Source organism: Bradyrhizobium zhengyangense, assembly GCF_022012435.1.
In the GTDB taxonomy this organism is placed as follows: Bacteria; Pseudomonadota; Alphaproteobacteria; order Rhizobiales; family Xanthobacteraceae; genus Bradyrhizobium; species Bradyrhizobium zhengyangense.
Genome location: NZ_JAKLUA010000009.1, coordinates 172139 through 284265 on the forward strand (window position 1 = coordinate 172139; position 112127 = coordinate 284265).

Genomic DNA, 112127 nt, shown 5'->3' on the forward strand with positions numbered 1-112127 from the left:
CAAGGGACTCGATGGCCTCTCGGCCACCTCCTATCCAAGCGGTGTCGCCGGTGTGCCCGTGGAAATCATCGAAGCTTTGACGCCTCTGGTCGTACGGCAAAGAGCGCTTCGACCTGACTCCGGCGGAGCCGGCGAACATCGTGGTGGCTTGGGCCAGACAATGGAAGTCGAGGTTCTGACCGAGAAGCCCTATCTCTTCTCAGGCATGTACGATCGATGTCACTATCCAGCACCAGGTTTGTACGATGGCAAATCCGGCGCGACCGGTTCGATCGCCAGTTCGAATGGCGAGGAGGTCCGCCCCAAGCTGAGCCGCATGTTGCCGCCAGATACGGTTTTAACGCTCTCGCTACCCGGCGGCGGCGGATTCGGTGACGTTAAACGTCGGGACCGGGAGGCGATCCTCAACGACGTGCTGGACGGTTACGTAACGCCGGAGGCGGCGAAACGTGACTACGGCTTTGAATACACTCCTCCTCACAAGTAGCAACGGAGCGCTTGATGCCGATCCAATCCCGCTTTGTCCTGATTGCTTCAATGGACGTCGATCCTGCGCACGAAGATCTCTTCAACGAGGTGTACGATGGGGAACATGTCCCGCATCTCCTGAAAGTGCCAGGGGTTCACAGCGTTACGCGCGTCAAAGGAGTTCCCTTCGCGTTCGCCATTGCCAACGGCATCAAGGATATGCCGGCGCCCAAGCCGATCTATACGGCCATTTATGAGATTGACCATCCGGACGTCTTGAAGAGCGCCGAATGGGCAAAGGCAGTCGAGGCGGGCAGATGGGCAAGCGAAGTGAGGCCGCATACCCGCAATAGGCACCACGCTGTCTATCAGAGGCAATCCACTAGCCCATAGAGCACAATCACCAATCAAACGTCGTGACGCTTGCCGGGGCGCCAACGACGGGCAGATCAAATGATAACGCGCAGGAGATAGGGATGACGACAAGCGCAGAGACGACATTGACGCCGCAGCTCGACACTGTCGGCCCAAGCACGGCAGGAAAGATGACGCGGCTTGCACTCGCCAGCATGGTGGGTACCTCGCTGGAATGGTACGAGTTCGTAATCTACAATTCCATGGCAGCTCTGATCTTCAATAAGCTCTTTTTCCCGTCATTTGATCCGATTGTCGGTACAATTCTTGCGTTTTCGACTTATGCCGTAGGTTACATCTCGCGTCCCATCGGCGGAATTATCTTCGGTCGCCTCGGAGATAAGGTCGGGCGTCGTGCCGTCCTCGTCTATACGCTCGCTTTGATGGGCATTTCTACCCTGGCGATGGGCTTGCTGCCTACGTACGGGAGCATCGGAATCGCCGCGCCCCTGCTGCTCGTTAGTCTCAGGACCATTCAGGGCATCGCGCTCGGTGGCGAGTGGGCTGGCGCCATCCTTCTTTCCGTGGAGCATGGCAAGCCACAAAATCGCGGGCTCAATGCGTCGTGGACGCAAGTCGGCCCCTCTGCCGGTACTCTTCTCGCCGCAGGGGCCATCGCCGTCACGACGACGCTGCTGAATGAGGCCGATTTCCTGTCCTGGGGCTGGCGCCTTCCGTTTCTGGCCAGCACCGTGCTGGTGTTCTTCGGATTCTGGATCCGCTGGAGCGTTGAGGAAACACCCCACTTCCATCAGCTGCAGGCCGGCCATGCGACGACCAAGGCGCCGGTTGCCGAGGTCCTGAGGGACCATTGGCGCAACCTGTTAGTGGCCGGTAGCGTTCGAATCGGTTCGGACGTGGTGTATGGACTGCTTGCCGTATTCACCTTGACGTATGTCACTCAGAAGCTGGGTTTGAGCCGCACATTGGCCCTGACCGCTGTTCTGATCGGCGCCGGCGTGCATGCCATATCCGTTCCCCTGCTTGCGGCGCTCTCTGACCGGATTGGTCGACGCACTGTCTATGGGCTCGGTGCTCTGGCATCTATCATCGGCAGCTTCCTCCTGTTCGGCTTGTTCGATACAAAATCACCAGCCATCATCATTGCCGCAGTTTCAGTCGGCATGGTGTTTCAAGCCGCGATGTTTGGTCCGCAAGGTGCTTTCGTCACTGAGCAGTTTCCAACACGTGTGCGATACACGGGGTCCTCGCTCGCCTACACCTTCGCAGGTGTCCTCGGTGGCGGTTTTGCCCCGCTGATCTTCGCCACCTTGTTGAGAGAGTATCCCGACACGTATGCGATTCCAGCCTACGTGACCGGAGCCCTCGTCATCACGCTCATTGCTTTGTTGGCAGCAACGGAAAAAGCCGGCCGCGAGATCGATTAGCCACCTTGTGCGATTTGGCGCCGCACATTTGCGATGCGGCGCCAGATCGCCGGATTGACCGGATGTGAACCATGAACGTCAAAACCGCGCTTGCCAGCGTGCCAAAGCCGCCTTCCGCTCTCATTGAAGCCTTCAAAGATGCCCCCACTTCGGTCATCTCGGACAATCTCGACCGATTGGCGGGTGCTGTTGGCTTGAGGCCATTCCATCGTTCCGGACGGTTGGTCGGAACGGCTTTCACCGTGCGGACGCGTCCTGGAGACAACCTCGCAATTCACAAGGCGCTTGAACTGGTCGGCCCCGGGGATGTCATCGTCGTGGACGGAGGCGGCGACGAGACGCGGGCACTGGTGGGTGAGATCATGAAGAATATCGCAGAAGAGAGGGGAGCTGCCGGCTATGTAATCGACGGCGCCATCCGAGACGTCGCGGCCTTCAGCGGTTCGGATTTCCCCTGCTTTGCCCGCGCAGTGACCCACCGCGGCCCCTATAAAAGTGGCCCAGGCTGCATCAACGTGCCAGTGTCGATCGGTGGGTCACCGATCGCCCCTGGCGACATCGTCGTTGGCGATGAGGATGGCGTTGTATCCTTTCCGGCCGCGATGGCAGATTCCCTGATTGAGGCTGTTCGTGCCCAGATCGCGCGCGAAGAGGAGACCATGAAGGCTATTCGCGAGGGGCGTTACGAGGGCTCTTACGGACGGTAGTAACCAGAACCAGAGGACGACATGACTGACCAGAAAAAGGAATTTCACAATCTTGATACACCGGATGACGGCTTGCTTCGCGAGCTGGCGCCCGGACTCACCACGCGCATCTTTTCGGGCGAACACGCGATGCTCTCGGTGGTGAGCTTCGCACCGCACGCCGAAGGCGTGCTCCATCATCATCCTGAGGAACAATGGGGCGTGCTGCTGGACGGCACTGCCATTAGGATTCAGGGAGGGGAGGAGATCCCTGTGCGCAAGGGCGACTTCTGGCGTACGCCCGGCAACGTCCCTCACACCATGCGAGCTGGTCCCGAGGGCGCCCGTGTGCTCGACATCTTCAGCCCACCCCGGCCCGAATATAAGAAGCCGGGATCCGGGTTCGGACAGACTTAGCCAGTGGCCTGGCTCTTGCTGCAAAGCGAGAGCCAGCTTTGCCCGTTAACGCTTCAAAGGGAAAGCCGTGCCGGAAAACCGTGAACTGGCCTTGGTTCGGTTGCCGTCACAAGTTGATGGCGTCGAATTGAACCTGTCAGCGATTCATCGCGCCGGAAAAGCGGCGCCAATCGTCTTCCTGCACGGCTTCGGATCTACCAAAGAAGACTACGCTGACATCGTGCGCCACGAAGCTCTCGCGGCGCATCCGTTTCTCGCCTATGACGCACCGGGTTGCGGAGAGACGTATTGCGCGGATCTATCAGACATTTCAATTCCGTTCTTGTTAAAGACTGCGCAGCGCGTAATCGAGCATTTTAAGCTCGACCGATTTCATCTCGTTGGCCACTCCATGGGTGGTCTGACGGCACTTCTGCTCGCGCACAAGTATCCCCAACACGTACTCAGCTTCGTCAATATCGAGGGAAACATTGCGCCCGAGGACTGCTTCCTCAGCAGGCAGATCTTGCAATTTCCGGAGCAGAACGTGGAGCGGTTCTTCGCCGATTTTATCGACCGAACCCGGCATATGCCAGCCTATGCCAGCGCGCTCTACGCTTCCAGTCTTCATCACAAAGTGAGGGCGGCTGCGGTACCTGGAATATTCCGCTCGATGGTCGATCTGTCGGACAGTGGAAAGTTGATGCAAAAGTTTATCGGCCTTCGCTGCCCGAAGATGTTCATGTACGGCGAACAGAATGCGACGTTATCCTATCTCGGCCTGCTTCGCACAAATGGCGTACGCCTTACCGAGATTCCGGCGTGCGGCCATTTCCCGATGTATTCCAATCCGATCGCCATGTGGACGCAAATTGCAGCGTTCCTGGCTGACGTTTAGAGGTCCCGGCGATCGCTAAAGCGCTCACCGAGGCTGTGCGCAATGAGGCCTTCGGCGGCTGAACGCGGGGTTGCTATTCGAGTGGATTCATCAGCAAGATCGTAATGAGCAAAGGAAGCGTCACTGCCGACAAAAGCGTGCCTAAAGCAACCGCAGCAGACGTTGAGTTCGCCAGCAATTTGTACTGCGTGGCGAACAGGTACGCATTGGCCCCTGCCGGCATGGCCGCAAATAGAACGATGACGTCGCCAACCAAGGGCGGCAGATGTAGAACGGGAAAGGCCAGCGTCCAGGCAACAAGGGGCATGATGATGAGCTTCAGAAAGCACATGACCGCGAGGCTCAGTGCTTCTCCGCGGAGTTCGAATCGCATAAGGCCGACCCCCAGCGCGATCAGAGCTGCCGGAGACCCGGCTTGAGCGAGTTGCTCGCAAGTCCGATCTACCAGCGAATTCAGTCCTGCCCCGGTCATTCGCCAAAAGAAGCCAGCTGCAATCGCGATTATGATCGGATTGCGCAAAAGATCTAACAGGAGGCGAAGCACAAGTGCCCAAATCGAGGCGCCATCTTTCCGCTCGATCCAGGCGATCTGAAGTGTTCCGCTGAGCCATAACAACGGTGTGTTAATGGCAAGGATCAGCGCCATTGGCCCCGCCGCCTTCGGACCGAACGCCGTGAGCGCGAGCGGAATACCGAGCATCGCTATGTTGCCGTACACAGCGCTCGTGGCTGCGACAACGCCGGCCGCGGGCGTCACGCGAAGCAGGCGTGCCGACAGAGCTAGAGCGGCGATCCAGGTGAGGGCGACAGCGCCATAGTAGGCGCCCCATGCCAGCAAAGGATTCATAGCAGGAAATTGCGAGATGACGATGGTCCGGAAGAGAAGCGCTGGTATTGCAATCGAGAATGCGAACTCGGAAATGCCCTTCTGCGCACCTTCTGAAACCAGTCCGCTAACAGCTGCGGCGTAGCCCACAGCAATGAGCCCAAAGGTCGGAGCAACGATCGCAAGTACATTCATATCGGGGTTGACGAGCAGACTGATTGTGATGCCGACGATTAGTCCAGACCGGCGCCGCGGTCCACCCGAAATTCAATAGGCAGTCTGTTTGAATTTCGATGAAGCGCAGCGAGCGAAAAAGCGGTGAGGTGCACCTCGCTCTCGACCGCCTGGCACGCGGCTTCGTTCCAGCAGCAGACTAACTTCGATGTCGAGGCGCATGCGCATCAGCTCGCGCTAAGGCCAGTCGTGGCATCCTGGTGAACTTGGCGCGAGGATGCGCGCGCATCAGCCGCCTGATTGCGAATGGCCAATGTCTTCTCCTTGTAAACGATACGGTCAAGATTTGATTAAGAGTCTAAAAGGGGCAGATCCGATTTAGCAGGCCGATCAAAGTGGATCGCTCCGTTTCATTAAGGGGAGCAAGCATTCGGCGGTTATAGGGCGCCGTGAGCCGGACGGCGTCCCTCATCAATTTCTCGCCTTTCGACGTCAATGTGATCTCAATCGCACGCCGGTCGATTTTGGACCGGCTTCGCTTCACCAGACCCGCGTCCTCGAGCTGGTGCAGAATTTTTGTCAAATTCGGGAGTTGAAGCCGCAACAGTGCTGCGATGCTACTCGGAACGACCCCCGGGTTGTCCCGCACCAGCATGAGGATTGCGTAGGTCGCAGGCGTCAGTCCGAGCTCGGCGAAGGTCTCATAGAAGCCGTCGAAGAACTTCAACTGGATCAATCGGATCACGAAGCCCGGGACGTTGCGAAGTGCGGCCAAATCGAGCTGCTTCTCTGCCGCCGTTGTTGCTATTGTCATTAGCTCCCCTGGGTCATCCACGTTCGCATCTATCATGACGCATGCCGAATTGACATCGCCCAATATACTTATAAAATATAAGTATTATGCGGCTGAGACCGCAACGGTAGCCGGGAGGAGTATCCATGAGGGTGACAAGCCTATTGGCGACGTGCGTCTCCTTGCTTGCGCTGATTTGCGGATCGGCCGATGCGCAGGAAACGGTGAAGCTCGGCGTTCTCAATGACCAGTCCGGAGCATTTGCAAGCTATCAGGGCATTGGGTCCGTCATCGCGGCTCAATTGGCTGTCGAGGATTATGGCGGAAAGGCTGGCGGCAGGCAGGTCGAAGTCGTCAGTGCGGATCACCAGAACAAGTCGGACACCGGCGTCAACATCGCGCGTCGCTGGTATGAGAATGAGGGCGTCGATGCAATCTTCGACGTCCCCAACTCGGCGATTGCGCTGGCAGTCGCGGGGATGAGCGCCGAAAAGAACAAGGTGTTCGTCGGCTCTGGCGCCGGTACGGCATTGTTGACTGGAGAAAAGTGTACGCCGAATACGGTGCACTGGACTTACGACACCTATGCTTATGGCCGCGGGCTCGGCAAGACCATCGTCGAGCAGGGCGGCAAAAAGTGGTTCTTCATCACGGCCGATTATGCCTTCGGCCACGATCTGGAGAAGCAGGCGTCCGAATCGGTCAAGGCATCCGGGGGACAGGTCCTCGGAGCCGTCCGTCATCCCCTCGGGACGGCCGACTTCGCCTCGTTCCTGCTGCAGGCGCAGGCTTCCGGCGCCGACATCATCGGTATCGCCAACGCCGGCGACGATACGATCACTTCGATGAAGCAGGCCGCCGAGTTCGGCCTGACCAAAGATCACAAACTGGTCGGTCTGATTCTGGGCATGAACGGCATTCCGTCTCTCGGGCTGCAATTCGCCCAAGGCGCCCAAATCATGAATCCGTTCTACTGGGACCTCAACGAGGCCACCCGGTCCTTCGCCAAGCGCTTCTCGGAGCGCATCCCATCCAAGGCCTATCCCAACGACATGCAAGCCGGCGTCTACGCTGGCGTCATTCACTACCTGAAGGCCGTCGACAAGGTCGGTGGCGCGAAAGACGGTAGGGCGGTCGTTGCCGCCATGAAGGAGCTTCCGACCGACGATTCCTTGTTCGGCAAAGGTTTCATCCGCAAGGACGGACGTAAGATCCATCCGCTCTATCTCCTCCAGGTCAAATCGCCCGACCAGTCGAAATCCAAGTGGGACCTCCTGAAGGTTGTCGGGATCATCAAGGGCGAAGATGCCTTCAGACCCGAGAACGAGGGCAATTGTCCTCTCAGCAAACAATAAGTCGAGGGGCCGCCATGAGCCAGTTTGCTTCTACTCGGATCGATCCGTTCGCTGATGAGGTGCTGAGGGATCCGTATCCGGCGTACCAGACCTTTCGCGAACTGGGACCGGTGTTCAGGATCGAGCCGTACGACATCTGGGCCATGGCGCGGTATGAGCAGGTTGATTCCACGCTCAAGGATTGGCAGACCTTCATCAGCGGAGAGGGCGTCGGCCTAAAGGGTATGAACCCAGCGCTGCCCCGGCCGATGACGCTACAGATCGACCCGCCCGATCACGAGAAGGGACGCCGAATCCTCGCCCGGACCATGTCACCGGGCGTAGCGAAGAACCTGCGCGACACCTTTCAGAAGGAGGCCGAGAGGAAAATCGGCGAGCTCGTCGAGCGGGGGACCTTCGACGCGATGACAGATCTGGCCATAGCTTATCCCCTAAAGGTGTTCCCCGACGCCATTGGCGTCTCAGAGGAGGGACGCGAGAACCTGCTTGCCTGGAGCACGTTCGTCTTCAACAGCTTCGGACCGGATAATCACATTCTCGCCAGATCTCGTGATCCAGGGCTGACCGCGCAGAAATGGATCATGGACCGTTGCGCACGCAGCGCGCTCAGACCCGATGGCATTGGAACGATGATCTACGAAGCTGCTGATGCAGGTGAGATTACTGAACACGAGGCCACGCATTTGGTCCGGCCATTCCTAACTGCGGGTGTCGACACGACGATCAATGGACTGGGGAATACCTTGCTTGCACTCGCAAGCCATCCAATGCAATTCGCCAAACTACACGAGCGCCCGGCACTCGCCCGCAATGCGTTTGAGGAAGGGCTACGCTATGATTCACCTGTGCAGACCTTCTTCCGCACCACCTCGCGTGAAGTGGAAATGGCGGGCGATATCATACCAGCGAGGACCAAAGTGCTGGTCTTCATGGCATCCGCCAACCGTGATCCGGCTCGTTGGCAAGAGCCCGAGCGCTTCGATGTGGAGCGACCTGTAACAGGACATGTGGGCTTCGGCTCCGGCATTCATGCTTGTGTGGGCCAGATGATCGCACGCTTGGAGGGTGAGTTGGTTCTAACGGAACTTGCGAAGCGGGTAAAATCAATTGAACTCATTGCCGAACCCGAGCGCATGCTAAATAACACCCTTCGGGGGCTCAAAAGTATGCCAGTCCGCGTGACTGCTGCCTGAGCGACCAATGGTGGCACTGTCCGATCTTGAGACCACCATCATCGACAGAGCAATTCCCATGCTACCAACTAGGGTCGGCCGCGAGGCGGGCAAGCCGCAGTTGGTTTGCTGCCCTGTTCAACAGCGTAGCCTCTCAGGCCTTGAAACGTCGCAAGACTACCGTTTTCAGGAGGCGCCAAGTCAAGGACAGACAATCGGCAGAATTTCAGCGTTGGTGCCAAACGACAATGAGCGAGACGATCACGCACTTGTCCCGAATTGGGCTCGCGATGCATGCGGCCTGAGCAATACAAAGGCGCAGTGTCAGGTCAAAAAAGACGAGAGGGAGCTCCGCCAAAAGACCGGTTGTCTGCCCCCTCCCTGACTTGGCCGCCACAAGAGTGTAGGGAGGTCCTTTCAGGCATTCGGGCTTTCTAGAATAGCGTGAAAAGCTTCAAAGCCATGATCGGAGTAGGCAAGGCGTTTTGTTGCCTGAGGGCTGTTTTGTTCTCCTGATCTCCTCGTTGAGTCTCTCCTGCCAGCATGTAGACTAGCTTTGCCCCCAATGGCTACATCAGTAGCGGCCCGCCGCGGTGTTGGCGCGAACGGCTCGAAGTGTTAAGGTGCATCAAGACCTCAGCGGGTGGCTTCCGCTTTAAAATAGCCGAGGGGTTCTCGAACCTTGGGCAGCTCCAGATTAGGCAACAGCTTTCAGCTCCTCAATGACGCGGATCAGCTGCGCCGCAGGCTGGGGGTAAGCGATGAAGTAGCCTTGGGCTTGCGTGCAGCGTTGGTCACCAAGAATCCTAAGCTGCTCAGCTGTCTCAACCCCCTCAGCGACAATGGTCATGTCCAAGGCTTGCCCCAACTCGGAAATTGCCCTGACAATCGCCGCCGCGCTCGTCTCGCGGCTGAGATCCTGCACAAAGGATCGGTCGATCTTGATCTTGTCCAATGGGAAGCTCCGCAGATAGCTCAATGCGGAGTAGCCTGTGCCGAAGTCATCTATGGCGATGTGAACTCCTAGCACCCGCAACCTATTGAGAATGTCGCGCGTGATCTCTTCGTCGTGCAGCAGAATGCTCTCGGTAATCTCCAGTTCGAGACGAGACCCATGCAAGCCCGCAGCAGCCAGGGCGCGGGTCACGGACAGTTCCAAGGCTCCGCGCCTGAATTGAACAGACGACAGATTGACCGCAACTCTTACGTCTTGCGGCCATGATGCGGCATCGCGGCAGGCCTGCTGAAGCACCCAATCACCAATCGGAACGATGAGCCCTGTCTCTTCGGCGAGGGGAATAAAGGTCGTAGGGGGTATCGTCCCTTTTTGCGGATGATGCCAGCGTAAGAGCGCTTCGAACGTGACAATCTGCTTGGATTCGATATTCACGATGGGCTGATAAAACAGTTCGAACTCAGATCGTTGCAAAGCCTGGCGAAGGTCTACCTCGAGCTGCAGGCGCTCTTGCAAACGGACGTTCATTTCGTTCTGGAATATTCGATAGGTGCCGCGTCCATCGGACTTTGCCTGATAGAGCGCCACATCGGCATTCTTAATCACTTCGTCTGTTCCGTTTTCGGAGCATGCCGTGATATTTATGCCAATGCTCGTGCCAATCATCACCCGGTGTTCATCGAGGAAGTAGGGTTCGCCAATGGATGCGAGGATTCTCTCAGCGAGGCTGCTGGCGTCCTCAGGATCGGCGGCATCAACCCGCAGAATCGCGAACTCGTCCCCGCCAAGCCGAGCGACGAGGTCTGTCGTCTTGGCGCAAGATTTCAATCGCTGCGCCACCTCAAGCAGCAGGGCATCGCCAACGCCATGTCCAAGCGTATCATTGACGCTTTTGAAGCCATCAAGGTCCAGACACAAAATCGCAATGCGCTTGTGCCGCCCTCGTGTTCCAACCGCGCGCTCCACAAGCTCGTGAAAGCTGCGCCGGTTGGCCAGTCTTGTGAGGGGATCGTGGGCCGCCAGAAATGCAATTTGCGCCTCGTGCAGCTTGCGCTCGGTCACATTCCGGCAGGTGCCTCGATAACCCTGGAATTTACCCCTCGCAAATGTCGGATTGCCGTTGATCTCCAGCCAAAGCTCGTCCCCCGCACGTCCGTCCAAGCAGATTTCGAACCCCCGAAATGGCTTTCGATTGGAAAGAGCCTGCAGATATTCGATCCAGGATTTGCTCGCGAGCGGATTGATCCCCAAGGCCTCCGCCAACTTGATTCCAATTTGGCCGGCCGGCAGCCCGAGGTCTTCCTTGCCGCTTGTAATCGTCAGCTGGTCATCGGTTTCCCAGACGACCTCCGAAGAGGTATCAAGGAAATCGCTCAGGCGTTTGAGCTCGCGCCTCAAACGGTCATTGTCCAATCTAAGCTGCTCGAGCGGGCCGGCTTCGCCAGAGCGACATGATTCTAGCGGGCTAGGCTTTGCTGCAGTCAACCAACAGCGGACATCGTTCATGCAGCTTGCAAGCGCCGCCGCGATAAAGTTGACCGGAAATGCCATTTGCACTGCCCCCAAACAGCGAGGCCGCGATAGTAAGTGGGGGAAGCTGCGAAAAGGTTGCCGGCCTTTGGGGAATTGCGGCGGGGTTAATTGCGGGTTCACGGACCTGCCGAACCACTATGGACAGCGCAAGCCTCGCGAAGTTGATTTATCTTGCAGATATTGCTAACCTGCTTTGCATTTTGGAAAGAATGTTGCATGCGCGACCTGCAAACAGTGCTGATCATCGCGCGGAGCGGCCCTGAATGGGCTGCCATCGCAGACACCTTGTCAGACCAATACGACTACCGCGTTCTTTCCGCCGATTCGGTCGAAAATGCGAGGGCATCCCTGGCCGACGCCCAAGTAGACATTGCTCTCGTCGAGTATGGCGAAGGCAAAGGTCTGAAGTTCCTCGTTGATCTACGAGTATCTCATCCTGACGTGATCCGCATCCTGGCGCTCGAGGCCAAGACCGAGATCGGCCAACGGGAAATGGCGCCCGCCGGCATCTATCAGCTCATCCGTAAGCCGCTGGACGCCAACCAGATTGGACTTATGGTGGAGCGTGGCCTTGAGGCCCGTGAACTTGCCCGTCGACATCGCCTTCTTACACGAGAGTTCAAATTTCCAGCGAATGCCACAGGCATTCACGCAAGGCCCATTCTGCCGATGCAGCCGGAGAGCCGCCGTTTCGAAAAGCTCGTCTACGTCAGTGAAAAACTACACAACCTCAGCGAGCTCGCGCGAAAAGCAGCCAAAACGGAGCTGCCTATCTTGATTCAGGGGGCAACGGGGACGGGCAAAGAGCTTCTCGCTCGCGCCATTCATTACAACTCTGGCCGCCGCGACAGCCCGTTGCTGGTCCAAAACTGCGGGGGGATGTCCGATGAGCTCTTACAATCCGAGCTCTTTGGGCACAAGCGCGGCGCTTTTACGGGCGCTGTCTCAGACCGGCTGGGCCTTTTTCGCGCCGCGGACCGGGGAACGGTATTCCTCGATGAAATATCCGAGGTGTCTTCATCTTTTCAGGTGAGCCTGCTTCGTTTCCTGCAGGAGGGAGAGGTCAAGCCGCTCGGCTCCGACAAGATCGTCACCAGCAATGTCCGCATTATCGCTGCCTCCAACCGTCCTCTCCGCGCGTTGGTCGCCGCGGGCAAATTCCGACAGGATCTCTATTTCCGCCTGCGGGGATTCGAGCTGGAAGTTCCCTCGCTGAGTGATCGCCGAGAGGATATCCCGGTGCTAGCGGAGTTCTTTGCCGCCAAGCACAGCGAGGCGATGGGGCGCAAGATCCTTGGAATTTCTGCAGCCGTTCTCGAAAAGCTCTCCGCTTACGACTTTCCGGGAAACGTTCGAGAACTTGAGAACGAAATCCGCCGCATGGTGTCACTGACGGAGGAGGGGGAGTACGTCACCACCACGCACATGTCGCCCGCTATATTGGCGGCCCCGCCGCGCTCCCGCTTCAAGTCAGCCGGCGGGTACGAGCTGCGGGGCACCACCTTGAAAGAAAAGGTCGAATGCCTCGAAAAGCAAGTTGTCGCCGAAGTGCTGTCGCGGCATCGGTGGAATCAAAGCAAGGCTGCGAACGAACTTGGACTCTCGCGCGTTGGACTTTCCAACAAGATCAAGCGCTATAGCCTCGATGAGGCAGAGTGAGACAGCCGATGGTACGCAACGAAGATCAGTTTAAGAGGGATCCCTCACCCAACCTGGTGCGCTTCCCCCAGTCGCGAGTTTCGCCTGCTCGCAGGACGCCAGCAAAGGATCTCGGGCTGAGCCTGCTTTCCAGAAGGCTCGGTCTGCCGGAGCGCCAATTGACTGGACATTGGTGCAGCCGCTGCGAGGGCATCTGGTACGGTTATCTGCTCGAGGTCGATTGTCCTGCATGTGGCAATCGTCACGGCTGAGTACCGCTGCTCGTCTTCAAAAAATCAGCACCGAACGAGCGATACTTCAGCCTGCCTCAGGGAAGGAGCTTTGGGCACCGTCACCCCGTAACAAGGACTAATGCCAACCCTTGCAATATTTGATGCGCTGCAACGATCATTGCTTACATTGACAAGCTGGTATGCATAGCAAACTTAGTATGCGCGGCGTCACACACCGTAGATCGCCCTGCGAAGTCAGCTGACGCTTAGAATCCTTGAGCTTTTTGAAAATTGCAAGGTACGAGCCGCTCGGCATGGTCCTTGCTACCTCCTTCCGACAAAGATGCCATGCCAGCGCGTCTGATTTGGTGGAGGAAATAGATGACTAATCTTCTTTGGCTCCAGGGGGGAGCGTGCTCCGGCAACACGATGTCGTTTCTCAATGCCGAGGAGCCAAGCGCCTGTGATCTCGTCACAGATTTCGGCATCAACGTCCTATGGCACCCATCGCTCGGCCTTGAGCTCGGCGAGAATCTGAAGAAGCTTCTCAACGCGCTGACATCAGGACAGATGCCGCTCGATATTTTCGTGTTCGAGGGCACGGTGGTCAACGCGCCGAATGGCACTGGCGAATGGAATCGCTTTGCGGGCCGCCCGATGAAAGATTGGGTCACCGATCTTGCCAAGGTCGCCGGCTATACTGTCGCGATTGGCGACTGTGCAACATATGGCGGTATTCCCGCGACTGCTCCCAATCCGTCAGAAAGCCAAGGACTACAATTTCTCAAACGTCAGCAAGGTGGCTATCTCGGCACAAGCTACCGATCAAAGGCAGGCTTGCCCGTCATCAACATACCGGGATGCCCAGCCCATCCGGATTGGATCACGCAAATTGTCGTCGCGGTGGCGACCGGCAGAGGTGCTGAACTCTCGCTCGACGAGTTTCAACGCCCAAAGACGTTTTTCACGAGCTTCACCCAGACCGGCTGTACGCGGAACATGCATTTTGCCTATAAGGTCTCAGCCACGGAATATGGCCAGCGAAAGGGGTGCCTGTTCTACGATCTCGGCTGCCGTGGACCGATGACGCATTCACCCTGCAACCGCATTCTCTGGAATCGGCAATCGTCGAAGACCCGAGCAGGCATGCCGTGCATGGGCTGTACCGAGCCGGAATTTCCGTTCTTTGAGCTGGCCCCCGGGACGGTATTCAAGACCCAGACTCTGATGGGCGTGCCCAAGGATCTGCCGTCCGGCGTTGACAAAGCCGGTTACGTCAAGCTGACCGCGGCCGCGAAAGCCGCCTCACCAGCATGGGCCGAGGAAGACATCTTCGTCGTCTGACGAGTGTCCTGCTCACAGACCTGTCGCTCAACCATCAGTCATCAGGAACCGATTCACATGCCAAGCGCAGTGCAAACTCTGGACATTTCGCCGGTCGGCCGGGTCGAAGGCGATCTCGACGTGCGTGTCAACATCCAGGATGGGGTCGTGGTCGACGCCTGGACCCAAGCGGAGCTGTTTCGCGGTTTCGAAATCATTCTGCGTGACAAGGATCCCCAAGCCGGCCTCGTTGTCACACCGCGCGCCTGCGGCATTTGCGGCGCCTCGCATCTGACCTGCGCCGCATGGGCGCTCGATACGGCCTGGCAGACCGAGGTGCCACGCAACGCCATCCTGGCCCGAAATCTCGGCCAGCTCGTCGAGAGTCTGCAGAGCCTTCCGCGCCATCACTACGGGCTCTTCATGATCGACTACACTCACAAGAATTATTCGAGCTCGAAATATTATAAAGAGGCGGTGAGGCGCTACGCTCCCTTCACCGGCGCAAATTACGAAATCGGCGTGACGATTTCTGGCAAGCCCGTCGAAATCTATGCTCTGCTGGGCGGGCAATGGCCCCACTCGAGCTACATGGTACCGGGCGGGGTGATGTGTGCCCCGACGCTCACCGACGTGACGCGCGCCTGGTCGATCCTCGAGTATTTCCGCCGCGAATGGATGGAAAAGATATGGCTAGGCTGCTCGCTCGAGCGGTACGAACAAATCAAAAGCTATGACGATTTCATGGCCTGGCTTGATGAAACGCCGCACCACGCCAATTCTGATCTGGGCATGTTCTGGCGGATGAGCATCGATTGCGGCATGGACAAGTATGGTCAAGGTCACGGCCGCTTCGTGTCCTGGGGATACCTTCCCCACGAGGACAAGTATCAGAAACCGACGATCGAAGGCCGCAACGCCGCGGTCATCATGAAGAGCGGCGTCTACGATGGCCGTAGCGATACGTTCAAGCTCATGGACCAGAACTTTACGCGCGAAGACACAGCCCATGCTTGGTACGATGAGCCGGGTGGGCTGCATCCGTTTGACCGCAAGACTGTACCGACCCAGAAGAACGCCGTCGACATGGGTGGAAAGTATTCCTGGGCCACCGCCGTGTGTCACGATGAAAGCGGCCGGCTCGAAGCTGGGCCGCTATCGCGGCAGCTGATCGCAGGCGGCAAGCACGGCGAGAGCTGGCAACATTACGATCCGCTGGTCCTTGATATGTACAAGAAGCTGGGGGGCGCCAGCGTCATGCTCAGGCACTTCGCCCGCATGCACGAAGGTGTCAAGTTATACCGGCAAGCTGAACACGCGCTTCGTGAGTTTCGGCTGAACGACCCGTGGTATATCAAGCCCAACGAGCGCGACGGGCGCGGCTGGGGCGCCACAGAGGCAATCCGAGGAGCGCTGTGCCATTGGATCGACGTCAAGGACGGCAAGATCAAGAACTACCAGATCATTGCGCCGACTACCTGGAATGTTGGACCGCGGGCGGCGGACGGCACCCGAGGACCGATGGAGCAGGCCTTGATCGGCTCGCCTATCAAGGATCCGAGCGATCCCGTTGAAGTCGGCCATGTCTGCCGCTCCTATGATTCGTGCTTGGTTTGCACGGTCCACGCGCACGACGCAAAGACAGGAGAGGAACTGGCGCGCTTTAGAACAGCCTGACCGCAAACTCGCTCGAGTCACTGGATTGCATCAACAGGCTTCGTTTGGTCATTCTCGCAGGCCGAGCGAACCACGGTGGATCACTACGTCAAAAGGCGCGTCGCACAATGGCGTCCGAAAACGGGGCTACCCTGAAAGCCATCGCCGATATGCTTGCGGATGGGCTCGAAACGCAAGTCGAGCCCTTTCCCGAGACGGACAAGGAATTTGCGGAAATTTTGCTGCAGCTGCGTCAGCTCGATACGAAGGACCTCAAGGCCAAACTCGTGATCTCGGGGTTCCTCGACCATCCTTACGGACCTGACAGGCAACGCTGCCTGGAATGCATGTACTATCTCGTGCACCGCAAATGGTGCGATCTGCCAGAGCTGTCTGTGCCTGTCGAGCCGGACTGGTGGTGCCGGCTATGGCGCATCTAGCTTCTCACCCGAGGCGCTCGTCATGGCCTCCGCCAGCGATGAAAGCTTACGTTCCCGCATCATCGGTCTCCTGACCTCTGGTCTTGCCACGGACGTGTATCCGCGCGCAGACAGCCATGAGCAAGTTCAGCGGCTTGTCTGCGACCTTCGCCTTGCAGGCGATGATCTGGAGGCTAAGCTCAAGCTCGCGGGGTTTACCTCATATCCGATTGAGCACGCCGGCATTACGCAGCTTTGCGAAACTTGCATGTACTACAAGGTGCACCAGCGCTTCTGCGAGCTGCCGGAACTGAATGTGCCGGTCGAACCCGATTGGTCCTGTAAGCTCTGGCGCATCTGATGCGCCTCATGGAAAGGGCACGCCGTGATTGCCGTGGTTGCTTGTGGAAATCCAAATCGTTCCGACGACGGCGCCGGTCTTGCTGTTCTCGGGCAGCTCAAAGATCGGGGGTTCGGACAGAATGCTGACATTCGTCTGCTCGACGCTGGCACCGACGGGATGGCGGCGATGTTCGCTGCGCGGGGCTGCCGAACGCTGATTATCGTCGATGCCTGCAGATCCGGCTCCGAGCCGGGCGCAATCTTCGAGGTCCCAGGACACGAATTGACCAAACCTTATGGAGGTGGACTTAATCTGCACGACTTTCGCTGGGAGCACGCACTTTTCGCCGGAAAGGCGATATTTCGCGATGCGTTTCCCGACGATGTCATCGTATTTCTGATCGAGGCAGAGCAACTCGATCTTGGTCTGTCGCTATCTTGTCGTGTATCGCAGGCGGTCATGAAGGTCGCCGCTAGGATCGAAGAGTTGCTGCGAACGCCCCAGGAGGCCGTGCCGGTGGGCTGATGCCAAATCTTGCGGTCACCATCAAAGACGGCTCGCTCTACTTTTCTGCCGCGCTCTGCAGACGCTTCTTCGATGGCCTTCAATGCGTCATCCTGCTCCGACGAGACAACGATCTTTGCATCCTGCCAGTCCGTCACCAGGCGGGCGGTGGATATCTGTTGAAGATGCGCAACATCGCTGGTGATCGCGTGGTGCATGCACCCGACTTCTTCAGCGAGCACAATGTCCCGATAGACGTCCGCGAGTTCGCAGCCGAATGGTCCTCCGCTGACCAAGCTCTCATCATCGCGCATGCGTTCGATTTGTAAACTTTCTTTACATTTCGCTTATTGAGTAGACAGACTGAAAATTTGGCTGCAAGATTGATCCGCATCAATGACGCGCGGCAAATCAAGCGCTCGGTCCGGGAGGACACCTTGGCGGCAGGCCTTCTGAGCGAACAGGTACGCGCAGCCTTGCAAGCAGCGGAGGCCGAGACGGCTACGCCGGCCGAGCGAGCCGAGATGCTCATGGAGATCGGAATAGGGCTGCAAACGAGGCCCAAGTCGCCGGATGAGATCAACTCCGCAATAGAACTCTACGACAAAGCCCTGACCGTCTGTCCCGGTGAGCTGGCTTTGCTGCGATCTCGTATTCTGGCGCGCAAAGCAACGGCGCTGCAGGCGATGCCCGAGCAGGGCACAAAGTCAATCGAGCTCGCTCGGTCCATCTTCGAAGCCATCATGCCAGAGCTCACTCAACTCGCAACGCTTGAAGAAACCGCGGAAGCCGAGATGAATCTCGGGCTGTGCATCCAAAGCCTCGCTGCCGTTGGCCGCGCAAAGATCTCTGAGGCGATAGCAGCCTATCAACGCGCCCTTCGTACCTTCACTCGAACGAGCCACCCCAAAGAGTACGCCATTCTTCAGAACAATTTGGCGACGGCCTTTCTCTCCATGCCGATGACCGATCAGCGCGGCAAAATGCGAGAGGCTCTTGCTGTTCAAGCCTTCGAGGAAGCGCTCAAAGTCGTGACTCTCGTCGATGATCCTGTCGAATACGCGATGTTGCAGAACAACCTCGGCAATGCCCTCCAATATGTCGCCTCGAGCCACGTGCTCGAGAATAATCTTCGCGCGCTTGAGGCCTATGACGAGGCACTTAAGGTCCGCACCCGCGAGACGATGCCGATCGAGTACGCGAACACCATCTCGAACAAGGCAAACTGCCTGTGGAATCTGCCCGGTCATGCCTCGAACTCGGAAACCGGCAGGGGCATCAATCTCTCAATGGCCCTCGTCTATTACAGAGAGGCGCGCGAAATATTCCTGGCCCATGGAGATCCCGGTCGCGCTCAGATCGTCAGCGAGGCCTCCATGCAGATCGAGCGCGAGCTGATGGAGCTGTCGGCGCTTCTCGATCGACCTACCACCCTGCATTCCTAGCAAATCTGGATCGAAGGAGTTCTTGCAAATGAGCGTGTCACTTACTCCGGCAATATTCGCCTTAAGTCTCGGTCTGGCGATGATTGCATCAATCGCAGGAGGAATGGTCGGCGGCCTCATCGTCGGCGGAAAAGTGCTCGGAAATGAGCTCGCAGCGCTGCTCGGTGGTTTCTACGGCCCGTTGGCTGGAATTGCCGGCGTTTTCGTCGGCCTTATCGCTCTTTCGATCATCGCTTGAGGAAGATGACATGTGGGCAATGACACAGAACTCCATCTTGTTGTTCTTCCGCGGAAAGCTTTTCGCAGACCCAGCCAAGGCTTACCGGCAAATTGCGATCGGGGTGGCGGTCACAGCCATGCTGCTCATCATTCTTACGCTGGTCGGGGCGCCGATATGGGCGGCTTCAGCCCTGGCAGCAGCAATTGGTGGGGGCTTGCAGCCTTATCTCTTCCGAAACCTCCGCTATAGGTGAGGAGCGCGGCCGGCGCGAGATCGCATGAACGCTCACGAATCGACACCAACACTTCGGGAGGATCTCGCCGGCTTTGTCGGCGATATCGAGCGGTTGGAAACGGTCGTGGCGACCTGGGATGAAACGCAGCGGGGCGTCGTTTCCGCCTACAAGATCGCGATCGAAGCGCTCAATGCGGAAGCGTTCCGGCGCCTGATACGTGCCTTGAAGGCCGATCCCGCCGCGCTGGCCGCCATGAAGAGCGCAGCTTCGGACGAGCTCGTCTACGCGGTGCTGCGGCGCTACAACCTCTTGAGGGCGGCCCTCAACGAGCGGGTCGAGCAGGCACTCGAAAGCGTCCGGCCGATGCTGAAATCGCATGGTGGGGATGTCGAACTCGTCTCGGTTCGCCCGCCGGCAGTGGAGGTTCGGTTCAAGGGAGCCTGCGACGGCTGTCCCGCCTCGGCGCTGACATTCCATGCCGGCGTGAAGAAGGCGCTTCAGGATGTCTGCCCCGAGATCACCGACGTTATTCAGGTCAAGGGGCTGGCCGCGGCGAGCGAAGGCGGCGTTCGGTTCATCAGCCCCTTCGCGCTGAATGCGGAAGGACAGTGGATACCGGCGGGAGCTTGGGCGGATTTTCCGGAGGGCTTGGTCCGCGCGATGGAATTGGGCGGACGCAAGATCATCCTGTCACGTAGTGGGGAATCGATCTCCTGTTTCGAGAATGCCTGCGCGCATCTCGGCCTTCCGATCCATGATGGCGAGGTGCAGGGCGGCATCATCACCTGTCCCTATCATGGGTTCAGATACGACCTCGCCAGTGGCGAATGCCTGACCGCGCCTGAGGTGCAACTGCAGCCGCACGCGGTCAGGATCATCGGAACCAGGGTTGAAGTGAGGATAACGGCATAGCCATGATCACTTCAGCCGCAACCATTCGCTTGGACCGACCGCGCGCTAGGATGCGCGACAACCACGTGCCACGCCGGTTTCTCTCGCCGGCCGGCGCCCGCGTGATTCTGGGTGGAGAGGTCACGCCGGACGGACTTGTGCAATCGATCGTTCCGTCGGCCCAGACGTTGTTCGGCCCGCGTGGGGTGTGTCTCGACAAGAACGGGCCCATGTTCGTCTGCGACAGTGGCCATCATCGGCTGCTGATCTGGAGCCGCTGTCCGTCCTCCGATCAAGCGCCCGCCGATATTCTGATCGGTCAATCCGACTTCTCGCGCGAGGGCCGCAACGCCAAGCGCGACATCGGCCCCGACACGCTCAACTTCCCGACCGGCGTCGCTGCCGCAGACGGCATCCTGGCCGTGGCGGATGCATGGAATCACCGGATCCTGATCTGGAATCGCTATCCATCCGCCTCGAACCAGCCCGCCGATGTGGTTCTAGGTCAGGCGGACTTCGTCTCAGGCCTAGCCAATCGCGGAAGAGCGGTGTCTCGCTCCGACACACTGAATTGGTGCTACGGGGTCGCGATCTTCCAGGGCAGGCTGATCGTCTGCGACACCGGAAATCGCCGCGTTCTGATCTGGAACGGCATTCCGACCGCCAACGGCACGCCGGCCGATCTGGTCCTCGGCCAAAGAGACTTCGTCACCCGTGATGACAATGCCGGCGGCGACGTCTGTGCCACCAGCATGCGGTGGCCGCACGGCATCGCCTGCCATGACGGCGCACTCGCGATCTCGGACGCGGGCAACAATCGCGTCATGGTATGGCGCCATTTCCCCACCGTCAGCGGGACGCCGTGCGATTTCGTGCTGGGCCAGGACGATTTCGCGGGCGTCGATCACAATCGCAGCTCGTACGATCCATCCTCGAGCGCGATGAGCATGCCCTATGGTCTCGTCATCTGGGATGGCCAGCTCGTGGTCTGCGATACCGCAAATTCGCGGCTGCTTGGCTTCCATCTCCAGGACCTCGCCATGGATGCGCCGGCCACAGGGCTGGCGGCCCAGAACGGCTTTGCCGACAAAGGTGACAATCGCTGGCGCGCGGCAAGTCGCGACAGCCTGTGCTGGCCTTATGCTGCTTCGGCAGTCGGTCGGACTCTGGCGATCGCCGACACCGGCAACAACCGGATCCTGATCTGGGACAAAACACCATGAGCAGGCTCAACCTCGCCGCGCCGCAGAACCCTGTCGAGGTCGTTGAAATCCGGTTTCGCGGACGTGTGCAGGGCGTCGGCTTCCGGCCGGCGGTCTGGCGCCACGCGCGGGAACTGCGGCTTGGCGGCGAGGTGCTGAATGACGGAGAAGGCGTTCTGGTTCGCGTGCAGGGAGAACGGGCGATCATTGACATGCTCGTCGACCGCATCGCTGGCGATCCGCCGCCGCTGAGCCAGATCGAGGCAATCGAGATCACCGCCTATGCGGGCGTGCTGCGCGACGATTTTGCGATAGTCGAGAGCGCACATGGCGGGGCTCATACCGAGATTTCACCTGACGCGGCGCTCTGTGCCGATTGCGCGCGCGAAACCACCGATCCCTTTGCGCGCCGCTTCCGCTACCCCTTCACCAATTGCACCAATTGCGGGCCGCGGCTGAGCATCGTCGACGGCATCCCCTACGATCGCGCCAAGACCGCGATGTCGCCGTTTGCAATGTGCGCCGACTGCGCCCGCGAATACCGCGACCCTTCCGACCGGCGGTTTCACGCCGAACCGATCGCCTGCCATGCCTGCGGGCCCAAGGCGAAGCTGGTCAGGCTCGACGGGCGTCACTTTACCTTCGAGCAGTTTTCCATGCTTGACGATGTGGATGCGGCGTGCAGCCTGATCCAGAAGGGCGAAATCGTCGCCGTCAAAGGGCTCGGCGGCTACCAGCTCGCCTGTGACGCCACCCAGGCCGACACGGTCAGGAGGCTGCGCAAACTGAAACAGCGGGACGGCAAGCCGTTTGCCCTGATGGCCAGGGACGTTGACGTTATCCGCCGGTTCTGCGATCTCGCCGAACACGAGTTGGTCGCGTTGACAAGCCCGGCGGCCCCCATCGTGCTCCTGCATGCGAATGGGCCGGAGCACCTGCCTGACGAGATTGCACCGGGATTGCGGACGCTCGGTTTCATGCTGCCGACGACGCCGCTGCATGTCTTGCTGCTGCGGCGGATGGACCGGCCGGTCGTCATGACCAGCGGCAATTTGTCGAGCGAGCCGCAGGTGACGGGCGATACGGAGATGACGGAGCGCCTCGCGGGGATTGCGACGTTCGCGCTCACCCACGATCGGCGCATCGCCAACCGTGTCGACGATTCTGTGGTCCGGGTGGTGGCGGGCGGGCCGCGGCTCCTGCGTCGCGCCAGAGGATACGCACCGGCGCCGATCGCCCTGCCCAGGGGGTTCGCGAAAGCGCCCGATCTGCTCGCCATGGGCGGGGAGCTGAAGGCCACGTTCTGTTTGCTCAAGGACGGCGCTGCGATCCTGTCCCAGCATCAGGGCGACCTGGAGGATGTCGCGACATTCGACGATTACAGGAAGAACCTATCGCTCTATGCCGCGCTCTTCGAGCACGAGCCTACGGCAGTGATCGCCGACATGCACCCCGAATATCTGTCCTCCAAGCTCGCGCGCGAGCACCTGGCGGGCGGGACGCTGCCTTTGATGGAGGTGCAGCATCATCACGCCCATGTGGCGGCCTGTCTTGCCGAGAACGGATATGCGCTCGACGGCCGTCCGGTCCTCGGGATCGTTCTCGATGGTCTCGGATGGGGCGAGGACGCGACGTTCTGGGGCGGCGAGTTCATGCTCGCCGACTATGTCGGCTACACGCGGGCCGGTACGTTCAAGCCGATCCCGATGCTTGGCGGCGTCCAGGCCGTGCGCGAGCCCTGGCGCAATCTCTATGCGCATCTCATGGCGGAGATGAGCTGGGCCGAGCTGACAATGAATTTCGCCGAGCTCGAGCTCCATTCATATTTGGCGGCAAAGCCGCGCGCGCTGCTGGATTCGATGGCGCGCAACCGCATCAACGCTCCGCCAGCATCATCCTGCGGGCGCTTGTTCGACGCCATGGCCGCCGCCCTCGATGTCTGCCGGGACGCGCAGAGCTATGAGGGCGAGGCGGCGGCGCGGCTGGAAGCCATGGTCGACGAGAAAACTCTCGCCGATGAAGACGAGGCGCTGGCCTATCCGCTGACGATCCCCAATCTCGCCGGCACGGGTTTGCCCTATATCGAGCCGCTCGCGATGTGGCATGCGGTGCTGGGTGACCTGATCCTGAAGACACCGGCGCCGGTGATGGCTGCACGGTTCCACAAGGGGCTGGCCAAGTCCATCGCCGCCATGACACGCAAGCTCGCCGGCTCCCCCGAGGACGGCGAGCGACGCTTCTCGACCGTCGCGCTCACCGGCGGCTGCTTCCAGAACCGCATCCTATTCGAGGAGGTGGTGCGCCGGCTGGAGCGCGAGCAGTTCACTGTGCTGTCACATGCGCGCGTTCCGTCCAACGATGGCGGACTTGCTCTCGGCCAAGCCGTCATTGGAGCTGCGCATCTGATGAAATCAAACAAAGACTTCAGGGAAGGAAAGCCGTCATGTGTCTCGGTATTCCCGGGCGGATCGTAAGGATCGACGACGAAGCGAGAAAGCTTGCGACCGTCGACGTCAGCGGCGTCAAGCGGCAGGTCAACATCGCCTGCATCGTCAGCGAGGATCATCCGCCGTCGGCCTGCCTCGGCGACTGGGTGCTCGTCCATGTCGGATTCGCGATGAGCCGGATCGACGAGGAAGAAGCCGCGCAAACGCTCAAGATTCTCACAGAACTGGGTGAAGCACAGGCTGAAATCGAAGCCATGAAGCGTTCGGCAGCTGAGCCGGGAGGGTAGCGCCATGTCAGGCAACAGCGACCTGAAGGAACTTTATCCGTTTCTGCATGGCGGACAGCAGGAGCCGGCGCGGCTGGATGCCGCCCTCCTGCTCTCGGTCGAAGAGAAGGCACGCGATTCGCGCGACACCAATGCGCGCTTCTTTGCCGAGAACGCCGCGGTGCTGATCGCCGCGGCGAAAACGGTCGCGGATGTCTATCGCAACGGCGGACGGCTATTCTCGATGGGCAATGGCGGCTCGAGCTGCGACGCCTCGCATGTCGCCGTGGAGTTCGTCCACCCGATCACGGCGGGCAGGCCCGCACTGGCCGCAACCAACCTCGTCGCCGATCTGGCGATGATCTCGGCGGTCGGAAACGACCTCGGTTTCGATCACGTCTTCGTCCGCCAGATCGTGGCCCAGGGGCGGAAAGGCGATGCGCTCATTGGCATCTCCACCAGCGGCAATTCGTCGAACCTGATGGCCGCCTTTGCCAAGGCGAAGGAGATGGGCCTCGTGACCATTGGGCTTGCGGGCGGCGACGGCGGAAAGATGAAAACCGCGGGTGTCGTCGACCATTGCCTGGTCGTCCCGACGACGTCGATCCATCGCACCCAGGAGTGCCATGTAACCGCCTACCACATCCTCTGGGATCTCGTTCACACGCTCTTGGCTGACGACCGGGGATCGGCGCGAACGAAGGGAGCCGTGGCATGAAATATGTCGACGAATTCCGCGACGGCGAAAAGGCGCGCGTACTCATCGGCGAGATCGAGTCGCTGGTTTCCGGCATGAAACTTCCGGAGGGCCGGCCGCTTTACCTGATGGAGGTCTGCGGCGGGCACACCCATTCGATCTTCCGCTATGGGCTCGAGGGCATGTTGCCCAAGGCTATCGAGCTGGTTCATGGTCCGGGATGTCCGGTCTGCGTCCTGCCGATGGGACGGGTCGATGATTGCGTCGCGATCGCGGAGAACCCGAAGGTCATCTTCACAACCTTCGGAGACGCGATGCGCGTGCCCGGCTCGCGGAAGAGCCTCCTGCAGGCCAAGGCGGATGGTGCCGACGTGCGCATGGTCTATTCGCCGATGGACGCGCTCCAGCTCGCTCGGCGCAATCCCGCTCGCGAGGTCGTTTTCTTCGGCCTCGGCTTCGAGACCACCATGCCGTCGACCGCATTGACGATCCTGCAGGCGGAGAGCGAGGGGATCCGGAACTTCTCCGTGTTCTGCAACCACATCACGATCGTTCCGACCATCAAGGCGATCCTCGACAGTCCCGGCCTGCAGCTCGACGGCTTCCTCGGGCCCGGCCACGTGTCGATGGTGATCGGCACGGCTCCTTACGAGTTCATCGCCAATTTCTATCGCAAGCCGATGGTGGTCGCCGGCTTCGAGCCGCTCGACATCCTCCAGTCTATCTGGATGCTGCTGAAGCAGATCGCGGAGGGGCGGGTCGAGGTCGAGAACCAGTATGCCCGCGTCGTGCCGAGCGAGGGCAACAACGCGGCGCTGCGCGCGGTGGCCCAAGTATACGAATTGCGCGAGTTCTTCGAGTGGCGCGGGCTTGGATCGATCGATCATTCCGGCGTGCGCCTGCGCGATGCTTATGTGCATTTCGACGCGGAGCGCAAATTCGCGATTCCCAACGTCAGGATCGCCGACCCGAAATCGTGCCAGTGCGGCGAGGTGCTGAAGGGCGCACTCAAGCCGTGGCAATGCAAGGTGTTCGGCACCTCATGCACGCCGGAAACGCCTCTCGGAGCACTGATGGTGTCCTCCGAAGGAGCCTGTGCTGCCTACTACCAGTATGGCGGCCAAAAGCGCCAAGCGGAGGTCGTATGAATTTCGTCCCCTTCGTCAAGACGCGCACGCGCGGCAAAGTCAATGTCAGCTCGGTGACGCTGGCTCATGGCGGCGGCGGCAAAGCCATGAAGGACCTGATTGACGACGTGTTTCTGACGGCCTTCGGCGAGCACGCCTGTGAGCCGCTCGAGGATCAGGCGCGGTTCGATCTGGCGGTCTTCGCAGCCCATGGCGACAGGCTCGCCTTTACGACCGACTCCTTCGTGGTCGATCCCCTGTTCTTCCCGGGCGGCGATATCGGAAAGCTCGCGGTTTGCGGCACGGTGAACGATCTCGCCGTCGGCGGGGCGGTGCCCATGTATCTGTCCTGCGCGGTCATCATCGAGGAGGGCGTGCAGATCGATCTCTTGCGACAGGTCGCGCTTTCCATGGCGCGAACGGCTTCGCAAGCGGGGGTGCAGATCGTCACGGGCGACACCAAGGTCGTGCCACGGGGAGCGTGCGACAAGATCTTCATCACGACCACGGGCGTAGGCGCGATCCCTGCCTCGCTCGCGCTCGGCGTGGACAAGGCCCGCGCCGGCGACGCCGTCCTCGTGAACGGACTGCTGGGTGACCACGGTGCCGCCATCCTGTGCGCCCGCGGCGACATGGCGCTCGAGACGCCGATCGCCAGCGATTGCGCCTGTCTGCACGAGCTGATCGGCGCGATCCTCGCCGCCGCACCGGGCACTCGCTTCATTCGGGACGCGACGCGCGGCGGCGTCGCGACGGTGCTGAACGAGATCGCGGACGGCTCGGGGGTCTCCATCGAGATCGAGGAGGGCATGACGCCGATCCGCGAGGAAGTGAAGGCGTTCTGCGAGGTGCTTGGGCTCGATCCGCTCTATCTCGCCAATGAGGGCAAGATCGTCGTGATCGTTCCCCCCGATCAGGCCGAAGCCGCGCTGGCTGCCATGCGGCGAGATCCACTGGGTTTGGATGCCGCCCGTATCGGCCGGATCACCTCGGACCAGGATAGCCGCGTCATGATGCGGACGAGCTTTGGCGGACACCGAATGGTCGACATGCTCGTCGGCGAACAGCTGCCTCGGATCTGCTGAGAGGACCCATGCACGAGCTCGGCATCACCCGTAACATCGTGGCGATCGTCAGCGATGCCGCCAAGGGCCGCAAGGTCCGCCGCATCACCGTCGATGTTGGAGATCTCTCCGGCGTGATGGGAGAGGCGATCGCATTCTGCTTCGAGACCGTCGCCCGCGGGACGCCTCTTGACGGCACAGCGCTCGACATCAGGCGCGTGGCCGGGCGAGCGCTGTGCGCGACGTGTCGTTCGGAATTCGAGCAGGCGAGCCTGTTTGCGCCGTGCCCTTGTGGCTCGCGGCAGTTTACGCGCCTTCAGGGCGAGGAATTGAAGATCAGAAGCATGGAGATCGAAGGGGAGGCTGCCTGATGTGCGGACATTGCGGTTGCGGCGCCAAGGCGGGTGCCACGGTGATCAATCTCCAGACCGGACATGAAGCGAGCCTGGGCGGTGGGGAGACCGGTGAGCACCTGCATGATCATTTCCATGTCCACGCGGATGGCGTTGCTCACGCCCATTCGCATGACCATGATCCCGCCCACGTCCACTCTCACGCTGGACACGGCCATGATCACCATCATCATGACCATCATGATCACGGACATCATGGACGCCGACATTCGCATGACCATGCCCACGAACACGGGCATACCAATCATGACGAAGCTGCGGGCCTGGTGCTCGATCTGGAAGCCCGGATCCTCGCCAAGAACGACGTTTTGGCAGCAAGGAACCGGGCCTGGTTCGCCGGTCGCGAAATCCTGGCCCTGAACCTCGCAAGCTCGCCCGGCGCCGGCAAGACCACGCTGCTGGAGCGAACCATTGGCGACCTTCATCACGAGGTCAATCTCTTCGTCATCGAAGGAGACCAGGTGACGGCCAATGATGGGGAGCGAATTCGACGCGCAGGCGCCCCAGCAGTCCAGGTCAATACGGGCACGGGTTGCCATCTCGAGGCCGACATGATTGCGCGCGCTCTTTCAGAGCTGCGTCCACCGCCGGAATCGATCGTGATGATCGAGAATGTCGGAAATCTAGTTTGTCCTGCGATGTTCGACCTTGGCGAACATGCAAGGGTCGTCATCCTCTCAGTGACCGAGGGAGAGGACAAGCCGATCAAATATCCTCACATGTTCCGGTCGGCTGACCTCATGATCTTGAACAAGCTCGACTTGCTTCCGCATGTGGATTTCGATGTCGATCGCGCGGTGGCATACGCCAGAGACGTCAACCCGGCCATCGAGGTTCTGCAGGTCTCGGCCAGAAACGGCGCAGGATTTGAGGAGTGGTACGGTTGGATACGACGGCAAAGCAAGTTGCTGAAGGACACCGTATTTCCCTCTTGATGATTGGATCTTGCCATGTTCGGAATATTGGGGCTGGGACTGCTGCTGGGCATGCAGCACGCGCTCGAGGCCGATCACATTGCGGCGGTATCGAGCATTGCGGCGCGCCGCAGCGATGTGGGCGAGATCGTCAAGCATGGGTTGACGTGGGGAATTGGACACACCATCACTTTGTTCCTGTTCTCCGGGGCGGCTTTGGTGCTCGGATATGCAATTCCGCCGGGCGTTTCGCAACCGCTAGAGGCGGCCGTCGGCTTCATGTTGATTCTGTTAGGAAGCAACGTCATATGGCGCTTATGGCGCGAACGTGTCCATGTTCACCATCACATCTCAGATTTTCGTGCTCCTAGTCACAAGAGCGAAATTTGGCGCCCTGAGGCGCGCGCGCATGATCATGACCATGGTGCGCGCTGGCGGACGCTGGCGGTCGGGCTCATGCATGGGATGGCAGGCTCAGCCGCGCTCCTCGTCTTAACCGTCTCACAAGCGCCGAACCATCTAGCGGGGATACTTTACGTGTTACTATTTGGTATGGGCTCGATGATGGGGATGGCCGCACTGTCGTCGCTGATTGCGGTTCCCTTAGTCATCTCAGCCCGAACCTTAACTTGGGTCAACCGGTCTTTGCAGTTCGTTATCGGAAACATCGCGATGGGACTTGGCCTCTTGACCATCTATGGAACAGTCGCCGCCGCTGGCTAGCGAGAGGTCAGCTACCCTTCGCCATTTGAATGCGTCTTTTTTCTAAGGATGGTCCGGAGAATCGATACCGGGGGTGTCTCGACCGCCCCTAGCAGCGCGCTGCTCTCCTCGGTCGTGCCGCTTGGGTGCGACCCGGTAGATACGCTGCGCGAGCCAGCAAGCTCCCAATGACGGCGGCTCCCTTCGCTCTCGCATTTACGGACTTTATCTCTTCATCCTCTCGGCAGTCCCGGGTTGACATTAAACCGCTAGCGCCGTCTCGAACTTGGCCTCTATGTTAGTAGCGATCCTTTCCGATGGCTCGACATTGAGCATCTCGCCGCGCGCGCTGCCAGGATGCTCTGCCAGACGGCGGATTGTCGGCCCCTCGCAATCGACAAAGGGTCTATAAGCGGTTGCCGCCTATCCGCGAACCAGGAGAGGTTCGCGAATAAGGAAGGGAGGGTTCAAGCCGGAGGCAAAGGTTTTTTGTTGCCTAGGCAACTAATTCATGCGAACCTTCGCGCAAGGGAAGATGGCGGGACAACCGCTACGCCTTTCCTGGGAGGACCGATGTTCGGCAGGGATGGTATCGCCAGCAAACGCCGGCGCAAGCGTGAAGGTAACGAAGCCTTGCGTGCACATCGTGCTGTGCGCCCTGGCTTAGCTATCGGTATCCGTCACCGCGCCGAGATTTTCATGCAAACGGCGCAGCAGCCCGATCAGTATTTCCTGCTCATCCCTGGAAAGGCACGACAGCAGCCGCCGCTCGCGCCCAAGCGCCACGGCGATCACCTTGTCGTGGGTGGTGCGCCCCTTCGCTGTCAGGGAGATCGAATGGGTGCGGCCGTCATTCGGGTCGATGCGGATCGCGATCAGGCCTCGCTTCTCCATGGCGGCGAGCGTCCTGCTCACCGGCCCCTTGTCGAAGCCGATGACGTGGCAGATGCGGGCGGCCGGAATGCCTGGCTCGATTGCGAGCAGGGCAATGATGCGCCACTCGGTGACGTTGACGCCGAACGCGGGCTGATAGAACGCGTTCGCGCTCTTGGACAATTTATTGGCGATGAAGGTGATCAGAGCCGGGATGTAGCGGTCGAGATCGAGCAGCGGCGCATCGCCTTCAGTCGCGGTGTTGTGTCTCGATTTGCTGGTCGGTGGCTGCATCACGTCGGGGCTCGCTTCATGCGCTGCTCCAGAAATAAGGACATGCGCGAACGCTTCACAAGCCCAAATTTGCGAGGACTGCAATGACTGTACCGAGCGCCTGTGCTTCGACCGCCGGTCCAATGGCCATTCCACACCTTGACGTCGACCCCTTCGCGATCTCGTTCTTCGACGATCCCTATCCGACCCATGAAAGGCTGCGAGAGGCCGGCCCTGTCGTCTATCTCGATAAATGGAACGTCTACGGCGTGGCGCGTTATGCCGAGGTCTATTCAGTCCTCAACGATCCCCAGACCTTCTGTTCCAGCCGCGGCGTCGGTCTTTCCGACTTCAAGAAGGAAAAGCCCTGGCGGCCGCCGAGCCTGATCCTGGAGGCCGATCCCCCCGCGCACACCCGCACCCGCGCCGTGCTGTCAAAGGTGCTGTCGCCCGCGACCATGAAGCGGATCCGCGACGGCTTCGCTTTGGCGGCCGAAGCCAAGATCGACGAGCTGCTGCAGCGGCGCAAATTCGATGCGGTCGCCGATCTCGCAGAGGCCTATCCGTTGTCTGTATTTCCGGATGCGCTCGGACTGAAGGCGGAAGGGCGCGAGCACCTGATTCCTTATGCTGGTCTCGTCTTCAATGCCTTCGGCCCGCCAAACGAGCTACGTCAGACCGCAATCGAGCGATCGGCGCCGCACCAGGCCTATGTCGCCGAGCAGTGCCAGCGACCGAATCTTAAGCCTGGCGGCTTTGGCGCCTGTATCCATGCGTTCTCCGACACTGGCGAGATCACGTCGGATGAGGCGCCGTTGCTCGTGCGCTCACTGCTGTCCGCAGGCCTCGACACCACAGTCTATGGCATCGGAGCCGCTCTCTATTGCCTGGCACGCTTTCCGAAGGAATTCGCGCGGCTGCGGGCCGATCCGTCGCTGGCGCGCAACGCCTTCGAGGAAGCCGTTCGCTTCGAAAGCCCGGTGCAGACCTTCTTCCGCACCACGACGCGCGAGGTCGAGATCGGCGGCACGCGCGTCGGCGAGGGCGAGAAGGTCCTGATGTTCCTCGGCGCGGCGAACCGCGACCCGCGCCGCTGGATCGAGTCCGATCGCTACGACATCACCCGCAAGACTTCGGGCCATGTCGGCTTCGGCTCCGGCATTCACATGTGCGTTGGCCAGTTGGTAGCGCGGCTCGAAGGTGAGGTGGTGCTGTCCGCGATCGCGCGAAGGGTTGCATCGATCGAAATCTCCGGTCCCGTCGAGCGCCGCTACAACAACACGCTGCGCGGGCTAGAGAGCCTGCCGATATCCATCACCCCGGCCTGACGAGGACCTTTGATGCCAGCCATTACTTTCGTTCATTCCAACGGCAATAGCGATCACCTCGACGCCAGCGACGGGGAGAGTGCGATGCAGGCGGCAACCCGCTACGGCCTCGACGGCATCCTCGCCGAGTGCGGCGGCAACGCCATGTGCGCGACCTGCCATGTCTATGTCGACGACGCCCTGGCTGGCGCGATTGCCGGCCGTCCGCGACGACGAGGACGCGCTGCTCGATGGCACCGCCGCGGAGCGGCGGCCGACGAGCCGGCTGTCCTGCCAGATCAGGATCACGTCTGAGCTCGACGGTCTCGTGCTGCGTCTGCCGGAGCGGCAGGTCTAGGTTCCAGTTTTCGGCAACGACCGACTCGCGGGAGTGAGGGAGGACAAAGAATGAAGCACCTGGGGTGGACCATTGCGCTTGCCGCAAGCTTTTGGGTCGGCGCCGCGAACGCGGAGATTTCGGATGGCGTCGTGCGTATCGGCGTGCTCAACGACATCTCCGGCATATTCCAAGACACCAACGGCATGGGCTCGGTCGAAGCCGCACGCATGGCGGCGGAAGATTTCGCCGGCGGCGGCAAGGACGTCAAGGTTGAAATCGTCTACGCCGATCATCAGAACAAGGCGGACGTCGGCTCGGCCATTGCGCGAAAATGGCTCGATGTTGAAGGTGTCGATGCCATCGTCGACGTGCCGAACTCGGCGGTGGGCCTTTCCATCAACAATGTGCTACGCGACAGCCGGATGACGTTCCTGGCGTCCTCCACCGCGAGCGCCGACCTAACCGGCAAGGCCTGCTCGCCCAACACCATCCAATGGGTCAACGACACCTGGGCGACCGGCAACACCACGGCGGCGGCAATGATGTCGCACGGCGGCAAGGAGTGGTACTTCCTCACCGTCGATTACGCGCTCGGTAAAGGCATCGAGGCGGAAGCGCAGAAATATATCGAGGCGCATGGCGGCAAGGTGATCGGCTCCTCCAAGCATCCACTCGGCACTTCTGACTTCGCCTCCTTCCTGCTTCAGGCGCAGGGCTCGAAAGCCCAGGTGATCGGGCTTGCCAATGCAGGCGGCGACACCATCAACGCGGTGAAGCAGGCGGCTGAGTTCGGTATCCAGCAGAGCGGACAGAAGCTCGTTGCCTTCCTCCTCTTCATCAACGACGTCCACGGAATGGGATTGAAGGTCGCTCAAGGACTGCAACTCATGGAGGCTTTTTACTGGGACATGAACGACGACACCCGTGCCTTCGCCAAACGCTTTGCGGCACGCCCCGGCATGAACGGCAAAATGCCGAGCGGCAATCAAGCCGGCGTCTACGCCTCCACGCTCGCCTACCTCAACGCGGTCGCCGCTACTGGCAGCGACAACGCCAAGGACGTCGTGCCGCAGATGAAGACGTTCAAAGGCCACGATAGGCTTTTCGGCGATACCGCGATCCGTCAGGATGGCCGCGTCGTGCATCCGATGTACCTGTTCGAGGTCAAGAAGCCGGAGGAGACGAAATATCCGTACGATTATTACAAGCTTGTTTCGACGATCCCGGCAGACCAGGCGTTCCGGCCAATGGTGGAGGGCGGCTGTGCGTTGGTGAAGTAGGGAGCGCTGCCGAGTAACCAGGACATTGGCACGCTTCACGTTTTGGTGCGGCGTTTCCAGCCTGCAGGAAGTACCTGCGAACTGGCTGGTTGGTAGCGGCCGGGGTTGCGATTTCGCTGTCCGGGCTGCGCCGCGAGCCATGATCTCAAGAGCGCATATCCGTGACTCCGCCCGGTGTCCTTATCTCAAGAGTTCACCTGGCTCTGCGGTTGTTCTGGCGTGAAGACGCCGCAGCAAGCTTTAACAGAGGCAGAAACGCGCTCAATTGGCGCAGCGCGCTTCCAGCGCGTCGACAAAGGAACGGTCCCAGCGGCCCTCGCGAATGGCCTGCATCGTCGCCTCCTCCTTCTGATGTTGAGCCATCGCCTTCTCGATCACGCTTGCGGCAAGACCGGGCGGGAAGGCGAGAAGTCCATCTTGGTCCCCGACGATCACGTCTCCCGGATTGACCACCATACCGCCGACCGTGATCGGCACGTTGATCTCCCCTGGACCGTCCTTGTAGGGGCCGCGGTGGTTCACGCCGCGGGCATAAACGGGAAAAGCTCGTGCGCCGATTTCGGCCGCGTCCCGAATGGCGCCATCGAGCACCATGCCGGCGAGACCCAGCGAAGCGGCGGCGAAGGTCATGATGCCACCGACCAGAGCGTTGGTAGTGTCTCCGCCGGCATCGACCACCATGACGTCTCCGGGCCGGCAGAAATCATAGGCGCGCAGAATGGCGAGGTTGTCCCCGCCACGCGTCTTCACGGTCACCGCCGTGCCGGCCATGGGGGCGGGCGAATGGTAGGCGCGAAGACCGATGCTGCCGCAGTTGCGGTGCAGTTGATCGCTCAGCAGCGCCACCGCGATGCTCCGCAGCTTGGCGACGGTGGACGGGTCGACCTGGGGAGCGGAGGGGTTTCTGACGATTCCGGGATTGGTCATGGAGGATGCTTTCGATCAATTTCAGGTTAGTGCAGCTCGGCAACTGCACGGGCGATGCGATCCGTGCCTTCGTCGAGCGCCGCTTGCGATGTCGCGATCGAGGCACGGAAGAATGGCGACAGACCGTAGGCGGTGCCCTGGACGACGGCCACGCCGGCCGCCTCCAACAAGTACATCACGACGTCACTGTCGCTCTCGAGGCGAGTCCCGGCCGGCGTTGTCCGGCCGATCAGGCCTGCACAATTGACGTAGAGATAAAACGCTCCGTCGGGCGGCCGGCAACTCAGCCCGGGGATCGCGTTGATACGCGCGAGCGTGCGATCGCGACGCGCCCGATAAGTCGCAACGGTCTCGCCAACGAAGCTCTGGTCGCCGGTGAGCGCCGCGACCGCCGCCGCCTGGCTGATCGAGCAGGCATTGCCCGAGGCCTGCGACAGCAGCGTATTCAGCGCGCCGACGAGGTCCGCGGGGCCGGCGATCCAGCCGATGCGCCAGCCGGTCATCGCATAGGTCTTGGATACGCCGTTGATGGCGAGGACGCGCTCACGCAGCTCGGGTGCTGCGTTGAGCAGATGCGGCGTACTCTCGCCGTCGAAACGGATGTGTTCGTAGATGTCGTCGGTCATGACCAGCACATGCGGATGGCGGGCGAGAACCTCGGCAATCCCGCGATATTCCGCTGCGGAATAGCTTGCGCCGGTCGGGTTCGATGGCGAGTTGATCAACAGCCAGCGCGTCTTCTCCGAGATCGCCGCCTCCAGCTGGGCCGGCGAGATCTTGAAGCTCTGGCTTTCCGGACAGGCCACGATCTTAGGTATTCCTTCGCAGGCGAGCACCATGTCCGGATAGGACACCCAATAGGGCGCTGGGATGATCACCTCGTCGCCGGCCTCGAGGGTCGCTTCGAGCGCGCTGTAAATGGCGCTCTTGGCGCCGTTGGTGACGACGATCTCCGCGGGATCGTAGACGAGGCCGTTTTCGCGCTTCAGCTTGGCGACGATCGCCTGGCGCAGCTCCAGCGTGCCGGCAAGCACCGTGTACCGCGTCTCTCCCTTCTCCATCGCCCAGACGGCGGCAGTGCGAATATGCGCGGGCGTGTCGAAATCCGGCTCGCCGACCACAAGGCTGACGATGCTCTTGCCCTCGCGCTTGAGCGCGCTCGCCCGATCCGCAGCCGCCGTGCTGGGCGAAGGCTTGATGCGTCTGACGCGCGCGGAAATACGAGAACGGTTCATGGCAATTGACCCCGGTCTGGAGAGGTGCGACGCTAAAGACAGCCGCCGGCGCTGACCAACACGAGTTCAATCTGGCCTGATAGGCATATCTTATGGTTGGATTCCTCCTCGGCGCCCCGTTGAATGCCGCGCAGCCGGGAAGGCCGCTGCGCCGATCGATCCGAGGGACAAGGTGAATCTGAGGCGTCTTCAGTATTTCGTGAAGATCGTCGACGTCGGCAGCCTGACGCAGGCCGCCGATGTGCTCCATGTCGCGCAGCCGGCGCTCAGCCAGCAGCTCGCGACCTTGGAGGGCGAGGTCCGCCAGCAGCTCCTGGTGCGCACCAAAAGCGGCGTCGTGCCCACGGAAGCGGGCAAGGTGCTGTATCGCCACGCGCAGCTCATCTTGCGTCAATGCGAGCAGGCGCGCGCCGATATGAGCGCGGCGGCCAAGAGCATCTCCGGTGCGGTCGCCGTCGGACTTGCGCCTGGAACGGCCGCGGCCGGACTCGCGCTGCCGCTGCTGCGGACCGTGCGCGCCCGCCACCCTGGCATCCTGCTCTACCTCAACGAGACCTACGGAACGACGCTCTCGGAGCTCGTCATGAACGGCCGGATGGATCTCGCCGTGCTCTACGGCGGCAAGACGGCCGTTCATGGCCTCTCGTTCGTGCCGCTGCTGCGCGAACAGCTCTACGTGGTCGGCCCCGCCAGCATGATGGCCCCGCCGGGCGAGATCAGCGTGCCAGCGCTGGCCGACATGGATCTCTATCTCGCCCGTCCCTACAACGTCGTGCGCAAGATGGTGAACGAAGCCTTTGCGGCGATCGGTCAGGCGCCGAAGGTCGTCGCGGAAATCGAATCGGCGAGCACATTGACGGCGGTGATCGCCGACGGGCTCGGCGCGACGATCCTGCCGGAATCGATGGCCCGACAGGTGGCGGGCTCCTGCGGCGGCTGGCAGTCCCGCATCGTCGATCCGATCATCGAGGCGCCGTTGGCATTGTGCCAGTCCGATCATTTGCCGCTATCGGAGCCGGCCCAGGCCATCAAGGAAATCCTGCTCGAGCTCGTTGCTGGGCTGCCTGGCAATCTCGTCGTCGCCGAGGAGCGGGCGCAGAAAGCGTCATAGCGCTCTCTTATATGGGCAAAGCCAAACCGTCTTGGTCGGGGAAGACCGCCAGCGGTAGCGTTCGTCGGTAGGTAGCGACGCCGCGGGCGCCGACCTCGACGAACGGCCGGAGCATGGATCTCGATCGTATCAAGTCACTGATTGACGCCATGGCGGCTTCCGATCTGGCCGAGATGGAGTTCAGCCAGGGCGGCATGTCATTGCGGCTGGTGCGCCGACCGCAGCCGACCGAATCGCGGCCGGCGGTGCCAGTGGTCGCCGCCACGGCGCGCCCCCCGAGCCGTCCCGAGCCTGCGCAACCGGCACCGGTCAACGCCGCGGCGGATGGCGTCGTCGCGCCGCTGTTTGGCGTTGCCTATCTGCAGCCCGATCCTGACGCGCCGCCCTTCGTCACGGTGGCCCAGGCGATCACCGCCGGCACGACATTGTGCGTCATCGAAGCCATGAAGATGTTTCACGAGGTCCGTGCCGATCGGGACGGCGCCGTGATCGCAATTCTCGTCTCCACCGGGCAGGAGGTCGAGGCCGGGCAAGAACTGATGCGGATCAGGTAGGCACATGTTCGGCTCGGTCCTCATAGCCAACCGGGGCGAGATCGCGCTGCGCATCCAGCGTGGTTGCCGGCGGCTCGGGCTGCGCACCATCGTCGTCCATTCGGAGGCCGATCGCGATGCGCCCTACGTGCATCATGCCGACGAGGCCATCTGCATCGGGCCGGCCGCGGCAGCGCAGAGCTATCTCAACCAGACGGCGTTGCTGTTCGCCGCCGAGGTCAGCGGAGCGGAGGCGATCCATCCGGGCTACGGGTTCCTGTCCGAGAACCCTGGCTTCGCCGAGCAGGTCGAAGCTGCCGGCCTGACCTTCATCGGCCCGACGGCCGCGGTGATGCGCGTCATGGGCGACAAGGTCGCGGCCAAGCGGGCGATGCGCGCCGCCGGCGTTCCCTGCGTACCCGGTCCGGATGCGGCGCTCGGCGACGACCTCGATCTCGCGCGCGCAACCGCGCGGCAGATCGGCTACCCCGTGATCCTGAAAGCGGCGGGCGGCGGCGGTGGACGCGGCATGCGCATGGTGGAGAGCGAGGCTGGCCTCATCGATGCGATCGCCGTGACGCGGGAAGAGGCGCGGCGCGGCTTCGCCAACAGCGCGATCTACATCGAGAAATTCCTGCGCCGGCCGCGACATGTCGAGATCCAGGTGATTGCCGATACCCATGGCAATGCCGTCTGGCTCGGCAGCCGCGATTGCTCGCTGCAGCGACGGCACCAGAAGGTGCTGGAGGAGGCGCCGGCACCGGGACTGGACCAGGACGTGCTGGCGCAGATCGGCGAGCGCTGCGCGGAGGCCTGCCGGCAGCTCGAATACCGCGGCGTCGGCACGTTCGAGTTCCTCGTCGAGGATGACGCGTTCTACTTCATCGAGATGAATACGCGCCTGCAGGTCGAACACCCCGTCACCGAGATGACCGCTGGGATCGATATCGTCGAGGCGCAGATTCGTGTGGCTCAGGGCGAGGCGCTGCCGTTCGCGCAAGCCGACATCGTCTGCCGCGGTCATGCCTTCGAATGCCGGATCAACGCCGAAGATCCCGACACGTTCGTGCCGTCCCCCGGTGTGATCACCGCCTGGGAGCTCCCCGGCGGCCCCGGCGTGCGCATCGATAGCCATGCCAGCAGCGGATATCGCGTGCCGCCATATTACGACTCGCTGATCGGCAAGCTCGTCGTGCACGGCGCGAATCGCGCCGAGGCCCTGGACCGGCTGCGCATCGCCCTCGACGAAATGCGCGTGGAAGGAATCGCGACCAACCTGCCGCTGCACCGGCGGCTCGTCAGGGATGCCGCGTTCATCAGGGGCGGCGTCAGCATTCACCATCTCGAGCAGCAGTTGTGCGGGAGCGGCAAGGCATGACGACGGACCTGCCACAACTCAGCCTGCTGGGAACGACCGCGCTGCTGTTCGAAGCTCCGGGCGAGACCTCGCTGACGACGCAGTGCCGCATCTGGGCCCTGGCGCTGGAGGCGGGCCGTCTGCCCGGCGTTCGGGAGGCCGTGCCGGGCATGAACAACCTCATGATCGCTTTCGCCGAGCCGCCGCGGCACCGGGGACAAATCGAGCACAGACTGATCGAGCTGTGGCACGCCCTCGAGCCGCTTCCTGTCGCCGGGCGCTGCCTTGATCTGCCGGTGGTCTATGGCGGCGACGGCGGCCCGCACATGGCCGATGTCGTGGCCCACACCGGATTGAGCGTCGACGATATCGTCGCGATCCACAGCGCACCGACTTACACCGTCTACGCCCTCGGCAGCCATCCCGGGTACTGCTATCTCGGTGGCATGGACCAGCGCATCGCGACGCCGCGGCGCAAGGTGCCGGTGCTGCGCATCCCACGCGGCGCCGTCTCCATCGGCGGCAGTCAGACCGGCGTCTCTGCCTCCGATGGGCCGAGCGGCTGGAATACGATCGGCAGCACCGAGGTCGCATTCTTCGATGTCGAGCGCACGCCGCCAGCGCTGCTGCAGCCCGGTGACTGCATCCGCTTCAAAACCATCCGGGTGCTGCGATGATCGAGGTGCTGTCGGCCGGCGCGCTCGCCACGGTGCAAGATCTCGGCCGCACCGGCGCGCTCAACCTCGGCGTCGGGACATCGGGTGCGATGGACCCGTTGGCGCTCGCCGCTGGAAACATCCTGCTGCGCAACGAGGAGAATGCGGCAGCCCTCGAGATACCGCTGTTCCCGTTCCGCGTCCGCTTCACCCATTCGACGGTGTTCGCCGTGACCGGCGCGGATTGCGCGCCGCGGCTCGACGAGGCGCCAGTGCTACCATGGTGGGCGCACCGCGCCGATGCCGGCCAGGTCCTCTCGCTCGCCGTTCCCTCAACTGCGACCTGGCGCGCCAGCCGCGTCTACCTGTGCATCGCGGGCGGGATCGATGTTCCCTCGGTGCTCGGCTCACGCAGTACCCAGCTGCGCGGCGCCTTCGGCGGGTTAGAGGGCCGTCCGCTGCGCGACGGCGATCGGTTGCCAATTGCCGAGCCCCCCGGTCGCGCCAAGACAGGCTTCGGCATCACGCCGCCCGGCCTCGCCTTGCCATTGGAGGTGGACGGGTTGACCGCCGTGCGGGTGCTGCCGGCTGCCGAATACGATAGCTTCACGCCGTCTTCCCACGAGGCGCTATGGTCCGAGCCTTGGAAGATTACGTCACAGAGCGACCGCTACGGCTATCGTCTCGCCGGCCCCGAACTCAGGCCGCAGCGACCCATGGAGCTGCGCTCCCACGGCATTGTCCCAGGCGTGATCCAGGTCCCCCACGGCGGCCAGCCGATCATCCAGATGCGCGATGCGCAGCCATCGGGCGGCTATCCCAAGATCGGCACCGTCATCGACGCCGACCTCTGGCGCCTCGGCCAGGCTCCCATCGGCAGCCGGATTCGTTTCGTGCTGTGCAGCTGGGACGAGGCGCTGGACGCGTCGGCGGCGACCCGGCGCTGGCTGAGCAACGCCCGCCGATTGGTCGAGCTCTACTGCAACCAGGGAGCGGTGCGATGACCAACCCGCTCGACCATGTCGACCAGCTCTGCGCCTTCCTCGCGGCGACCGACATCGGCCTGCTCGAGCTGAAAGGCCCAGCCGGGGTGCTGCGCCTGCGGCATGACGGCGCCCGAGTCGAAGTCGAAATGATCGAGGCTGCGACGGCGGCGCTGTCTTCTTCCCCCACGCAGATCATTCGGGCACCGGTGCCGGGTCTCTACCTCGACCGCCATCCATTGCGCTCGCAACCATCGGTCGCCGTCGGCGACGAAGTTGCGGCCGGCACGCCGCTCGCCTTTCTCCAGATCGGACCGCTCTTGCTTCCGGTCCCGGCCCCGGAGGACGGCATGGTGGTCGAGACGTTCGCCGAGCATGGCGCGACGGTGGGATACGGCGCGCCGCTGATCGGATTGCAGCCGCACGGGAGTGACGCCGAATGAAGATCGATCTCAATGCGGATCTGGGCGAGGGCTACGGTCCCTGGTCCATGGGCGACGACGACGCTCTGCTCGGCCTCGTCTCGTCGGCCAACATCGCCTGCGGCTTTCACGCGGGCGACCCGCTGATCATGCAGCGCACCGTGGAATCGGCAAAGGCGCGGGGTGTCGATGTCGGCGCCCATGTCGGCTTCCCGGATCGCCAGGGCTTCGGCCGCCGGGCGATGCACATCGATCCTACCGAGCTCGCGGCGATGGTCACCTATCAGCTCGGCGCGCTTGCAGGGATCGTCCGCGCAGCCGGTTACCGCATGACCCACATGAGTTTCCACGGCGCCTTGGGCAACATGGTGGCCGCCAACGCCAAACTCGCCGAACCGCTGGTCCGCGCTGTCGCCGCCTTCGATCGAGAGCTCCTCATCGTATCGTCGACCAGCCGCGCCATCGAGGGGGCGGCGGCGGCCTGCGGCCTGCGCGTCGCCACCACTTTCCTCGCGGATCGCGCCTACGACGATGACGGACTGCTCGTGCCACGGGGCACGGCCGGCGCGGTCATTCACGACCCGGCGCTCGTGCTCGAACGGGTGCAGCGCCTGCTCTGCGACGGCGTCGTCATCACCGCGACCGGCCGGGCGCTGCCGATGCAGGCCACATCGATCCTGCTGCATGGCGACACCCCGGGCGCGGTCGAGTTCGCCCGGACGATCCGTGCGGCGATCGAGACCGCCGGTGGCGAGATCGCGCCGGTGTCGCACCTGATCGCCGGCGGCCCCGGGCGTGGCCCATCATAAGCGCCCCTTATCCCGCCAAAGTGATTCCATCTTGGCGGCGGAACTGCTCCGTCGGTAGCCTCTGGAGAACAGCGAGGACTCAGATGCCATTTTCCGACTACAGGACGGCTCTCGTCACCGGCGCCTCGTCAGGCATCGGCCTCGCCGTCGTCGAGCGCCTGGCGCGCGAGGGACTGCAGGTGCACGCGTTGGCGCGTAGCGCCGATCCACTGAAGGCGCTGGCAGATCGCACCGGCTGCATTCCCCATGCCGTCGACGTTCGCGATCTGCCTGCGCTTACCAAGCTCGCCGGCAGCGTCGAATTCGACGTTCTCGTCAACTGCGCCGGCGTCGACCGGCCCAAGAAATTCCTGCAGGCGGATGCCGAGGATATCGAGCTACTGCTCGGCGTGAATCTGGGGGCCGTCCTGCATCTGTGCCGCCTCGTCGTGCCCGGCATGGTGGCGCGCGACCGCGGTCACGTCGTGAACATCACTTCAATCGCCGGCGCCTATAATTTCGGCGGCAACTCGACCTACCACGCCACCAAGGCGGCGGTCAGCATGCTGTCCCGTCAGCTCCGGATCGATGCCTTCGGCAAGCGTGTTCGCATCACCGAGATCTGCCCGGGGCGGGTCGAGACCGATATCTTCGCTCACGTCCACGGCGACTCCGCCGCGACCCGCGCTGCCTTCATCGACGGATTCGAGCTGCCCAAACCGGAGGACATCGCCGACACGATCGCTTTCGCCATTGCCGCGCCAGTGGCGGTAAACATCGGCCATATCGAGATCACACCGACCCTGCAGGTGCCGGGCGGACTGTCGACGGTCCGTCCCGAGCACCCCGCCAGCCCTCCAGCCGTCACCTAGAGCGGAGGGTGCGATGAAGGGCTTCGACCTCATGGCGATCCTGCTGAACCCCGAGTTCAGCCGCATGCTCGTCCACGGGGTGAAGATGACCTTCATCATCTTCGCAGGCTCCTGGCTGCTCGCCATGAGCCTCGGTATCACCCTCCTTGCAATTCGAATGCTGCCGGGCCGGATCGCCGACGCCCTGGTCGAGGCCTACGTTGCCTATCACCGCAACGTGCCGACACTGGTGCAGCTGATGCTCTGGTATTTCGGTGTCTCCAGCCTGCTGCCCGAGCGGCTCCAGGTCTGGCTGTCCGATCAGAACGGCGAGGCAATCTTCGCGGTGATCGCGCTCGGACTGTGTCAGGCCGCATATTTCAGCGAAGACCATCGGTCGGGCTTGCGCGCCGTGCCCAAGGGCCAGTGGGAGGCCGCTCGCGCGCTGGGTCACAGCTATCTCGGCGCGATGACTTACATCCTGCTGCCGCAGGCGGTCCGAAATGCGATGCCGGCGCTGGTGAACCACACGGTGTCGCTGTTCAAGAACAGCAGTCTTGCCATGGCGATCGGCGTCACCGAGCTCACGCATGCGGTGAAGGAGGTCGAAAACCAGAGCTTCCGCGCTTTCGAGACCTACCTGATCGCGACCGTCTTCTACCTCGTGTGCTCGCTGCTCCTGATGTGGCTTGGCTATTATTTCGAGCGGCGCAGCCGCATGGCGGGAGCGCTCTGACATGACGCTCCTGTTCAACATGATAGGCATCGTCAGCGACAACTGGCTGCTGCTGCTGGTCGGCCAGTTTCCGAACGGCCCGCTCGGCGGGATCGCCGCGACCCTGATCCTGTCGATTCTTGGAATTGCGCTGGCATTCCCGCTCAGCGTGGCGATGGCGCTCGCGCGTCTATCGCCTTGGCCCGTGCTGCGCTGGCCGGCGACGGCGCTGGTCTATGTCGTGCGCGGCGTTCCGCTGCTGCTGATCATCCTCTGGGTCTATTTCCTGCTGCCGCTCCTGATCGGCGAGAGCGTTCCCGGCTTCGTGACCATGCTCGCCACCTTGGTCATCTACGAGGGGGCCTTTCTCAGTGAGATCGTGCGAGCCGGAATCACGGCATTGCCGCGAGGGCAGATGGACGCGGCGCGGGCGCTCGGCCACAGCCACCTCGGCGCGATGCGCTACGTGATCCTGCCGCAGGCGCTGTTCAACATGATCCCGAGCATCATCAGCCAGTTCGTCTCCACCATCAAAGAGACGACGTTGGGCTACATCATCAACGTGCCAGAGCTGACCTTCGCGGCGGGACAGATCAACAACCGGCTTCTGACCAAGCCGTTCGAAGTCTACTTCATACTCGCCATCATCTATTTCGTCGTCTGCTGGACTCTCACTAAGCTGGCCAGCACGCTCGAACGTCGGATTGCCGTTCGGCGCGCCAGGTCGATGGATGGTGCTGCAGCGCCGGCTTTGGCAGCCGCATCGAGGACATGATCATGTCAAACCAGGCCTCGAACAGTACGGCAACTCCGATGATTGAATTCATTGGCATCAACAAGTTCTACGGTTCGCTGCCCGCCCTCGTCGACATCAACGCGGAGGTGAAAAAGGGCGAGGTGGTCGTGGTATGTGGCCCCTCGGGCTCTGGCAAGTCGACGCTCATCCGCACCGTCAACCGGCTTGAGGAGATCCAATCCGGAGTGCTGCGCTTCGACGGACAGAATGTTCATGCGAAGATTAGCAGCTTGGCAATGAACCACCTGCGCAGCCGTATCGGCTTCGTTTTCCAGAGTTTCAATCTGTTTCCACACCTCAGCGTGCTGGACAATGTGATGCTGTCGCCTGTGAAGGTGAACGGCATCAAACGGAGCAAGGCAAGGGAGATCGCGCTTCAGTTGCTCGACCGGGTAGGCCTTTCCAGCAAGGCGCAGAACTATCCGGCGCAGCTGTCCGGCGGCCAGCAGCAGCGTGTCGCGATCGCGCGAGCGCTGGCCATGGAGCCGCCGGCGATGCTGTTCGATGAGCCGACCAGCGCGCTCGACCCGGAGATGGTCGGCGAAGTTCTGGCGGTGATGCGGGGACTTGCTCGCGATGGCATGACCATGATGTGCGTCACCCATGAGATGAATTTCGCACGCGATGTCGCTGATCGTGTCTGGTTCATGGATGCCGGGCGCCTGCTGGAATCGGCGTCGCCGAGCGCGTTCTTCGGCTCGCCGCAGCATCCGCGTGCGCAGCGCTTTTTGTCGGATCTGCGGGCACGATGACAACGCCTGCCATCATTGCAAAACAGGGAGTTCGAAATGTCGATCGGGATCGGGACTAAGACTGGAAAATGCGTGCTCCGCGCCGCCATCGTTGCCACGGGCCTGAGTTGCTTTGCCAGCGTGGCCATGGCTGATCAGCTGGCCGATATCATGCAGCGCAAAGAGCTGCGCTGCGGCACCTTCGCCGACGTACCCCCGTTTGCCGCGCCCGATCCGAAAACGCGGGAGATGGTTGGCTTTGATGTCGACCTCTGCAGAGCCATTGCCAAGCGCTGGGGCGTCGAGGCGAAGATCAGCCCGCTCTCGGTCGAGGCGCGGGTGCCCGAGGTCAAGCTCGGCCGCGTCGACATCACAGTCGCCAATCTCGCCTATACGCTGGGCCGCGCCGAGCAGATCCAGTTCTCCGACCCCTATTATCTCGCCAAGGAGATGTTGGCGGTGAAGGCTTCGGATCCAGGAACCAAGAAGGCCGACTTCAAAGGTAAACGTCTGGCTTCGACCAAGGGCTCGACCTCCGAGCTCGCGATCAAGCTGAATGAGTCGGATCCCCTCACTTTCGTCGACACCGGCTCGGCTTTCATGGCCGTCCAGCAGAACAAGGCGGTCGGAATGGTGGCCAATACCATGACCATCACCAAGCTCGTCAACGAATCGAAGTCCGCTGGCCAACCGCTGAAGATGATCGATGAGCCCATGGTCTTGCAACCGATCGGCATCGGCATGAAGAAGGACGAGCCGGCGCTGCTCGCCAAGATCAACGAGACACTGCTCGCACTCGACCAGGCAGGTGAGATCAACCAGCTCTGGGACAAGTGGCTCGGCCCGAACACCGAGTTCAAGATGACCCGCACCGACAAAGTCGTGCCGCTCGGCCAACTTAAGTTCACGCCGTTGCCGTAACCGGTGCACCGGGGCACACCTCCAAGAACCGGCCCGGACAGACTTGGTGGTTGAAACGGCGTCGGCTCCTGGACGCGGTGGGTCAATGCCTGGTCGACGTGCAATAAAACATTGGAAGAAGTCGAGAAAAAAGCGCGATGGGTTGAATCGTCATGGCGCTTTAGCTCTTTGTTTGAGCATGAGTTTTGGGAAAACCGCTTCACACTTTTCCGGATCTTGCTTTAGCGCCCGCCGAGTTCAGGTAGGTACGGCAAATAATTCGACCCTTCAGAGCCAAGAAAATCGAACATAGCCTGCGCCGGCGGCAGCAGGACCTTGTCACTGCGGCGGATCACGTACCATTGCCGCACGATTGGTAGGCCCGCGACGTCGAGCACGACGAGGCGGCCCTCGCCGAGCTCGTGCGCGACGGTGTGCGCCGAGATGAAGGCGATGCCGAGCCCGGCGATAACAGCCTGCTTGATGGTCTCGTTGCTGCTCATCTCCATGCCGATGATTGGCTCGAGATCCGATTTCTGGAACATGCCCTCCATTAGTGTTCGCGTGCCCGAGCCCGGCTCGCGAGTGAGAAAGGTCTCGTGCACAAGGTCGGTCAGACTGAGTCCTCGGTCCTTTTCCAGCCAATGTCCCCTGCGGGCGACGATGATGTGCGGATTGCGGCCGAGCTGGCGCACGTCGACGTGGACGTCGGCGGGTGGCCGGCCCATCACCGCGAAGTCGAGATCATAACCGTGCATGGCTGCGCGGATCTCATCGCGATTGCCAATCGTCAGCTTGATCTCGATCTTGGGGTAGCGCTTGGAGAACGCCGCGATCGCATGCGGCACGAAATATTTAGCGGTCGAGACCGCACCGAGATGCACCGCGCCGCCGCTCCGTCCGGCGAGCAGGTCGAGCGCGCCCTGGCAGTCCGCGATCGCGGCCTCGACCCGCTCGGCCAGCGCCAACACTTCCTTGCCCGCCGCGGTCAGCTGCATGCCGTCGCCGGTCCGCTGCACCAAGGGCAGGCCGGCGAGGTCCTGAAGTTGCCGCAGCTGCTGGGTCACGGCCGGCTGGGTCAGCCCAAGATGGCCGGAGGCCGCCGTCACGCTGCCCTTGGCCGACAGCGCCGCGAGCGAGCGCAGCTGCCTGATCGTCAGATGCCGGAGCTGTGCAGCCGCCTGTCCGGGTCAATTATAAGAAAATTCTTTGGTGCTCATTACGAATAGAAATTTTCCTTATTAATCTGTCCCTGTCAATCTCCTGGTGCTGGGACTGACCGCGACCGACCTTCAGAGGGGAGGGCATGGCTGCGGCGCCGGCCAAGGGGATGGACGCAGATGACTGGGCAACTCAGGCTGGACGATCACCTTCAACGGTATTCCGAGACCGCGCCGCATGCGCTGGCCGTGGCGGCCGCAGTCGATGCCATCGCGGCGGCGGCCATCGAAATCGCCGACCTCATCGCGTCAGGTGATCTCGCTGACGCCTCTGGCCTGACCACGGAGCGCAACAGCGACGGCGACATCCAGCGCGACCTCGATGTCCAGGCCGATGCGATCCTGCGCCGCTGCCTCAGCAAGCTGCCGATCGCGGCGCTGGCGTCGGAGGAGATGCGCGAACCCCAGATCGGCGACCGCGAGGGCCGCGTCTGCATCGCGATCGATCCGCTCGACGGATCCTCCAACATCGACATCAACATGACGGTGGGGACGATCTTCTCGATCCTGCCGGCACCCGACGACCTCTCGCTCGCCTTTCACCAGCGCGGATCAGTGCAGCTTGCGGCGGGCTTCGTCACCTACGGGCCGCAGACCTCGCTGGTGTTGACGCTCGGCGAAGGCGTCGACATCTTCACGCTCGATCACAAGGCCGGCTGCTTCCGTCTCGCCCGCAGCGGCGTGCAGATCTCCGAGGCCTGCGAGGAGTTCGCGATCAACGCCTCGAACCGTCGGCACTGGGATCCGCCGGTGCGCGCCTTCATCGACGAATGCCTCGCAGGCGTCGAAGGCCCCGCCAACCATGATTTCAACATGCGGTGGGTCGGCTCGCTGGTTGCCGAGGCCTACCGAATCCTCACCCGCGGCGGCGTCTTCCTCTACCCTTCGGACGCGCGCCCCGGCTACGGCGAGGGCCGCCTGCGCCTGACTTACGAGGCGCATCCGATGGCCATGATCATCGAGCAGGCCGGCGGCTCCGCCTCCACGGGACGCGAGCGCATCCTCGACCTCTCCGCGCAGAGCCTGCATCAGCGCGTGCCCCTGATCATGGGCTCGAGCAACGAGGTGCGGCGCGTCGAGGAGCTTCATTGCGATCCAGTGCTGGTCGCCAGCGTCTCTGCGCCGCTGTTCGCGCGGCGCGGATTCTTCCGGCTCTGAGCGAGGTGTCCCATGTCCAGGAAGCATCCGATCATCTCCATCACCGGCTCCTCCGGCGCCGGCACCACCTCGGTCAAGAAGACTTTCGAGCAGATTTTTTTCCGCGAGAAGGTCAATGCCGCCTACATCGAAGGCGACGCCTTCCACCGCTACGACCGCGCCGAGATGCGCGCGCAGATGGCGAAAGAGGCCGAGCGCGGCAACAAGCATTTCAGCCATTTCAGTCCCGAGACCAACCTGTTCGAGGAGCTGGAGCGCGCGTTCCGCGACTACGGCGAGACCGGTACGGCGGTGACGCGGCACTATGTCCACGACGCCGAGGAATCCGCGCTGCATGGCACGGCGCCCGGTACTTTCACCGACTGGAAGCAGCTGCCGGAGAACTCCGACCTGTTGTTCTACGAGGGCCTGCACGGCGCCGTCGTCACCGACAAGGTCAATGTCGCGCGCTATGCCGATCTCAAGATCGGCGTCGTGCCCGTCATCAACCTCGAATGGATTCAGAAGCTGCACCGCGACCGCAGCGCGCGCGGTTATTCGACCGAGGCGGTCACCGACACCATCCTGCGGCGGATGCCCGACTATATCCACTACATCTGCCCGCAATTCACCGAGACCGACATCAACTTCCAGCGTGTGCCGACGGTCGACACGTCCAATCCGTTCATCGCGCGCTGGATCCCGACGCCGGACGAATCGATGGTCGTGATCCGCTTCAAGAATCCACGCGGCATCGACTTCCCCTATCTGCTCTCGATGCTGCCGCAGAGCTGGATGTCGCGCGCCAATTCGATCGTCTGTCCCGGCGCGAAGCTCGATCTCGCCATGCAGCTGATTCTGACGCCGCTGATCATGCAGTTGATCGAGCGCAAGCGCAGCCTGAAGTGAACGAGGAGAGACACCGATGAATATCTCCGTCCACGCCGAAGCCGACATCACGGCAGTCGCGCATAACGATCTCGCCAACGCCGTCCGCTTCCTCGCGGTCGATGCCATCGAGACCGCGCAGTCGGGCCATCCAGGTCTGCCCATGGGTATGGCCGATGTCGCGACCGTGCTGTTCTCGCGCTTCCTGAAATTCGACTCGGCGCATCCCAATTGGCCGGACCGCGACCGCTTCGTTCTGTCGGCGGGCCACGGCTCGATGCTGCTCTATGCGCTGCTGCACCTGACCGGCGGCGACCTCAGTCTCGATGACATCAAGGCGTTCCGGCAGTGGGGCTCGAAGACGCCGGGCCATCCCGAATACGGCCACACGCCGGGAGTCGAGACCACGACGGGTCCGCTGGGGCAGGGGATTGCGACCGCGGTCGGCATGGCGCTTGCCGAGCGCATGGCCAATGCGCGGCATGGCGACGGCCTCGTCGATCACTTCACCTACGTGATCGCGGGCGACGGTTGCCTGATGGAAGGTCTCAGCCAGGAGGCGATCTCGCTCGCGGGTCATCTCGGGCTCGGCCGTTTGATCGTGCTGTTCGACGACAACGGCATCTCCATCGACGGTCCGACGTCGCTCGCGACATCGGATGATCATCTCGCGCGCTTCGCGGCCTCCGGCTGGTCGGTGCGCCGTGTCGACGGACACGATCCAGAAGCCGTGGCCCAGGCGATCGCGGAGGAGCGGGAGACCGCCAAGCCGTCGCTGATCGCGTGCCGCACCATCATTGGTTATGGGGCGCCTGATCGGCAGGGCACCGAGAAGGCGCATGGTGCGCCACTCGGCACCGAGCAGACCGCGGCGGCGCGCCGCGCGCTCGGTTGGGATTATCAGCCTTTCGTGGTGCCGATCCCGGTGCTCAAGGCGTGGCGGATGATCGGACAGCGCGGGCAGGTCGAGCGACTCGCCTGGCTCGATCGTTATGAGCGCGCAACGCCCGAGCAGCGCGATTTGTTCGTGGAAGGTAGGGCGGTTGCCCTGCCTGCTGCCTATGTGCTCGCCGCGGCGAAGTTGCGCGAGCGCTTCGCATCCGAACGGCCGAAGCTGGCGACGCGGCAGGCTTCGCAGCAGGTGCTTGACGGCATCGCCAGCACCATTCCCGGACTGGTCGGCGGCTCGGCGGATCTGACGCATTCGAACCTGACGCAGGCGAAGGCGCAGACCCCCGTTAAAGCCGGTGCGTTCGCCGGTGGCTACATCCACTACGGTATCCGCGAGCACGGGATGGCTGCAGCAATGAACGGCCTCGCGCTGCATGGCGGCTTCATTCCCTATGGCGGCACGTTCCTCGCCTTCTCCGACTACAGCCGTCCCGCGATCCGGCTCGCAGCGTTGATGCGGCTGCGGGTTATCCACGTGATGACGCACGACTCCATCGGGCTCGGTGAGGACGGCCCGACGCATCAGCCGGTCGAACACCTTGCCGCGCTGCGGGTGATCCCGAACTTGCTGGTGTTCCGTCCCGCCGACGCGGTCGAGACGCTGGAGGCTTGGGACTGCGCACTCGGCTCCGAGCATCGCCCGTCCGTGCTGTGCCTGTCGCGTCAGGCGCTGCCAACTTTCCGCAGCGATGCCCGCGGCAAGAACCGCGTCGCACGCGGCGCCTATCTCGTCGTCTCGCCCGACGGCGGCCGTGACGTGACGCTGATCGCGACCGGCTCGGAAGTCTCGATTGCGCTGGAAGCAGCCCGCCTGCTCGCGACCGAGCACATCCGCGCGGCCGTGGTGTCCGCGCCCTGCTTCGCCTTGTTCGAGGAGCAGCCGGACGATTACCGCGCCACCGTGCTCGGCACGGCGCCGCGCGTCGGCGTCGAGGCAGCGGTTGTCGGCGACTGGCATCGCTGGATCGGTGCCGACGGTGAGTTCGTCGGCATGCGCAGCTTCGGTGCCTCGGCGCCGGCGCCCGTGCTGTACCGCGAATTCGGCATCACACCGCAGAGCATCGCAGAAGCGGCCAGGCGCTCGGTCGCACGTCGGAACCAGGGAAGAACAGCATGAGCTTGCGTGTCGCCATCAACGGATTTGGCCGGATCGGTCGCAACGTGCTGCGTGCGATCGCCGAGTCCCGCCGCAACGACATCGAGGTGGTCGCGATCAACGACCTCGGTCCGGTCGAGACCAATGCGCATCTGCTGCGCTTCGACTCGGTCCACGGCCGCTTTCCCGGCGAAGTCAAGGTCGACGGCGATACGATCGACGTCGGCGGCGGCCCGATCAAGGTGACCGCGATCAAGGACCCGGCGCAGCTGCCGCATCGTGCGCTCGGTGTCGATATCGCCCTGGAATGCACCGGTCTGTTCACCTCGCGTGAGAAAGCCGCCGCACATATCCAGGCCGGTGCCAAGCGCGTGCTGGTCTCGGCGCCGGCAAGCGAGGTCGATCTCACCGTCGTGTTCGGCGTCAATCATCTCGCCCTGACCGGCGATCACATCGTGGTCTCCAACGCCTCGTGCTCGACCAACTGCCTCGCGCCGCTCGCTCAGGTGCTGGACGACGCCGTCGGGATCGAGAAGGGGTTCATGACCACGATCCACTCCTACACCGGCGACCAGCCGACGCTCGATACGTTCCACAAGGACCTCTATCGCGCCCGCGCCGCGGCGCTGAAGGCGCTGCGGCTCGAGGACATGCGGCTGCCGGTCGCCTATGTGAAGACGTTCCAGGGGCCGGCCACCGGCATCGTGGTCGAGCGCGAGCGGCTCGACAAGTTCGGCCGGCCGCTGCTCGGCGCCACCATCAAGCCGAAGCTCGGCCTCTCGGGCCGCAATTACGGCCGCGTGGTCTATGAGGCGCTGAAGGGCGGGCTCGACTTCACCAAGGACGACGAGAACATCAACTCGCAGCCCTTCATGCACTGGCGCGACCGCTTCCTCTACTGCATGGAAGGCGTCAACCGCGCGCAGGCGGCGTCGGGCGAGGTGAAGGGCACCTATCTCAACATCACGGCCGCGACCATGGAGGACATGTACGAGCGTGCGGAGTTCGCCAAGGAGCTCGGCTCGGTCGTGGTCATGATCGACCTCGTGATCGGCTACACCGCGATCCAGTCGATGGCGAAATGGGCGCGCCGCAACGACATGATCCTGCATCTGCACCGCGCCGGTCACTCGACCTATACGCGCCAGAAGAGCCATGGCGTGTCGTTCCGCGTCATCGCCAAATGGATGCGGCTCGCCGGAGTCGATCACATCCACGCCGGCACGGTCGTCGGCAAGCTCGAGGGCGATCCCAACACCACGCGCGGCTATTACGACATCTGCCGCGACGACTTCAACCCGATGAAGCTCGAGCACGGCGTGTTCTTCGACCAGAGCTGGGCGAGCCTGAATAAGCTAATGCCAGTGGCTTCCGGCGGCATCCATGCCGGCCAGATGCACCAGCTGCTCGACCTGCTCGGCGAGGACGTCGTGCTGCAGTTCGGCGGCGGGACCATCGGCCACCCCATGGGTATCCAGGCCGGGGCGACCGCCAACCGGGTGGCGCTGGAAGCGATGATCCTCGCTCGCAACGAGGGACGTGACTACGTTCACGAAGGCCCAGAGATCCTGGCCAAGGCCGCAGCGACCTGCACGCCGCTGAAGGCCGCGCTGGAGACCTGGAAAGACGTCACTTTCAACTATCAATCCACCGACACGCCGGACTTCGTGCCGACGGCGCTCGCCGCTGTCTAAAGGAGAGCAAAGATGAAACTGACCCAAGGCTGTTTCTCCTTCCTGCCCGATCTCAGCGACGAGCAGATTACCAAGCAGGTGCAATATTGCCTGAGCAAGGGTTGGGCGGTGAACATCGAGTTCACCGACGACCCGCATCCCCGCAACACCTATTGGGAGATGTGGGGTCTGCCGATGTTCGATCTCGCGGACGCTGCCGGCGTGATGATGGAGCTCGCCGAATGCCGCAGGGTGTATGGCGACCGCTACATCCGCGTCTCGGGATTCGATTCCAGCCATGGCTGGGAGTCGGTGCGCATCTCGTTCCTCGTCAACCGGCCCGCGAAGGAGGCTGAGTTCGAGCTGGTGCGCCAGGAGATGGCCGTACGCTCGGTACGTTACACCACCGTACACCGGCAACCTCAGCCGGCTTCCTCTTAGTCGCTTTCCGCTCGGAGCGACTCTTTCTCCCCGCTCCGACTCCCTGGCGGACAACTGCTTCGCCGTCATTTGCGGCGGCGAAGCCTCTTTATTCGAGGTCCAAGATGCTGGATGTGCCGCACACGACGACCATTGAGGTCAATGAGGTGCCTACTGCGTTTGACCTGCGCAAGGAGGCCGAGGCGGCGGGGATCACGGAGACCTTGCACCAGCTCGAACAAGAGTTGATCGGCTTGAAGCCCGTCAAGCAGCGGGTGCGGCAGATCGCTTCGCTCCTGTTGATTGAGCGGATCCGGCAGCGGGCCGGGCTCGTCTCCTCGGCCCCGACGCTGCACATGTCCTTCACCGGCAATCCCGGCACCGGTAAGACTACCGTCGCCCTGCGCATGGCGAAGATCTTGCACGGCCTCGGCTTCGTGCGGCGCGGACAGGTGATCTCGGTGACGCGCGACGACCTTGTCGGTCAGTATATCGGTCACACTGCGCCGAAGACCAAGGAGATCCTGAAGAAGGCGATGGGCGGCGTACTGTTCATCGACGAGGCCTATTACCTGCACCGGCCCGACAACGAGCGCGACTATGGTCAGGAAGCCATCGAGATCTTGCTGCAAGTCATGGAAAACCAGCGCGAGGATCTCGTCGTCATTCTCGCGGGTTATGGCGAACGGATGACCAGTTTCTTTGCCTCCAATCCAGGCTTCCGATCACGCATCGCCCACCACATCGAGTTTCCCGACTATTCGGAGGCGGAGCTGCTCTACATTGCCGAGCTTATGCTGAGGGAGCGCGGCTACCGCTTCTCGGCCGCGGCACGCGAGTCGTTCGAAAGATACATTGTGCTGCGCCGGACTCAGCCGTTCTTCTCCAATGCGCGCTCGGTCCGCAACGCTGTCGATCGCATCCGGTTGCGCCAGGCCGATCGGCTGGTCTCCGATCTCGACCGGATGCTCGAGATCGCTGATCTCGAAACCATCGATCCCTCCGACGTATTGGCGAGCCGCGTGTTCAGCGGCGGAGCTGGCAGCGAGCAGGCGACCGGGAGCAAATGTCCATGACCAGGGATATCGTCATTGCTCCCTCGATCCTGGCGGCGAATTTCGCGCGTCTCGGCGAGGAGGTCGCGGCGATCGACGCAGCCGGCGCTGACTGGATCCATTGCGATGTCATGGACGGGCACTTCGTGCCGAACATCAGTTTCGGTGCGGACGTGATAAAGGCGGTGAGGCCGTTCACCACGAAGACGTTTGACGTTCACCTCATGATAGCGCCCGTCGACGCTTATCTTGAAGGCTTTGCCAAAGCCGGTGCCGACATCATCACGATTCATGCGGAAGCCGGTCCACATCTCGATAGTTCGCTGCAGGCTATTCGCGCGCTCGGCAAGAAAGCGGGCGTAAGCCTGTGTCCGTCGACGCCGGAGGGTACAATCGAATATGTGCTCGATAGGTTGGATCTGGTGCTTGTCATGACCGTCAATCCGGGCTTCGGTGGCCAGGCGTTTTTGGAGTGCCAGATCCCCAAGATCAGGCGCATTCGCGCCATGATCGGCGATCGCCCGATCCGCCTTCAGGTCGATGGTGGTATCACGTGCCACAATGCTGCCGCCGTCGTGGAGGCTGGGGCCGACACGTTGGTGGCGGGTTCAGCCCTGTTTGGCGGCAATATCGCTGCCGAGTACGCCACCAATATCGCGGGCCTACGAATGGCAACTAGGGTTGGCCGGTCCCCGAGTTAGACTTCGGCATGGGTCAACAAACACGCAGGACGCGGCGGCTAGGCGCTATGCCGGAGGGACGATGGGGCCGTCGCGGTGAATTCCTCTGCCGTGCGCTTTAGTGGGAACTGCTCGGCTCGACCTCATCGTGATGAACCGCTGAACCATCACAAAGGCGTCAAGTCGAGCGCAAAAGCCATTGCGACGAGTAGAGAGAGCAGAAGGCCTGCTCCACAAAATATACCAAGAATCTTGAGAGTATCGCCGTCCTCAGCTGGTTTTCTGACCGTGCTGGAAACGACTCTTGCGATTTGCGCGATCATCCTGCAACTCCAATTGGCAATGCCAGACTGAAAGCAATTTATACTGAGAACAGCGTCATCGGGCCAGCATTGCAAGCATGAGAGGCTACTCTGCCTAGACCAAATGTCTGGCGGAGGCTTTTTTCAGATCGTTTTCGTATGCCTGCAAAAGTGCTGTTGAAGCGTCCACTGGCGCTTCGCATTGCGTAGCCTCGTCGCGGCCAGCCGATCTTATTTTAGAAACCCCGATTTCTGGCTCTTACCCAACCTTACCCAAACTCTGTGTCAAAAGCCGCTTAGCCCGTTAGAATGGCGCATAGCCTTCGCCTACCACGGCCTCTGCTAGAGGAGAGGGCGCGTGGTTTGCGGGCCAAAGAGCCCATCGGAGGGAATCATGCCAAGGACGCTAGCCGTTGTTTGCGGTCATTCGGCTCAACTTATCAAAAAAGCTCTCATTAACTCCACCGTGTGCGCCGGGGCGGCACTGGCTGCCACCCAGGCCTACGCAGAAGACATCAACTGGCGGCAATTCGAAGGCACGTCCATCGTCTGGGCCTACGATATTCACCCCTATGCTGACGCTGTTGCGGCTCAACTGCCCGAGTTCGAGAAACTCACCGGCATCAAGGTGACGCCGGAGCTTTATCCGGATGATGCCTATTGGAATAAGCTAACGATCCAGCTCAGCACGAAATCGCCAAGCTGGGATGTCGTCGGCACGGGCATCCAGCCCGCCTGGGACCTTGCCCCGGGCCAACTGCTCGAACCGCTCGATCGCTATCTAAACGATTCAAAGCTCACCTCTGCAGCCTACGACTACAAGGACTTCTTCCCAGCCTTGCGCGAAGCGCTGACATGGAAGGTCAAGGAGGGCCAGATCGAGGCCGGCAGCGGGCAGGTCTGGGCGATCCCCCATGGCTTCGAGAACATCCAGTTGTTCTACCGCAAGGATGTGCTGGACAAGCACGGTATCAAAGTCCCGAGCACCCCGCCGGAGATGTCGGCCGCTTGTGAGAAACTCAAAGCTGCCGATCCCACCATCACGCCTCTCGGCGTTCGCGGCGTAAGGTTCTGGAGCAGCATCCACACGGCTGCGATCTCGATTGCGAGGTCCTATGGCGTGCACGATTTCGTCGTCAAAGACGGCAAACTCGACACGGGCCTGGATTCGCCAGAGTCGATCGCCTTCCACAAAGACTATGTCGACATGATCAAGAAATGCGCTGCTCCCTCCTTTGCCAATGACAATTGGTACCAGGTGGTCGAAGGGATCAATTCAGGGCGGACCGCCATGGCGATCGATTCCAACATGTTCGGTTTCTGGAACGACGTCGCCGGCAAGCCCGCCTCCGGCAAGATCGCCTTTGCACCACCGTTGCGCGCACCGAACGGCAAGAACTTCGAATCCAACATCTGGATCTGGTCTCTGGCCATGAACGCCGCCTCCCAGAAGAAGGGCGCGGCCTGGCTCTTCATCCAATGGGCGACCTCCAAGCAGGTCGAGCTGAACGGTGCCGTTGCGGGCAAGCTCGTCAACTCTCCGCGCGCATCGACCTGGAGCGACAAGGCCTGGCTCGAATACGCCGCAAAGCCTGAATTCAACAACTTCGTCGAGACGTTCAAGACTGTGCAGGACCAGGCGCAACTCGCCTTTACGGCCCGCGTCGGCTTCGCCGAGGCAATGAATGCCTGGGCGGTGGCGATGCAGAAGATGGTCAATGGAGCGGATGTGAAGGCAACGCTGACCGACCTTGCCTCCGAGATCCGTTCGTCGATGTGAAGTCCCAAAGGGGGTGGTAGGCTTGCATGCCGCCCCCTTGGATTTCGATGTCAGTTGAAATGTATTCTTCAGGATTAGACGCAATCGTGACGCTGCAGTCTTCAGTGAGCCAACTCGCTTCGGCGCAAGACGGCGCGGCCAAGAGTGCCAGCCCGCCGCGCCTTGACTGGTGGAGCATCGCCGCGATCGCGCCGGCGGTCTTGATCCTTCTTGGCTTTCTGTTCCTGTTCTTCTACGGCGTATTTCAGTCCCTGACGGATCTCAAGTTCGGCCGGCCACTGGTCCACTTTATTGGCCTTACCAATTACGCCGCGTTGATCAAGACAGACGACTTCTGGAATAGCGTCCGAGCAACACTTGTCTACGCTGGTTCAGCGGTCCTTGCGGAAGCCGTGCTCGGCGTTGCCCTCGCCAAGCTCTTTGCCACCGAAGTGTTCCTGGCACGCGTGATGCGGCCGGTCATTCTGTTGCCACTCGTGCTTCCGCCCATGAGCGTTGCCTTGATGTGGACGACGATGATGGATCCGCAGAGCGGCATCCTGAACTATCTGCTGTCGCTTGTAGGAATGGGCCGGTTTGCATGGATTTCTGATCCCGCGACAGCGATGATTTCCCTCGTCCTGATCGACATATGGACTTACACCCCCTTTTTCACGCTGATCATCTTCGCCGGCCTCCAGGGCATCAATGAGGAGATCAGGGAGGCCGCGCGCGTCAATGGTGCAAAGGGCTGGGCAACCTTCCTCTACATCGAGCTGCCGTTGATCGCGCCCTACATCCTGATTGCTGCGGTCTTCCGTCTGATCGAATCTCTCAATCAATTCGACATCATTTTCGGAACGACGCAAGGCGGTCCCGGCAACAGCACCTCCGTTCTTTCCGTGCGCGCCTACATCACCGCATTCCAGAACCTCGCCTTCGGCCGGGGCGCGGCCCTCATGGTCGTCAATTGGATCATCGTCCTGGCCGGAGCGTTCCTCACGGTCAAGTTGTGGCGATACGTCCGACCACGCGTTAGCTGAAGAGACGCGACATGCGCCTAAATCGCTCAGGATCGACAAATATCGCTCTCAATCTGCTGGTTGGCATCTGCGCGCTCACTCTCGCTTTTCCGCTGATCTGGATCCTGCTGATGTCGTTGAAACAGCAGGGCGAGGTCATGGCCTGGCCGCCCAAGTTCATCTTCTCGCCGACGCTTGAGAATTTCCGGGTGCTGTTCGACGCCGCGCAGGCCGGCGCGACAAGCTATGGCACCATCAAGGTTGATTTCCTCACGCCAGTGACAAATAGCGTCGCCATCGCGCTCGGATCTGTTTTCGTCTCAATGCTCCTTGGCGTGCCCGCCGGTTACGTTCTGGCAAGGCGAGACATCCCGATGAAGGAGGACATCGCCTTCTTCATTCTTGGCTTCAGGTTCGCCCCGGCCTTGCTCGTCGTCATCCCGCTCTTCAACGTGTTCCAGACCATCGGACTCTACGACACCTATCTCGGCATGATCTGGGTCTACCAGGTCGTCACGCTGCCTATGATCGTGTGGTTGAGCCGCTCCTACATCGAGGATATTCCAAAGGACATCGAGGAGGCTGCAGCGATGGACGGGGCCAAACCTGTCAGGGTCATTCTGCATATCGTGCTGCCGCTTCTCAAGCCCGGCCTGATCGGCGCCTCCTTGCTGATCTTTCTGCTGGCCTGGCACAACTTCGCGCTCGGCTTGATCCTGAGCTCCACCAAGGCGCCGGTGACCGTCGCGCTACTCAAGCTGCTCAATCCGGGGGTGCAGTTCTATCCCGTCATGGCTGCAGGACTGGTCGTTACCATGATCATTCCGGTGATCTTGATCGTGATGGGCCAGCGCCACCTCGAACGTGGTCTCACTTTCGGGGCAGTAAAATGAATCCCAGGCCCTTGATGTTCTTTGGAACGACCAATCTCGACCTCTGCTTCAATGTCGAGCGGCTGCCAACGCCGGGTGAAAGTTTGATGGGCAAATTGAACCGCAATCCTGGAGGGAAGGGCGCCAATCAAGCCGTAGCGGCCGCACGGCTTGGACTGAAGCCCCTATTCTACACCCGTCTTGGCGGGGACGAGGCTGGCCAGTCCCTCTTGCAGTCACTGCGCGAAGCCGGAGTCCGTGCTGAGGCCATCACCATTTGTGCCGGTGAGGTCTCCGGCTCGGCCCTCGTCCTGGTGGGAGACGACGGTTCGAACATGATCGTGATCGATCCGGGCGCCAATCTGAATGTGATGCCGGCCATGGTTGAGAGCGCGGCCGCATTCATCGCGCCAGGCGCGCTCGTTGTTGCCGAAATGGGCTTGCCCATCTCCGCCCTCAACCGGCTCTTTGAAATGAAAAGCGAGAAGGGCTTCGAACTCATTTTTAATCCGGCGCCGGTCAGACCCGGGCTTTCGCCGGCGGCATGGCGACAAGTCGATTACGTGACCCCCAACCAGACCGAGGCCTTCGAGCTGACCGGGGTAGAGGTGACCGATTTCGACAGCGCCGCAGTGGCGGCGTCCAAGCTTCTGCACCTCGGACCCAAAGCCGCACTGATCACGCTGGGAGCGCAGGGCGCCTTCTATGCCGACGCGGCGCACTCGTTTGCGCTGCGTGCCTTTCCCGTCAAAGTCGTCGATACCACGGCCGCCGGGGACGCCTTCAATGGCGCTTTTGCCGCTTCGCTCGCTCAAGGCCTGCCTCTGAGGGATTCGGTCAGACGAGCACTAGCCGTTGCTGCCCTGTGCGTAACGCGCCGCGGGGCGCAGGCCTCAATGCCGCTGGCAGCAGAGGTCGATGAATTCCTCAAATCACAAACGATCTTGGAGTTGGAATGACCGAACAGTTCTCAGTCTCAGACAGAACGGTGCTCGTGACAGGGGCAGGGGGCGGCATCGGATCTGCCATTGTGAATGCGTTTCGGGCAGGAGGGGCCAACGTCGTTGCCACCGACGCCAATCTCGAAAGCCTCAGGCAGACATTGGTAGGACTTCCCCATGGCAATGGCGTGTTGCCGATGGCCATGGACGTTTCGCGCGAAGAGGACGTGGCGCGCGTGCTCGAGGAGATCGGAAAACGATTCGGCCGGCTCGACGTGCTCGTCAACAATGCCGGCGTTAAATCTGCCCAGCCGCTCCTCAGCGGGGCGGCCGACAAGATCGAACGCACAATCCAGATCAACTCGGTCGCAATCCTCCGCTGCTCGAAGCTCGCGATCGAGCGCTTCATGACAACCAAGGGCGGCCGCATCGTCAATGTCGGTTCCTCCTTGTCTTCGCAAGGCGCCGTATTCAACTATCAGGCCGGAGGGGCGGACTATTGCCTCTCCAAGGCAATCGTTCACGACATCACAAAGCTCCTTGCTTATGAATGCGCGCCGCTCAAGATCAATGTGAATGCAATCGCACCGGGGATCATCGACACCCCCATGCATGGCCGTCCGCGTGAGGAGACGGAAGCCCGCCATAGCGGCCGAATCCCATTGGGACGGGTTGGATTGCCGAACGACATTGCCGGCCTTGCCGTGTTTCTCGCAAGCCCTGCGGCCTCCTACATGACCGGCCAGATCGTTCACGTGAACGGCGGGATGCTGATGAATGGCTAAGTCCGGCACTCAGCTTCAATGGCCCGAGATCGCCGGTGTCATTTCCGATCTGGATGGCGTGGTCTACCGGGGGAACGCCGCGATCGCGGACGCCATCGAAGCCTTCAAGAGCTGGCAGCGGGCAAAACTTCCCTTCTGCTTCGTCACTAACAATTCGACCCACACGCCGGAAGATGTTGTGCGCAAGGTCGGAGGTTTCGGGCTTTCGATCTCCCCGAGGCAGGTCGTGACGAGCGCCATCACGGCCGCGGCGCTCATTCGCGCCCAATACCCGAAACTGACACGGGCCTTTGTCATCGGCGCGCCATCCCTTGCCAAAGCGATCGAGGAGGCGGGCCTCGAAGTCACCGATGCGAAGCCTGAAGTCGTGGTGATGGGGCTCGACCGCCAGATTACGCATGACAAGCTGCGAATTGCTGCTGCGGCTATCCTGGGCGGCGCCGTGTTCATAGGCACAAACCCTGATCTTCTCTTGCCGACTGCGGACGGCTTCGAACCAGGGGCAGGGGCCATGATCACGGCAGTTGCAGCCGCAACTCAAGTCCAGCCTCTGATCGTCGGCAAACCCGAGACGCACATGATCGAAGCCGCGCTTTCGCGGCTTGGAACGCCACGTCAATCCACATTGATGATCGGCGACCAGATACAGACAGATATCCAGGCCGGCAAGCGCGCCGGCCTTCCTGCCGTGCTCGTCACGACAGGCGTCCCACCTCGCAAGGACGCCGCGCTGCTGCCAGCCGACTTTACCGTGTCCAGCCTTTCAGAAATCGCCGTGAAGGCTGGTGTAGACACCGTACGGCAGAGGAGAGCGTGATGGCCAATGTTCGCCTGGAAGGCCTCAACAAGGCCTATGGCACTATCCAGATCCTGCGCAATATCGACCTCACCATCGATCACGGCGAATTCGTCGTCTTCGTCGGGCCTTCAGGGTCGGGCAAGTCGACCCTGCTGCGCATGATCGGCGGTCTCGAGCCGATTAGCGGAGGACGGCTTTTCATCGACAATGAGCTCGTCAACGACGTGGACGCGGCCGACCGCAATCTAGGCATGGTGTTCCAGAGCTACGCCCTCTATCCGCACATGACCGTCCGGGAAAACCTGGCTTTCCCCTTGCGGATGGCCAAAGCGACGAAAGCGGAGATCGGGAAGCGTGTCGCTGAGGCCGCGTCCTTATTGCAGATCGACCATTTGCTCGATCGCAAGCCACGGCAGCTCTCCGGCGGCCAGCGCCAGCGCGTGGCGATCGGGCGGGCCATCGTCCGCGAGCCCAAGGTGTTTCTGTTTGACGAGCCGCTGTCCAACCTCGACACCGAGCTGCGGGTGCAGATGCGGGTCCAGATCGCCAAGCTCCACGAGCAGCTTGGAAACACCATGATCTACGTCACTCACGATCAGGTCGAGGCCATGACCATGGCTGACAAGATCGTCGTGCTCAAGGACGGCAATATCGAGCAGGTGGGGAGCCCCCACGAGCTCTATCACTACCCGGCGTCGCGCTTCGTCGCCGGCTTCATTGGCTCGCCTAAGATGAATTTTTTGGGCGGTCATATCGAGGCCGCGCACGAGACAGGGGTGGAGGTCAGGCTTGACGCGGGCTCGACCGTCTCGGTCCCCGTTCGGCCGGATCAATTGCTGGTCGGCAAGCCGATCACGCTCGGGATCCGTCCCGATGATTTCTCGCAGCCGGCAGAAGACAAAGAGATCGCTCTCGAGCTGGACGTCGATTTCGTCGAGCACCTTGGCAGCGTCACCTACATCTACGGCAACGCGGGCAAGGAAGCCGTGGTCGCCAAAGCGCCACGGCTCGAGCCAGCCAAACGATCTGGCAAGGTCCGCCTTGCGGCTTCACCAGCCGATTGCCACCTGTTCACGGCCAACGGCAAGGCCCTGCAGCGGTTGCACGCACCGGCAAATTGGAGCTAATTTTCGGGCCTGCCGCACAGGAGGGGCGGCCGGTATGCACAACCGGGTAGAGCAGGTCAAGAACGCAGGAATCAGGCAGTTCTTCCGCAATTCCCGTTCATTCGTGCTCGGGGCAGGCATCGGCTCGGGCATGACCGCAAGGGCGGCCGAACGGGCGGGTGCAGATTTTGTCCTTGCGCTCAACGCTGGCCGTTTTCGCGCCATGGGCGGCTCCTCGCCAGCCTCGATCCTGCCCATCCGCGATAGCAACGAATTCGTCGCCGGATTCGGCCGAACCGAGATCCTGCCCAGCACCAAACTGCCGGTCTTTTTCGGCGCATGCACCTTCGATCCGCGCCTCGATCTCGATCGCTTCCTCGACCGGATCATCCGATGGGGCTTTACAGGGGTTACCAATTTCCCCTCCGTCATCCACATCGACGATTTTAGAAGGTCCTTGCTCGAGAAATCTGGCCTCGGCTACGAGCGAGAAATCGAACTTCTAACAAAAGCCCGTCAACGCGGTTTGATGACGATTGCCTATACCCGCTCCCAGGCCGAAGCGCGGCGCATGGTCGAGGCAGGCATTGAGGCGATCTGCATCAACTTCAATCTCAATCGCAGCGTCGAAAGCGGATCTGATCCATCGATCAGCCAGTCCGAGCTCGCAGCGCGGACCAGCGCCGTGACACGGGTGGCGCACTCCACCGACAAGAACGTCATCTGTCTACTCGGCGGCGGACCCATTACAAAGCCGGACGAACTCCTCGATATCTGCCGCGAAACGGGCGTCCAGGGCTTCATAGGCGGCTCTTCGCTGGACCGGGTCCCGTTGGAGATGTCGGTCCTCGAGGTCACATCCGGGTTCAAGACGATTCATCTCTTGCGCGAGAAAGTCGATCTGCTCGAGCGTCAGCTCCAATTGAGCGGGTTCAGGCACGGCGTCATTGCCCAATCCTCAGTCATGAAGCGGGTGCTCGAGACCGCCAAACGCCTGGCTGCCAATCCTAATCCTGTGCTCGTGTGGGGCGAAACGGGCTCGGGAAAACGCAGGATAGCGAATCTCGTTCACAGCTTCAGCGACCGCAAACATACAAAGGCTGCGCTCTTCCAGTGCCGCGCGGGGCCGGCAGCGGGCAACATCGGTGCATTGTTCGGCGCGGAGCGCGACGAGACCAGGAAGCGCCAACTATCGATTCTTGAAGCTGCAAACGGCACTGCCGTCCTGCTGCTGCATCTGGATCAACTGCCGCGGGATGGCCAGGAGCGTCTTGCTGATTACCTCGAGACCGGCGGTTTTGCACCCCTGAACGGGGTATCGGTCGTGCGGTCCAACGCACGGATCATTGCAACAGCGACAATTGCTCGCAGCGCCAGCCTTCAAACCGTGCTCTGTCCTCGGCTTCTTGCCCTGTTTACCGGGCTTGACATTGCCCTGCCGGCCTTGCCGGACAGGCTCGAAGACCTTCCCCAACTGGTCCAGCATTTCACGGTGGAAGCGAAGGGAGATTCAAACGCGCCGACGTTGGGAATAGAGAATTCTGCCTTCCTGGCGCTTGCCGGGCATGATTGGCCGGGAAACCTGCGAGAGTTGCGCCAAATCGTCAACCAGCTGGTGACGCTGCAACTGTCACACATTACGGCTGACGTCCTAAGGCCTTTGCTGACCGCGTCATCGGCCGTGAAACGGACAAATGTGTTCTCCGAGCGCGAGTGGATCATCGAAGGGCTGAAACGAAACAAGCTCCACCGCGGAAAAACTGCCCAGTCCCTTGGACTCTCCAGGAAGACCCTCTACAACAAGATCAAGAAGCTGCGGATCCTGGAGTAGCTCTGCTCCTCATTATTTTCGCGCTGGCGGCTTCGTGCCGCTCAGAAGCGCGAACTTCGCCACCGGCGCTCCTCGCTTCCCGGCGCTTACCAAATCGACGCCATCGCCAATCACGAACTTGAGCGCTTCTTCCGGCATCTGGACCAGGCCGGCCAGATGCGAGCCGATGCGCCGCTCGGCCATTGCGGTCTTAGAGATGTCGTCCGTCGCGAACAACACCCTGAAGTCCAAATTGGCAAACCATTCCAGACGTCGAAGCTCGATCTCCTGTCCGCTTTCAATGGGCGTCCCTGTCGTTGACCGCTCAATGAGAGACGCCGGCGGGAAGTTGATGATCCCCTTGATCCCGGCCTCTTTCAACGCATCGGCAAGATCCTCCCAGCACGCGAAGGGATCGATCATGACGATCGCGGCGTAAACACCCGCAGATCTCTCCTTTCGGAACGTGCGCAGATCCCGTAACAGACAATCGTTCCAGTCAACGACGGGCAAGGTCGCCATGACCAGCATGGAGCCTTCCGGAAGGCTCCCTAAAGCCGGCGCATAGATTGCTAGGCAATAACCCTCGCGCGTGTCCGACCTGCTTGAAATGAGCTCGCCGACTGCTCTTTGCTTCAACCGCCTCTACCCAATCTTACCCATTTAAACATCGCACTGATCTTATACGGCATTTCAGTTCGGTCTAGAGATCTGCACGACATCTAGGCACGTCAGGCTTCCGACGACGTCTCATCTATCCGCTGGCAGGCCGGCCTCGTCTGCTTCCTCCCTCGACTTACGCCGCTGTTGGAGAGCTCCAGCAGCGGTCTCTTTTTAGAATTCAATTCACAGGCATTGAACCGCGCGAGCTGTCCACCCGCCCGCCACTTGGCACTTTTTGCAATGGGTGAAACAGCGTCCCAAGGGCTGGCGGAGATGACCTTCGCCTGCTGCGCACCGCGTGCGTCTCATGGGCCCGAAAGGACGCCGGACAGAAGATGCCGGAAGAGGAGAGGGGAAGACACGCCGCAGACAGGACAGGCAACCTTGGCTAGAGCCACCGGTGCGCTCCCGAGCGCTTCGAGACATCTACCCAATATTACCCAACTCTCCCCGGCGCGGCACTTATTGAGCGTCTCGGCCGCGTTTAGACCATTCGTATCAAGCAGGATCGGAGAGGAAAGATCGTGTCGCACCATTGCACCGACGACGCGAAGTCGGCCAGGCTTGGGCGCTCGCCCAAGGTCGGAGCCGCTGGCGCCGTTGCAATCGTGGCGACGCTCGATACGAAGGGCGCAGAAGCATCTTATCTCCGAAACGTCATCGAAGGCCTGGGCCGCACGACGGTGGTCTTAGACGTCGGTACGTCCAAGGCAGGGTCGGACAAAGAGCCGACAGATGGCGGCCGCGCCGTTTCTCCCGTCGAGCTCTTGAACGACATTGCCCAATCGGCCCGCAAAATGGTCGATGATCTTCGCCAATCAGGCGCGATCAGCGCAATTGTCGGAATTGCGGGTGGCAAGGGCAGCGCCGTCTTTGGCGAAGTCGTCCGCGATTTACCATATGGCTTCCCGAAGCTCCTTGTGAGTAGCGCCAGGCCCGCACTGCTCGCCGAACTGGCCGTCCATAACGACATCATCCTCTATCCGACCCTTGTCGACCTCTTCGGGATCAACGCCTTCACCCAACGCGTGCTGGACAATGCCGGCCGCGCCGTGGCCGCCATGCAATATGAGCCATCCCGTCAGAGGAGACGGAAGAAAATCGTCGCCATCACGGCCTTCGGAGTTACGACGCCGGCGGCCAATCAATGCGTAAGACGTCTTGGAGAGGCCGGCCTCGATGCGATCGTTTTCCCCGCTAACGGGGCCGGCGGGCGCAAGATGGAACAGCTAATCGCGGCCGGTGAGTTTGACGCTGTAATCGATCTGACCACAACCGAGCTTGCTGACGAAATCGTCGGTGGCACCGCCAGCGCCGGACCGGATCGGCTCAAGGCAGCCGCGGATCGATCAATCCCGCAGGTCGTCGCGCCAGGCGCAGTCGACATGGTCAATTTTGGTCCACCATCCAGCGTCCCCGATCAGTTTCGCTGCCGCCAGTTCTACTCCCATACTCGCTACACCACGCTCATGCGCACAACTCCGTCCGAAAACGCAAGCATCGGCCGGCTTACGGCCGAGCGGCTGTCGCGGGCCGAAGCGCCAGCCATCGTGCTCTGGCCGGCGAAAGGCGTCTCCGACTACGACCGCGACGGCGGCGTGTTCCGTGATTGCAATGCCGACCGCGCTTGGCTGGACGCGGTCAAGAACAATCTGCCGCCCAAAATCACGGTGCGCGAATTGAACTGTCACATCAACGATCCCGAATTTGCCGAGGCGGCCGCGAGTTGGATCCTCGAGCAATTGGCGCAGGAAGGCTGACTGCGATGCGGATGTTTGAGCGAAGCGAAATCCTAGCGAAGATCGCAAGCCAGGTGGCCGAGCGCAGAGCGGTTCTTGCCGCAGGCAGCAGCTGCGGCCTGGTGGCCAAATGCGCTGTCCTCGGGGGCGCGGACATGCTGGTGGTCTACTCTACCGGGCTGTCGCGCCTGATGGGGCTTCCGACCAGCCGGATCGGAGACTCCAACGCGCGCACGCTCGAGCTTGCCGCAGAAATCCGCAACGTTGTCTCTTCCATCCCCGTGATCGGCGGCGTTGAGGCCTGGGATCCCGTTCGGCTCGATCTCGATGCGTTGCTCGACAAATTCTGGGCGGCCGGCTTCTCAGGCGTGATCAACTATCCCACCATCTCGACCATGGGCGACAAATGGCGCGACCGCCGCGGCCGCGTCGGGCTCGGCTTCGAACGCGAAGTCGAGATGATCGCATCTGCGCGCAAGAAGAACATCTTCTCGCTCGCCTATGTCGCAAACCCGGACGATGCCAAGGCGATGGCAAGCGCCGGGGCCGACTGCATCATCCCTCATGTCGGCGCCACACGGGGCGGGCTCGTTGGCCATGAGGAAGGGCGGTCGGTCAAAGACGCGATCAATCGCATCAACGACATCAACGCCGCGGCCAGGAGCGGGCGCTCCGACGTTGTCCTGCTCTGCCATGGTGGTGCGATCGCAGAGCCCGCGGATACGGCCGAGGTGTACCGGTCGACGCAATGCGTCGGATTTGTCGGCGCCTCCTCCATCGAACGAATTCCGATCGAACGGGCAGTAAAGGCGGCAGCCGAGGAATTCAAAGCCGTCCCGCTTCCCCAACATCACTGACCTCAGTTCCAAGAAATCGCAGCGAGGCTGGAATGGACACACCGATGGGCCAATCAAGCAAGGGCATGACCGTGGCGATCGCCCGAAGCGCAAGGGCGGATCACGAATGGGCAACCGACGTTCTCGTAGTCGGGAGTGGTGCAGCCGGGCTCTCGGCCGCCCTCTATGCGGCAAAAGCAGGACTGCGCGTCACTGTCTGCGAAAAATCCGCCCGGCTCGGCGGCACGACAGCTCTTTCCAATGGTATGATCTGGGTTCCTTGCTCACCCCAGGCGCGCTCAGCGAAGATCGACGACTCGCTTGCGAAGGCAAGGACCTACCTGCAGCACGAACTTGGCACCTATTACCGGGCAGGCTTCATCGATGCTTATCTCGAGGACGGCCCAGCTGCACTTGCCGCCCTTGAGGACGGGACAGAGGTCAACTTCACGCTGGCCTCGGCGCCCGATTATCATTCGAGCCAGATCGGCGGCGTCGACAAGGGCCGGGCACTGAGCCCGGCTCCCTATGATGGGCGCCTTCTCGGAGCCGATTTCGATCTGATCGGCGATCCCATCCGGGTTGTGCTTGGTGGAATGATGATCTCATCCAGCGAGGTCAGAAGCTTCCTCAATCCCTTCCAATCCTTTGCCGCCCTCAGACACGTCTTGCGGCGTGTCGGTCGCTACGCGCGTGACCGGCTGGGCCACAGGCGCGGGACAGAGCTCAGCGGAGGGAACGCCCTGATCGCGCGCCTGGTCGTCAGTCTGCGCAAGCACGGCGTCGAGATATGGCCTGGCTCCCCGCTGATAGAGCTGATCAGGGAAGATGGGCGTGTCACCGGAGCCGTCGTCAAGCGGAACGGTTCCGACCTTCGCGTGCGCGCCTCGCATGGCGTCATCCTCGCAACGGGCGGATTTGCTCGCAGCGCAGAGTTAAGAGCCAGCCTCAGCGGTCCCCACCAGCACGATGACACGCTGGCCCATGTGGACGTTGTGGGCGATGGCATTTCCCTGGCGTCCAGGCTTGGAGCTGCGATTGACAACAATGTCGCCTCTGCCGGCTTTTGGACTCCCGTCTCAATTCTCAAGAGCGGCAGCTCCTCCCAAGTGGTCCCCTATGGCTGGCTCGATCGCGGCCGTCCCGGCGTCATCGCAGTGGGGCCGGATGCCAAGCGTTTCGTCAACGAATCCAATTCGTATCACGACATTTGCCTGGCGATGTTCACCAGCGGCTATCCGGCAGATAAGCGATTTTACTTCATCTGCGACCTGGAGTTCGTACGGTTGAGAGGTATGGGACATCTGCTGCCCTGGCCCTGGACCTTGAGGATCGGAAAATATGCGCGCCTTGGGTACATCAAGGTCGGCCGGACAATTCCTGAACTTGCCAAACAGCTGGGGCTAGATCCGGCTGCGCTTGAAAAGACCGTCGAAGAGCACAACACGCACGCTGCTGAGGGGCGCGATCCGCTGTTCAAACGCGGTGAATCCGCCTTTAATCGCACGCTCGGCGATCCGGCCGTGAGCAAGAAAAACCCAAATCTCGGACCCATCAAGACAGGCCCGTTTATCGCGCTTCCAATCGTTCCGGCAACGCTCGGCACGGCCACCGGCCTGGCAACCGACACTTGCGGCCAGGTCCTAGACGGGCAGGAAAGATCCATCGCGGGCCTTTACGCTTGCGGCAACGACATGACATCCCCGATGCGCGGCATCTATCCAGGAGCAGGCATCACCATCGGGCCTGCGATTGTGTTCGCGTACCGGGCTGTCAACGCCATCCTATCGGCGACGCAGCAAAAGACAAAGGCTGCCGCTTCTGGAGCTTGACATCGTTTGCATGGGGCGAGCGCGTGATCGACGAAGCATTGGCTTTCGCCAGGAGCGGCTGGCTCGAAGGCGGCTCATCCAAGGGGTTTGATTTTTGATGCGCCGCTCGCGCCATGCCAAGATCGTCGCAACCATCGGCCCGGCAACCGTCGAGCTCGACCAACTCCGTGCTCTCGATCTTGCAGGTGCCGATACATTCCGCCTGAACTTCAGTCATGGCACCAAAGACGATCACGCGCGCGCCTTTACCGCCATTCGCGCGCTCGAGCGCGAATTCGGCCGACCCATCGGCGTGCTACAAGATCTGCAAGGCCCGAAGCTGCGCATCGGTTCGCTTGAAGAGGGTGAGCTCACGCTGCAGGCCGGCGAAACGGTCCGCTTTGTTCTGGACGGAGCAAGAGGCGGAAAGCAGGCGATCCCTCTGCCACATCCGGAGATCTTTGTAGCTGCGTATCCAGGTCAAAATCTGCTCATCGATGACGGCCGTGTTCGCCTAAGCCTCGAAAAGCCAGGCGATGGCGACATGATAGCGCGCGTCATTGTCGGTGGAACGATCCGCGATCAAAAAGGCGTAAACGTGCCGGGAGCGTTGCTTGATATCTACCCCCTGACCAAGAAGGATCGTGACGATCTCGTCTTCGGCCTAGAGCTGGGCGTCGACTGGGTTGCCTTGTCCTTTGTTCAGAAGCCTTCAGACCTGATTGAGGCACGAGCTCTAATCGGTGAGGCAGCCGGCCTCGTCGCCAAAATCGAAACGCCAATGGCGCTTGATCACATCGATGATATCATCAAATTGTCCGACGCCCTCATGGTCGCCCGCGGCGATCTTGGGGTCGAGATTCCCCCGGAAAACGTGCCTGGCCGACAAAAAGAGCTCATTCGTGCTTGCCGAATGGCCGCAAAGCCCGTGATCGTCGCAACCCAAATGCTTGATTCCATGGTGGCAGCGCCGACGCCGACGCGCGCGGAAGCCTCCGATGTTGCGACCGCCATCTATGATGGAGCCGATGCTGTGATGCTATCAGCCGAAACGGCAAACGGCGCTTATCCGGCCGAAGCCGTCGCCATGATGGATCGTATCATCCGGAGTACGGAGCAACATCGTCTCTATCGCTCCTTGATCAGGGCTGCGCAAGTCGACGAAGAGATTACCCCTCCACACGCTGTCGCAGCGGCAGGCGCAGATCTTGCCGCCACGATCGAGGCCAAAGCCATCATCGGCTTCACGGCGAGCGGGACGACCGCAGCCCGCATTTCGCGCAAACGACCACCGATCCCCGTTCTTGCTCTGACGCCAGACGACATTGTGGCGCGACGCATGTGCCTGTTGTGGGGCGTCCATAGTGTCGTGGCCAGCGATCCCTCCGGCCATGAAGAAATAACCCGGATCGCGGCCGTGGCAGCGCAACGGGAAGGCTATGTGCGGTCCGGCGACTTGGCCGTCGTGGTCTTTGGCCTCCCATTCGGACAAATAGGCGCGACAAACAACGTACGCGTTGCTGTCTGCTAGAACAGTCCGTTCGCCCTGAAACGTCTGTCGAGCCATCTTGATGTCGATCCGGACTGCGGCGAGGCTCTACGCATGGTCGTGCACGAGATGCTCCAAGCCCGGCTGCAACTCCGGCCAGGAGCTTACATTGCCTGACGACCACGAGGCAGCTCTGCGCGGATGGGCGGTTTCGGTCGAAACCGCACAGCCTTTTTAGTCGAATGCCGCTTGCAGCGAGCAGACGGGCTGTATCGCTGGCATGAGGGCCTCAGCGGCAGGCATCTGCGTGCCGCCCGCGGCCTGTTGAACTGGTCCGTCAAGGAAGTGGCCCAGCGGGTGTGCGTCTCCACGGCGATCATCTGGCGGATCGAGGAGTACAGCGACACACCAATGTCCGACGCGCAGAGGGAAAGCTTGAGAAAGACCTTTGTCGATGCAGGAATCAAAGTTACCCTTCCGGTCGTAGGCAAGCCCCGGTGTTCAGCCGCGATGACGCTCCATCGGCAAATCGAGATGGCTATCAATCGTTATCTTTTTTGCAGCGCAGGAGGGCAGCGCCGGTCTCAAGAATCAACAAAATTGAGCTTCCGGCAGCTTCTCCTCGTGTGAAAGTGCTACTCAGGTGCCCCATGCTGGCAAGTCTCGGTCTTATCCTCCTCTGCCAATTGATCGGAGAGGCCATTACGCGCGGGTTCGGCCTGCTGCTGCCTGGTCCGGTCGTCGGGCTCCTGCTGCTGTTGATTTTGCTGCTCGTCCGTGACCGTTTCGCAATCATCGCTCAAGGACCGCTGCGAAACGGCGGCGTTGAGACTGCCAGCAGGGGGCTGCTCAACAATCTGTCTCTCCTGTTTGTCCCGGCCGGCGTGGGTGTCGTGGAAAAACTCGATCTCATTTATGCTCATGGGATAGCAATTGTGTTGATTCTTGCCCTTTCCGTCGTAGTGACCCTTCTCGCGACCGTGCTAACGTTTCGCCTGGTCAGCCGGCTGTTCGGTCATGAGGCGCCATGAAGGACCATGCATTCTCGCTCTGGGTCTATCTGTCGCAATCGCCTCTGCTTTGGCTGACGATCACCTTACTGGTTTATGCAGTCTCGGAAGCGCTGTCGCTTGCCCTCCACCGACATCCGCTCGCCAATCCTGTTCTCCACGCGGTCTGGATCATCGGCGTGTTTCTGTTCGTGACCAGCACGCCATATCCGGTCTATTTTAGCGGAGCGCAGTTCGTACATTTCTTGCTCGGCCCAGCCACAGTCGCGCTCGCTATCCCGCTCTACGAGAACCGCAGGATCGTCCTTGCCTCGATCGTGCCAATGCTGGCAGCCCTCGTTGTGGGCTCGGTCACAGCGGCCGCGTCGATTGTGCTGCTTGCGAAAGCTGCAGGCTTGCCGCGCGATGTTGTACTGTCCCTTGCGCCTAAGTCCGTGACAGCCGCGGTCGCAATGGGGATCAGCGAAACACTGCACGCCGACCCTTCTCTGACCGCCGTCGCGGTGATCCTCACGGGGATCATGGGAGCGATCATTGTCACGCCATTGATGAATTGGAGTGGTATCATTGATTTTCGTGCGCGTGGTTTTGCCGCGGGCATCGCCGCGCACGGCATTGGTACCGCGCGAGCGTTTCAGGTGGACGAGGTTGCGGGCGTGTTCTCGGGGATTGCGATGAGCCTGAACGCGCTGGTTACGTCTTTGCTCGTCCCTCTCGCAGTCACACAATTGTTGCGATAAGCCACCGCGCATGGCCGTTCTGACGAGGCCCATCCTCACTTTTTCGGATAGCCAAACCATCGCGGCAACGAGCGATACTTACTGGGAGGAAAGGCTAGCTTCGCCTCCGAGCTGGGCGACGATCCAATCGGCAAAAGCGCGCACCGCCGAGCGTTGCCGGCTGGCGCGCGGATAAATTAGCCTGTGACCGACGTATCGAATATCGGTTGCGCGGCCGGCCAATGGAGCAACCAGTCGTCCGCTAGCCAATTCGCGCTCCGCTAGAAGCGTTGATTCCAAGGCTACTCCCAGTCCTTCGGCGGCGGTTGCAATCGCCAGGAAACTTCGATCGAATCTCATGCCGTGAATCGCTGGAGCTTCCAATCCATTGGCGGCGAACCACTGATGCCATTGAACTTGCTTCACGTCTGAACGGATCAATGTCTGATCCAGGAGGTCGATCGGCTTCTTGATTGATTTTGCAAGCTTCCGGGAGCATAGGGGAGTGACTGTTTCCTCTGGCAGAGGAACAATCTCGACGCCCTCCGCCCTCGGCGGACCGTAAACGATGTCGACATCGAAATCATCGTTACTGAAACGCGCATAGTCTGTGCTGGCAGCCAAGCGAACTTCTAGCTTCGGATGGGCTGCAAGAAACTGCGCCAGTCGTGGCGTTAGCCATTGCGCTGCAAAGCTCGGAGCGGAGTGAACCCGCACCAACTGCGGACCACGAGCAGCGACTTCCTCCAAGCCGCGGCGGAGCTGATCGAATGCAGCGCCGGTATGTCGCATCAGGTTCTCGCCGGCCGGCGTGAGCCGCACCGCGCGTGCACTGCGCTCGAAGAGAACGGTCCGGAGCGTGTCCTCCAGCTTACGGATTGCATGACTGACTGCACTTGGCGTCAGGTGAAGCTCATTCGCCGCATCGCGAAACGATCCGGTGCGGGCCGCCGCCTCAAAGGCGCGAATTGCCGATATCGGAACATTCGAGAGCATCGCATAAGTGAACCAGATTCATCGACCCATGACAACTGTGCGCTTGTCGGCGCGGAGAGCGAGGGTCATTCCTAGCATTGTCAAGGAAAACAATTTGCGGGAGGAACTGATGCTGCTCAGCGGGAAGACAGCCATCATTTCGGGCGCGGCCTCGCCGCGGGGGATCGGGCTCGCCACCGCCCGGCGGTTTGCCTCCGAGGGCGCTCGGGTCGCAATCCTCGATATCGATGCCGGAGCCGCGGCAGGGGCAGCAGCCACTCTTGGCAAGGAACACCTCGGTTTGCGCTGCGACGTCGCTGACAAATCGTCCTGCGAGCGGGCAGTTGCAAGCGCGGTCGAGGCATTCGGTGGTATCGATATACTGATCAACAATGCCGGCATTACCCAGCCGGTGAAGCTCCTGGACATATCAGCCGCCGATTGGGATCGCATTCAAGACGTCAATCTCAAAGGCGTTCTCTTCCTCTCCCAGGCCGTGATCCCGCATATGCGTGCGCGGAAGTCCGGATCGATCGCATGCATGTCGTCGGTGTCGGCCCAGCGTGGCGGCGGAATTTTTGGGGGACCACACTATTCGGCAGCGAAAGCCGGCGTTCTTGGTTTAGCCAAGGCCATGGCTCGCGAGTTCGGTCCTGACAACATCCGCGTCAACTGCGTCACGCCTGGCCTGATCGGCACCGATATCACGGCCGGCAAGCTGACTGATGAAATGCGTGCGAAAATTCTGGAAGGCATTCCACTCAATCGTCTCGGCACCGCAGAAGATGTCGCCGGCATCTACACTTTTCTGGCCTCCGATCTCTCCGCGTACGTCACTGGTGCCGTGATCGACGTCAATGGCGGCATGCTCATCCACTGAGCCAGCAAGAGAAGGTCCAGATCGATGGAAGCGCCGACCAAAACGTTGACCAACACGCCCAAGCTGGCGGACCGCGCCTATAACATTCGCCGCAATGCGCTGCGCATGGGGGAAGTTCAGGGCCAAGGCTATATCGCTCAGGCGCTCGATATCTCCGACGTTCTCGCCGTGGCTTACTTTCACGCGATGCGCTATCGGCCGGAGGATCCGACCTGGGAGGAACGCGATCGCTTCCTGCTCTCAAACGGGCACTACGCTATTGCGCTTTATGCGGCTTTGATAGAAGCGGGGATCGTCCCCGAGGAAGAGCTTGAGACCTATGGCAGTGACGAGAGCCGCTTGCCAATGTCGGGCATGGCCTCCTACACGCCCGGAATGGAAATGTCGGGTGGCTCGCTCGGCCTCGGGCTCAGCATTGCTGTCGGCATGGGCCTTGGCCTCAAACGCAAAAGGTCCGAGGCGCGGGTATACACCTTGTTCTCCGACGGCGAGCTCGACGAGGGCTCCGTGTGGGAGGCCATCCAGTCGGCGGCCCACTACAAGCTGGACAACCTGATCGGCATTGTCGATGTCAACAACCAGCAGGCCGACGGTCCCTCGACGCAAGTCATGGCCTTCGAACCCTTGGTCGACAAGCTCCAGGCATTCGGCTGGTTCGTACAACGTATCGATGGCAATGATCTCGATGCCGTGCTCGCAGCATTCGACCGTGCAAAGTCGCATCCCGAGCCGAAGCCGCGAATGATCGTCGCCGACACCCTCATGGGGAAGGGCGTTCCTTTCCTCGAGCAGCGCGAGAAGAACCATTTCATTCGCGTCGAGCAGCACGAATGGCAACTTGCCCTTGCCGCGCTGGAAGCCGGGAGGCAGGCATGAAGACCGTCAGATCAGCACCGCAAGCGGGCAAGCCGCGCCTAACCACCTCTGCCATGATCGCCTCGATTGCGGCCGAGGGCCAAAAGACGAAGCCAGCGCCGTTCGGACATGCACTCGTCGAACTGGCACGGAGCCGGCCAGAGGTGGTCGGCATGACCGCCGATCTCGGCAAATACACCGACCTGCACATCTTCGCCAAGGAATTTCCAGACCGCTATTACCAGATGGGCATGGCCGAGCAACTTTTGTTCGGAGCAGCCTCCGGACTCGCCGCAGAGGGCTTCATGCCCTTTGCGACGACATATGCCGTGTTCGCATCGCGGCGCGCCTACGATTTCATTCATCAGACCATTGCGGAGGAAGACCGCAACGTGAAAATCGTCTGCGCCTTGCCCGGCCTGACCTCGGGCTATGGCCCAAGTCATCAAGCCGCCGAGGATCTCGCGTTGTTTCGGGCCATGCCAAATATGACGGTGATCGACCCCTGCGATGCCAGTGAAATCGAGCAGGTGGTGCCAGCCATAGCCGCGCATCAAGGTCCAGTCTACATGCGCCTGCTGCGCGGCCAGGTGCCTGTCGTTCTGGATGAATACGACTATAAGTTCGAGCTTGGAAAGGCCAAGCTGATCCGTGATGGCAAGGACGTCCTGATCATCTCGTCCGGCATCATGACCATGCGGGCACTCGAGGCCGTCCAAGCTTTGAAGGATGACCGCGTGGATGCAGCGGTGCTGCATGTTCCAACCATCAAGCCCCTCGACGCAGAGACTATCCTGCGTGAGGCCAGCAAGCCGGCACGGCTTGTCGTCGTTGCCGAAAATCACACGACCATTGGTGGCCTCGGCGAAGCAATTGCCGCACTCCTCTTGCGTTCTGGGGCACATCCGCCTTTCCGCCAGATCGCATTGCCGGACGAATTTCTCGACGCCGGCGCGCTTCCAACGCTGCACGACCGTTACGGGATTTCCACCGCAGAGGTCGCAAGGCAAATCAAACAGTGGCTTTAGCGCCGCTGGGCTGAGGTCCAACAAGCTGTACTCAACGTTGCCCGCCGCACCTTGCAGCGGCGAACGCTGGCTTTTGCCCAAATGCCGGCACTCAAGACGCGGGCACACGAATGAGCGGAACGGCTGCGCCGCCTGCGCTGAGATCGCCACCGCTAGGTAAATAGAACGAGGAGGAAGACATGAGCGTATCGAAACGCAGAGATATCAGCCGGCGTTCCCTGTTGAAAGCTGCAACGGCCGTACCTCTCTGCGCAATTCTCACTCGACCGGCATCTGCGGCCGAATTCGTTTATAAATTTGCAACCGGCCAGGATCCGACGCATCCGGTGAACGTCCGCGCGCAGGAAGCCATCCAACGCATTCTAGAGGCTACCAGTGGCCGGCTCGAGATCAGGCTGTTTCCGGCCAACCAGCTCGGGTCCGACACCGAGCTCATGACCCAGGTCCGCAGCGGCGGCGTCGAATTCTTTAATCAGTCCTCTTCGATCCTCGCCACCCTGGTCCCAAGTGCGGGCCTGGTGAACACCGGCTTCGCGTTTACTGACTACGATAGCGTTTGGAAAGCTATGGACGGAGATCTCGGAACCTACATCCGGACGCAGATTGCCAAAACTCCGATCATGGCGGTTTCCAAAGCGTGGGATAACGGCTTTCGTCAGGTGACTTCTTCCGGACGTGAGATCCGCAGCCCTGACGATCTAAAGAATTTCCAGATCCGCGTCCCCCCGGCGCCGCTTTTGACCTCGCTTTTCAAGGCGCTTGGAGCCGGCCCGACGCCTATTAACTTCAACGAGGTCTACTCCGCGTTACAGACCAAAGTCGTGGACGGCCAGGAGAATCCGTTGCCGATCATTGCAACCGCCCGCCTCTACGAAGTGCAAAGCACGTGCAGCCTGACCGGGCACGTTTGGGACGGATACTGGATCCTCGCCAACAAGCGCGCATTCGAGCGCTTACCGAAGGATGTTCAGGAGGTCGTGACCCGCGAACTAGATCGCTCCGCCGTCGATCAGCGGGCTGATATCGCAAAGCTCAGCCAGTCCTTGCGCACCGATCTGTCGGCCAAAGGTCTCAAATTTATCGAAGTCGATCGCGCCGCCTTCCGACAAGCCTTGTCCAAGACTAGCTTCTACTCCGACTGGAAGGGCAAATTCGGCGAGGAGGCGTGGTCGCAGCTCGAAAAAGCGGCGGGTCAGCTGTCATGAGCAGCGTGAGCCACGCTCCACATGCTGATGACGGTGGAGCGACCGCCTCGACTGAACGGGGTCCCCGACATTGGGCGGTAACAGCGAACACGATGTTGGGCCACCTCGTCGCGGTCCCAGCCGCGCTACTCGTCCTGGCCGAAGTCGCAATCCTGGCCGCAGGAATCGTAGGCAGATACGTATTCCGCTCCCCCATCGTCTGGTCCGACGAACTCGCCGGTATTCTCTTCCTTTGGCTTGCCATGCTCGGCTCCGTCATTGCTTTCCAGCGCGGCGAGCACATGCGTATGACAGCCATCGTCGGCGTGCTCAGTGCCCAGGTGCGTGCGTTTTTGGACGTGGTGGCGGCCGCAGCCTCGCTGGCGTTTCTTTTGCTCGTCGTTTGGCCGGCCTATGAATTTGCCGCCGACGAGGCCTTCGTCACCACGCCGGCGCTGGAGATCATCAACACTTGGCGTGCGGCGGCGCTACCGATCGGAATTGGGCTGATGCTGATCGCCGCGGCCCTCCGGCTCTGCCGAATTGCCAATCTACGCAGCTTGTTGGCCTCTCTAGCGATCGTCGCCGGTCTCATCCTTGCGTTCGTGCTGCTCGCGCCGGTTTTTAAGCCGCTCGGCAATCTGAACCTTCTGATCTTCTTCGTCTTTGTTGTCGGTGCGATGGTCTTTGCCGCCGTTCCGATTGCCTTTGCATTCGGTCTCGCCACCGTGGGTTATCTCACGCTTACGACGAGCACGCCGGACGTAGTGATGATCGGGCGGATGGATGAAGGGATGAGCCATCTGATCCTGCTCGCCGTGCCTCTTTTCGTCTTCCTGGGCCTGCTGATCGAGATGACGGGCATGGCTCGCGCAATGGTCGGTTTCCTCGCAAGTCTCCTCGGCCACGTCCGCGGCGGGCTGCACTACGTCCTGGTCGGGGCTATGTATCTGGTCTCCGGTATCTCAGGGTCCAAGGCGGCAGATATGGCGGCCGTGGCCCCTGTGCTGTTTCCCGAGATGCGGCAGCGTGGCGCCAAACCCGGCGACCTCGTTGCGTTGCTGGCCGCCACGGGGGCGCAAACCGAAACGATTCCGCCGTCGCTGGTTCTGATCACGATCGGCTCGGTGACGGGCGTGTCGATCTCCGCGCTATTCACCGGCGGATTGCTCCCGGGCGTGGTGCTCGCAGTTATGCTCGGGGCGATCGTGTGGTGGCGCTACCGGCGCGAGGACCTCTCTCACGTCAAAAGGGCGACTGGGCGGGAGATCGGCCGAGCCTTTGTCATTGCTCTTCCTGCGATCGCCTTGCCTTTCGTGATCCGGACCGCCGTCGTCGAAGGCGTTGCAACGGCAACGGAGGTCTCGACCATCGGCATCTTGTACTCGGCCTGCGCCGGTCTCCTCATTTACCGCCAGTTCGACTGGCGACGCATCTATCCTATGCTGGTCGAGACGGCCTCCCTGTCGGGCGCGATTCTGCTCATCATCGGCGCCGCGACAGGAATGGCCTGGGCGCTGACCCAGTCGGGATTTTCAGCCTCGCTTGCCAAGTTCATGACCAGCCTTCCCGGCGGTGTCCCCGTCTTCCTAGCGGTGACGATCGTAACTTTCGTGATTCTAGGCAGCGTGCTGGAGGGGATCCCAGCCATCGTCTTGTTCGGTCCGCTCCTGTTCCCGATCGCGCGGCAGGTTGGGGTCCACGATGTCCATTACGCAATGGTCGTGGTTCTCGCGATGGGCATCGGCCTGTTCGCACCGCCGTTTGGGGTCGGCTACTACGCGGCCTGCGCTATCAGCCGCATTAACCCGGACGACGGTATGAGACCAATCGTGGGATACATGATTGCGCTGCTCATTGGCACGCTGATCGTCGCCGCGGTGCCCTGGCTGTCTATCGGCTTCCTGAAATAAGACTATCCGGTCCCGTGACCGGACCGCGATCGGCTGCCACCTTAAGTGACGCGAGCGGATAGAACTTGCTGGCACCGGCAGCAGTTTATAACGCTGGCGAAGCGAAGCGCCCCGATCAGCGTGTGAACTGGTTCATATGCGCGGCGTGCAGCCTTGGATAACCAACAGAGCGAAGCAGGCTCCGGCTCGGCTGAGGCGGTACGTCAGCCGTTCGTCTTCTGATGAACGCTTGGCCCGCGCTTTGCAGGTGATTCATTGCGCCTAAAGCAGCAAAGTAGGCTGCCATGACGTGGATAGAAGCTTGTGGCTATCTGGCCTCTTCGCTCGTCCTCGTGACATTCTGCATGCACACCATGCTGACTCTGCGGGCCGTCGCCATCTGCAGCAATCTCGCATTCATCGTCTATGCCACTGGCGCCGGTATCTACCCTGTGCTGATTCTGCACTTTATTTTGCTTCCACTAAACGCTGCCTACTTCGTCCGCATGGTCTTGGTACTACGCCGCGCCAAGCTCGCCGCTAATACAGATCTTTCTCCGAACTGGCTTCAGCCGTTCATGCACACACAGCGGATCAAGGCTGGAGAGACAATCTTCGAGAAAGGGGATCACGCCGATGCACTCTATCTCATCGGATCAGGACAAGTCGAGCTTCCCGAAATAGACAAGCTCTTGTATCCAGGAGAGGTTTTTGGTGAGGTTGGGCTGTTCGCCGTGGATCGACGCCGCCGCACGCAATCTGCTCGAGCGGCCAGCGATTTGGAGCTTTTCTGGATCAAGGCCGACGCATTAAAGAGGATTTGCGAACGGAACCCTGGCCTCTCGCTGTACTTTCTTCGTCCTGTAGCCACTCGGCTTAGCTCAAATGCTTCCGAGCGAACAGAGCCCCGGCAAGCCCCGTCCGCGCGTTGCGCTGGGGACATTAGATGAACCGCATACGCTCTCGCTGACACCGCGGTGGCGGGCGTTGCGTAGCTTCTTTGATCTCTACGCTTTGTGGTGAGCGATATTGTAATCTCCCGGCATGCATTTGTGCCGCTGAATATGCCAAGTATCTGAGCGGTAAATTGGATGCGCTTCTTTCCACTGGGCCAGCCCTGTCTGGCCGTTCATAACGCAGCCCTGGAAAGTAAGCGTGCTGTCGAATGCAGAGCTCGTCACGATCTTATCAACGCAATCGGCGGATGCAAATTGGCAAAGCACGGCAACCATCGTCACGAACAAATCGTCCTCGAAATGAAACTCTTCAAAAACAAACTATGGACCTATGGACTGCAATTACCACAAGAGCTGCTCTCGTGCTAGCTGATGGTGGCTTTTTGACCAGCTCATAAAGCAAAGACGGGAAGCGGAGTCAGCAAATCGGCCAACTGGTGGAGGAGCATCGAATATCCAGGCTCAAAGTCTTTTGGGTACGTATGCATCCCTGGGGCTGATAATCGATCGGAATGCAGCGACACTTCCAGCTCCATCCTCCTCCTTGTTGATTGTCTCCTTGGTTTGAGATTTGATGCGAAATCATTTCAGATGAGGTCCTATGAGCGTCAAGGCCGTGATGGCAACAATCCTGCAGCACGAGCTCGCCTCCCGTGGCGTGAACTCACTCACGCGTTCTGATTACGAGGCGGTTATTGAGCAGCTGATCAAAAAGCTGACAGAGCTAGAGTTTGAGCTCCGCTCGCGATCAACTAACGGCTCGCAAGGAGTTCCGACCTAACCAATCACTCAACTCGCGTCGTAGCCGGACGAGTAATTGCCCAACTTCCGTTCGCGGCTCCGCGACATAGGCCGTCCTGGTGGGCGACGATCACGGCACTTCAACTGGCGGCACCGCCATGCTGACCAAAACAAAACATAACATCACCTCGCGCCCTGCCATTTACGTTAACTGCAGCCGAGATTTGCGGAGGAGCCGCCGCCGGGCCATCTCGTGCCTGTCAGCTATCGCTACTGCACCTGGGGCAGGGCAATTTCAAGTAGCTGACGCCGGGGCCGGTGGCCATAATCCTCGGCAAGCCAGCGGCCCCACTTGTCTTAGCTCCTGTTTTGAACTGTTCATGCTCGTATGTATCCGCCCCAGGCGCGCCGTCGCGAAATGCTAAGACCGCGAGCTGCCGCCAACTCATCTGCGGCCTGCACCAGCTAGTTGCTCTGTGCCAAGTGCCGCGTGCCGACCGGAAACGAGTTTCCAACCTTAACCGAATTTAGGCAGATGTAGAGGCACCCCTTCGCAGGGCACATCGAGCTCTTCAACCTGGCCCTTGCCGACCTCTGTCACGCGCAACTTCTTGCCTTCAATCGTGAAGGCGCAATTTGTCGGTTGCGGCCCATCCAGCATGAGCCGGTCCACGACGTTGCCGCCGCGGTCGAGCACAGTGACGTTCTTCTGATTATAGACTGTGCAATAGAGCCGGCCGTCGGTGCCAAAAGCCATCCCGTCGGGCCCCTTGAAGTCAGGATTGGAGTCGGGCTGCAGCACATTGCCGAAAACAACACGTTCAGGCATTGGCTTGCCGAGTACGTCATAGCGGTAGATTTCGCCTGTGAACGATGCGTTGGCATAGAGATGGTCGTCGGGCCCGAAAGCAATCCCGTTGGTGAATCGGATCTTGCGATCGAGGACGCGAAGGACCTTCATGGCCGCGGGATCGATTTCGTAGACGCGGCCGTCCCAATCAAGGTCCATATAGCCCTCGACGAAGGCCTGCCCGTTGATGAAATCCTCAGCCGCCATGCCTGAATCAGTCATGTAGAGTAGTCCGTTGGGGCCGAAGCAGAGGTCATTCGGAAATAGAAAGCGATCGGCGCCTTCGCCCTGCATGCGCCGGATCTCGTTTCCGGCTTGGTCGATGCAAATCAGCGCCCGCAGGCCCGCTTCCGCGATCCAGATGCGGCCGTGGCCGTCCGTCGTCAGTCCGTTCGGGCGGCCGCCCGTCGCGCGAACCACTCTGCGATTGCCTCGCTGATCGAGCCGCGTGATGCACAACGTCGATGCGGACATCTCCGTGACATACATCGATCCGTCGGGGAGGCAGATTGGCCCCTCGGGCGCTCCGATTCCGCTAGCAAAAAGTCTCGATGCCATGCTTTTCCCCCTGCATCCCGTTGTTGGGTTTGCGAACTCTTGCGCTTAGGCGATGACCGAGCCTGTGGCCGGATCGATCAGCACCATCCGATTGAGGTCGATGGCGAGCTGGATTCGCTCGCCATGGCTCTGAACATCATGTGCTTGCAGCTCCGCGACTGCGTCTACTCCGCCGATCTTGATGGTCGTGAAGGTACGAGTACCTGTAGGCTGGATGAGATCGGCGACCGCTGAATAGGGCACCACCCCATCGCGCAATGGTCCGTCGCCGGCTCGGCCGAAATGCTGAGGCCGAATGCCGACAATGACCTCACGTCCCGCCACGCTAGAAAGGGCAGTGGCCTTCGCAGGCGGCACAGTCAGGGACTCTCCGGAACCGAAAACGACAGAAAGCCCGCCATTCATCGCCGTCAGGGTTGCCGGTATGAGATTGATCGAAGGAGAGCCGAGGAAGCCCGCCACGAAGCCCGTTCGCGGCCGCTCGAACAGTTCGAGTGGAGCTCCCTGCTGCTCTATTTTTCCATCGCGTAGCAGCACGATACGATCCGCCAGCGTCATCGCCTCGACCTGATCGTGTGTAACGTAGATCATTGTGGTGGTGATCTCGTGATGCAGACGCTTGATCTCGGTTCGCATTTCGTCACGCAATTGGGCGTCCAGATTCGAGAGCGGCTCGTCAAACAAGAAAAGATCCGCCTTGCGAACGATGGCCCGTCCGATCGCGACGCGTTGACGCTGTCCACCGGAGAGCTGACGTGGATAACGCTGGAGGAGATTGCCGATGCCGAGCATCTCGGCGGCTTCGCTGACCCGCTTCCTGATCTCGATTTCTGGCGTCTTGCGGGCGCGCAGGCCGAACGCGATATTCTCATTGACGGTTAAATAGGGATAGAGTGCGTAGTTCTGAAAGACCATCGCAATGTTGCGTTCGCGCGGACGCAGATCGTTGACGATAGCGCCGCCAATCGCGATCGTGCCGTCGTCCGGATCTTCGAGACCGGCGATCGTCCGCAAAAGCGTGCTCTTGCCGCAGCCTGACGGACCCACGAGCACAGCGAATTCGCCATCGCTGATGGTTAAGTCTAGTCCCCGAACGGCATGCACGTTACCGTAGTATTTGTGCACTCCGGTCAACTTGACGTCGGCCACTCTAATCTCCTCAACCTTTGACGGCGCCGAGCGAGATGCCGCGCACGAGATAGCGCTGCATTACCGTAACTGCGACGAAGATCGGCAAAGTCCCCAGGACGGACATCGCCGCGATTTTGGCCCAGAAGTTCGACTGGCCACCGAAATAGTGCGTCAGCATGACCGGAAAAGTGATCACTTCGGTACGCGTGAGCACCAGCGCGAAGAGGAAGTCGTTCCAGGCGAACACGAAAGTAAAGACCGAAGTCGCCATGAGCCCCGGGCGCACCATCGGGAAGACGACTTTCCAGATGACCTGCCATCGGTTCAGTCCGTCGACGAGGGCGCTTTCCTCCAGCTCGAGCGGAACATCAACGATATAACCCCGCATCATCCAGATGACATAGGGCAGATTGAACGCGGTATAGAGCACGATCAGGCCGAAGTAGCCGTCAACCAAACCGAAATAGACGTAGATGAGGAAGATCGGGAAGACGACCGCAATCGGCGGGATCATGCGCTGGGAAATGATCCACATCGCAAGGTTCTCGCCACCCGTGCCGAAGCGGGCGAGGCTGTAGGCGCATAGGGTACCAAGAATGATGGCAATGGCGGAGCTAACGCCGGCGACGATCAGGCTGTTCAGGATGGCCATGACGTCACCATCCTTGAATAGGACATAATAATTCGAGAACTGGATCTGCCCAGGCATCCACAATGGCGGCACGTGATAGATCTCGTCCGGCGTCTTGAACGAAATCATAAACAGCCAATAAACCGGAAATAGAAACAGCAAAGTGACGACGCCGGCGCCGATATAGCGTAGCACCAGAACGCGCCCCTTCCTGGTGGGCAGCTTCATCAGCCTCATCGCGCAATCTCCATGCGCTTGAGGACAAGCGTGGTAATGAGAGTGAGCAGCGCAATCACCAGGAAGGAGATCGCGGCGGTGTAGCTGGTTTCGAATTGCGAGAAGCCCTGCACATAGGTGTAGAGTGAAATCGTCTCGGTCATCGAGCCCGGCCCGCCTTCGGTGAGGGCCCAGATGATGTCGAAGATGCGCACGAGGTCGAGGCCGCGGATAAGGCATGCAACAGCTATCACGGGCGCGATCGCCGGCAGAATGATCGCGCGAAGCACGCGCAGATACGATGCCCCATCGATCTCAGCAGCCTCCAGTTGAGACTGATCGACATTGGACAACGCAGCGAGCAGCAGCAGAAACATGAACGGCGACCACTGCCAAACTTCGCAGATGATGATCGCCGGATAGACGTAAGCAGGGTTGACGGTCCACAGGATCCGGATCGGTTCGCCGGCGAAAAAGCTGAGTATCTCACCGATGGGACCAAAGCGGACGTCGAACAACAGGCGCCAGGTCGCACCAGCAACAATCGGAGAGATCACCGTCGGCAGCACCAAGAGCGCGACGAAGAGCTGGCGCCCGGGCATGCGGTCGATGAAGAGCTGCGCCATCAGGAAGCCGATCAGTAGCTCGAGAGGCAGGGCGATTGCTGTGATGATCGCGGTGTGGCCGAGCGATGCCCACAAACGGGTATCTCTGAACAACTCCGCATAGTTCAGCAAGCCGGCGAAAGACGTATCATTGTCCGTCATCGTGATGCGCTGGAAGCTCACGATCAACGAGTAGATGAGGGGAAAGAGGCCGACGAGGAGAAGAACCAATATTGCGGGCGCAACGATGAGATAGGGTAGGCGGTCCTCGAGCACACGCCCGAGCCGGCTCGGGCGGCGATGTTCAGTGCCATTAAAGCTTAAAGAGAACGTCATCATCAATCCAGGAATCGCGCCGCACGGGAGGCGGTGCCTCCCGCGCGCCCTCCAAGCCAACTATTGCGGATAAGCGCCTGGTTTTGCTGCCCAGACCTTATAAACCGCCTTCTGGTTTTCAATGCCCACCTTCTCGGTGATGGCATCAAACTGCTGCGCCATGCGGTCGAGAATGGTCTTCGGATCTTCGCCGGCCCAGAGGCTCGAAATGGCCTTGGTCATCGCCTCGTCGTACTTGTCCTGCTGCAGCAGGGAGAGATCGAGCAGGCCCTTCTCGCCAGATGTCTTGATCGTGTCGAGATAGGCAGGAGCATCAGGCCAGAGCGCACGGTATTTCTCGCTCGCGTAGTGCGACAGGCGGAAGGGATCGCGGAGCGTATAGGGGAGCTGCACGCGCTCAAGGCTGGTCTTCTTGCTGTTCAGCCATTGGATGAAGAGATAAGCGGCCTCCTTGTTCTTGCTCGTGGCCGAGACGGACAGGTCGAAACCGACGCCAAGCTCCGGGCGACCGAGGGGCGTGAGCGCATACCCGACCTTGCCGGCGACTTGCGATTTGGGTACCCATTTCAGCGCTTCCTCGCCCGAGCCGTAGCCGGCGGCCCAACGCCCATAAGGGGGCCAGGAGATCGTCATGGCGGTGGTGCCCTGGAGGAACGCGGCCAAGTTGTCGACGAAATTCCATTGCTCCACGCCTGGTGGCATGAACTTGTTCTCGGCCAACATCTGCTTGAAGACCTTCAGGCCGACATCGCTGTTCACCGTCGATTTCATCGTATCGGCATTGAAGAACTTGCCGCCCTCCATGCGGAAACGTTCCTGGAACATGTATTGCGGATAAGGCGCAGTTCGGAAGAAGCCGGCGCCATAGACCTTGGGCGCCATCTTGTCAGTGATGAACTGTCCGATGTCGTCAAGCTGCTTCCAATCCTTGGGCGGAGCGAGCTCGTAGCCGAACTTGGCCTTGAACCCCTCCTTCATCTTCGGATCCTCGAAAATGTCTTTGCGGTAGTAGAGCAGCATCACATCGCCGTCGTCCGGGAAGCCGAAGATCTTGCCGTCATACTGCATCTGGTTGTCGCGATAGGCTGCGGCGATGTCCTGCAACTCGTCGCGATAGCCGAACTTGTCGACATATTTGTCCAGGGGCTCGAGCGCTCCGGCCCGGGCCAGGTCGGGCATCCAGGATGGAATGACGTTCAGTGCGTCATAGGCCCCGGCGCCCGACTTGAAATCCTGCATGATCTTGGTGAACATCTGGTCGGTCGGCACCTCGACCACCTTCACCTTGATGCCAGTGAGCTTCTCCCATTTCGGACCCGAATAGTTGAGCGGGTCGAGCGATTGAAGGCCCGCCTCCCAGACGATACTGATCGTCGTGCCCGCATATTTCTTTGCTGCTTCGACAGCAATGTCGGCGGCATCCTTATCAGCGGCAGGAGCCGATACACCTGTGAGCGCAAGGATAGCGGCCACGCCCAACAATGTCCTGAACTTCATGCCTTCCTCCTCTTCATTTGAGCAATCCTAAGCCGCCAAGGTGGCCCCGGAGCTTTTGCCTCGGCGCGTCGACCGGTTACCCATGCTGGACGTCGACTGCCGCACCGTCGGAGGGCTGTCGAACGAACAGATGAGTGTCTTCTGGGGATGGCCATCCGCGCTCAGGCCGCGCTGCCCGATAGGCACGAACGCGATTTCGCCTTGGTAAAACACGCCTTCCCCCCAAAAGCTCTCGATGTATTTGCTTTTGGCGTCACTCTGCTGTGAGGCGGAAGCGGCCGGCAAATGAGAACTTTGCAACCACCGATGAGCCACATTCACCTGTCAGCAGTCTCTGCTGCGGCCCGCTCAAGCCTCAAAGCTGAAGAAAATCCGGTCAAAGCACGGCGGACCATTGGCCAAGCCAGTTGCGCCCTTGCGAGCCTTTGCTGAACTACGAATACGTTTCTTCAGGGATGGGAAGTACCTTGCCGAATATGGTTAGTTAGTTTGCGAGCGGCATCGCCTATTTTAAGGCGTAACTCGCTATCGACAGGGATTCTTTTGCAAGTGCAATCGCTTGGCGCCCTTTTACGCCATGGTCTTACTTGGCCTGAATATTGCTCAGGGTATGAGAGTTCGACAAAAAGATCATACCAGGGGAGTGGCGCCGCATGGGGCAGGTCACGTCACGAAGTGGCCTCTTGAAAGGCCTTAAGTTGAGAACTGTCTTGTTGCTGGCAGGGCTGACGCTGACCAACATTGCAGCCTGGGGCTGGGCCGTTGCGCTGTTCGCCGGTCAGCCGTCGGTAATGGCAACCGCGCTGCTCGCTTGGGTGTTCGGTCTGCGCCATGCCGTGGATGCCGATCATATTGCGGCAATCGACAATGTCGTGCGGAAGCTGATGCATGCCGGCCGCGCCTCCGAAACTGCAGGTCTCTACTTTGCGCTCGGCCATTCCACGATCGTTCTCGCTTCAATGATCCTGCTTGCCGCCGGCGTCATGACCCTCGGCGGAGAGGGTTTGCTCAAAAACTTGGGCGGCCTTCTCGGAACCTCGGTTTCAGCCGTCTTCCTGCTCGGCGTGGCCGCCGTCAACTTTGCGATCTTCGCAAACTTGTGGCGCACAATGCGTGCAGCGCAGGCCAGCGGCGTCTACGGTGCACAATTACTCGATGCGCCCCTAGCCGGAAGCGGTCTTCTTTCGCATTTGCTCGGCCCGATCTTCCGAATTGTGACGCAAAGCTGGCACATGTATCCGCTCGGATTCCTGTTCGGATTAAGTTTCGACACGGCGACCGAAATTGGCCTGCTCTCCCTCTCTGCCTCTGAGACTGCGCGCGGCCTGTCGCTCTGGCAGGCCATAGTCTTTCCTGCACTTTTCGCTGCCGGAATGTCCCTGGTTGATACCTTGGATTCAGCATTTATGGCCAGCGCTTATCGCTGGGCTTTCGTCGATCCGGCCCGAAAGCTTTGGTACAATCTGACAATCACAGGTGCCTCAGTCGCGATTGCGCTGTTCATCGGCAGCGTGGAAACGCTTGGCCTGATCAGCGATCAGCTTGAGCTCACGGGTGCCCTTTCGAGCCTCGTCGATCGCCTCAAGGGATCACAAGCCATCTTAGGCTTCGGCGTGATGTCATTGTTCGCTCTCGCCTGGCTAGCATCTCTCCTGCTGTATCGCGTTGCATGGAAGGGAAAGACCACTCGAACCGCCTTGCCGACATCACGCGCGACTTAGCGGCTGCAGCGATGCTGTCGAGCCGCTCGAAGCCTGCCGTCTTTGCCCGCTGGACGAGCATTGCAGCACTAAGCATCTGCGCCCTCATGATCGACGCTGAACCTAGCTCTGGAGACAATATCCAGACTAGCTACACCTTGCCTGCAGTCATAGTCACTCGTGAGGAGATCCCACGGCGACCGCGAAGAGCTCCAACGCCACGCTCGGATCGAGCGCTCGGCATAGGGTCCAGTAGCCAGCTGGGCGGGCAAGCCTCAGCGGTATCGGCCAAGAGCAGCGCGGCCTTGGCTCCCGCGTCGAGCATGGCAAGCCAGATCACAGTATCAGGCGAAGACGTCAACGCGCGGCCCGTGATGCGCCCGGGCGAAGTGCTCGAAGCTGTACCGGGGCTCATTGTGACGCAGCATTCCGGCGAGGGCAAAGCGAACCAGTACTTCTTGCGCGGCTATAATCTCGATCATGGCACGGATCTCGCGATCTATGTTGATGATGTGCCTGCCAACATGCGCACTCACGCCCACGGCCAGGGCTATGCCGACCTCAATTGGCTGATTCCTGAAGCGATCGCCGCCATGGAGGTAAAGAAGGGGCCTTACTTCGCCGATGAAGGCGACTTCTCCTCGGCCGGCGCCGTGCATATCGGCCTGATCGACCGCACGGTGAAGGGGCTAGCGCAGATGACCGCCGGCAGCTTTGGATATCGCCGCTTCCTCGGCATGGATTCGACGAGGCTCGGCGATGGGACATTGCTCCTCGCCGGCGAGGCTGGGACCTACAACGGCCCCTGGGACAACCCGGACAACCTCCGCAAGCTCAATGGGCTCTTGCGCTACAGTCAGGGCACGGCCACCGACGGCGTGTCGGTCACGGGCATGGCTTACGCCAACAGATGGAATTCGACCGATCAGGTGCCGCAGCGCGCCATGACGGACGGATTGATGGATCGGTTTGGATCTGAAGACCCGACTGACGGCGGCAACGCAAACCGTTTTGCCCTGTCGGCGCGCGTGGCGCAGAGCGATAATTCCGGGGCCTGGAAGGCGAACGCTTATGTCGTCAAGAGCGAGCTCGATCTCTACAATAACTTCACTTATTTCCTGGCCAATCCCGTTGTCGGCGACCAATTTCACCAGCACGACGGCCGCCTAATGGCCGGCGCTAACATCGCACGGACGATGGATGGCTCATTCGCTGGGCTGCCGATGCAGACGACCTTCGGCCTGCAGTCCCGTTACGACGCCATCGATCTCGCGCTCACCGACACCCACCGGCGCAGTTTCCTGTCCAACGTACGCAGCGATAAGGTCGGGGAAGGCAGCATCGGCGCTTACGCCGAGAGTACGTTGCACTTTTCGGACTGGCTGAGGACCACGGTCGGTTGGCGCGGGGACTATTACGCGGCCGACGTGACGTCGCTGTTCGATGCGAACAACTCAGGCCATGCCAACGCTACGATCGGAAGTCCCAAGCTTCGCATCGTGGTCGGTCCCTTTAACAAGACCGAGTTCTTTTTCGGCGCCGGCTATGGCATGCACTCGAACGACGCGCGGGGTGCGACGACGACGGAAGATCCGAGCGATCCCGGGACAAAGCTGCCGCGCTCGCCGCTGCTGGTCCGCACCAGGGGCGCGGAGGTCGGCGTGCGTTCGAGGATCGTCCCGGATCTCGACACCTCGCTCAGCCTCTTCGTCCTCGACCAGGATTCCGAGATCCTGTTCTCAGGCGATGCCGGCGATACCACGACGGCGCGCGCGAGCCGCCGCTATGGATTCGAATGGACCAACCATTACCGCCCACGGTCTTGGATTGACGTCGACGCCGATCTCGCGATGACCCATGCGCGCTTTCGCGGTTACGACAGCGACCAGGCGGAGGTTTATGCCTCACTCGCCGGCTATCCCGCCGCGCAGATCGGCAACGCGCCCGGCAACTATATCCCTAACGCACCGACCATGATGGCGTCCGCCGGCATCTCGCTCGGCGCGAAGACGGGCTGGTTCGGCGCCCTGCGTTGGCGCTATCTCGCCTCCAGTCCGCTGACGGAAGACAACGCCTTCCGATCGCAACCTACCGGCATCTTCAACGCGCGGATCGGCTACCGCACCGACAAGGGCTGGCGCCTCCAGCTCGATTTGCTCAACCTCCTCAACAGCAAGGCGAACCAGATCACCTATGCCTATGGCTCCCTGCTGAAGACGGACAAACTTTACAATCTCTGTGCCGCCAATGCCGCCCCTGCGCCAGTCTGTGCCATTGGTGTGATGGACTATGTGCTTCACCCGGTCGAACCCTTGACCGTCCGAGTGACCCTAGCGGGCACATTCTGATATCAGTCAGGTCGCGAGTCGCGAAACGTCCGTTCGCCGGTAATAATGGCCGATAGCATGCTCTGACGCGACACGATGTCCTCGCGCACGGCAGCATATACATGCAGGATGACGAAAGTCACAATGAACCAGAGGCCGAGATGGTGCACTGTATGCACGTCTTGACTGTTTGGGAAGATCGAGAACCACCAGCCGAACAGCGCATACCATAAGCTGTCGCGACCTTCGCCCTCAGCGTAAAGTGCAAATCCGGTCAGCATCATCAGGATCATCACAATCACGAACAAGAACATCGCAGTATTGGCCAAAGGATTGTGGCCGACGTATTTTTTCGGGTAGCGCACTAGGAACAGGTACCATCGCAGCTCGTACAAAAGGCCCCAGCGCCAGATCCGGTTGTAGATCGGAAACGCGAACAACTGGCGGGCATACTGGTTGCCGACGAACGCCCAGTAGACGCGATAAAGGAACGCGAAGGCGAGCACCTGTCCCGACGCGAAGTGAACAAATCGGATGTAGCCCATCGTGTACCAATTGCTAGCTTCACCAGGCATCGAGGGAAGCGGCGAGGCGATTAGATAACCGGTAACGGCCAGAAGAGAGATCGTTAGCGCATTTAACCAGTGCCAGATCCGTACCGGTGCCTCATAGACATAGATTGATTGGCGATCCGTGCCGACGGCGCCGACGGCGTCCAGCGTACCCGGAATCTCCGAGATTTTCGTCATCGCATGCTCCTGCATTGAGAGTGATTCGACGCAGCGAACAAACGAATCAGCGCATGCCATCGAGAATATCGCGCGCATGCCGGCGCGAAATCACCGCCCTGCAATTTTTTTCTTCACGCTTCAGCGGCCCTACGCAACGAAGAATTGGAAACCCGCTTTAACCGCAGGTGGAAATCCTGCTTTCATATCTTTATTGAACCTCTTTGCTATTTTCCGCTGCATCCACGTGGGTTCGCGGTCTTTTTCCCTGCATGAGCAGCGAGCTTCCTTACCCGGCGCACGACACTTGCTGCGCGGCAGCTCGCTGCAATTTACCGATGATTAGGAGAGACGGCACATCGTTTGCTCATTTCCAGCTCCAGCGAACCGGGTATTTGCGATATGGATTTGAGCTTCATTCGGCGCGGCGGCGCATCGCGCCGGGCAGGCGTCTTCCAGACACAGGGCCGGATGAATGCAGCGGCCATGAGCTTGCCGAAAAGCGAGCCAGTCATCGCCAACCTGTCAATTCGCCTGAAAATCATGATGGGATTTGCTATCGTTCTGCTGCTGTCGGCGGGCACCATGGCGGGCGCCTGGTTTGGCTATGAGGCGATCCTCGACGGCTTCGACGTTTATCGTATCAGCATGTCGGAATCGGATTATGCGCGCGAAATCGACAGCTCGCTCTCGGCATACCAGAGCAACGCGCGCTATTACGCCCTGACGGGCATAAAGGAGGCGGAAGCTGCCGCGGAAGAGGCGCGACGCTTGCTCGAGCGAACGATCACGGCAGCCAAAACCGAGACTGCAACTCTCAGCTGGCAGCAGTCGATAAAGGAACTGTTCGAAGCCTACCGCGCCTATACCGATTCCTTCAACAAAGTGTTGGCGCTGCGCGCCGGGATCGATCGCTCGGCAGCCACGATGGGCGGACAGGCGCACGTCATCCGGACCGCGCTCGATCAGGTGAAGGCGCCGGGCGCTCAAGCAGAAAATATCATTGAGCGTTTCGATACGATCGATCGCCTCGTAACGACAGAATTGAAGCTCCACGATGAAGTCCTCGCGAGGGACGTCTTACAGAGAATAGAAGGGTTTAAAGGTGCGATCGTGCGAGAGCGTCGCTCGCCGGACGTCGGCGGACAGGCGCTCGACGAGCTCGTCGCGTCTTACCGAGATGGGTTCGCCCGAGTGGAGGCCGCAGGCCAAGAGATCGATCGTTTGATGGCGGACATGTGGAAGCTGCGTCACGGACTATCCGGGGCGGCCGCCTCTCTGAAGCGAGTGGCTTTGGCGGAGCAGGCTGATGCCGAGAAAAAGACCGCGGTGCAAATCATCCACGGTCAATCGGTAGTGGTTGCCCTTGCGCTCGCCTCGATTGCAATTGGCCTCGTGCTCTCCTTTGCGATCGGACGCGGTATCGCAAAACCTGTCATCGCGATGTGCAGCTCGATGATCGAGCTGGCAAACGGCCGCTATGAGATCGTGCTGCCGGGGCTCGGTCGGCACGACGAGGTCGGCAAGATGGCTGGCGCGGTCGAGAGCTTCAAGCGGCAAGCCATTGAGCGCGCCGAACGCGAAGCTGCGGAGATCGAAGAGCGTAACAGGTCGGCGGCCGAGCTGCGGCGCGCTGAGCTCGCTAAATTCGCTGGCGGCTTTGAGGCCGCGGTGGGTGACATCGTCAACGGCATTTCGGGTTCTGCTCAGCAACTCGAAGCAGCAGCATCAACGCTGTCACGCAATGCGGAGGCGACAGGGGGCCTGACCAACGCGGTGGTCGGCGCCGCGCGAGAATCGTCGAGCAGCATTGGTTTGGTCGCCTCGGCGGCCGAGGAGCTGTCGCTGTCGATCAATGATATTCGCACCCAGGTCCGCAACTCGAATGCGATCTCCGGTAATGCGGTAGCCCAGGCCAAGAGCACGGACGCCCGCATCGCGACGCTCGCGCAAGCCTCGCACCGGATTGGTGATGTCGTGAAGCTGATTACAGCGGTCGCAGAGCAGACCAATCTGCTCGCGCTCAATGCCACCATTGAGGCAGCCCGCGCCGGAGAGGCGGGCCGCGGCTTTGCCGTCGTCGCAGCCGAGGTGAAGTCGCTTGCAAGCCAAACCGCCCGTGCGACGGAGGAGATCGGCTCTCACGTCGAAGGTATGCAGCAAGCGACCGGAGATTCGATTGCCGCGATCAAGTCGATCGCCGGCATCATTGGCGATATCTCCGCCATCTCGGGTTCGATCGCGTCCGCCGTCGACCAGCAGACCGCGACGACACAGGCGATCGCACAGAGCGCGCAGCAGGCGGCCTCTGGCACCGCGCAGGTGTCATCCAATCTCGAGCAGGTCAATCGCGAAGCAAGCGAGACCGGCTCGGCGGCTTCCGCCGTGCTGCAATCAGCGCGCGGACTAACCGAGGCGAGCCACCGCCTGCGCGCGGAGCTTGACCGTTTCATGGCCAACGTCGTCGCGGCGTAGTCTGGCTCGCAATGCGAGACGCCTGCGACTACCATTGCGCAAGTGCCAGAGACCTGCGCTAGTCAACGGACAAGCCGGCACCCTCGCGTGGGCAAACCGGTATCCTAGGGATCGTCGATGGAGCATGGTCTGGATCTGGCCGGATTCGCGTTGCACCCGCAACGCGGTGCAGTGTTGGGTGAGGTGCATGCGCGTCCGTTCACGCGGCTCTCCGCGCCTCTCGCAGTGCTGCGATTTGCTTTTTTGGGCCAGGGAGAAGCGGCGGCCGCCGACCGGCAGGCCTTTGTAGGCTTTTGCACCGCGCAGGGCTTGGCGGCACCCGAGGTGTCGGCTAAGCACCACCAGGTGTCAATCGGAGCAGTTTCGCTACGCTGGGAACAGCATTCCGAATTCACGACTTTCACCTGGATCTGGAGTAATGAGGCATCCGCGCTGGCGTTCGCTCCCATCGGTGACGAACTTACCGCATTGATCCGGGCACTGCCGCAAACGGGACAGCTGCTTGTGGCGGTGAGGCTCGAGGTGGAGCAGACCGAAGCGGCCGTCGCGCGCGCTGAGGAGCTGTTTGATAAGAGCAGCCTCGCAATGGCGACAGTCCGCAGCGGCCCTGCGGTCGTCGCTTCCGACTTTCGTGCGGATGCGCAGGGCTTTGTCCGCATTCTCATCTGCAACGACGGCCTGTCGCCGGGCCGGCTTGGCGCTCTTGTGCAGCGCGTGCTGGAGATCGAGACCTATCGCACGCTGGCGCTGCTCGGCCTGCCGGCCGCGCTCGAGCTCGCGCCCTCGGTCGATCACATTGGGCGGCGGCTGGTCGAAGTGCTCCAGGAGATGCAGGGCGCCGAGGACCTCAAGCTCAACAATCACCTCCTCACGGAGCTGACCGCATTGGCCGCCTCATTGGAGCGCGGCGCAGCGGGTAGCCTGTTCCGCTTCGGCGCGAGCCGGGCTTATTACGACATCGTGCAGGCCCGCCTTGGCGTGATCGAAGGAAGCGAGATCGGAGGGCGACCGACCTGGTCGTCCTTCCTTGCCCGGCGGATGGCGCCGGCGATGCGCACCTGCGCCGCGATGGAGGACCGCCAGGCCAACTTATCGATCAAGCTAGCGCGCGCCGCCGATCTCCTGCGCACGCGGGTGGACGTGGAACTGGAGGAGCAGAATCGTGACCTGCTGCGCTCAATGAACGAGCGCACCAAGCTGCAATTGCGCCTGCAGAGCACCGTCGAAGGCCTCTCCGTGGCGGCGATCGGCTATTACGTCGTCAGCCTGTTCGGCTACCTCGCTAAGGGCGCACATGACGGCGGCTTGCATGTCGAGCCGTCACTCGCGACAGCATTGTTCGTACCATTTGCCGTCGGTCTAATTTGGATCATCACGCACCGGATCCGCCAGAGGCACCTTAAACATGAAGGCGCGCCGGGCGATCATGACTGAGTTCCTTCGCGCCGAGGGCTTGCCATTCGAGCCGGGTCGGCCGAAGCTGGTGGAGCTGGAGGGCAAGTGATGAGCCAATCGAACGGAATGACCAACCTGCTCTGGCTGCAAGGCGCGAGCTGCGGCGGTTGCACCATGTCGATCCTCGAAAGCGGCTCTTCCGGCTGGTTCGACGAACTGAGGCAGTTCGGCATCAACCTGCTGTGGCATCCCTCGGTCAGCGAGGAGACAGGCGAGGAAGCGGCCGAGGTGCTCAACTCCGTGCGCGAGGGCAGGGTGCCGCTCGACCTACTGCTCCTCGAAGGCTCCGTTGCCCGCGGCCCGAACGATAGCGGCCGCTTCAACATGCTCGCGGGCACGGGCCGCTCGATCTACCACTGGATGCTAGATCTCGCGCCGCGGGCGGACTATGTCGTTGCGGTCGGAAGCTGTGCCGCCTATGGCGGGGTGCCAGCCGCCGGCGCCAATCCAACCGACGCGGTCGGGCTGCAATTCGAGGGCGCCGATGCTGGCGGCGCGCTCGGCGCAGGCTTCCGCTCCCGGCTCGGCTTGCCGGTGATCAATGTGGCTGGCTGTGCGCCGCATCCGGGCTGGATGATGGAAACCATTTTGGCACTGACGTCCAAGGACTTGTCAGCGACTGACCTCGACACCTATGGCCGACCGAAATTCGTTGCCAACCATCTTGCTCATCACGGCTGCTCCCGCAACGAGTTCTATGAGTTCAAGGCCAGCGCCGAAACCATGTCCGAGCGCGGCTGCCTCATGGAGCATCTCGGCTGCAAGGCGACTCAGGCTGTCGGCGATTGCAACCAGCGCTCCTGGAACGGCGGCGGTTCCTGCACGAAGGGCGGTTATGCCTGCATCGCCTGCACGTCACCTGGCTTCGAAGACGCGCAGAATTTCCTGGAGACCGCCAAGCTTGCCGGCATCCCAGTCGGCTTGCCGACCGACATGCCAAAAGCCTGGTTCGTCGCGCTCGCGGCGTTGTCGAAATCGGCGACTCCGCGGCGCGTGAGGCTGAATGCGACCGCTGATCATGTGGTGGTGCCGCCCGGCCGCACCACGGCCAAGCGCACGCCATGACGAGGATTACGATCGGCCCGTTCAACCGCGTCGAGGGCGATCTCGAAGTCCGCCTCGACGTCGAAAGCGGCCGGGTCCAGCGCGCCGAAGTGACGGCGCCGCTCTATCGCGGGTTCGAGCAAATTCTGGAGGGGCGGCCACCGCTTGATGCGCTGGTGTTGGCGCCGCGCATCTGCGGCATCTGCTCGGTCTCGCAGTCGGTCGCCGCCGCTGCCGCGCTTCGCCATGCGATGGGAACCGAGGCGGCGCCGAACGGTCTGCTCGCCACTAATATCGCGCACGCGGCAGAGAATGCCGCCGATCATCTTACGCATTTCTACATCTTCTTCATGCCTGACTTCGCCCGTGAAGCCTACGCTTCGCAGGATTGGTACCAGGAGACTCGCGAGCGCTTTGCGGCCACCCGCGGCAGTGCGGCGCGCGATGCGCTGCCGGCGCGGGCGCGGCTGCTCGAGACTATGGGAATCATTGCTGGCAAATGGCCACACAGCCTTGCCTTCCAGCCGGGCGGCGCGACGCGCGCGATCGAACTCGGCGAGCGCGTACGGCTGTTGTCGATCGTGACCTCATTTCGCACGTTCCTTGAACGTACAGTGTTCGCCGATACTCTAGAGAACATGCTGTCGCTCTCGACCGCAGACGAGCTCGACCGCTGGCGCGCGGGGCGCAGCGGTGATTTCGCTCATTTCCTCAGGCTTGCCGACAGCCTCGCGCTCAGTGAGCTCGGCAAGGGACCGGGCGTGTTGATGAGCTATGGCGCCTATCAAGGCGCCGATTGCGGACTGTTCCCGCGCGGCATTGTTGGTCCAGACATGGTTGTGGAGCCGTTGCCGCTGAGTCAGATCAGCGAGGACGTTTCCCATGCATGGATGCGGGATTGCTCCTCCGATCCTGCGCACAGCAACACCGTACCTGATCCCGACAAGGCAGGCGCCTATAGCTGGTGCAAGGCGCCGCGGCTTTCGGGCCAGCCGGTCGAGGTCGGGGCGATTGCGCGCCAGACCGTGGCCGGGCAAGCGCTGATAGCCGATCTCGTCGCCCCAAGCGGCACCAATGTCCGCAACCGTGTGATCGCCCGGCTGATCGAGACTGCGCGCATCGCACTTGCGATGGAGCAGTGGACCCGCGCGCTACGACTTTCGGAACCGTTCTGTGCTCCCTCGCAGGAGATGCCCGACGGGGCATATGTCGGTCTCGTCGAGGCCGCGCGCGGCAGCCTCGGGCATTGGGTGGCGGTGCGCGGTGGAAAGATCGAGCGCTACCAGATCATCGCGCCGACCACCTGGAATTTTTCACCGCGCGATTCCCTCGGCGTGGCAGGCCCTCTGGAACAGGCGCTGGTCGGCACCGATGTGGGCGAGGCTGGCGCACGTTCCGTTGCGGTTCAGCATGTCGTGCGCTCGTTCGATCCTTGCATGGTGTGCACTGCGCATTGAAACGGGCTCGGCGGCGTAAACCTCGTTACCGCCTGCAAATCGAATTGTTTCCGCTTCTTTCGTGCAGTGCCGCTCGATCTTCGCGTCTTGCACAATTCAGATCTCGCAACCTTTTGACATTCCTCTAATTTCATTTTGCGCCACGCAGTTGGCCTGCTTCTTGCTGTCCCTAAGCGTCATTGAAAGCCAAAGCTGACGGCGGGAGGATTTATGGGCACGGCGACGGAAACATTTTACAGCGTGATCAGGCGGCAAGGCATCACGCGTCGAAGCTTTCACAAGTTCTGCAGCCTGACCGCGACGAGCCTCGGCCTCGGCCCGCTGGCGGCGAGCCGCATCGCCAATGCGCTCGAGACCAAGCCGCGTGTGCCCGTGATCTGGATGCACGGTCTCGAATGCACCTGCTGCTCCGAGAGCTTCATCCGCTCCGCGCATCCCCTGGTGAAGGATGCGGTGCTGTCGATGATCTCGCTAGACTACGATGACACGATCATGGCGGCCGCGGGCCATCAGGCGGAAGCGATCCTCGAGGAGACCCGTGCCAAGCATAAAGGTCAGTACATTCTGGCCGTTGAAGGTAATCCGCCGCTCAACGAGGGCGGCATGTTCTGTATCGACGGCGGCAAACCATTCGTCGAAAAGCTGAAGATGATGGCCGAGGACGCGATGGCGATCATCGCTTGGGGCGCTTGCGCGTCCTGGGGCTGCGTACAGGCGGCAAAGCCCAATCCGACCCAGGCCACACCGATCGACAAGGTCATCACCAACAAGCCGATCATCAAGGTGCCGGGATGCCCCCCGATCGCCGAAGTGATGACCGGCGTCGTCACCTTCATCACCACCTTCGGCAAGCTGCCCGAGCTCGACCGCCAGGGCCGGCCTAAGATGTTCTACTCGCAGCGCATCCACGACAAGTGTTACCGGCGCCCGCATTTCGACGCCGGCCAGTTTGTCGAGGAGTGGGACGATGAGGCGGCGCGCAAAGGCTACTGCCTCTACAAGATGGGCTGCAAGGGGCCAACGACCTATAACGCCTGCTCAACCGTGCGCTGGAACGGGGGGGTCTCATTCCCCATCCAATCGGGACACGGCTGCATCGGCTGCTCAGAGGACGGCTTTTGGGACAAGGGCTCGTTCTACGATCGCCTCACCAACATCAAGCAGTTCGGCATCGAGAAAAACGCCGATCAGATCGGCATGGCGGCAGCGGGCGCCGTGGGTGCGGCGGTGGCCGCGCACGCCGCCGTCACTGCGGTAAAGCGGCTTGCCAGCAAGCGCGAAGACGCCGGCCACAACAGCTGATCAAAAGACACATTAGGGTAGAAACGATCATGGGTATCCAGACTCCCAACGGCTTCAATCTCGACAATTCCGGCAAACGCATCGTCGTCGATCCCGTGACCCGCATCGAGGGACACATGCGGGTCGAGGTCAATGTCGACGCCGACAACGTGATCCGCAATGCCGTATCGACCGGCACGATGTGGCGCGGGATCGAGGTGATCCTGAAGAACCGCGACCCGCGCGATGCGTGGGCATTTACCGAGCGGATCTGCGGCGTCTGCACCGGCACGCACGCGCTGACCTCGGTGCGCGCGGTCGAGAACGCGCTTGGGATCACCATCCCCGAAAACGCAAACTCGATTCGCAACCTGATGCAGCTCGCACTTCAGGTGCACGACCACGTCGTCCATTTCTATCACCTGCATGCGCTCGATTGGGTCGACGTCGTCTCCGCACTCTCGGCCGATCCGCGCGCGACATCAACGCTAGCCCAGTCGATCTCGAGCTGGCCGCTGTCCTCGCCGGGATACTTCAAGGATCTGCAGACCCGGCTCAAGAAGTTCGTCGAGTCCGGACAGCTCGGTCCGTTCAAGAACGGCTATTGGGGCAGCAAAGCCTACAGATTGCCGCCCGAGGCCAATCTGATGGCGGTCGCGCATTATCTGGAGGCGCTCGATTTCCAGAAGGAGATCGTCAAGATCCACACCATCTTCGGCGGCAAGAATCCGCATCCAAACTGGCTCGTCGGCGGCGTGCCCTGTCCGATCAACGTAGATGGGACAGGTGCTGTCGGTGCCATCAACATGGAGCGGTTGAACCTGATCTCCTCGATCATCGACCGCATCATGGAATTCAACGAAATGGTCTACCTGCCTGACGTGGCCGCGATCGGTTCGTTCTACAAGGACTGGCTCTATGGTGGAGGCATTTCGGGTCAGAACGTGCTCGCCTATGGCGACGTGCCAGAACATGCCAACGACTATTCAGCCAAGAACCTGAAGCTGCCACGAGGCGCCATCATCAACGGCAATCTCTCCGAGGTGCTTCCGGTCGATCACGCCAATCCCGACGAGATCCAGGAGTTCGTGGTCCACTCCTGGTACAAGTATCCCGACGAAACCAAGGGCCTTCATCCTTGGGATGGCATCACGGAGCCGAACTACGAACTCGGACCCAATGCAAAGGGTACCAAGACCGCGATCGAACAGCTCGACGAAGGCGGCAAATATTCTTGGATCAAGGCGCCGCGCTGGAAGGGACATGCCATGGAGGTCGGCCCGCTCGCGCGCTGGGTCGTCGGCTATGCGCAGAACAAGGCGGAGTTCAAGGATCCCGTCGACAAATTCCTGAAGGATCTCGATCTACCAATGTCGGCGCTGTTCTCGACGCTCGGCCGCACCGCGGCGCGCGCGCTCGAATCTGTTTGGGCCGGACGCCAGATGCGCTATTTCCAGGACAAGCTCGTTGCCAATATCAAAGCCGGCGACAGCTCGACCGCGAATGTCGACAAGTGGAAACCGGAGAGCTGGCCGAAGGAAGCCAAGGGCTTTGGCTTCACCGAGGCCCCGCGCGGCGCGCTCGCGCACTGGATCAAGATCAAGGAAACCAAGATCGACAACTACCAGTGCGTGGTACCGACGACCTGGAACGGCTCGCCGCGCGATCCGCAAGGCAACATCGGCGCGTTCGAAGCCTCGCTCATGAACACGCCGATGGTTAATCCCGAGCAGCCGCTCGAGATCCTGCGCACGATCCATTCCTTCGATCCGTGCCTTGCCTGTTCGACGCACGTCATGAGCCCGGACGGCCAGGAACTCGCCAAGGTCAAGGTCAGGTAGGAGGCGGCCATGATGGATGCAATTGCTCCCCCGGTGGAAAGCGAGCCGGACCTGACGGCGATCGCGGCCGATGCTGCTGGCGAGCATGCGGTGGGCCGGCCCACCGTCTATGTCTACGAAGCGCCGGTGCGCATCTGCCATTGGGTGAACGCGTTCTCGATCATCATCCTGATGGTCACCGGGTTTCTGATCGGGACGCCGCTGCCGGCGGTCGAGGGGGAGGCGTCGGCCAACTTCGTGATGGGCTATATGCGCTTCGCCCATTTCGCGGCGGGGCAGGTGCTCGCGGTGTTCTTCCTCGCGCGTATCCTGTGGGCCTTCACCGGCAACCACCATTCCCGGCAGATCTTCTATCTGCCGGTGCATCGCCGGCAATTCTGGAAGGAAGTCTGGCACGAGATCCGCTGGTACGCCTTCCTGGAACGTCAGCCGAAGATGTATGTCGGGCACAACCCGCTGGCGCAGACCGCGATGTTCACGGGCTTCACGTTGTTCGTGACCTTCATGATCGTGACCGGCTTTGCGCTCTATTCGGAAGGAGAAGGCATCGATAGCTGGCAGCACAAACTGTTCGGCTGGGTGTTCTCGATCTGGCCGAACAGCCAGGACGTTCACACCTGGCATCATCTGGGCATGTGGGCGCTGGTCGTGTTCGTGATGGTACACATCTACGCTGCGATCCGCGAGGACATCATGTCACGCCAGAGTATCATCTCCTCGATGATCTCGGGCGAACGGCAATTCCGTGACTGAAACTGGAACGATCTCGATGTTGAACGCCCCAAACGACGACCACATCTTGGTGCTCGGCATCGGCAACATCCTGTGGGCCGATGAAGGCTTTGGCGTGCGCGCGGTGGAGGACTTCCACCGCCGCTACGCCGTGCCTGATAATGTCACGATTCTCGATGGCGGAACGCAGGGGCTCTATCTCGTCAACTATCTGGAGGACGCTGATCGCTTGCTCGTGTTCGATGCCATCGATTATGGTCTGCCGCCAGGCAAGCTGAAGCTCGTGCGCGGCGACGAGGTGCCACGCTTCACCGGCGCGAAGAAGATGAGTCTGCATCAAACCGGCTTCCAGGAGGTGATCAGCGCAGCCGACCTGCTCGGCCGCTGCCCGAAGCACCTCGTCCTGATCGGCTGCCAACCGCTCGATCTCGAAGACTGGGGAGGTCCATTGACGGCGTCCGTACGCGATCAGATCGCACCGGCCATCGAGCTTGCCTGCAAAGTTCTGGCCGAGTGGGGCATCGAGGTGAAGCTGCGCGATACGCCGTTGGCAGACTCCGAGCGCCTGCTCGCCAACGACATCGACCATGCGAGTTACGAGATGCGGCCGGCCTGACCGCCGGAGCGTGCCGGAGAAGACGGATGTGCCTTGGACTGCCGATGACTATCGTCGAGACCGATGGAATTTCGGCTTTGTGCGAGTTTCGCGGCGAGCAACGCCGCGTCTCCGTGCTTCTGCTCTCGCATCCTCCGGCCGGTGCCCACGTGCTGGTCTACATCGACACGGCGATCCGCCTACTTGAGAAAGAAGAAGCGTGCCTGATTGCGGCTGCCATCGACGGTCTCGGTGCAGCGCTCGACGGCAACGATTTCGACTGCTTCTTCGCCGATCTGATCGACCGCGAACCGCAATTGCCTGCGCACCTCCTGACTGATTAAGCGGGTTGTCATCCTAGAATGACTTGGCCGGCTGACCTCAGCCGCTGGCCGAGGTGCTCGCCGGAAGACAAGTTTCTAGTCTGGAAAGAAGGCTTTCGTTTGTAGTGGAAAGTAGCTTATCATTCGCATCCACTCGGCTTGATGGCGTTGAAAATAGATCAGTGAATTCAACTACATAAATCCTGACTGTCCCTGGCACGCAGCTTGCTAACACTATCCCGATCAGAAAGATAAGTCTGTTTTGGGAGGTCAAATGGAATTCCAGGTAGGACGGCATGATCTCAGTCGGCATGGCCTCAATGAGGTCGATGTCGCGACCGTCGATCATTTTCTTAAACATGCCGACCAAGCCGGTGCTGTCGCCGTGCTGCTATCGGCGGGTAATCCCAACCGTTTTCCGGAGGCCATTGATGTCGCCGTAGTGCTGCCTGAGCTGGTTACGGCGTTCGGAGGCCGCCTGCGCGCCGCGATCATTGCACCCCATGCCGAAGAGGCGCTTGGCGAACGTTTCGGGGTGCGAGTGCAGCCGACCCTTATCTTCGTGGCCAAGGGCGAGACGCTGGGGCTGATCGCCAAGATCCAGGATTGGTCAGTCTATGTCGACCGCATCACTAAGCTGATCGACCGCCCGCGCGGGCAAAGCGCAGCCATTGCCGTTACCATTGTTCCCCAGCATCGCGCAAAAGGTGTCGAGCTATGAAGGTCGGATTCTGGGATGCGCCGGAAGGCGCCGAGCAACCCGTCAGCGTGTTCCCTATCGGAGAAGAGAGTCTCAATGCCTCAAGTGGCAGCCTGACGGCGGCCGGCGCACTCGCAAGACTCGCAACATTAGACAGTGTCGAGCTCGCTAAGAACTGCCCCAAAGCCGTCACGCTGCTCTCCAACATCGCGGAGGCCATTGCAGGTCAAAGGGCGGACGCACCCTCGCAACTGTTCCGGCTCGGCAATCTCAACGATCTCGAAAGCAAGCTCGTCGCCGATGTTCTCGGCGAGGGGGAGGTCGGCGGCGTCGTAGCGCTGCCGGACGGATCGCTGGCGCAGATTCAAGAATCGGTGCTCGCAGGGATCTGGCGTGTCAGGATCGAAACTGACGCGGCTTCCGAATATATTGAAGTAGGCGCTGTTCCCGAGATCGTCAGACGCGCAGCAGCCGATCTGACAGCCGCCGATTTCGAAATCGGACAGGCCCCTGAAGGCGCCATGAACGTCCTACCGGTGCTCGCCGAGATCCGCGAGCGGGCGCTAGCCTGGCGTCCTGGCATCCGCTCGCAGATCATCAATTTCACTCTGTTGCCGATGAGCCCGGTGGATATGAGCTTTTTGCAGGAGACTATTCGGAACGGGCCGATCCAGCTTGTCTCGCGCGGCTATGGCACCTGTCGGGTGCTGTCGACTGGCATTCGCAATGTCTGGTCGGTGCAGTTTTTCAACGCCATGGACACCATCATCCTCGACACGCTGGAAGTTGGCGGGGTACCCACGGTTGCGCTTGCTGCAGACGAAGATTTCGAGGATTCCGCCGAACGGCTCCAAGAAATCATTGAGGCATATTTCAAATGAGCGCCTTTGAGAACTTTGGCGTGCGCCAAGACGTCACTGAGGCTGCGCGGCTTGAATGCGGCATCTGTTGGACCGTCTATGATCCGGCCGATGGTGATGCGGTGGCGCAGATCGCACCCGGCACACCGTTCTCACTTCTGCCGGAGGAGTGGCGATGCCCCAACTGCGACGCCCCGAAATCGAAGTTCATGGCGATCGAAACATGACTGCCAGCGCGCCAAGCTCTCCCAGCGACGCCGACGCGGTGACATGGGGCGAGCTATTGGCAGGAATGTATCGCCAGATCGGCGAGCGCGCGATGCGCGATTTGCCAATCTACAACGAGGCCCTCGATGTTGAGGCCATTGGTTTCCGTCGCTTCGAGGGAACGTTTGTCGGCATCATGGTCACTCCTTGGTTCATGAACGTGGTGATGCCGGCGAGCGCCGCTGGGGATAGGTCGGGCGCGACCGTGCGTATTCGCTTTCCAGCCGGTGATATCGAATTTACCCTCAGCGAGGTGCAAATGGGCCGCATCGCTAGCTGCTCGCTGTTCTCGCCAATGTTCCAATTTGCGGACATGGCATCGGCGCGAGCAACGGCTGACGCCGCTCTTGCCGAGCTGATGCTGCCGGCCGACAGCGAGGAGGCGGTCCGCCGGCGCGAACCACCGACGACCCCGATTGATCGTCGGAGCTTCCTGCGCGGTACCTTGACGGAGCGGCCGGGATGAGTCGCCCCTTTCGAAACGAAATTGACATAATGGTGTGGCTCACTGGTACCACAATTTCGGACGTTGCTATCCGGCCACGGAGCCGGCCTCCCCTGACGAGGCTGTTTGCCGGAAAGCCGGCAAGCGCGCTCATCCCTGTGCTGCCGCGCCTGTTCTCCTTATGCTCGGTCGCCCACCAAGTGGCCTTCCTTTCAGCAATCGAGGCGGCGCAGGGGCTGGAGACGATCAAGCCGATAGCGATGCATCGTCTCACGGCCGTTGTCGCCGAGCGCTTAACTGAATTGATACGCGGCCTGTTCGTCGCAGGCCTCGAACTCGATCAGGAGAGCGCACCCGCAGTGCGAAGCATGATACAGGCGAGCACCACTCTCAGTGGTGCGGTTGAAACCGTGCCAGATACCGTGCGCCGCGATGTCATTGCACACGTCAAGGCTGCGCTCCGCGCGCTCGGAGTTTCGGGTGAACACCAGCCTCCGGCGCCAGGCAGCGTACTTTCCACCTATCTGACGCGCTGCGATCGTGAGGTGATGTCATTGCCGGCGGCCGACCAATTCTTTCTGACCCCCGCTGACGATCTTGAGATCGTGACGCGCCTCATGGCTGAAGGGACGGCTTATTCCGAAGCGCCGGAACTCTGCGGGAAGGTTCCGGAAACGGGCGTCTGGGCGCGGCGGGCGCAGCGCGAACAGATTTTGTCCTTAAGTGCTAGCGGCGCCGCGCGCGTGAGAGCGCGCATCGACGAGATCGCCCGGCTCACCTGTTGGCTGGACGCCAGGCGGGACGCTCCCGATAATGGCGTCGTTGCGAGCTATCGGCTCGGCGAGCGCCGGGGCGCAGCGGCAGTGGAATGCGCCCGAGGCCGGCTCCATCACGCGGTTAAGCTCGATGAGGAAGGACGTATCGTCGGCTTCGAATATATCGCTCCGACCGAGTGGAATTTTCACGAACGCGGACCGCTGGTGCGAAGCCTCAAGGGCGCGCTCCTCTCCGCCGGCCGGCAGGGCCAAGACGCGGTGCGGACACTTGTCGGGGCGTTCGACCCCTGCGTCGGATTCAGCGTCAGCTTCCGCGAGGCCAGCCATGCATGAGATGGCCTTGTGCGAGGGCATCATCGGGATCGTCGAGGAAGAGGCGCGCAAGCGCTCGTTCTTGCGAGTGAAGGCGGTGTGTTTAGAGATCGGTGCGCTCAGCCATGTCGCGCCGGACGCAATGCAATTCTGCTTCGAGGCCGTCGCGGCGCGGACCATCGCGCAAGGCGCAAGACTCGAGATCATCGCGACGCCGGGCACGGCCTGGTGCATGGCCTGCTCGCAAAACGTCGAGATCAAGCAGCGCTACGAGCCGTGTCCATCCTGCGGCAGCTATCAATTGCAGGTCACCGGCGGCGAAGAGATGCGTGTGAAGGAACTGGAGGTCGACTGATGTGTACGGTCTGCGGCTGCAGCGACGGCAAAGCGTCCAACGAACATACGCATGATCATAATCAGGATCACGAGCACGCTCATGGAGGTCATCATCACCACCATGGCCCCGGTCACCATCACCACCACCATCACGACGGAAGCCACGATCATGGGCCTGGCGATACGGGCCTGCTCGACTGCAGTGCAGACGCCGCCGGCCAACAGATCGCGGGCATGAGCAGCGATCGCATCATCCAGATCGAACGCGATATTCTCGGCAAGAACGACAGACTCGCCGCCGACAACCGCGCTCGCTTCCGTGCCGACGGCGTGCTCGCCTTCAACTTGGTTTCGAGCCCCGGAGCCGGCAAAACCTCGCTGCTAGTCCGCACCGTCAGTGAGCTGAAGGACAGTTTCCCGATCGGCGTGATCGAGGGTGACCAGCAAACCTCCAACGATGCCGAGCGCATCCGCGCAACCGGCGTGCCGGCGATCCAGGTCAACACCGGAAAGGGCTGCCATCTCGACGCGGCCATGGTCGGTGAAGCCTATGACCGGCTGCCCTGGCTGAACGGTGGGGTCGTGTTCATCGAGAATGTCGGTAATCTCGTCTGTCCGGCGGCATTCGACCTCGGTGAAGCCTGCAAGATCGTGGTGTTCTCGACCACCGAAGGCGAGGACAAGCCGCTGAAATATCCGGACATGTTCGCTGCCTCCGCGCTTATGCTGATCAACAAGATCGATCTTGCGCCCGTGCTCGATTTCGACCTCGCCAGGACCATCGAATATGCGCGGCGGGTCAATCCCAGGATCGAGGTGCTGACGGTGTCGGCGCGCACCGGCGAAGGCTTCCTGGCCTTCTATGCCTGGCTCCGCAAGCGGGCTTCGAAGGCGAAGCCGGCCGAGATGACGGCAGCGGAGTGAGGATGAGCGACAAGGCCACAGCGCGGGACGGACAGCGGCTGCGCCTGCATGTGCGTGGCGCCGTGCAGGGCGTCGGCTTTCGTCCCTACGTCTATGGTCTCGCCACCCGCTATCGCCTCGGCGGCTTCGTCGCCAACGATCCGAACGGCGTTCTTATCGAAGTCGAAGGCGAGCGGGCGTCCGATTTCGTCGCCGCGCTGCCACTGGAAAAGCCGCCGCTTGCCAGGATCGACGAGATCTCGGTTCAGCCGATCGGCGCCGCCGCCACCGAGGAGTTCTCGATTCGCACCAGCGAGCAGGGTAGGGTGTCGACGCGCATCGTCGCGGACGCCGCGACTTGCCGGGAATGCCTGAGCGAGCTGTTCGATCCGGCAAGCCGATTCCACCGCTATCCCTTCATCAACTGCACGCATTGCGGTCCGCGCTACACCATCGCCGAGCGGCTGCCCTATGATCGTCCGGCCACCGCAATGAAGCGCTTTGCGATGTGCGCAGCCTGTGCCGCTGATTATGCTGACCCCGGCAGTCGCCGCTTCCATACCGAGGCGATTGCGTGCCCGCGATGCGGGCCGCGGCTCAGCCATGGCATCGCCGAGATCGCCGCCGCCGTCGCGGGCGGCAAGATTGTCGCGATCAAGGGCCTCGGCGGTTATCAGCTCATCTGCGATGCTCACAATGATGCGGCCGTGCGGCAACTGCGCCTGCGCAAGCAGCGCGATCAGAAGCCCTTCGCCGTCATGGTCGGTACGCTGGAGGCAGTCGCCGAGTTCGCCGAGGCCGACGCTGTCGAACTTGCGCTGCTCGAGTCACGGCCGCGGCCGATCGTGTTGCTGACGTCGCGCGGGCGCCTTGTGCAGTCAATCGCGCCGGAGCTGGCGCGCATCGGCATCATGCTGCCGGTCGCACCGCTTCACCACCTGATTTTCGATGCGCTGAATGCGGCGCATGCGCCGGTCGGCGAGAGCTGGGCGATTGTCGCGACCAGCGCCAATCTCAGCGGCGAGCCGCTGCTGATCGATAATCGCGAAGCGGAGCAACGACTTGCCGGCATCGCCGATCTCATCGTCACGCATGACCGCGACATCGTCACCCGCGCCGATGATTCCTTGGCTGCGGTGGTCGCCGGACGGCCCCAGTTCATTCGGCGTGCGCGAGGCTATGTCCCGGAGCCTGTCCGGCTTGCGCGCTCGGTGGCGCCCCTGCTTGCCGTCGGCGGAGCGCTGAAGTCGACGGTGGCGGTGACGCGCGGCAACGAGGCCTTTGTCTCCCAGCACATCGGCGACCTCGACACCGCAGAAGGCATCCGATTCTTCGAGGAAACTGTGGACCATCTGCTGTCTACCCTCGACGTCGAGCCTGTCGCCCTGATCCACGACTTGCATCCGAACATGGCATCGACCCGTTTCGCCGAGGCACGCGGGACCAGGCTGATCGCGGTCCAGCACCATCACGCCCATGCGGCCTCGGTGATGGCGGAGCATGGCATCGCAGGTCCGGTGCTTGCCTTAGTGCTTGACGGGTTCGGCTACGGCAGCGACGGCGGCAATTGGGGGGGCGAACTGCTTGCCTGTGAAGGCGCGCGGTTCCGGCGGCTCGGGCATCTGGCGCCGCTGAAGATGCCGGGCGGCGATCGGGTCGCGCGCGAGCCGTGGCGGATGGCCGCCAGCGTGCTGCACGCGCTTCGGCGCGGCGATGCGATTGCGTCTCGCTTTGCGGCACAGCCGCAGGCCGCGCGCCTATCGGCTCTGCTCGAACAACCCGGTATGCCCACGACGACCAGCGCCGGCCGGCTGTTCGATGCGGCCGCAGGGCTGCTCGGGGTCTGCACCGTACAAACCTACGAAGGCGAGGCTGCCATGAAGCTAGAGGCGCGGGTCCGCGAGCCGCGCGTTGTGTCCGGCGGCTGGGTGATCGAGAATGGCGTGCTGTCGCTGCTCCCATTGCTCGACCGTCTGGTGGTCGATGCGCCGGATCCCACCGACGGGGCCGGGCTGTTTCACGGCACCTTCGCTGCCGCTTGCGTCGATTGGATCTCCCAAGCGGCTCGTGAGACCGGACTTGAGACCGTCGCCTTGAGCGGCGGCTGCTTCCTGAACGCCCGCCTCAGCACCGGGATTTCGCGCGGTTGCATCGCTGCCGGGCTCACCCCGCTCTTGCCGCGCCAACTGCCGCCGAATGATGGCGGCCTAAGCCTGGGTCAGGCCTGGATCGCGGGGCTGCAACTTCTCGAACACCAAGGCTTAGAAGGAACCGCCTGATGTGTCTTGCCATACCCGCCGAGGTGACAAAGCTCCTGCCTGACGACATGGCCATTGTGTCCATCGACGGCGTCAGCAAGGAGATCTCCGTCGCGCTCATCGAGGATCTCGCCATCGGCGACTACGTGATCATCCATGTCGGCTACGCGCTTACCAAAATCGATCCGGAAGAGGCGCAACGGACGCTGGAATTGCTGCACGAGCTTAGCGCCGAGGCCCTGGGAGCCATGCCATGAAGTATGCCGACGAGTTCCGCGACAAGGAGATCGCGCTCGGGCTTGCGAACGCGATCCAGTCCGAAGCAGATCCGCAGCGCCCCTATCGCTTCATGGAATTCTGCGGCGGCCACACGCATGCGATCTCGCGTTATGGCCTGGAGGACATGCTGCCTAAAAACGTGCGGATGATCCACGGTCCGGGTTGCCCGGTTTGCGTACTGCCGGCGGGGCGCATCGACATGGCGATCCGACTGGCCGAACGGCCCGAAATCATCTTCTGCGTCTATGGCGATCTGATGCGCGTGCCGGGCTCGCAAGGCGCCTCGTTGCTGAAGGCAAAGGCGAAAGGCGCCGACATCCGCATGGTCTATTCCACCATCGATGCGCTCAGGATCGCCGAGGAGAATCCGCAGCGCCAGATCGTATTCTTCGCCATCGGCTTCGAAACGACGACGCCGCCCACTGCGGTCATGATCCGTTTGGCCGAAAAGAAGCAGCTCGCCAATTTCAGCGTCTTCTGCAACCACGTGCTGACGCCGCCGGCGATGCAGAACATCTTGGAGAGCCCGGATATTCGCAACATCGGCCGGGTCGAGATCGACGGCTTTGTCGGACCTGCGCATGTCTCGACTATTATCGGGACGGCTCCTTACGAGTTCTTCGCGGAAGAATTCGGCAAGCCGGTCGTGATCTCGGGCTTCGAGCCTCTCGACATGATGCAGGCGATCCTGATGCTGGTGCGGCAGGTCAATGAGAACCGGCACGAGGTCGAGAACCAGTACAGCCGCGCTGTAAAGCGTGACGGCAATCTGCGCGCCAAGGAGGAGGTCTCCGACATTTTCGAGCTGCGCGACCAGTTCGAATGGCGCGGGCTCGGGCAGGTACCCTATAGCGGCCTGAAGCTGAAGCGCGCTTTCGCGAAATACGATGCCGAAGCGCGCTTCGACATGAAGGAGCTCCGCGTTGCCGACAATCCGGCCTGTGAATGCGGCGCCATCCTGCGCGGCGTGAAGAAACCGGTCGATTGCAAGCTGTTCGGCACGGTCTGCACGCCGGAAACGCCGATAGGGTCTTGCATGGTCTCGTCCGAGGGCGCCTGCGCTGCGCACTGGACCTATGGCCGCTTCCGCGACCATCAGCAGAGGCGGGCATCATGAAGGCCCATCAACGCAAGCTCGACATCAAGAACGGCTGCGTAGACCTGTCCCACGGCTCTGGCGGCCGCGCGATGGCACAGCTGATCTCGGGTCTTTTCCACTCGGCCTTCGGCAACGAATGGCTGGCGCGCGGCAATGACCAGTCGGCCTTCGATGTCGCAGCCGGACGCATGGTCATGACGACCGACGGTTACGTGGTCTCGCCGCTATTCTTCCCGGGCGGCAATATCGGCTCGCTCGCCGTGCACGGCACGGTCAACGACATCGCCATGGCCGGCGCGCGGCCGCTCTACCTCTCGGCGAGCTTCATCATCGAGGAGGGCTTTCGCTTCTCCGACCTGAAGATGATCGCGGAATCTATGGGCGAGGCGGCGCGCGCGGCCGGCGTCCATATCATCACGGGCGATACCAAGGTGGTCGAGCGCGGCAAGGCCGACGGCCTCTTCATCTCGACCGCCGGCGTCGGCGTCGTACCCGATGGCCTCGATCTATCCGCCGAGAAGGCTCGCGTCGGCGATCGCGTCCTGATCTCCGGCACGCTCGGGGACCACGGCGTCGCTATCATGTCGAAGCGGCAGAACCTCGCCTTCGAGACCGAGATCGTCTCGGACTCAGCCTCGCTGCATGATCTCGTGGCAAAGATGGTCACCGCAGGCGGAGAGGGCATCCGCCTGATGCGCGATCCGACCCGCGGCGGGCTAGCCGCCGCGCTCAACGAGATCGCCCAGCAGTCTGGCCTCGGCTTCCGTGTGCAGGAGGAGGCGATCCCAGTGAAGCCGGGCGTGGCCGCGGCCTGCGAACTGCTGGGCCTCGACCCGCTCTATGTGGCCAACGAAGGCAAGCTGGTTGCAATTGTGGCCCCGGAGGCGGCCGCTGCCGTGCTCGCGACGATGCGCGCGCATCCGCTCGGCTGTGATGCGGCCGACATCGGCGAGGCCGTGGCCGACGATCACCATTTCGTGCAGATGGCGACGAGCTTTGGCGGTGGCCGGATCGTCGACTGGCTGTCGGGCGAACAACTGCCGAGGATCTGCTGAGGCCGGTCATGCGCATCCTGCTTCTCACGCACTCCTTCAACAGCCTGACGCAACGGCTCCACGTCGAGCTCAGGGAGGGCGGCCACGAGGTCTCGGTCGAGCTGGATATCCACCCCGACGTTACGCGCGAAAGCGTGGCGCTGTATCAGCCAGATCTGGTGATCGCGCCGTTCCTCAAGCGCGCAATCCCCGAAGATGTCTGGCGTAGCGTGCGCTGCCTGATCGTCCATCCCGGTCCGCCCGGCGACCGCGGTCCGGCGGCGCTCGACTGGGCGATTCTGGAAGGTGTTTCCAATTGGGGCGTGACTGTGCTTCAGGCCGACGGCGGGTTCGACGCTGGTCCGATCTGGGCTTTCAGAACCTTCCCGATGCGGTGCGCGGCTAAATCCAGCATCTACCGCAACGAGGTCACGACGTGCGCGGTCGCGGCGGTGCTCGAAGCCATTGCAGCAATCGAAGCCGGACAGCCGACACCGTCGCCGATGCCTGCCGATGATCCCCGCATTCGGGTGCGCGGGCCCTGCCGGCAGGCCGACCGGATGATCGATTGGCAGCACGACACGAGCGAGACCGTCCTGCGCAAGATCCACAGTGCAGACGGAATGCCGGGCTTGGTCGACAGCTTGTTCTTCAAAGATGTCAGGCTGTTCGACGCCCACGAGGCGCGCGGCATCTCCGGTGTGCCCGGAACCATTGTGGCGCATTGCGATGGAGCCTTGGCCCGGGCCACGGTCGATGGTGCCGTCTGGATCGGCCATGTGCGGCAGCTTGTACCGAAAAGCCTGAAACGATCCGCAGCAAAGGTCTTTGCGGAGCAGGCGATGCGCCTGCCGTACCGACCCGATTGCGGCTATGCGCCCATACGATATCGCGAGCAGGGCGAGGT

The 112127-nt window shown here is 61.3% G+C and carries 111 protein-coding genes and 3 pseudogenes (2 of these 114 running past the window's edge); 96 read left to right on the forward strand and 18 right to left on the reverse strand.

Translation table 11 applies throughout. The annotated features are described in order from the left end of the window. The 6 genes from L6637_RS25990 to L6637_RS26015 all read left to right on the forward strand — a co-directional run. Positions 1-487 carry the end of a hydantoinase B/oxoprolinase family protein gene (locus L6637_RS25990; RefSeq protein ID WP_128955152.1) on the forward strand. It extends 1175 nt beyond the left edge of the window, so 487 of the gene's 1662 nt are visible here — the last part of the coding sequence; its start codon lies off the left edge, out of view; its stop codon occupies positions 485-487. A gap of 14 nt (positions 488-501) precedes the next feature. Continuing rightward, positions 502-861 (forward strand): DUF4286 family protein, encoded by a 360-nt coding sequence (locus L6637_RS25995; RefSeq protein ID WP_128930091.1) that lies wholly within the window; start codon positions 502-504, stop codon positions 859-861. A gap of 83 nt (positions 862-944) precedes the next feature. Next, positions 945-2270 (forward strand): MFS transporter, encoded by a 1326-nt coding sequence (locus L6637_RS26000; RefSeq protein WP_128930092.1) that lies wholly within the window; start codon positions 945-947, stop codon positions 2268-2270. Positions 2271-2341: 71 nt separating this feature from the next. Then, positions 2342-2977 (forward strand): RraA family protein, encoded by a 636-nt coding sequence (locus L6637_RS26005; RefSeq protein WP_128930093.1) that lies wholly within the window; start codon positions 2342-2344, stop codon positions 2975-2977. A 21-nt stretch (positions 2978-2998) separates the two neighbouring features. Continuing rightward, the gene (locus tag L6637_RS26010; protein ID WP_128930094.1) at positions 2999-3373 is read left to right on the forward strand and encodes a cupin domain-containing protein; all 375 of its coding nucleotides are present in this window, start codon (positions 2999-3001) and stop codon (positions 3371-3373) included. Between the two features lie 67 nt (positions 3374-3440). After that, entirely contained in the window at positions 3441-4250 is an 810-nt protein-coding gene (locus tag L6637_RS26015; RefSeq protein WP_128930095.1) for an alpha/beta fold hydrolase, read from the forward strand. Positions 4251-4323: 73 nt separating this feature from the next. Here the strand turns inward: L6637_RS26015 and L6637_RS26020 are convergent, their stop codons facing one another. Beyond that, entirely contained in the window at positions 4324-5271 is a 948-nt protein-coding gene (locus tag L6637_RS26020) for an AEC family transporter (RefSeq protein WP_128930096.1), read from the reverse strand. A 337-nt stretch (positions 5272-5608) separates the two neighbouring features. Next, positions 5609-6100, reverse strand: a complete 492-nt coding sequence (locus L6637_RS26025) for a MarR family winged helix-turn-helix transcriptional regulator (RefSeq protein WP_237864937.1) — start codon at positions 6098-6100, stop codon at positions 5609-5611. Positions 6101-6189: 89 nt separating this feature from the next. On the opposite strand from L6637_RS26025, the gene L6637_RS26030 reads away from it, so the two are divergent. Both L6637_RS26030 and L6637_RS26035 read left to right on the forward strand, forming a co-directional pair. Then, complete coding sequence (locus L6637_RS26030) at positions 6190-7398, forward strand: ABC transporter substrate-binding protein (RefSeq protein ID WP_128930098.1); 1209 nt, start codon at positions 6190-6192, stop codon at positions 7396-7398. Between the two features lie 14 nt (positions 7399-7412). Next, the gene (locus L6637_RS26035) at positions 7413-8591 is read left to right on the forward strand and encodes a cytochrome P450 (RefSeq protein WP_128930099.1); all 1179 of its coding nucleotides are present in this window, start codon (positions 7413-7415) and stop codon (positions 8589-8591) included. 676 nt (positions 8592-9267) lie between these two features. On the opposite strand, the gene L6637_RS26040 is transcribed toward L6637_RS26035, so the two are convergent. Beyond that, the gene (locus L6637_RS26040) at positions 9268-11076 is read right to left on the reverse strand and encodes a putative bifunctional diguanylate cyclase/phosphodiesterase (RefSeq protein ID WP_128930100.1); all 1809 of its coding nucleotides are present in this window, start codon (positions 11074-11076) and stop codon (positions 9268-9270) included. 198 nt (positions 11077-11274) lie between these two features. Here L6637_RS26040 and L6637_RS26045 point away from each other — a divergent pair, with 198 nt between their 5' ends. The 18 genes from L6637_RS26045 (at position 11275) to L6637_RS26130 (ending at position 27139) form a co-directional block, all read left to right on the forward strand. Then, positions 11275-12717, forward strand: a complete 1443-nt coding sequence (locus L6637_RS26045) for a sigma-54 dependent transcriptional regulator (protein WP_128930101.1) — start codon at positions 11275-11277, stop codon at positions 12715-12717. 593 nt (positions 12718-13310) lie between these two features. Beyond that, the gene (locus L6637_RS26050; protein ID WP_128930103.1) at positions 13311-14273 is read left to right on the forward strand and encodes an NADH-quinone oxidoreductase subunit B family protein; all 963 of its coding nucleotides are present in this window, start codon (positions 13311-13313) and stop codon (positions 14271-14273) included. Positions 14274-14330: 57 nt separating this feature from the next. After that, complete coding sequence (locus tag L6637_RS26055) at positions 14331-15929, forward strand: nickel-dependent hydrogenase large subunit (RefSeq protein WP_128930104.1); 1599 nt, start codon at positions 14331-14333, stop codon at positions 15927-15929. Between the two features lie 107 nt (positions 15930-16036). Further along, positions 16037-16348 (forward strand): hypothetical protein, encoded by a 312-nt coding sequence (locus L6637_RS26060; protein ID WP_128930105.1) that lies wholly within the window; start codon positions 16037-16039, stop codon positions 16346-16348. A 22-nt stretch (positions 16349-16370) separates the two neighbouring features. After that, the gene (locus tag L6637_RS26065) at positions 16371-16688 is read left to right on the forward strand and encodes a hypothetical protein (RefSeq protein ID WP_128930106.1); all 318 of its coding nucleotides are present in this window, start codon (positions 16371-16373) and stop codon (positions 16686-16688) included. A 24-nt stretch (positions 16689-16712) separates the two neighbouring features. After that, positions 16713-17195, forward strand: coding sequence for a hydrogenase maturation protease (locus tag L6637_RS26070; protein WP_128930107.1), 483 nt, complete (start codon positions 16713-16715; stop codon positions 17193-17195). After that, positions 17195-17503 carry a hypothetical protein gene (locus L6637_RS26075; RefSeq protein ID WP_128930108.1) on the forward strand — a complete coding sequence of 103 codons (309 nt, stop codon included), beginning with the start codon at positions 17195-17197 and terminating at the stop codon, positions 17501-17503. The genes L6637_RS26070 and L6637_RS26075 overlap by 1 nt, the downstream gene beginning before the upstream one ends. Positions 17504-17557: 54 nt before the next feature. Beyond that, positions 17558-18619: a tetratricopeptide repeat protein gene (locus L6637_RS26080; protein ID WP_232995559.1), complete on the forward strand. Its 1062-nt coding sequence runs from the start codon at positions 17558-17560 to the stop codon at positions 18617-18619. 28 nt (positions 18620-18647) lie between these two features. Next, on the forward strand, positions 18648-18857 hold the full coding sequence (locus L6637_RS26085; protein ID WP_128930109.1) for a hypothetical protein: 210 nt from the start codon (positions 18648-18650) through the stop codon (positions 18855-18857). A 10-nt stretch (positions 18858-18867) separates the two neighbouring features. Continuing rightward, positions 18868-19092 (forward strand): hypothetical protein, encoded by a 225-nt coding sequence (locus L6637_RS26090; RefSeq protein WP_128930110.1) that lies wholly within the window; start codon positions 18868-18870, stop codon positions 19090-19092. A 24-nt stretch (positions 19093-19116) separates the two neighbouring features. Next, positions 19117-19986 (forward strand): NifU family protein, encoded by an 870-nt coding sequence (locus tag L6637_RS26095; protein ID WP_128930111.1) that lies wholly within the window; start codon positions 19117-19119, stop codon positions 19984-19986. Positions 19987-20051: 65 nt separating this feature from the next. Further along, positions 20052-21188 carry an NHL repeat-containing protein gene (locus L6637_RS26100; RefSeq protein ID WP_232995560.1) on the forward strand — a complete coding sequence of 379 codons (1137 nt, stop codon included), beginning with the start codon at positions 20052-20054 and terminating at the stop codon, positions 21186-21188. Further along, positions 21185-23641, forward strand: coding sequence for a carbamoyltransferase HypF (gene hypF, locus L6637_RS26105; protein WP_128955153.1), 2457 nt, complete (start codon positions 21185-21187; stop codon positions 23639-23641). Before L6637_RS26100 ends, hypF (L6637_RS26105) begins: the two co-directional genes overlap by 4 nt. Next, complete coding sequence (locus L6637_RS26110; protein ID WP_128930114.1) at positions 23611-23901, forward strand: HypC/HybG/HupF family hydrogenase formation chaperone; 291 nt, start codon at positions 23611-23613, stop codon at positions 23899-23901. Before hypF (L6637_RS26105) ends, L6637_RS26110 begins: the two co-directional genes overlap by 31 nt. A gap of 4 nt (positions 23902-23905) precedes the next feature. Continuing rightward, the gene (locus L6637_RS26115; protein ID WP_128930115.1) at positions 23906-24598 is read left to right on the forward strand and encodes a D-sedoheptulose-7-phosphate isomerase; all 693 of its coding nucleotides are present in this window, start codon (positions 23906-23908) and stop codon (positions 24596-24598) included. Further along, the gene (gene hypD, locus L6637_RS26120) at positions 24595-25725 is read left to right on the forward strand and encodes a hydrogenase formation protein HypD (RefSeq protein ID WP_128930116.1); all 1131 of its coding nucleotides are present in this window, start codon (positions 24595-24597) and stop codon (positions 25723-25725) included. Before L6637_RS26115 ends, hypD (L6637_RS26120) begins: the two co-directional genes overlap by 4 nt. Continuing rightward, complete coding sequence (gene hypE / locus L6637_RS26125) at positions 25722-26789, forward strand: hydrogenase expression/formation protein HypE (RefSeq protein WP_128955154.1); 1068 nt, start codon at positions 25722-25724, stop codon at positions 26787-26789. Before hypD (L6637_RS26120) ends, hypE (L6637_RS26125) begins: the two co-directional genes overlap by 4 nt. An 8-nt stretch (positions 26790-26797) precedes the next feature. Next, positions 26798-27139 carry a hydrogenase maturation nickel metallochaperone HypA/HybF gene (locus L6637_RS26130; protein WP_128930118.1) on the forward strand — a complete coding sequence of 114 codons (342 nt, stop codon included), beginning with the start codon at positions 26798-26800 and terminating at the stop codon, positions 27137-27139. On the opposite strand, the gene L6637_RS42625 is transcribed toward L6637_RS26130, so the two are convergent. Then, positions 27085-27429, reverse strand: a complete 345-nt coding sequence (locus L6637_RS42625) for a hypothetical protein (RefSeq protein ID WP_308421686.1) — start codon at positions 27427-27429, stop codon at positions 27085-27087. The genes L6637_RS26130 and L6637_RS42625 overlap by 55 nt on opposite strands. 18 nt (positions 27430-27447) lie before the next feature. Here L6637_RS42625 and hypB (L6637_RS26135) point away from each other — a divergent pair, with 18 nt between their 5' ends. Both hypB (L6637_RS26135) and L6637_RS26140 read left to right on the forward strand, forming a co-directional pair. After that, positions 27448-28116 carry a hydrogenase nickel incorporation protein HypB gene (gene hypB, locus L6637_RS26135; protein ID WP_308421687.1) on the forward strand — a complete coding sequence of 223 codons (669 nt, stop codon included), beginning with the start codon at positions 27448-27450 and terminating at the stop codon, positions 28114-28116. Between the two features lie 15 nt (positions 28117-28131). Beyond that, positions 28132-28818, forward strand: coding sequence for a sulfite exporter TauE/SafE family protein (locus L6637_RS26140; RefSeq protein WP_128930120.1), 687 nt, complete (start codon positions 28132-28134; stop codon positions 28816-28818). 642 nt (positions 28819-29460) lie between these two features. On the opposite strand, the gene L6637_RS26145 is transcribed toward L6637_RS26140, so the two are convergent. Next, positions 29461-29964: a MarR family winged helix-turn-helix transcriptional regulator gene (locus L6637_RS26145; protein ID WP_128930206.1), complete on the reverse strand. Its 504-nt coding sequence runs from the start codon at positions 29962-29964 to the stop codon at positions 29461-29463. 83 nt (positions 29965-30047) lie between these two features. On the opposite strand from L6637_RS26145, the gene L6637_RS26150 reads away from it, so the two are divergent. The 3 genes and pseudogenes from L6637_RS26150 to L6637_RS26160 all read left to right on the forward strand — a co-directional run bounded on the left by L6637_RS26150 (position 30048) and on the right by L6637_RS26160 (position 32870). Beyond that, positions 30048-31271 carry a cytochrome P450 gene (locus tag L6637_RS26150; RefSeq protein WP_128930121.1) on the forward strand — a complete coding sequence of 408 codons (1224 nt, stop codon included), beginning with the start codon at positions 30048-30050 and terminating at the stop codon, positions 31269-31271. Between the two features lie 12 nt (positions 31272-31283). Further along, positions 31284-31608 (forward strand): annotated as a pseudogene (locus L6637_RS26155) (2Fe-2S iron-sulfur cluster-binding protein). A gap of 50 nt (positions 31609-31658) precedes the next feature. Then, the gene (locus tag L6637_RS26160) at positions 31659-32870 is read left to right on the forward strand and encodes an ABC transporter substrate-binding protein (RefSeq protein ID WP_128930122.1); all 1212 of its coding nucleotides are present in this window, start codon (positions 31659-31661) and stop codon (positions 32868-32870) included. 261 nt (positions 32871-33131) lie between these two features. Here the strand turns inward: L6637_RS26160 and L6637_RS26165 are convergent, their stop codons facing one another. Together L6637_RS26165 and L6637_RS26170 are read right to left on the reverse strand one after the other, a co-directional pair. Continuing rightward, positions 33132-33797: an RraA family protein gene (locus L6637_RS26165; RefSeq protein WP_128930123.1), complete on the reverse strand. Its 666-nt coding sequence runs from the start codon at positions 33795-33797 to the stop codon at positions 33132-33134. A 26-nt stretch (positions 33798-33823) separates the two neighbouring features. Beyond that, positions 33824-35032 (reverse strand): aspartate transaminase, encoded by a 1209-nt coding sequence (locus L6637_RS26170; RefSeq protein WP_128955156.1) that lies wholly within the window; start codon positions 35030-35032, stop codon positions 33824-33826. A gap of 172 nt (positions 35033-35204) precedes the next feature. On the opposite strand from L6637_RS26170, the gene nac reads away from it, so the two are divergent. From nac to L6637_RS26230, 12 genes are all read left to right on the forward strand, one after another. Further along, complete coding sequence (gene nac / locus L6637_RS26175) at positions 35205-36143, forward strand: nitrogen assimilation transcriptional regulator NAC (protein WP_128930125.1); 939 nt, start codon at positions 35205-35207, stop codon at positions 36141-36143. 113 nt (positions 36144-36256) lie between these two features. Further along, positions 36257-36697 carry an acetyl-CoA carboxylase biotin carboxyl carrier protein gene (locus L6637_RS26180; protein WP_128930126.1) on the forward strand — a complete coding sequence of 147 codons (441 nt, stop codon included), beginning with the start codon at positions 36257-36259 and terminating at the stop codon, positions 36695-36697. 4 nt (positions 36698-36701) lie between these two features. Further along, positions 36702-38054 carry an acetyl-CoA carboxylase biotin carboxylase subunit gene (gene accC / locus L6637_RS26185; RefSeq protein WP_128930127.1) on the forward strand — a complete coding sequence of 451 codons (1353 nt, stop codon included), beginning with the start codon at positions 36702-36704 and terminating at the stop codon, positions 38052-38054. Then, positions 38051-38710 (forward strand): 5-oxoprolinase subunit PxpB, encoded by a 660-nt coding sequence (gene pxpB, locus L6637_RS26190; RefSeq protein ID WP_128930128.1) that lies wholly within the window; start codon positions 38051-38053, stop codon positions 38708-38710. Before accC ends, pxpB begins: the two co-directional genes overlap by 4 nt. Next, a complete protein-coding gene (locus L6637_RS26195; protein WP_128930129.1) occupies positions 38707-39693 on the forward strand; it encodes a 5-oxoprolinase subunit C family protein in 987 nt (328 codons plus the stop codon). The genes pxpB and L6637_RS26195 overlap by 4 nt, the downstream gene beginning before the upstream one ends. Next, a complete protein-coding gene (locus L6637_RS26200; RefSeq protein WP_128930130.1) occupies positions 39690-40115 on the forward strand; it encodes an acetyl-CoA carboxylase biotin carboxyl carrier protein in 426 nt (141 codons plus the stop codon). Before L6637_RS26195 ends, L6637_RS26200 begins: the two co-directional genes overlap by 4 nt. Beyond that, positions 40112-40903 (forward strand): LamB/YcsF family protein, encoded by a 792-nt coding sequence (locus tag L6637_RS26205; protein WP_128930131.1) that lies wholly within the window; start codon positions 40112-40114, stop codon positions 40901-40903. The genes L6637_RS26200 and L6637_RS26205 overlap by 4 nt, the downstream gene beginning before the upstream one ends. Positions 40904-40986: 83 nt before the next feature. After that, on the forward strand, positions 40987-41754 hold the full coding sequence (locus L6637_RS26210) for an SDR family oxidoreductase (RefSeq protein WP_128930132.1): 768 nt from the start codon (positions 40987-40989) through the stop codon (positions 41752-41754). 13 nt (positions 41755-41767) lie between these two features. Next, the gene (locus L6637_RS26215; protein WP_128930133.1) at positions 41768-42469 is read left to right on the forward strand and encodes an amino acid ABC transporter permease; all 702 of its coding nucleotides are present in this window, start codon (positions 41768-41770) and stop codon (positions 42467-42469) included. Position 42470: 1 nt separating this feature from the next. Further along, positions 42471-43223 (forward strand): amino acid ABC transporter permease, encoded by a 753-nt coding sequence (locus L6637_RS26220; protein WP_128930134.1) that lies wholly within the window; start codon positions 42471-42473, stop codon positions 43221-43223. Positions 43224-43225: 2 nt separating this feature from the next. Beyond that, positions 43226-43996: an amino acid ABC transporter ATP-binding protein gene (locus L6637_RS26225; protein ID WP_373291654.1), complete on the forward strand. Its 771-nt coding sequence runs from the start codon at positions 43226-43228 to the stop codon at positions 43994-43996. Between the two features lie 126 nt (positions 43997-44122). Further along, entirely contained in the window at positions 44123-44896 is a 774-nt protein-coding gene (locus tag L6637_RS26230) for an ABC transporter substrate-binding protein (protein ID WP_232995647.1), read from the forward strand. Positions 44897-45117: 221 nt separating this feature from the next. Here L6637_RS26230 and L6637_RS26235 read toward each other — a convergent pair whose 3' ends face one another. Beyond that, positions 45118-46035, reverse strand: a complete 918-nt coding sequence (locus L6637_RS26235; RefSeq protein ID WP_232995648.1) for a LysR family transcriptional regulator — start codon at positions 46033-46035, stop codon at positions 45118-45120. 180 nt (positions 46036-46215) lie between these two features. Between L6637_RS26235 and L6637_RS26240 the strand changes: the two genes are divergently transcribed. The 8 genes and pseudogenes from L6637_RS26240 (at position 46216) to rpe (ending at position 54016) form a co-directional block, all read left to right on the forward strand. Next, complete coding sequence (locus tag L6637_RS26240; RefSeq protein ID WP_128955157.1) at positions 46216-47253, forward strand: class 1 fructose-bisphosphatase; 1038 nt, start codon at positions 46216-46218, stop codon at positions 47251-47253. Positions 47254-47265: 12 nt separating this feature from the next. Further along, positions 47266-48141: a phosphoribulokinase gene (locus L6637_RS26245; protein ID WP_100233973.1), complete on the forward strand. Its 876-nt coding sequence runs from the start codon at positions 47266-47268 to the stop codon at positions 48139-48141. 16 nt (positions 48142-48157) lie between these two features. Continuing rightward, the gene (gene tkt, locus L6637_RS26250; protein ID WP_128955158.1) at positions 48158-50188 is read left to right on the forward strand and encodes a transketolase; all 2031 of its coding nucleotides are present in this window, start codon (positions 48158-48160) and stop codon (positions 50186-50188) included. Further along, a pseudogene (locus L6637_RS26255) lies at positions 50185-50784 on the forward strand (type I glyceraldehyde-3-phosphate dehydrogenase); the annotation flags it as partial. The gene tkt and the pseudogene L6637_RS26255, both read left to right, overlap by 4 nt. Before the next feature lie 9 nt (positions 50785-50793). After that, a pseudogene (locus L6637_RS26260) lies at positions 50794-51861 on the forward strand (ribulose-bisphosphate carboxylase large subunit); the annotation flags it as partial. A gap of 12 nt (positions 51862-51873) precedes the next feature. Then, positions 51874-52281: a ribulose bisphosphate carboxylase small subunit gene (locus tag L6637_RS26265; protein ID WP_128929478.1), complete on the forward strand. Its 408-nt coding sequence runs from the start codon at positions 51874-51876 to the stop codon at positions 52279-52281. A 104-nt stretch (positions 52282-52385) separates the two neighbouring features. After that, positions 52386-53336, forward strand: a complete 951-nt coding sequence (cbbX, locus tag L6637_RS26270; RefSeq protein ID WP_128955160.1) for a CbbX protein — start codon at positions 52386-52388, stop codon at positions 53334-53336. Next, positions 53333-54016 carry a ribulose-phosphate 3-epimerase gene (gene rpe, locus L6637_RS26275; RefSeq protein ID WP_128929480.1) on the forward strand — a complete coding sequence of 228 codons (684 nt, stop codon included), beginning with the start codon at positions 53333-53335 and terminating at the stop codon, positions 54014-54016. Before cbbX ends, rpe begins: the two co-directional genes overlap by 4 nt. Positions 54017-54162: 146 nt before the next feature. Here rpe and L6637_RS26280 read toward each other — a convergent pair whose 3' ends face one another. After that, a complete protein-coding gene (locus L6637_RS26280; protein WP_164933596.1) occupies positions 54163-54318 on the reverse strand; it encodes a hypothetical protein in 156 nt (51 codons plus the stop codon). A 373-nt stretch (positions 54319-54691) separates the two neighbouring features. Between L6637_RS26280 and L6637_RS26285 the strand changes: the two genes are divergently transcribed. From L6637_RS26285 to L6637_RS26320, 8 genes are read left to right on the forward strand one after another with little or no spacing between them, the layout of a single operon-like run. Beyond that, entirely contained in the window at positions 54692-56077 is a 1386-nt protein-coding gene (locus L6637_RS26285; protein ID WP_128929481.1) for an ABC transporter substrate-binding protein, read from the forward strand. Between the two features lie 26 nt (positions 56078-56103). After that, positions 56104-57099 (forward strand): carbohydrate ABC transporter permease, encoded by a 996-nt coding sequence (locus tag L6637_RS26290; RefSeq protein WP_237872370.1) that lies wholly within the window; start codon positions 56104-56106, stop codon positions 57097-57099. A gap of 11 nt (positions 57100-57110) precedes the next feature. Beyond that, positions 57111-57971 carry a carbohydrate ABC transporter permease gene (locus L6637_RS26295; RefSeq protein ID WP_128929482.1) on the forward strand — a complete coding sequence of 287 codons (861 nt, stop codon included), beginning with the start codon at positions 57111-57113 and terminating at the stop codon, positions 57969-57971. Continuing rightward, entirely contained in the window at positions 57968-58909 is a 942-nt protein-coding gene (locus L6637_RS26300; protein WP_128929483.1) for a ribokinase, read from the forward strand. The genes L6637_RS26295 and L6637_RS26300 overlap by 4 nt, the downstream gene beginning before the upstream one ends. Beyond that, the gene (locus L6637_RS26305) at positions 58906-59676 is read left to right on the forward strand and encodes an SDR family NAD(P)-dependent oxidoreductase (protein ID WP_128929484.1); all 771 of its coding nucleotides are present in this window, start codon (positions 58906-58908) and stop codon (positions 59674-59676) included. The genes L6637_RS26300 and L6637_RS26305 overlap by 4 nt, the downstream gene beginning before the upstream one ends. Beyond that, on the forward strand, positions 59669-60493 hold the full coding sequence (locus L6637_RS26310) for an HAD-IIA family hydrolase (protein WP_128955161.1): 825 nt from the start codon (positions 59669-59671) through the stop codon (positions 60491-60493). The genes L6637_RS26305 and L6637_RS26310 overlap by 8 nt, the downstream gene beginning before the upstream one ends. Next, positions 60493-61602 (forward strand): ABC transporter ATP-binding protein, encoded by a 1110-nt coding sequence (locus tag L6637_RS26315; RefSeq protein WP_128929486.1) that lies wholly within the window; start codon positions 60493-60495, stop codon positions 61600-61602. Before L6637_RS26310 ends, L6637_RS26315 begins: the two co-directional genes overlap by 1 nt. A gap of 34 nt (positions 61603-61636) precedes the next feature. Further along, positions 61637-63412 (forward strand): phosphoenolpyruvate hydrolase family protein, encoded by a 1776-nt coding sequence (locus L6637_RS26320; protein ID WP_128929487.1) that lies wholly within the window; start codon positions 61637-61639, stop codon positions 63410-63412. 12 nt (positions 63413-63424) lie between these two features. On the opposite strand, the gene L6637_RS26325 is transcribed toward L6637_RS26320, so the two are convergent. Continuing rightward, positions 63425-63922 (reverse strand): hypothetical protein, encoded by a 498-nt coding sequence (locus L6637_RS26325; protein WP_232995564.1) that lies wholly within the window; start codon positions 63920-63922, stop codon positions 63425-63427. A 740-nt stretch (positions 63923-64662) separates the two neighbouring features. Here L6637_RS26325 and L6637_RS26330 point away from each other — a divergent pair. From L6637_RS26330 to L6637_RS26360, 7 genes are all read left to right on the forward strand, one after another. Beyond that, positions 64663-65814 (forward strand): Tm-1-like ATP-binding domain-containing protein, encoded by a 1152-nt coding sequence (locus L6637_RS26330; RefSeq protein ID WP_128930139.1) that lies wholly within the window; start codon positions 64663-64665, stop codon positions 65812-65814. Between the two features lie 11 nt (positions 65815-65825). Next, entirely contained in the window at positions 65826-66650 is an 825-nt protein-coding gene (locus L6637_RS26335; RefSeq protein WP_232995566.1) for a phosphoenolpyruvate hydrolase family protein, read from the forward strand. 32 nt (positions 66651-66682) lie between these two features. Then, positions 66683-68461: an FAD-dependent oxidoreductase gene (locus tag L6637_RS26340; RefSeq protein WP_232995567.1), complete on the forward strand. Its 1779-nt coding sequence runs from the start codon at positions 66683-66685 to the stop codon at positions 68459-68461. Between the two features lie 97 nt (positions 68462-68558). Then, on the forward strand, positions 68559-69971 hold the full coding sequence (gene pyk, locus L6637_RS26345; RefSeq protein ID WP_128929489.1) for a pyruvate kinase: 1413 nt from the start codon (positions 68559-68561) through the stop codon (positions 69969-69971). Between the two features lie 207 nt (positions 69972-70178). Beyond that, positions 70179-70559, forward strand: a complete 381-nt coding sequence (locus L6637_RS26350) for a helix-turn-helix domain-containing protein (RefSeq protein ID WP_128929490.1) — start codon at positions 70179-70181, stop codon at positions 70557-70559. A 20-nt stretch (positions 70560-70579) separates the two neighbouring features. Continuing rightward, the gene (locus tag L6637_RS26355) at positions 70580-70960 is read left to right on the forward strand and encodes a CidA/LrgA family protein (protein WP_128929491.1); all 381 of its coding nucleotides are present in this window, start codon (positions 70580-70582) and stop codon (positions 70958-70960) included. Beyond that, positions 70957-71679 carry an LrgB family protein gene (locus L6637_RS26360; RefSeq protein ID WP_128929492.1) on the forward strand — a complete coding sequence of 241 codons (723 nt, stop codon included), beginning with the start codon at positions 70957-70959 and terminating at the stop codon, positions 71677-71679. Before L6637_RS26355 ends, L6637_RS26360 begins: the two co-directional genes overlap by 4 nt. Before the next feature lie 78 nt (positions 71680-71757). On the opposite strand, the gene L6637_RS26365 is transcribed toward L6637_RS26360, so the two are convergent. Next, entirely contained in the window at positions 71758-72654 is an 897-nt protein-coding gene (locus tag L6637_RS26365) for a LysR substrate-binding domain-containing protein (RefSeq protein ID WP_128929493.1), read from the reverse strand. Positions 72655-72763: 109 nt separating this feature from the next. Between L6637_RS26365 and L6637_RS26370 the strand changes: the two genes are divergently transcribed. The 6 genes from L6637_RS26370 (at position 72764) to L6637_RS26395 (ending at position 79422) form a co-directional block, all read left to right on the forward strand. After that, entirely contained in the window at positions 72764-73513 is a 750-nt protein-coding gene (locus L6637_RS26370) for an SDR family NAD(P)-dependent oxidoreductase (protein WP_128955190.1), read from the forward strand. A 24-nt stretch (positions 73514-73537) separates the two neighbouring features. Continuing rightward, positions 73538-74389 (forward strand): transketolase, encoded by an 852-nt coding sequence (locus L6637_RS26375; RefSeq protein WP_128929495.1) that lies wholly within the window; start codon positions 73538-73540, stop codon positions 74387-74389. Beyond that, positions 74386-75396: a transketolase family protein gene (locus tag L6637_RS26380; RefSeq protein ID WP_188637396.1), complete on the forward strand. Its 1011-nt coding sequence runs from the start codon at positions 74386-74388 to the stop codon at positions 75394-75396. Before L6637_RS26375 ends, L6637_RS26380 begins: the two co-directional genes overlap by 4 nt. A gap of 179 nt (positions 75397-75575) precedes the next feature. Next, positions 75576-76601: a TRAP transporter substrate-binding protein gene (locus L6637_RS26385; RefSeq protein WP_128929497.1), complete on the forward strand. Its 1026-nt coding sequence runs from the start codon at positions 75576-75578 to the stop codon at positions 76599-76601. Then, positions 76598-78493, forward strand: a complete 1896-nt coding sequence (locus tag L6637_RS26390; RefSeq protein ID WP_128929498.1) for a TRAP transporter large permease — start codon at positions 76598-76600, stop codon at positions 78491-78493. Before L6637_RS26385 ends, L6637_RS26390 begins: the two co-directional genes overlap by 4 nt. Before the next feature lie 344 nt (positions 78494-78837). Beyond that, positions 78838-79422: a cyclic nucleotide-binding domain-containing protein gene (locus L6637_RS26395; protein WP_237864935.1), complete on the forward strand. Its 585-nt coding sequence runs from the start codon at positions 78838-78840 to the stop codon at positions 79420-79422. A gap of 57 nt (positions 79423-79479) precedes the next feature. Here L6637_RS26395 and L6637_RS26400 read toward each other — a convergent pair whose 3' ends face one another. Continuing rightward, the gene (locus L6637_RS26400) at positions 79480-79710 is read right to left on the reverse strand and encodes a hypothetical protein (protein ID WP_128929500.1); all 231 of its coding nucleotides are present in this window, start codon (positions 79708-79710) and stop codon (positions 79480-79482) included. Between the two features lie 319 nt (positions 79711-80029). On the opposite strand from L6637_RS26400, the gene L6637_RS26405 reads away from it, so the two are divergent. Continuing rightward, positions 80030-80209 (forward strand): hypothetical protein, encoded by a 180-nt coding sequence (locus L6637_RS26405; RefSeq protein WP_128929501.1) that lies wholly within the window; start codon positions 80030-80032, stop codon positions 80207-80209. Between the two features lie 477 nt (positions 80210-80686). Here the strand turns inward: L6637_RS26405 and L6637_RS26410 are convergent, their stop codons facing one another. The 5 genes from L6637_RS26410 to L6637_RS26430 form a co-directional block, all read right to left on the reverse strand. Beyond that, entirely contained in the window at positions 80687-81439 is a 753-nt protein-coding gene (locus L6637_RS26410) for an SMP-30/gluconolactonase/LRE family protein (protein ID WP_338076562.1), read from the reverse strand. 183 nt (positions 81440-81622) lie between these two features. After that, positions 81623-82726, reverse strand: a complete 1104-nt coding sequence (locus L6637_RS26415; RefSeq protein ID WP_128929503.1) for an ABC transporter ATP-binding protein — start codon at positions 82724-82726, stop codon at positions 81623-81625. Between the two features lie 10 nt (positions 82727-82736). Then, positions 82737-83576, reverse strand: coding sequence for a carbohydrate ABC transporter permease (locus L6637_RS26420; RefSeq protein ID WP_128929504.1), 840 nt, complete (start codon positions 83574-83576; stop codon positions 82737-82739). Further along, positions 83573-84496 (reverse strand): carbohydrate ABC transporter permease, encoded by a 924-nt coding sequence (locus L6637_RS26425; RefSeq protein ID WP_210326183.1) that lies wholly within the window; start codon positions 84494-84496, stop codon positions 83573-83575. The genes L6637_RS26420 and L6637_RS26425 overlap by 4 nt, the downstream gene beginning before the upstream one ends. A 60-nt stretch (positions 84497-84556) precedes the next feature. Continuing rightward, positions 84557-85993, reverse strand: a complete 1437-nt coding sequence (locus L6637_RS26430; protein WP_128955162.1) for an ABC transporter substrate-binding protein — start codon at positions 85991-85993, stop codon at positions 84557-84559. A 653-nt stretch (positions 85994-86646) separates the two neighbouring features. Here L6637_RS26430 and L6637_RS26435 point away from each other — a divergent pair. Both L6637_RS26435 and L6637_RS26440 read left to right on the forward strand, forming a co-directional pair. Continuing rightward, positions 86647-87714, forward strand: a complete 1068-nt coding sequence (locus L6637_RS26435; RefSeq protein WP_128929507.1) for a HoxN/HupN/NixA family nickel/cobalt transporter — start codon at positions 86647-86649, stop codon at positions 87712-87714. Positions 87715-88016: 302 nt separating this feature from the next. Beyond that, on the forward strand, positions 88017-90041 hold the full coding sequence (locus L6637_RS26440) for a TonB-dependent receptor (RefSeq protein ID WP_128930141.1): 2025 nt from the start codon (positions 88017-88019) through the stop codon (positions 90039-90041). A 2-nt stretch (positions 90042-90043) separates the two neighbouring features. Here the strand turns inward: L6637_RS26440 and cybH (L6637_RS26445) are convergent, their stop codons facing one another. Beyond that, positions 90044-90769, reverse strand: coding sequence for a Ni/Fe-hydrogenase, b-type cytochrome subunit (gene cybH / locus L6637_RS26445; protein ID WP_128929508.1), 726 nt, complete (start codon positions 90767-90769; stop codon positions 90044-90046). 465 nt (positions 90770-91234) lie between these two features. Between cybH (L6637_RS26445) and L6637_RS26450 the strand changes: the two genes are divergently transcribed. From L6637_RS26450 to L6637_RS26550, 21 genes are all read left to right on the forward strand, one after another. Next, the gene (locus tag L6637_RS26450) at positions 91235-93223 is read left to right on the forward strand and encodes a methyl-accepting chemotaxis protein (RefSeq protein ID WP_164939083.1); all 1989 of its coding nucleotides are present in this window, start codon (positions 91235-91237) and stop codon (positions 93221-93223) included. 117 nt (positions 93224-93340) lie between these two features. Further along, positions 93341-94657: a DUF3422 domain-containing protein gene (locus L6637_RS26455; RefSeq protein ID WP_128929509.1), complete on the forward strand. Its 1317-nt coding sequence runs from the start codon at positions 93341-93343 to the stop codon at positions 94655-94657. 69 nt (positions 94658-94726) lie between these two features. Beyond that, positions 94727-95743 carry an NADH-quinone oxidoreductase subunit B family protein gene (locus tag L6637_RS26460; RefSeq protein WP_128929510.1) on the forward strand — a complete coding sequence of 339 codons (1017 nt, stop codon included), beginning with the start codon at positions 94727-94729 and terminating at the stop codon, positions 95741-95743. After that, on the forward strand, positions 95740-97179 hold the full coding sequence (locus tag L6637_RS26465; protein ID WP_128929511.1) for a nickel-dependent hydrogenase large subunit: 1440 nt from the start codon (positions 95740-95742) through the stop codon (positions 97177-97179). Before L6637_RS26460 ends, L6637_RS26465 begins: the two co-directional genes overlap by 4 nt. Before the next feature lie 210 nt (positions 97180-97389). Then, positions 97390-98481 carry a hydrogenase small subunit gene (locus L6637_RS26470; RefSeq protein WP_128929512.1) on the forward strand — a complete coding sequence of 364 codons (1092 nt, stop codon included), beginning with the start codon at positions 97390-97392 and terminating at the stop codon, positions 98479-98481. A 29-nt stretch (positions 98482-98510) separates the two neighbouring features. Then, a complete protein-coding gene (locus L6637_RS26475; RefSeq protein ID WP_128929513.1) occupies positions 98511-100301 on the forward strand; it encodes a nickel-dependent hydrogenase large subunit in 1791 nt (596 codons plus the stop codon). Positions 100302-100310: 9 nt separating this feature from the next. Continuing rightward, on the forward strand, positions 100311-101054 hold the full coding sequence (gene cybH, locus L6637_RS26480; RefSeq protein ID WP_128929514.1) for a Ni/Fe-hydrogenase, b-type cytochrome subunit: 744 nt from the start codon (positions 100311-100313) through the stop codon (positions 101052-101054). A 16-nt stretch (positions 101055-101070) separates the two neighbouring features. After that, on the forward strand, positions 101071-101649 hold the full coding sequence (locus L6637_RS26485; protein WP_128955163.1) for a HyaD/HybD family hydrogenase maturation endopeptidase: 579 nt from the start codon (positions 101071-101073) through the stop codon (positions 101647-101649). A 26-nt stretch (positions 101650-101675) separates the two neighbouring features. Further along, positions 101676-101972, forward strand: a complete 297-nt coding sequence (locus L6637_RS26490; protein WP_128929516.1) for a HypC/HybG/HupF family hydrogenase formation chaperone — start codon at positions 101676-101678, stop codon at positions 101970-101972. 253 nt (positions 101973-102225) lie between these two features. After that, the gene (locus tag L6637_RS26495; protein WP_128929517.1) at positions 102226-102672 is read left to right on the forward strand and encodes a thioredoxin domain-containing protein; all 447 of its coding nucleotides are present in this window, start codon (positions 102226-102228) and stop codon (positions 102670-102672) included. Beyond that, on the forward strand, positions 102669-103532 hold the full coding sequence (locus tag L6637_RS26500) for a hydrogenase expression/formation protein (RefSeq protein ID WP_128955164.1): 864 nt from the start codon (positions 102669-102671) through the stop codon (positions 103530-103532). Before L6637_RS26495 ends, L6637_RS26500 begins: the two co-directional genes overlap by 4 nt. Beyond that, positions 103529-103738: a rubredoxin gene (locus L6637_RS26505; RefSeq protein ID WP_128929519.1), complete on the forward strand. Its 210-nt coding sequence runs from the start codon at positions 103529-103531 to the stop codon at positions 103736-103738. Before L6637_RS26500 ends, L6637_RS26505 begins: the two co-directional genes overlap by 4 nt. Then, positions 103735-104244, forward strand: coding sequence for a [NiFe]-hydrogenase assembly chaperone HybE (gene hybE, locus L6637_RS26510; protein WP_128929520.1), 510 nt, complete (start codon positions 103735-103737; stop codon positions 104242-104244). Before L6637_RS26505 ends, hybE begins: the two co-directional genes overlap by 4 nt. A 29-nt stretch (positions 104245-104273) precedes the next feature. Beyond that, positions 104274-105332, forward strand: coding sequence for a nickel-dependent hydrogenase large subunit (locus L6637_RS26515; RefSeq protein WP_232995570.1), 1059 nt, complete (start codon positions 104274-104276; stop codon positions 105330-105332). After that, the gene (gene hypA, locus L6637_RS26520) at positions 105325-105666 is read left to right on the forward strand and encodes a hydrogenase maturation nickel metallochaperone HypA (RefSeq protein WP_128929522.1); all 342 of its coding nucleotides are present in this window, start codon (positions 105325-105327) and stop codon (positions 105664-105666) included. Before L6637_RS26515 ends, hypA begins: the two co-directional genes overlap by 8 nt. Further along, positions 105666-106571 carry a hydrogenase nickel incorporation protein HypB gene (hypB, locus tag L6637_RS26525; RefSeq protein WP_128955165.1) on the forward strand — a complete coding sequence of 302 codons (906 nt, stop codon included), beginning with the start codon at positions 105666-105668 and terminating at the stop codon, positions 106569-106571. Before hypA ends, hypB (L6637_RS26525) begins: the two co-directional genes overlap by 1 nt. Positions 106572-106573: 2 nt before the next feature. Beyond that, positions 106574-108829 carry a carbamoyltransferase HypF gene (gene hypF, locus L6637_RS26530; protein WP_164933597.1) on the forward strand — a complete coding sequence of 752 codons (2256 nt, stop codon included), beginning with the start codon at positions 106574-106576 and terminating at the stop codon, positions 108827-108829. After that, the gene (locus L6637_RS26535; RefSeq protein ID WP_128929525.1) at positions 108829-109065 is read left to right on the forward strand and encodes a HypC/HybG/HupF family hydrogenase formation chaperone; all 237 of its coding nucleotides are present in this window, start codon (positions 108829-108831) and stop codon (positions 109063-109065) included. Before hypF (L6637_RS26530) ends, L6637_RS26535 begins: the two co-directional genes overlap by 1 nt. Then, complete coding sequence (hypD, locus tag L6637_RS26540; protein ID WP_128955166.1) at positions 109062-110204, forward strand: hydrogenase formation protein HypD; 1143 nt, start codon at positions 109062-109064, stop codon at positions 110202-110204. The genes L6637_RS26535 and hypD (L6637_RS26540) overlap by 4 nt, the downstream gene beginning before the upstream one ends. After that, a complete protein-coding gene (gene hypE / locus L6637_RS26545; protein ID WP_128929527.1) occupies positions 110201-111241 on the forward strand; it encodes a hydrogenase expression/formation protein HypE in 1041 nt (346 codons plus the stop codon). The genes hypD (L6637_RS26540) and hypE (L6637_RS26545) overlap by 4 nt, the downstream gene beginning before the upstream one ends. An 8-nt stretch (positions 111242-111249) precedes the next feature. Further along, positions 111250-112127: the 5' portion of a hydrogenase maturation protein gene (locus L6637_RS26550; protein WP_128955167.1), read on the forward strand. The gene runs 823 nt beyond the window's last position; 878 of the gene's 1701 nt are visible here — the first part of the coding sequence; its start codon is at positions 111250-111252; its stop codon lies beyond the right edge, outside the window.

What these genes read in the sequence shown, in the direction of transcription:
- L6637_RS25995 (WP_128930091.1), top strand. Translation starts at nt 502, where the DNA reads ATGCCGATCCAATCCCGCTTTGTCCTGATTGCTTCAATGGACGTCGAT.
- L6637_RS26000 (WP_128930092.1), top strand. Translation starts at nt 945, where the DNA reads ATGACGACAAGCGCAGAGACGACATTGACGCCGCAGCTCGACACTGTC.
- L6637_RS26005 (WP_128930093.1), top strand. Translation starts at nt 2,342, where the DNA reads ATGAACGTCAAAACCGCGCTTGCCAGCGTGCCAAAGCCGCCTTCCGCT.
- L6637_RS26010 (WP_128930094.1), top strand. Translation starts at nt 2,999, where the DNA reads ATGACTGACCAGAAAAAGGAATTTCACAATCTTGATACACCGGATGAC.
- L6637_RS26020 (WP_128930096.1), bottom strand. Translation starts at nt 5,271, where the DNA reads ATGAATGTACTTGCGATCGTTGCTCCGACCTTTGGGCTCATTGCTGTG.
- L6637_RS26025 (WP_237864937.1), bottom strand. Translation starts at nt 6,100, where the DNA reads ATGATAGATGCGAACGTGGATGACCCAGGGGAGCTAATGACAATAGCA.
- L6637_RS26030 (WP_128930098.1), top strand. Translation starts at nt 6,190, where the DNA reads ATGAGGGTGACAAGCCTATTGGCGACGTGCGTCTCCTTGCTTGCGCTG.
- L6637_RS26035 (WP_128930099.1), top strand. Translation starts at nt 7,413, where the DNA reads ATGAGCCAGTTTGCTTCTACTCGGATCGATCCGTTCGCTGATGAGGTG.
- L6637_RS26040 (WP_128930100.1), bottom strand. Translation starts at nt 11,076, where the DNA reads ATGGCATTTCCGGTCAACTTTATCGCGGCGGCGCTTGCAAGCTGCATG.
- L6637_RS26045 (WP_128930101.1), top strand. Translation starts at nt 11,275, where the DNA reads ATGCGCGACCTGCAAACAGTGCTGATCATCGCGCGGAGCGGCCCTGAA.
- L6637_RS26050 (WP_128930103.1), top strand. Translation starts at nt 13,311, where the DNA reads ATGACTAATCTTCTTTGGCTCCAGGGGGGAGCGTGCTCCGGCAACACG.
- L6637_RS26055 (WP_128930104.1), top strand. Translation starts at nt 14,331, where the DNA reads ATGCCAAGCGCAGTGCAAACTCTGGACATTTCGCCGGTCGGCCGGGTC.
- L6637_RS26060 (WP_128930105.1), top strand. Translation starts at nt 16,037, where the DNA reads ATGGCGTCCGAAAACGGGGCTACCCTGAAAGCCATCGCCGATATGCTT.
- L6637_RS26065 (WP_128930106.1), top strand. Translation starts at nt 16,371, where the DNA reads ATGGCCTCCGCCAGCGATGAAAGCTTACGTTCCCGCATCATCGGTCTC.
- L6637_RS26075 (WP_128930108.1), top strand. Translation starts at nt 17,195, where the DNA reads ATGCCAAATCTTGCGGTCACCATCAAAGACGGCTCGCTCTACTTTTCT.
- L6637_RS26085 (WP_128930109.1), top strand. Translation starts at nt 18,648, where the DNA reads ATGAGCGTGTCACTTACTCCGGCAATATTCGCCTTAAGTCTCGGTCTG.
- L6637_RS26090 (WP_128930110.1), top strand. Translation starts at nt 18,868, where the DNA reads ATGTGGGCAATGACACAGAACTCCATCTTGTTGTTCTTCCGCGGAAAG.
- L6637_RS26095 (WP_128930111.1), top strand. Translation starts at nt 19,117, where the DNA reads ATGAACGCTCACGAATCGACACCAACACTTCGGGAGGATCTCGCCGGC.
- hypF (WP_128955153.1), top strand. Translation starts at nt 21,185, where the DNA reads ATGAGCAGGCTCAACCTCGCCGCGCCGCAGAACCCTGTCGAGGTCGTT.
- L6637_RS26110 (WP_128930114.1), top strand. Translation starts at nt 23,611, where the DNA reads ATGTGTCTCGGTATTCCCGGGCGGATCGTAAGGATCGACGACGAAGCG.
- L6637_RS26115 (WP_128930115.1), top strand. Translation starts at nt 23,906, where the DNA reads ATGTCAGGCAACAGCGACCTGAAGGAACTTTATCCGTTTCTGCATGGC.
- hypD (WP_128930116.1), top strand. Translation starts at nt 24,595, where the DNA reads ATGAAATATGTCGACGAATTCCGCGACGGCGAAAAGGCGCGCGTACTC.
- hypE (WP_128955154.1), top strand. Translation starts at nt 25,722, where the DNA reads ATGAATTTCGTCCCCTTCGTCAAGACGCGCACGCGCGGCAAAGTCAAT.
- L6637_RS26130 (WP_128930118.1), top strand. Translation starts at nt 26,798, where the DNA reads ATGCACGAGCTCGGCATCACCCGTAACATCGTGGCGATCGTCAGCGAT.
- L6637_RS42625 (WP_308421686.1), bottom strand. Translation starts at nt 27,429, where the DNA reads ATGATTGGTATGCCCGTGTTCGTGGGCATGGTCATGCGAATGTCGGCG.
- L6637_RS26140 (WP_128930120.1), top strand. Translation starts at nt 28,132, where the DNA reads ATGTTCGGAATATTGGGGCTGGGACTGCTGCTGGGCATGCAGCACGCG.
- L6637_RS26145 (WP_128930206.1), bottom strand. Translation starts at nt 29,964, where the DNA reads ATGCAGCCACCGACCAGCAAATCGAGACACAACACCGCGACTGAAGGC.
- L6637_RS26150 (WP_128930121.1), top strand. Translation starts at nt 30,048, where the DNA reads ATGACTGTACCGAGCGCCTGTGCTTCGACCGCCGGTCCAATGGCCATT.
- L6637_RS26160 (WP_128930122.1), top strand. Translation starts at nt 31,659, where the DNA reads ATGAAGCACCTGGGGTGGACCATTGCGCTTGCCGCAAGCTTTTGGGTC.
- L6637_RS26165 (WP_128930123.1), bottom strand. Translation starts at nt 33,797, where the DNA reads ATGACCAATCCCGGAATCGTCAGAAACCCCTCCGCTCCCCAGGTCGAC.
- L6637_RS26170 (WP_128955156.1), bottom strand. Translation starts at nt 35,032, where the DNA reads ATGAACCGTTCTCGTATTTCCGCGCGCGTCAGACGCATCAAGCCTTCG.
- L6637_RS26180 (WP_128930126.1), top strand. Translation starts at nt 36,257, where the DNA reads ATGGATCTCGATCGTATCAAGTCACTGATTGACGCCATGGCGGCTTCC.
- accC (WP_128930127.1), top strand. Translation starts at nt 36,702, where the DNA reads ATGTTCGGCTCGGTCCTCATAGCCAACCGGGGCGAGATCGCGCTGCGC.
- pxpB (WP_128930128.1), top strand. Translation starts at nt 38,051, where the DNA reads ATGACGACGGACCTGCCACAACTCAGCCTGCTGGGAACGACCGCGCTG.
- L6637_RS26195 (WP_128930129.1), top strand. Translation starts at nt 38,707, where the DNA reads ATGATCGAGGTGCTGTCGGCCGGCGCGCTCGCCACGGTGCAAGATCTC.
- L6637_RS26200 (WP_128930130.1), top strand. Translation starts at nt 39,690, where the DNA reads ATGACCAACCCGCTCGACCATGTCGACCAGCTCTGCGCCTTCCTCGCG.
- L6637_RS26205 (WP_128930131.1), top strand. Translation starts at nt 40,112, where the DNA reads ATGAAGATCGATCTCAATGCGGATCTGGGCGAGGGCTACGGTCCCTGG.
- L6637_RS26210 (WP_128930132.1), top strand. Translation starts at nt 40,987, where the DNA reads ATGCCATTTTCCGACTACAGGACGGCTCTCGTCACCGGCGCCTCGTCA.
- L6637_RS26215 (WP_128930133.1), top strand. Translation starts at nt 41,768, where the DNA reads ATGAAGGGCTTCGACCTCATGGCGATCCTGCTGAACCCCGAGTTCAGC.
- L6637_RS26220 (WP_128930134.1), top strand. Translation starts at nt 42,471, where the DNA reads ATGACGCTCCTGTTCAACATGATAGGCATCGTCAGCGACAACTGGCTG.
- L6637_RS26225 (WP_373291654.1), top strand. Translation starts at nt 43,226, where the DNA reads ATGTCAAACCAGGCCTCGAACAGTACGGCAACTCCGATGATTGAATTC.
- L6637_RS26230 (WP_232995647.1), top strand. Translation starts at nt 44,123, where the DNA reads ATGGCTGATCAGCTGGCCGATATCATGCAGCGCAAAGAGCTGCGCTGC.
- L6637_RS26240 (WP_128955157.1), top strand. Translation starts at nt 46,216, where the DNA reads ATGACTGGGCAACTCAGGCTGGACGATCACCTTCAACGGTATTCCGAG.
- L6637_RS26245 (WP_100233973.1), top strand. Translation starts at nt 47,266, where the DNA reads ATGTCCAGGAAGCATCCGATCATCTCCATCACCGGCTCCTCCGGCGCC.
- tkt (WP_128955158.1), top strand. Translation starts at nt 48,158, where the DNA reads ATGAATATCTCCGTCCACGCCGAAGCCGACATCACGGCAGTCGCGCAT.
- L6637_RS26265 (WP_128929478.1), top strand. Translation starts at nt 51,874, where the DNA reads ATGAAACTGACCCAAGGCTGTTTCTCCTTCCTGCCCGATCTCAGCGAC.
- cbbX (WP_128955160.1), top strand. Translation starts at nt 52,386, where the DNA reads ATGCTGGATGTGCCGCACACGACGACCATTGAGGTCAATGAGGTGCCT.
- rpe (WP_128929480.1), top strand. Translation starts at nt 53,333, where the DNA reads ATGACCAGGGATATCGTCATTGCTCCCTCGATCCTGGCGGCGAATTTC.
- L6637_RS26280 (WP_164933596.1), bottom strand. Translation starts at nt 54,318, where the DNA reads ATGATCGCGCAAATCGCAAGAGTCGTTTCCAGCACGGTCAGAAAACCA.
- L6637_RS26285 (WP_128929481.1), top strand. Translation starts at nt 54,692, where the DNA reads ATGCCAAGGACGCTAGCCGTTGTTTGCGGTCATTCGGCTCAACTTATC.
- L6637_RS26290 (WP_237872370.1), top strand. Translation starts at nt 56,104, where the DNA reads ATGCCGCCCCCTTGGATTTCGATGTCAGTTGAAATGTATTCTTCAGGA.
- L6637_RS26295 (WP_128929482.1), top strand. Translation starts at nt 57,111, where the DNA reads ATGCGCCTAAATCGCTCAGGATCGACAAATATCGCTCTCAATCTGCTG.
- L6637_RS26300 (WP_128929483.1), top strand. Translation starts at nt 57,968, where the DNA reads ATGAATCCCAGGCCCTTGATGTTCTTTGGAACGACCAATCTCGACCTC.
- L6637_RS26305 (WP_128929484.1), top strand. Translation starts at nt 58,906, where the DNA reads ATGACCGAACAGTTCTCAGTCTCAGACAGAACGGTGCTCGTGACAGGG.
- L6637_RS26310 (WP_128955161.1), top strand. Translation starts at nt 59,669, where the DNA reads ATGGCTAAGTCCGGCACTCAGCTTCAATGGCCCGAGATCGCCGGTGTC.
- L6637_RS26315 (WP_128929486.1), top strand. Translation starts at nt 60,493, where the DNA reads ATGGCCAATGTTCGCCTGGAAGGCCTCAACAAGGCCTATGGCACTATC.
- L6637_RS26320 (WP_128929487.1), top strand. Translation starts at nt 61,637, where the DNA reads ATGCACAACCGGGTAGAGCAGGTCAAGAACGCAGGAATCAGGCAGTTC.
- L6637_RS26325 (WP_232995564.1), bottom strand. Translation starts at nt 63,922, where the DNA reads ATGCTGGTCATGGCGACCTTGCCCGTCGTTGACTGGAACGATTGTCTG.
- L6637_RS26335 (WP_232995566.1), top strand. Translation starts at nt 65,826, where the DNA reads ATGTTTGAGCGAAGCGAAATCCTAGCGAAGATCGCAAGCCAGGTGGCC.
- L6637_RS26340 (WP_232995567.1), top strand. Translation starts at nt 66,683, where the DNA reads ATGGACACACCGATGGGCCAATCAAGCAAGGGCATGACCGTGGCGATC.
- pyk (WP_128929489.1), top strand. Translation starts at nt 68,559, where the DNA reads ATGCGCCGCTCGCGCCATGCCAAGATCGTCGCAACCATCGGCCCGGCA.
- L6637_RS26355 (WP_128929491.1), top strand. Translation starts at nt 70,580, where the DNA reads ATGCTGGCAAGTCTCGGTCTTATCCTCCTCTGCCAATTGATCGGAGAG.
- L6637_RS26360 (WP_128929492.1), top strand. Translation starts at nt 70,957, where the DNA reads ATGAAGGACCATGCATTCTCGCTCTGGGTCTATCTGTCGCAATCGCCT.
- L6637_RS26365 (WP_128929493.1), bottom strand. Translation starts at nt 72,654, where the DNA reads ATGCTCTCGAATGTTCCGATATCGGCAATTCGCGCCTTTGAGGCGGCG.
- L6637_RS26370 (WP_128955190.1), top strand. Translation starts at nt 72,764, where the DNA reads ATGCTGCTCAGCGGGAAGACAGCCATCATTTCGGGCGCGGCCTCGCCG.
- L6637_RS26375 (WP_128929495.1), top strand. Translation starts at nt 73,538, where the DNA reads ATGGAAGCGCCGACCAAAACGTTGACCAACACGCCCAAGCTGGCGGAC.
- L6637_RS26380 (WP_188637396.1), top strand. Translation starts at nt 74,386, where the DNA reads ATGAAGACCGTCAGATCAGCACCGCAAGCGGGCAAGCCGCGCCTAACC.
- L6637_RS26385 (WP_128929497.1), top strand. Translation starts at nt 75,576, where the DNA reads ATGAGCGTATCGAAACGCAGAGATATCAGCCGGCGTTCCCTGTTGAAA.
- L6637_RS26390 (WP_128929498.1), top strand. Translation starts at nt 76,598, where the DNA reads ATGAGCAGCGTGAGCCACGCTCCACATGCTGATGACGGTGGAGCGACC.
- L6637_RS26395 (WP_237864935.1), top strand. Translation starts at nt 78,838, where the DNA reads ATGCACACCATGCTGACTCTGCGGGCCGTCGCCATCTGCAGCAATCTC.
- L6637_RS26405 (WP_128929501.1), top strand. Translation starts at nt 80,030, where the DNA reads ATGAGCGTCAAGGCCGTGATGGCAACAATCCTGCAGCACGAGCTCGCC.
- L6637_RS26420 (WP_128929504.1), bottom strand. Translation starts at nt 83,576, where the DNA reads ATGAGGCTGATGAAGCTGCCCACCAGGAAGGGGCGCGTTCTGGTGCTA.
- L6637_RS26425 (WP_210326183.1), bottom strand. Translation starts at nt 84,496, where the DNA reads ATGACGTTCTCTTTAAGCTTTAATGGCACTGAACATCGCCGCCCGAGC.
- L6637_RS26430 (WP_128955162.1), bottom strand. Translation starts at nt 85,993, where the DNA reads ATGAAGTTCAGGACATTGTTGGGCGTGGCCGCTATCCTTGCGCTCACA.
- L6637_RS26435 (WP_128929507.1), top strand. Translation starts at nt 86,647, where the DNA reads ATGGGGCAGGTCACGTCACGAAGTGGCCTCTTGAAAGGCCTTAAGTTG.
- L6637_RS26440 (WP_128930141.1), top strand. Translation starts at nt 88,017, where the DNA reads ATGGCAAGCCAGATCACAGTATCAGGCGAAGACGTCAACGCGCGGCCC.
- cybH (WP_128929508.1), bottom strand. Translation starts at nt 90,769, where the DNA reads ATGACGAAAATCTCGGAGATTCCGGGTACGCTGGACGCCGTCGGCGCC.
- L6637_RS26450 (WP_164939083.1), top strand. Translation starts at nt 91,235, where the DNA reads ATGAGCTTGCCGAAAAGCGAGCCAGTCATCGCCAACCTGTCAATTCGC.
- L6637_RS26455 (WP_128929509.1), top strand. Translation starts at nt 93,341, where the DNA reads ATGGAGCATGGTCTGGATCTGGCCGGATTCGCGTTGCACCCGCAACGC.
- L6637_RS26460 (WP_128929510.1), top strand. Translation starts at nt 94,727, where the DNA reads ATGAGCCAATCGAACGGAATGACCAACCTGCTCTGGCTGCAAGGCGCG.
- L6637_RS26465 (WP_128929511.1), top strand. Translation starts at nt 95,740, where the DNA reads ATGACGAGGATTACGATCGGCCCGTTCAACCGCGTCGAGGGCGATCTC.
- L6637_RS26470 (WP_128929512.1), top strand. Translation starts at nt 97,390, where the DNA reads ATGGGCACGGCGACGGAAACATTTTACAGCGTGATCAGGCGGCAAGGC.
- L6637_RS26475 (WP_128929513.1), top strand. Translation starts at nt 98,511, where the DNA reads ATGGGTATCCAGACTCCCAACGGCTTCAATCTCGACAATTCCGGCAAA.
- cybH (WP_128929514.1), top strand. Translation starts at nt 100,311, where the DNA reads ATGATGGATGCAATTGCTCCCCCGGTGGAAAGCGAGCCGGACCTGACG.
- L6637_RS26485 (WP_128955163.1), top strand. Translation starts at nt 101,071, where the DNA reads ATGTTGAACGCCCCAAACGACGACCACATCTTGGTGCTCGGCATCGGC.
- L6637_RS26490 (WP_128929516.1), top strand. Translation starts at nt 101,676, where the DNA reads ATGTGCCTTGGACTGCCGATGACTATCGTCGAGACCGATGGAATTTCG.
- L6637_RS26495 (WP_128929517.1), top strand. Translation starts at nt 102,226, where the DNA reads ATGGAATTCCAGGTAGGACGGCATGATCTCAGTCGGCATGGCCTCAAT.
- L6637_RS26500 (WP_128955164.1), top strand. Translation starts at nt 102,669, where the DNA reads ATGAAGGTCGGATTCTGGGATGCGCCGGAAGGCGCCGAGCAACCCGTC.
- L6637_RS26505 (WP_128929519.1), top strand. Translation starts at nt 103,529, where the DNA reads ATGAGCGCCTTTGAGAACTTTGGCGTGCGCCAAGACGTCACTGAGGCT.
- hybE (WP_128929520.1), top strand. Translation starts at nt 103,735, where the DNA reads ATGACTGCCAGCGCGCCAAGCTCTCCCAGCGACGCCGACGCGGTGACA.
- L6637_RS26515 (WP_232995570.1), top strand. Translation starts at nt 104,274, where the DNA reads ATGGTGTGGCTCACTGGTACCACAATTTCGGACGTTGCTATCCGGCCA.
- hypA (WP_128929522.1), top strand. Translation starts at nt 105,325, where the DNA reads ATGCATGAGATGGCCTTGTGCGAGGGCATCATCGGGATCGTCGAGGAA.
- hypB (WP_128955165.1), top strand. Translation starts at nt 105,666, where the DNA reads ATGTGTACGGTCTGCGGCTGCAGCGACGGCAAAGCGTCCAACGAACAT.
- hypF (WP_164933597.1), top strand. Translation starts at nt 106,574, where the DNA reads ATGAGCGACAAGGCCACAGCGCGGGACGGACAGCGGCTGCGCCTGCAT.
- L6637_RS26535 (WP_128929525.1), top strand. Translation starts at nt 108,829, where the DNA reads ATGTGTCTTGCCATACCCGCCGAGGTGACAAAGCTCCTGCCTGACGAC.
- hypD (WP_128955166.1), top strand. Translation starts at nt 109,062, where the DNA reads ATGAAGTATGCCGACGAGTTCCGCGACAAGGAGATCGCGCTCGGGCTT.
- hypE (WP_128929527.1), top strand. Translation starts at nt 110,201, where the DNA reads ATGAAGGCCCATCAACGCAAGCTCGACATCAAGAACGGCTGCGTAGAC.